Origin of the sequence: Bacillus sp. AR2-1 (assembly GCF_008368755.1) — a bacterium.
In the GTDB taxonomy this organism is placed as follows: Bacteria; Bacillota; Bacilli; order Bacillales; family Bacillaceae_G; genus Bacillus_A; species Bacillus_A wiedmannii.
In genome coordinates this window covers 57084-172426 of record NZ_QORY01000017.1, presented here as the reverse complement: position 1 = coordinate 172426, position 115343 = coordinate 57084, and the positions used below count along the sequence as shown (strand labels likewise).

At 35.5% G+C, this 115343-nt stretch carries 124 protein-coding genes, 1 pseudogene, 4 riboswitches and 2 other annotated features (2 of these 131 cut by a window edge); of the genes and pseudogenes, 24 read left to right on the top strand and 101 right to left on the bottom strand.

Annotation, left to right across the window (positions count from 1 at the left end; translation table 11 throughout):
- The 4 genes from dinG to panB all read right to left on the bottom strand — a co-directional run.
- Positions 1-2619, bottom strand: partial view of an ATP-dependent DNA helicase DinG gene (gene dinG, locus DT250_RS19600; protein ID WP_149213567.1) — the 5' portion only. 186 nt of this gene lie to the left of the window's left edge; the window shows 2619 of its 2805 coding nt (coding positions 1-2619); its start codon is at positions 2617-2619; its stop codon lies beyond the left edge, outside the window.
- Positions 2620-2747: 128 nt separating this feature from the next.
- Positions 2748-3131 (bottom strand): aspartate 1-decarboxylase, encoded by a 384-nt coding sequence (panD, locus tag DT250_RS19595; RefSeq protein ID WP_088062713.1) that lies wholly within the window; start codon positions 3129-3131, stop codon positions 2748-2750.
- A gap of 15 nt (positions 3132-3146) precedes the next feature.
- On the bottom strand, positions 3147-3992 hold the full coding sequence (gene panC / locus DT250_RS19590; RefSeq protein WP_149213566.1) for a pantoate--beta-alanine ligase: 846 nt from the start codon (positions 3990-3992) through the stop codon (positions 3147-3149).
- On the bottom strand, positions 3992-4828 hold the full coding sequence (panB, locus tag DT250_RS19585; protein ID WP_000853116.1) for a 3-methyl-2-oxobutanoate hydroxymethyltransferase: 837 nt from the start codon (positions 4826-4828) through the stop codon (positions 3992-3994). The genes panC and panB overlap by 1 nt, the downstream gene beginning before the upstream one ends.
- Positions 4829-5237: 409 nt before the next feature.
- On the opposite strand from panB, the gene DT250_RS19580 reads away from it, so the two are divergent.
- Entirely contained in the window at positions 5238-5627 is a 390-nt protein-coding gene (locus DT250_RS19580) for a cupredoxin domain-containing protein (RefSeq protein ID WP_149213660.1), read from the top strand.
- 26 nt (positions 5628-5653) lie between these two features.
- Here the strand turns inward: DT250_RS19580 and DT250_RS19575 are convergent, their stop codons facing one another.
- From DT250_RS19575 to DT250_RS19545, 7 genes are read right to left on the bottom strand one after another with little or no spacing between them, the layout of a single operon-like run.
- Positions 5654-6634, bottom strand: a complete 981-nt coding sequence (locus DT250_RS19575) for a biotin--[acetyl-CoA-carboxylase] ligase (RefSeq protein WP_046955213.1) — start codon at positions 6632-6634, stop codon at positions 5654-5656.
- Positions 6619-7812 (bottom strand): CCA tRNA nucleotidyltransferase, encoded by a 1194-nt coding sequence (locus DT250_RS19570; protein WP_149213565.1) that lies wholly within the window; start codon positions 7810-7812, stop codon positions 6619-6621. Before DT250_RS19570 ends, DT250_RS19575 begins: the two co-directional genes overlap by 16 nt.
- A complete protein-coding gene (gene bshA / locus DT250_RS19565; RefSeq protein ID WP_087985552.1) occupies positions 7799-8944 on the bottom strand; it encodes an N-acetyl-alpha-D-glucosaminyl L-malate synthase BshA in 1146 nt (381 codons plus the stop codon). The genes DT250_RS19570 and bshA overlap by 14 nt, the downstream gene beginning before the upstream one ends.
- Positions 8945-9646, bottom strand: a complete 702-nt coding sequence (bshB1, locus tag DT250_RS19560) for a bacillithiol biosynthesis deacetylase BshB1 (protein ID WP_149213564.1) — start codon at positions 9644-9646, stop codon at positions 8945-8947. It abuts the gene before it with no gap.
- A gap of 11 nt (positions 9647-9657) precedes the next feature.
- A complete protein-coding gene (gene mgsA, locus DT250_RS19555; protein WP_046955216.1) occupies positions 9658-10053 on the bottom strand; it encodes a methylglyoxal synthase in 396 nt (131 codons plus the stop codon).
- Between the two features lie 14 nt (positions 10054-10067).
- The gene (gene dapB, locus DT250_RS19550) at positions 10068-10868 is read right to left on the bottom strand and encodes a dihydrodipicolinate reductase (protein ID WP_048543525.1); all 801 of its coding nucleotides are present in this window, start codon (positions 10866-10868) and stop codon (positions 10068-10070) included.
- Positions 10868-11209, bottom strand: coding sequence for a nucleotide pyrophosphohydrolase (locus tag DT250_RS19545; RefSeq protein ID WP_048543622.1), 342 nt, complete (start codon positions 11207-11209; stop codon positions 10868-10870). The genes dapB and DT250_RS19545 overlap by 1 nt, the downstream gene beginning before the upstream one ends.
- Positions 11210-11563: 354 nt before the next feature.
- On the opposite strand from DT250_RS19545, the gene DT250_RS19540 reads away from it, so the two are divergent.
- A complete protein-coding gene (locus tag DT250_RS19540; protein ID WP_149213563.1) occupies positions 11564-12445 on the top strand; it encodes a YitT family protein in 882 nt (293 codons plus the stop codon).
- Between the two features lie 28 nt (positions 12446-12473).
- On the opposite strand, the gene DT250_RS19535 is transcribed toward DT250_RS19540, so the two are convergent.
- The 29 genes from DT250_RS19535 to DT250_RS19395 form a co-directional block, all read right to left on the bottom strand.
- Positions 12474-13115: a uracil-DNA glycosylase gene (locus DT250_RS19535; protein WP_149213562.1), complete on the bottom strand. Its 642-nt coding sequence runs from the start codon at positions 13113-13115 to the stop codon at positions 12474-12476.
- A 109-nt stretch (positions 13116-13224) separates the two neighbouring features.
- The gene (locus tag DT250_RS19530) at positions 13225-13905 is read right to left on the bottom strand and encodes a zinc metallopeptidase (RefSeq protein ID WP_002096760.1); all 681 of its coding nucleotides are present in this window, start codon (positions 13903-13905) and stop codon (positions 13225-13227) included.
- A 112-nt stretch (positions 13906-14017) separates the two neighbouring features.
- Positions 14018-14806: a sporulation protein YpjB gene (gene ypjB / locus DT250_RS19525; protein ID WP_149213561.1), complete on the bottom strand. Its 789-nt coding sequence runs from the start codon at positions 14804-14806 to the stop codon at positions 14018-14020.
- A 107-nt stretch (positions 14807-14913) separates the two neighbouring features.
- Positions 14914-15600, bottom strand: coding sequence for a lipoprotein intramolecular transacylase Lit (gene lit, locus DT250_RS19520; protein ID WP_149213560.1), 687 nt, complete (start codon positions 15598-15600; stop codon positions 14914-14916).
- A gap of 25 nt (positions 15601-15625) precedes the next feature.
- Positions 15626-16216, bottom strand: coding sequence for a lipoprotein heptaprenylglyceryl N-acetyltransferase LhaT (lhaT, locus tag DT250_RS19515; RefSeq protein WP_000262813.1), 591 nt, complete (start codon positions 16214-16216; stop codon positions 15626-15628).
- A 121-nt stretch (positions 16217-16337) separates the two neighbouring features.
- Complete coding sequence (gene qcrC / locus DT250_RS19510) at positions 16338-17105, bottom strand: menaquinol-cytochrome c reductase cytochrome b/c subunit (RefSeq protein ID WP_000554600.1); 768 nt, start codon at positions 17103-17105, stop codon at positions 16338-16340.
- 43 nt (positions 17106-17148) lie between these two features.
- On the bottom strand, positions 17149-17823 hold the full coding sequence (gene qcrB / locus DT250_RS19505; RefSeq protein ID WP_000932700.1) for a menaquinol-cytochrome c reductase cytochrome b subunit: 675 nt from the start codon (positions 17821-17823) through the stop codon (positions 17149-17151).
- On the bottom strand, positions 17824-18336 hold the full coding sequence (gene qcrA, locus DT250_RS19500; protein ID WP_001290419.1) for a menaquinol-cytochrome c reductase iron-sulfur subunit: 513 nt from the start codon (positions 18334-18336) through the stop codon (positions 17824-17826). It abuts the gene before it with no gap.
- A 143-nt stretch (positions 18337-18479) separates the two neighbouring features.
- Entirely contained in the window at positions 18480-18935 is a 456-nt protein-coding gene (locus tag DT250_RS19495; protein WP_048543535.1) for a YpiF family protein, read from the bottom strand.
- Between the two features lie 155 nt (positions 18936-19090).
- Positions 19091-19627, bottom strand: coding sequence for a ReoY family proteolytic degradation factor (locus DT250_RS19490; protein WP_001095922.1), 537 nt, complete (start codon positions 19625-19627; stop codon positions 19091-19093).
- Positions 19628-19700: 73 nt separating this feature from the next.
- Positions 19701-20963, bottom strand: a complete 1263-nt coding sequence (locus DT250_RS19485) for a tetratricopeptide repeat protein (RefSeq protein ID WP_088062701.1) — start codon at positions 20961-20963, stop codon at positions 19701-19703.
- A gap of 350 nt (positions 20964-21313) precedes the next feature.
- Complete coding sequence (hisC, locus tag DT250_RS19480) at positions 21314-22426, bottom strand: histidinol-phosphate transaminase (protein ID WP_088062699.1); 1113 nt, start codon at positions 22424-22426, stop codon at positions 21314-21316.
- A gap of 120 nt (positions 22427-22546) precedes the next feature.
- Complete coding sequence (aroB, locus tag DT250_RS19475; protein WP_149213559.1) at positions 22547-23632, bottom strand: 3-dehydroquinate synthase; 1086 nt, start codon at positions 23630-23632, stop codon at positions 22547-22549.
- Positions 23632-24804 (bottom strand): chorismate synthase, encoded by a 1173-nt coding sequence (aroC, locus tag DT250_RS19470; protein ID WP_087985544.1) that lies wholly within the window; start codon positions 24802-24804, stop codon positions 23632-23634. The genes aroB and aroC overlap by 1 nt, the downstream gene beginning before the upstream one ends.
- Positions 24805-25077: 273 nt before the next feature.
- Positions 25078-25524: a nucleoside-diphosphate kinase gene (gene ndk, locus DT250_RS19465; protein ID WP_000415885.1), complete on the bottom strand. Its 447-nt coding sequence runs from the start codon at positions 25522-25524 to the stop codon at positions 25078-25080.
- Between the two features lie 124 nt (positions 25525-25648).
- Entirely contained in the window at positions 25649-26611 is a 963-nt protein-coding gene (hepT, locus tag DT250_RS19460) for a heptaprenyl diphosphate synthase component II (protein ID WP_000776075.1), read from the bottom strand.
- A gap of 66 nt (positions 26612-26677) precedes the next feature.
- Positions 26678-27391: a 2-heptaprenyl-1,4-naphthoquinone methyltransferase gene (gene menG, locus DT250_RS19455; RefSeq protein WP_087985543.1), complete on the bottom strand. Its 714-nt coding sequence runs from the start codon at positions 27389-27391 to the stop codon at positions 26678-26680.
- Between the two features lie 29 nt (positions 27392-27420).
- A complete protein-coding gene (locus tag DT250_RS19450; protein ID WP_141542766.1) occupies positions 27421-28170 on the bottom strand; it encodes a heptaprenyl diphosphate synthase component 1 in 750 nt (249 codons plus the stop codon).
- Between the two features lie 212 nt (positions 28171-28382).
- Complete coding sequence (gene folE, locus DT250_RS19445; RefSeq protein WP_001151478.1) at positions 28383-28952, bottom strand: GTP cyclohydrolase I FolE; 570 nt, start codon at positions 28950-28952, stop codon at positions 28383-28385.
- Positions 28953-29072: 120 nt separating this feature from the next.
- On the bottom strand, positions 29073-29345 hold the full coding sequence (locus DT250_RS19440) for an HU family DNA-binding protein (protein WP_001043860.1): 273 nt from the start codon (positions 29343-29345) through the stop codon (positions 29073-29075).
- 299 nt (positions 29346-29644) lie between these two features.
- The gene (gene spoIVA, locus DT250_RS19435) at positions 29645-31123 is read right to left on the bottom strand and encodes a stage IV sporulation protein A (protein ID WP_000416519.1); all 1479 of its coding nucleotides are present in this window, start codon (positions 31121-31123) and stop codon (positions 29645-29647) included.
- A gap of 242 nt (positions 31124-31365) precedes the next feature.
- On the bottom strand, positions 31366-32079 hold the full coding sequence (locus tag DT250_RS19430) for a hypothetical protein (protein WP_149213558.1): 714 nt from the start codon (positions 32077-32079) through the stop codon (positions 31366-31368).
- Positions 32080-32143: 64 nt separating this feature from the next.
- Positions 32144-32347, bottom strand: coding sequence for a DUF2768 domain-containing protein (locus tag DT250_RS19425; RefSeq protein ID WP_001288995.1), 204 nt, complete (start codon positions 32345-32347; stop codon positions 32144-32146).
- Positions 32348-32613: 266 nt separating this feature from the next.
- Positions 32614-32865: a stage VI sporulation protein F gene (locus DT250_RS19420; RefSeq protein ID WP_000369753.1), complete on the bottom strand. Its 252-nt coding sequence runs from the start codon at positions 32863-32865 to the stop codon at positions 32614-32616.
- 115 nt (positions 32866-32980) lie between these two features.
- A complete protein-coding gene (locus tag DT250_RS19415) occupies positions 32981-34003 on the bottom strand; it encodes an NAD(P)H-dependent glycerol-3-phosphate dehydrogenase (RefSeq protein ID WP_149213557.1) in 1023 nt (340 codons plus the stop codon).
- Between the two features lie 18 nt (positions 34004-34021).
- Entirely contained in the window at positions 34022-35332 is a 1311-nt protein-coding gene (der, locus tag DT250_RS19410) for a ribosome biogenesis GTPase Der (protein WP_001125888.1), read from the bottom strand.
- 124 nt (positions 35333-35456) lie between these two features.
- Positions 35457-35642 (bottom strand): capping complex subunit for YIEGIA, encoded by a 186-nt coding sequence (locus DT250_RS19405; RefSeq protein WP_000979052.1) that lies wholly within the window; start codon positions 35640-35642, stop codon positions 35457-35459.
- On the bottom strand, positions 35639-36532 hold the full coding sequence (locus DT250_RS19400) for a YIEGIA family protein (protein WP_149213556.1): 894 nt from the start codon (positions 36530-36532) through the stop codon (positions 35639-35641). Before DT250_RS19400 ends, DT250_RS19405 begins: the two co-directional genes overlap by 4 nt.
- Positions 36525-37136, bottom strand: coding sequence for a YphA family membrane protein (locus tag DT250_RS19395; protein WP_149213555.1), 612 nt, complete (start codon positions 37134-37136; stop codon positions 36525-36527). The genes DT250_RS19400 and DT250_RS19395 overlap by 8 nt, the downstream gene beginning before the upstream one ends.
- A 116-nt stretch (positions 37137-37252) precedes the next feature.
- Here DT250_RS19395 and DT250_RS19390 point away from each other — a divergent pair, with 116 nt between their 5' ends.
- Positions 37253-37387: a YpzI family protein gene (locus DT250_RS19390; protein ID WP_000513900.1), complete on the top strand. Its 135-nt coding sequence runs from the start codon at positions 37253-37255 to the stop codon at positions 37385-37387.
- 331 nt (positions 37388-37718) lie between these two features.
- Here DT250_RS19390 and DT250_RS19385 read toward each other — a convergent pair whose 3' ends face one another.
- The 4 genes from DT250_RS19385 to DT250_RS31750 all read right to left on the bottom strand — a co-directional run bounded on the left by DT250_RS19385 (position 37719) and on the right by DT250_RS31750 (position 41243).
- The gene (locus DT250_RS19385; RefSeq protein WP_149213554.1) at positions 37719-38768 is read right to left on the bottom strand and encodes a type 2 isopentenyl-diphosphate Delta-isomerase; all 1050 of its coding nucleotides are present in this window, start codon (positions 38766-38768) and stop codon (positions 37719-37721) included.
- 12 nt (positions 38769-38780) lie between these two features.
- Positions 38781-39929: a 30S ribosomal protein S1 gene (gene rpsA, locus DT250_RS19380; RefSeq protein ID WP_000229549.1), complete on the bottom strand. Its 1149-nt coding sequence runs from the start codon at positions 39927-39929 to the stop codon at positions 38781-38783.
- A 334-nt stretch (positions 39930-40263) separates the two neighbouring features.
- Complete coding sequence (gene cmk / locus DT250_RS19375) at positions 40264-40941, bottom strand: (d)CMP kinase (protein ID WP_000361262.1); 678 nt, start codon at positions 40939-40941, stop codon at positions 40264-40266.
- Between the two features lie 128 nt (positions 40942-41069).
- Positions 41070-41243 carry a YpfB family protein gene (locus DT250_RS31750; protein ID WP_000738044.1) on the bottom strand — a complete coding sequence of 58 codons (174 nt, stop codon included), beginning with the start codon at positions 41241-41243 and terminating at the stop codon, positions 41070-41072.
- Positions 41244-41423: 180 nt separating this feature from the next.
- On the opposite strand from DT250_RS31750, the gene ansA reads away from it, so the two are divergent.
- Positions 41424-42398 carry an asparaginase gene (gene ansA / locus DT250_RS19370; RefSeq protein ID WP_149213553.1) on the top strand — a complete coding sequence of 325 codons (975 nt, stop codon included), beginning with the start codon at positions 41424-41426 and terminating at the stop codon, positions 42396-42398.
- A gap of 36 nt (positions 42399-42434) precedes the next feature.
- Here the strand turns inward: ansA and DT250_RS19365 are convergent, their stop codons facing one another.
- From DT250_RS19365 to DT250_RS19310, 12 genes are all read right to left on the bottom strand, one after another.
- A complete protein-coding gene (locus DT250_RS19365) occupies positions 42435-43415 on the bottom strand; it encodes a YpdA family putative bacillithiol disulfide reductase (RefSeq protein ID WP_088608749.1) in 981 nt (326 codons plus the stop codon).
- Between the two features lie 109 nt (positions 43416-43524).
- Complete coding sequence (locus DT250_RS19360; protein WP_001240648.1) at positions 43525-44055, bottom strand: peptidoglycan recognition protein family protein; 531 nt, start codon at positions 44053-44055, stop codon at positions 43525-43527.
- 79 nt (positions 44056-44134) lie between these two features.
- Positions 44135-44371 carry a DUF3961 domain-containing protein gene (locus tag DT250_RS19355; RefSeq protein WP_001983018.1) on the bottom strand — a complete coding sequence of 79 codons (237 nt, stop codon included), beginning with the start codon at positions 44369-44371 and terminating at the stop codon, positions 44135-44137.
- A 93-nt stretch (positions 44372-44464) separates the two neighbouring features.
- The gene (locus tag DT250_RS19350) at positions 44465-44674 is read right to left on the bottom strand and encodes a hypothetical protein (protein WP_000426773.1); all 210 of its coding nucleotides are present in this window, start codon (positions 44672-44674) and stop codon (positions 44465-44467) included.
- A 78-nt stretch (positions 44675-44752) separates the two neighbouring features.
- On the bottom strand, positions 44753-46039 hold the full coding sequence (gene gudB, locus DT250_RS19345) for an NAD-specific glutamate dehydrogenase (protein WP_000225171.1): 1287 nt from the start codon (positions 46037-46039) through the stop codon (positions 44753-44755).
- Positions 46040-46390: 351 nt separating this feature from the next.
- Positions 46391-46999 carry a genetic competence negative regulator gene (locus DT250_RS19340; RefSeq protein WP_001235391.1) on the bottom strand — a complete coding sequence of 203 codons (609 nt, stop codon included), beginning with the start codon at positions 46997-46999 and terminating at the stop codon, positions 46391-46393.
- 77 nt (positions 47000-47076) lie between these two features.
- Positions 47077-47952 carry a MerR family transcriptional regulator gene (locus DT250_RS19335; protein ID WP_142291699.1) on the bottom strand — a complete coding sequence of 292 codons (876 nt, stop codon included), beginning with the start codon at positions 47950-47952 and terminating at the stop codon, positions 47077-47079.
- Positions 47952-48728: a metallophosphoesterase gene (locus tag DT250_RS19330; RefSeq protein ID WP_000637808.1), complete on the bottom strand. Its 777-nt coding sequence runs from the start codon at positions 48726-48728 to the stop codon at positions 47952-47954. Before DT250_RS19330 ends, DT250_RS19335 begins: the two co-directional genes overlap by 1 nt.
- A gap of 58 nt (positions 48729-48786) precedes the next feature.
- Positions 48787-49266 carry a LysM peptidoglycan-binding domain-containing protein gene (locus DT250_RS19325; protein ID WP_001231546.1) on the bottom strand — a complete coding sequence of 160 codons (480 nt, stop codon included), beginning with the start codon at positions 49264-49266 and terminating at the stop codon, positions 48787-48789.
- A 22-nt stretch (positions 49267-49288) separates the two neighbouring features.
- Entirely contained in the window at positions 49289-49852 is a 564-nt protein-coding gene (locus DT250_RS19320; protein WP_001025770.1) for a CPBP family intramembrane glutamic endopeptidase, read from the bottom strand.
- Positions 49852-51381, bottom strand: coding sequence for a RecQ family ATP-dependent DNA helicase (locus DT250_RS19315; RefSeq protein WP_098146463.1), 1530 nt, complete (start codon positions 51379-51381; stop codon positions 49852-49854). The genes DT250_RS19320 and DT250_RS19315 overlap by 1 nt, the downstream gene beginning before the upstream one ends.
- Positions 51371-52432 carry a YpbB family protein gene (locus DT250_RS19310; protein ID WP_088062686.1) on the bottom strand — a complete coding sequence of 354 codons (1062 nt, stop codon included), beginning with the start codon at positions 52430-52432 and terminating at the stop codon, positions 51371-51373. The genes DT250_RS19315 and DT250_RS19310 overlap by 11 nt, the downstream gene beginning before the upstream one ends.
- A gap of 289 nt (positions 52433-52721) precedes the next feature.
- Between DT250_RS19310 and DT250_RS19305 the strand changes: the two genes are divergently transcribed.
- A complete protein-coding gene (locus DT250_RS19305) occupies positions 52722-52970 on the top strand; it encodes a ferredoxin (protein WP_001151994.1) in 249 nt (82 codons plus the stop codon).
- Positions 52971-53093: 123 nt separating this feature from the next.
- On the opposite strand, the gene DT250_RS19300 is transcribed toward DT250_RS19305, so the two are convergent.
- Positions 53094-53672, bottom strand: a complete 579-nt coding sequence (locus DT250_RS19300) for an ECF transporter S component (RefSeq protein ID WP_000810851.1) — start codon at positions 53670-53672, stop codon at positions 53094-53096.
- A 162-nt stretch (positions 53673-53834) separates the two neighbouring features.
- A riboswitch (FMN riboswitch) is annotated at positions 53835-53974 on the bottom strand.
- Positions 53975-54219: 245 nt separating this feature from the next.
- Between DT250_RS19300 and DT250_RS19295 the strand changes: the two genes are divergently transcribed.
- Positions 54220-54906 (top strand): hypothetical protein, encoded by a 687-nt coding sequence (locus DT250_RS19295; RefSeq protein WP_000711800.1) that lies wholly within the window; start codon positions 54220-54222, stop codon positions 54904-54906.
- A gap of 30 nt (positions 54907-54936) precedes the next feature.
- Here DT250_RS19295 and DT250_RS19290 read toward each other — a convergent pair whose 3' ends face one another.
- The 14 genes from DT250_RS19290 to DT250_RS19225 all read right to left on the bottom strand — a co-directional run bounded on the left by DT250_RS19290 (position 54937) and on the right by DT250_RS19225 (position 67975).
- Positions 54937-55551, bottom strand: coding sequence for a peptidoglycan DD-metalloendopeptidase family protein (locus tag DT250_RS19290; RefSeq protein WP_088062685.1), 615 nt, complete (start codon positions 55549-55551; stop codon positions 54937-54939).
- Positions 55552-55636: 85 nt separating this feature from the next.
- Positions 55637-56218 (bottom strand): cob(I)yrinic acid a,c-diamide adenosyltransferase, encoded by a 582-nt coding sequence (locus DT250_RS19285; RefSeq protein WP_149213552.1) that lies wholly within the window; start codon positions 56216-56218, stop codon positions 55637-55639.
- Positions 56219-56355: 137 nt separating this feature from the next.
- Positions 56356-58131 carry a sensor histidine kinase ResE gene (resE, locus tag DT250_RS19280; RefSeq protein ID WP_000964666.1) on the bottom strand — a complete coding sequence of 592 codons (1776 nt, stop codon included), beginning with the start codon at positions 58129-58131 and terminating at the stop codon, positions 56356-56358.
- The gene (resD, locus tag DT250_RS19275) at positions 58131-58847 is read right to left on the bottom strand and encodes a DNA-binding response regulator ResD (protein WP_000426862.1); all 717 of its coding nucleotides are present in this window, start codon (positions 58845-58847) and stop codon (positions 58131-58133) included. The genes resE and resD overlap by 1 nt, the downstream gene beginning before the upstream one ends.
- A 302-nt stretch (positions 58848-59149) precedes the next feature.
- A complete protein-coding gene (resC, locus tag DT250_RS19270; protein ID WP_087985530.1) occupies positions 59150-60307 on the bottom strand; it encodes a cytochrome c biogenesis protein ResC in 1158 nt (385 codons plus the stop codon).
- Between the two features lie 14 nt (positions 60308-60321).
- Positions 60322-61947 (bottom strand): cytochrome c biogenesis protein ResB, encoded by a 1626-nt coding sequence (gene resB, locus DT250_RS19265; RefSeq protein WP_000910540.1) that lies wholly within the window; start codon positions 61945-61947, stop codon positions 60322-60324.
- Between the two features lie 121 nt (positions 61948-62068).
- Positions 62069-62590 (bottom strand): thiol-disulfide oxidoreductase ResA, encoded by a 522-nt coding sequence (gene resA, locus DT250_RS19260; protein ID WP_000742211.1) that lies wholly within the window; start codon positions 62588-62590, stop codon positions 62069-62071.
- A 94-nt stretch (positions 62591-62684) separates the two neighbouring features.
- Entirely contained in the window at positions 62685-63413 is a 729-nt protein-coding gene (gene rluB / locus DT250_RS19255; protein WP_000440552.1) for a 23S rRNA pseudouridine(2605) synthase RluB, read from the bottom strand.
- Positions 63414-63705: 292 nt separating this feature from the next.
- Positions 63706-64236, bottom strand: a complete 531-nt coding sequence (gene spmB, locus DT250_RS19250; RefSeq protein ID WP_000029511.1) for a spore maturation protein SpmB — start codon at positions 64234-64236, stop codon at positions 63706-63708.
- Positions 64233-64829 (bottom strand): spore maturation protein SpmA, encoded by a 597-nt coding sequence (gene spmA, locus DT250_RS19245; RefSeq protein ID WP_149213551.1) that lies wholly within the window; start codon positions 64827-64829, stop codon positions 64233-64235. Before spmA ends, spmB begins: the two co-directional genes overlap by 4 nt.
- Positions 64822-65946 (bottom strand): D-alanyl-D-alanine carboxypeptidase DacB, encoded by a 1125-nt coding sequence (gene dacB / locus DT250_RS19240; protein ID WP_001252621.1) that lies wholly within the window; start codon positions 65944-65946, stop codon positions 64822-64824. Before dacB ends, spmA begins: the two co-directional genes overlap by 8 nt.
- 111 nt (positions 65947-66057) lie before the next feature.
- Positions 66058-66966, bottom strand: a complete 909-nt coding sequence (locus tag DT250_RS19235) for a superoxide dismutase (RefSeq protein ID WP_149213550.1) — start codon at positions 66964-66966, stop codon at positions 66058-66060.
- A gap of 105 nt (positions 66967-67071) precedes the next feature.
- Entirely contained in the window at positions 67072-67563 is a 492-nt protein-coding gene (locus tag DT250_RS19230) for a YpuI family protein (RefSeq protein ID WP_000067570.1), read from the bottom strand.
- Between the two features lie 22 nt (positions 67564-67585).
- Positions 67586-67975, bottom strand: a complete 390-nt coding sequence (locus DT250_RS19225) for a hypothetical protein (RefSeq protein WP_000583791.1) — start codon at positions 67973-67975, stop codon at positions 67586-67588.
- Between the two features lie 186 nt (positions 67976-68161).
- On the opposite strand from DT250_RS19225, the gene mprF reads away from it, so the two are divergent.
- The gene (gene mprF / locus DT250_RS19220) at positions 68162-70747 is read left to right on the top strand and encodes a bifunctional lysylphosphatidylglycerol flippase/synthetase MprF (protein ID WP_149213549.1); all 2586 of its coding nucleotides are present in this window, start codon (positions 68162-68164) and stop codon (positions 70745-70747) included.
- A gap of 4 nt (positions 70748-70751) precedes the next feature.
- On the opposite strand, the gene DT250_RS19215 is transcribed toward mprF, so the two are convergent.
- Positions 70752-71540 (bottom strand): hypothetical protein, encoded by a 789-nt coding sequence (locus DT250_RS19215; RefSeq protein ID WP_142293463.1) that lies wholly within the window; start codon positions 71538-71540, stop codon positions 70752-70754.
- Between the two features lie 175 nt (positions 71541-71715).
- On the opposite strand from DT250_RS19215, the gene deoD reads away from it, so the two are divergent.
- From deoD to DT250_RS19195, 4 genes are all read left to right on the top strand, one after another.
- On the top strand, positions 71716-72423 hold the full coding sequence (gene deoD, locus DT250_RS19210; protein WP_000110707.1) for a purine-nucleoside phosphorylase: 708 nt from the start codon (positions 71716-71718) through the stop codon (positions 72421-72423).
- Positions 72424-72579: 156 nt separating this feature from the next.
- The gene (locus DT250_RS19205; RefSeq protein WP_088608747.1) at positions 72580-74391 is read left to right on the top strand and encodes a sensor histidine kinase; all 1812 of its coding nucleotides are present in this window, start codon (positions 72580-72582) and stop codon (positions 74389-74391) included.
- 107 nt (positions 74392-74498) lie between these two features.
- A complete protein-coding gene (locus DT250_RS19200; RefSeq protein ID WP_000806231.1) occupies positions 74499-75029 on the top strand; it encodes a tyrosine-type recombinase/integrase in 531 nt (176 codons plus the stop codon).
- 119 nt (positions 75030-75148) lie between these two features.
- Positions 75149-75343: a DUF3924 domain-containing protein gene (locus tag DT250_RS19195; RefSeq protein WP_001094861.1), complete on the top strand. Its 195-nt coding sequence runs from the start codon at positions 75149-75151 to the stop codon at positions 75341-75343.
- Positions 75344-75641: 298 nt separating this feature from the next.
- Here DT250_RS19195 and DT250_RS19190 read toward each other — a convergent pair whose 3' ends face one another.
- Entirely contained in the window at positions 75642-76487 is an 846-nt protein-coding gene (locus tag DT250_RS19190; RefSeq protein ID WP_000897337.1) for a DUF72 domain-containing protein, read from the bottom strand.
- A gap of 160 nt (positions 76488-76647) precedes the next feature.
- On the opposite strand from DT250_RS19190, the gene DT250_RS19185 reads away from it, so the two are divergent.
- The 3 genes and pseudogenes from DT250_RS19185 (at position 76648) to DT250_RS19175 (ending at position 79741) form a co-directional block, all read left to right on the top strand.
- Positions 76648-77919, top strand: coding sequence for an ATP-binding protein (locus DT250_RS19185; protein ID WP_088062682.1), 1272 nt, complete (start codon positions 76648-76650; stop codon positions 77917-77919).
- Positions 77920-78148: 229 nt separating this feature from the next.
- A pseudogene (locus DT250_RS19180) lies at positions 78149-79117 on the top strand (Gly-Xaa-Xaa repeat protein); the annotation flags it as partial.
- A 195-nt stretch (positions 79118-79312) separates the two neighbouring features.
- Positions 79313-79741, top strand: coding sequence for a hypothetical protein (locus DT250_RS19175; RefSeq protein WP_149213548.1), 429 nt, complete (start codon positions 79313-79315; stop codon positions 79739-79741).
- A 126-nt stretch (positions 79742-79867) separates the two neighbouring features.
- On the opposite strand, the gene DT250_RS19170 is transcribed toward DT250_RS19175, so the two are convergent.
- The gene (locus tag DT250_RS19170; RefSeq protein ID WP_149213547.1) at positions 79868-81910 is read right to left on the bottom strand and encodes a transglycosylase domain-containing protein; all 2043 of its coding nucleotides are present in this window, start codon (positions 81908-81910) and stop codon (positions 79868-79870) included.
- 312 nt (positions 81911-82222) lie between these two features.
- On the opposite strand from DT250_RS19170, the gene DT250_RS19165 reads away from it, so the two are divergent.
- The 3 genes from DT250_RS19165 (at position 82223) to DT250_RS19155 (ending at position 84771) form a co-directional block, all read left to right on the top strand.
- Entirely contained in the window at positions 82223-82843 is a 621-nt protein-coding gene (locus DT250_RS19165; RefSeq protein WP_000231446.1) for a DUF47 domain-containing protein, read from the top strand.
- Between the two features lie 11 nt (positions 82844-82854).
- Positions 82855-83853 carry an inorganic phosphate transporter gene (locus DT250_RS19160; RefSeq protein WP_048544857.1) on the top strand — a complete coding sequence of 333 codons (999 nt, stop codon included), beginning with the start codon at positions 82855-82857 and terminating at the stop codon, positions 83851-83853.
- A gap of 117 nt (positions 83854-83970) precedes the next feature.
- Positions 83971-84771, top strand: coding sequence for a sulfite exporter TauE/SafE family protein (locus tag DT250_RS19155; RefSeq protein ID WP_000455764.1), 801 nt, complete (start codon positions 83971-83973; stop codon positions 84769-84771).
- Between the two features lie 293 nt (positions 84772-85064).
- On the opposite strand, the gene DT250_RS19150 is transcribed toward DT250_RS19155, so the two are convergent.
- Entirely contained in the window at positions 85065-85292 is a 228-nt protein-coding gene (locus DT250_RS19150) for a hypothetical protein (protein ID WP_000882907.1), read from the bottom strand.
- Between the two features lie 169 nt (positions 85293-85461).
- Here DT250_RS19150 and DT250_RS19145 point away from each other — a divergent pair, with 169 nt between their 5' ends.
- Complete coding sequence (locus DT250_RS19145) at positions 85462-85974, top strand: Crp/Fnr family transcriptional regulator (RefSeq protein WP_000600574.1); 513 nt, start codon at positions 85462-85464, stop codon at positions 85972-85974.
- A gap of 31 nt (positions 85975-86005) precedes the next feature.
- On the opposite strand, the gene hmpA is transcribed toward DT250_RS19145, so the two are convergent.
- From hmpA to DT250_RS19130, 3 genes are all read right to left on the bottom strand, one after another.
- The gene (gene hmpA, locus DT250_RS19140; RefSeq protein ID WP_149213546.1) at positions 86006-87214 is read right to left on the bottom strand and encodes an NO-inducible flavohemoprotein; all 1209 of its coding nucleotides are present in this window, start codon (positions 87212-87214) and stop codon (positions 86006-86008) included.
- Between the two features lie 159 nt (positions 87215-87373).
- Entirely contained in the window at positions 87374-87892 is a 519-nt protein-coding gene (locus DT250_RS19135) for a hypothetical protein (RefSeq protein WP_000734814.1), read from the bottom strand.
- Positions 87893-88006: 114 nt separating this feature from the next.
- The gene (locus DT250_RS19130) at positions 88007-89104 is read right to left on the bottom strand and encodes a site-2 protease family protein (protein WP_075308733.1); all 1098 of its coding nucleotides are present in this window, start codon (positions 89102-89104) and stop codon (positions 88007-88009) included.
- Between the two features lie 156 nt (positions 89105-89260).
- On the opposite strand from DT250_RS19130, the gene DT250_RS19125 reads away from it, so the two are divergent.
- Positions 89261-89458: a hypothetical protein gene (locus tag DT250_RS19125; RefSeq protein ID WP_001053356.1), complete on the top strand. Its 198-nt coding sequence runs from the start codon at positions 89261-89263 to the stop codon at positions 89456-89458.
- Between the two features lie 107 nt (positions 89459-89565).
- Here the strand turns inward: DT250_RS19125 and DT250_RS19120 are convergent, their stop codons facing one another.
- A complete protein-coding gene (locus DT250_RS19120) occupies positions 89566-90417 on the bottom strand; it encodes a YhfM domain-containing protein (RefSeq protein ID WP_142291698.1) in 852 nt (283 codons plus the stop codon).
- A 108-nt stretch (positions 90418-90525) separates the two neighbouring features.
- Between DT250_RS19120 and DT250_RS19115 the strand changes: the two genes are divergently transcribed.
- A complete protein-coding gene (locus DT250_RS19115; protein WP_097889748.1) occupies positions 90526-91302 on the top strand; it encodes a class I SAM-dependent methyltransferase in 777 nt (258 codons plus the stop codon).
- Between the two features lie 39 nt (positions 91303-91341).
- Here the strand turns inward: DT250_RS19115 and DT250_RS19110 are convergent, their stop codons facing one another.
- Positions 91342-91551 (bottom strand): hypothetical protein, encoded by a 210-nt coding sequence (locus tag DT250_RS19110; RefSeq protein WP_000880630.1) that lies wholly within the window; start codon positions 91549-91551, stop codon positions 91342-91344.
- Between the two features lie 271 nt (positions 91552-91822).
- Positions 91823-92081, top strand: a binding site (T-box leader).
- Between the two features lie 56 nt (positions 92082-92137).
- Between DT250_RS19110 and brnQ3 the strand changes: the two genes are divergently transcribed.
- Entirely contained in the window at positions 92138-93493 is a 1356-nt protein-coding gene (gene brnQ3 / locus DT250_RS19105; RefSeq protein WP_088062677.1) for a branched-chain amino acid transport system II carrier protein BrnQ3, read from the top strand.
- Between the two features lie 23 nt (positions 93494-93516).
- Here brnQ3 and DT250_RS19100 read toward each other — a convergent pair whose 3' ends face one another.
- From DT250_RS19100 to gltP, 9 genes are all read right to left on the bottom strand, one after another.
- Positions 93517-93813 carry a DUF3922 domain-containing protein gene (locus DT250_RS19100; protein ID WP_131932946.1) on the bottom strand — a complete coding sequence of 99 codons (297 nt, stop codon included), beginning with the start codon at positions 93811-93813 and terminating at the stop codon, positions 93517-93519.
- Positions 93814-93912: 99 nt separating this feature from the next.
- Positions 93913-94545: a response regulator gene (locus DT250_RS19095; protein WP_000598709.1), complete on the bottom strand. Its 633-nt coding sequence runs from the start codon at positions 94543-94545 to the stop codon at positions 93913-93915.
- Entirely contained in the window at positions 94542-95597 is a 1056-nt protein-coding gene (locus tag DT250_RS19090; RefSeq protein WP_064476649.1) for a sensor histidine kinase, read from the bottom strand. The genes DT250_RS19095 and DT250_RS19090 overlap by 4 nt, the downstream gene beginning before the upstream one ends.
- Positions 95597-96337 (bottom strand): cell wall-active antibiotics response protein LiaF, encoded by a 741-nt coding sequence (gene liaF, locus DT250_RS19085; protein ID WP_075308724.1) that lies wholly within the window; start codon positions 96335-96337, stop codon positions 95597-95599. The genes DT250_RS19090 and liaF overlap by 1 nt, the downstream gene beginning before the upstream one ends.
- A gap of 106 nt (positions 96338-96443) precedes the next feature.
- Complete coding sequence (locus DT250_RS19080; protein WP_075308722.1) at positions 96444-97106, bottom strand: PspA/IM30 family protein; 663 nt, start codon at positions 97104-97106, stop codon at positions 96444-96446.
- A 56-nt stretch (positions 97107-97162) separates the two neighbouring features.
- The gene (locus DT250_RS19075) at positions 97163-97519 is read right to left on the bottom strand and encodes a lmo0954 family membrane protein (RefSeq protein WP_000808634.1); all 357 of its coding nucleotides are present in this window, start codon (positions 97517-97519) and stop codon (positions 97163-97165) included.
- Between the two features lie 229 nt (positions 97520-97748).
- Positions 97749-99065 carry a Na+/H+ antiporter NhaC family protein gene (locus tag DT250_RS19070; RefSeq protein WP_088062675.1) on the bottom strand — a complete coding sequence of 439 codons (1317 nt, stop codon included), beginning with the start codon at positions 99063-99065 and terminating at the stop codon, positions 97749-97751.
- A gap of 94 nt (positions 99066-99159) precedes the next feature.
- Positions 99160-99265, bottom strand: a riboswitch (SAM riboswitch).
- Positions 99266-99385: 120 nt separating this feature from the next.
- A complete protein-coding gene (locus DT250_RS19065) occupies positions 99386-99904 on the bottom strand; it encodes a ribonuclease FAU-1 family protein (protein WP_088062674.1) in 519 nt (172 codons plus the stop codon).
- 66 nt (positions 99905-99970) lie between these two features.
- On the bottom strand, positions 99971-101245 hold the full coding sequence (gene gltP / locus DT250_RS19060) for a glutamate/aspartate:proton symporter GltP (protein WP_087985514.1): 1275 nt from the start codon (positions 101243-101245) through the stop codon (positions 99971-99973).
- 493 nt (positions 101246-101738) lie between these two features.
- On the opposite strand from gltP, the gene DT250_RS19055 reads away from it, so the two are divergent.
- Both DT250_RS19055 and DT250_RS31745 read left to right on the top strand, forming a co-directional pair.
- Complete coding sequence (locus tag DT250_RS19055; RefSeq protein ID WP_097889752.1) at positions 101739-103010, top strand: murein hydrolase activator EnvC family protein; 1272 nt, start codon at positions 101739-101741, stop codon at positions 103008-103010.
- A gap of 102 nt (positions 103011-103112) precedes the next feature.
- Positions 103113-103274: a hypothetical protein gene (locus tag DT250_RS31745; protein ID WP_001096003.1), complete on the top strand. Its 162-nt coding sequence runs from the start codon at positions 103113-103115 to the stop codon at positions 103272-103274.
- A gap of 30 nt (positions 103275-103304) precedes the next feature.
- Here DT250_RS31745 and DT250_RS19050 read toward each other — a convergent pair whose 3' ends face one another.
- The 12 genes from DT250_RS19050 to DT250_RS18995 all read right to left on the bottom strand — a co-directional run bounded on the left by DT250_RS19050 (position 103305) and on the right by DT250_RS18995 (position 114313).
- Positions 103305-104660 (bottom strand): sodium-dependent transporter, encoded by a 1356-nt coding sequence (locus DT250_RS19050; RefSeq protein WP_046958187.1) that lies wholly within the window; start codon positions 104658-104660, stop codon positions 103305-103307.
- A 111-nt stretch (positions 104661-104771) separates the two neighbouring features.
- Positions 104772-105019 (bottom strand) — a binding site (T-box leader).
- Positions 105020-105080: 61 nt separating this feature from the next.
- Complete coding sequence (locus DT250_RS19045; RefSeq protein ID WP_098147979.1) at positions 105081-105698, bottom strand: NAD(P)-binding protein; 618 nt, start codon at positions 105696-105698, stop codon at positions 105081-105083.
- Positions 105673-106428, bottom strand: coding sequence for a sirohydrochlorin chelatase (locus tag DT250_RS19040; protein ID WP_149213545.1), 756 nt, complete (start codon positions 106426-106428; stop codon positions 105673-105675). Before DT250_RS19040 ends, DT250_RS19045 begins: the two co-directional genes overlap by 26 nt.
- Before the next feature lies 1 nt (position 106429).
- Complete coding sequence (gene cobA, locus DT250_RS19035; protein WP_088062666.1) at positions 106430-107206, bottom strand: uroporphyrinogen-III C-methyltransferase; 777 nt, start codon at positions 107204-107206, stop codon at positions 106430-106432.
- An 85-nt stretch (positions 107207-107291) separates the two neighbouring features.
- Positions 107292-107492 (bottom strand): DUF3906 family protein, encoded by a 201-nt coding sequence (locus DT250_RS19030; RefSeq protein ID WP_000366913.1) that lies wholly within the window; start codon positions 107490-107492, stop codon positions 107292-107294.
- A gap of 10 nt (positions 107493-107502) precedes the next feature.
- Positions 107503-109125, bottom strand: a complete 1623-nt coding sequence (locus DT250_RS19025) for a nitrite/sulfite reductase (protein ID WP_097889753.1) — start codon at positions 109123-109125, stop codon at positions 107503-107505.
- 11 nt (positions 109126-109136) lie between these two features.
- On the bottom strand, positions 109137-109730 hold the full coding sequence (gene cysC / locus DT250_RS19020) for an adenylyl-sulfate kinase (protein ID WP_048561381.1): 594 nt from the start codon (positions 109728-109730) through the stop codon (positions 109137-109139).
- Between the two features lie 12 nt (positions 109731-109742).
- Positions 109743-110879, bottom strand: coding sequence for a sulfate adenylyltransferase (gene sat, locus DT250_RS19015; RefSeq protein ID WP_149213544.1), 1137 nt, complete (start codon positions 110877-110879; stop codon positions 109743-109745).
- Positions 110880-110917: 38 nt separating this feature from the next.
- Positions 110918-111622, bottom strand: coding sequence for a phosphoadenylyl-sulfate reductase (locus DT250_RS19010; RefSeq protein ID WP_075308704.1), 705 nt, complete (start codon positions 111620-111622; stop codon positions 110918-110920).
- Between the two features lie 86 nt (positions 111623-111708).
- Positions 111709-111852, bottom strand: a complete 144-nt coding sequence (locus DT250_RS19005) for a YezD family protein (RefSeq protein ID WP_000116163.1) — start codon at positions 111850-111852, stop codon at positions 111709-111711.
- A gap of 72 nt (positions 111853-111924) precedes the next feature.
- Positions 111925-112033: riboswitch (SAM riboswitch) on the bottom strand.
- A gap of 116 nt (positions 112034-112149) precedes the next feature.
- On the bottom strand, positions 112150-113466 hold the full coding sequence (gene lysA, locus DT250_RS19000; RefSeq protein WP_149213543.1) for a diaminopimelate decarboxylase: 1317 nt from the start codon (positions 113464-113466) through the stop codon (positions 112150-112152).
- 180 nt (positions 113467-113646) lie between these two features.
- Positions 113647-113828, bottom strand: a riboswitch (Lysine riboswitch).
- Positions 113829-113917: 89 nt separating this feature from the next.
- Positions 113918-114313, bottom strand: coding sequence for a DUF3888 domain-containing protein (locus tag DT250_RS18995; protein WP_001228833.1), 396 nt, complete (start codon positions 114311-114313; stop codon positions 113918-113920).
- A 254-nt stretch (positions 114314-114567) separates the two neighbouring features.
- Between DT250_RS18995 and DT250_RS18990 the strand changes: the two genes are divergently transcribed.
- Positions 114568-115343, top strand: partial view of an LTA synthase family protein gene (locus tag DT250_RS18990; RefSeq protein WP_149213542.1) — the start only. The gene runs 1111 nt beyond the window's last position; 776 of the gene's 1887 nt are visible here — the first part of the coding sequence; the start codon lies at positions 114568-114570; its stop codon lies beyond the right edge, outside the window.

Genomic DNA, 115343 nt, shown 5'->3' with positions numbered 1-115343 from the left:
ACGCAAGATTGCTTGCGGGAGTGCTAACTTAGCGAATACGTCCTCTCCTTGATTTTTTAACCACTCTCCTTTTGCTTCCATCATCGGTTGATGAGGAGGCGTAAAGGGAAGCCGTACAATAACAAGACAACTAAGGGCATCTCCAGGTATATCTATCCCTTCCCAAAAACTACTTGTTCCTAACAAAATCGATTTGTCGAACTCTTGAAATTTACGAATGAGACGACTTCGGCTCTTATTATTTACACTTTGCGTTAATAATAAATACCCCTCTAATTCCTCATCATTTTTCAAATTCGTATACGCTTCTTTCAACATTTCATACGAAGTGAATAAAACAAGCATTCTACCTTTTGTAGCTTTCGCGATTTTTGCAATATGTGCCGACACAGATTCAATATATTCTTCATTACTTGCTTGCTTAATAAAAGGCACATCTGTTGAAACCATTAATTTCATCTGTTCTTCAAAACGGAATGGTGATGGAACCTGTAATGTATTGGGAGCAAAATCATGTAAACCTAGCTCCTCTTTTATATAGTCAAATGAATTGTTTACTGTTAACGTTGCTGATGTGAAAATAACACTCTTTTTCTGTGTTAAAAATTCATCCGCAAGCCTTTCACCAATATGAACAGGCTGTGCATATAAAACGGTTGAATGAATTGTTCCCTTCGTTTCAGTCTCCATCCATGTCACATATGAATTTTTTTCTAAAATGAGTAATTGTAAAGATTTTTCCATCTTTCTCAACAACTCAATTAAATGCATAAATTCACCTGTAATAACATGCATCTCCCATTCTAATTTACTTTGCAATATATCAACTTGCTTCTCAAGTATAGTCAATAATTTTCTTACATCGTATACAAAACGATTTGTTAACTCGGTAATGCTATCCCATAACTTACCTTTCTCTACTTCCGTGTTATATCGATAAATGAGTGGCATATTGCTTATCCCTTGTTCCTGCTTTGTTTGTTTAAAGATGAAAGCACGTAACATTTGGAATAGCTCATCCGCATCAAATTTCAATTCCTTCAAACTATGACTCACCATACGGAAAGTCGAACGAGAGGCTTGCTCTGATTTTTTCATCATTTTATATACTTTAGAAAGTACATCATCTGTTTCTAGCGTACCAAGACGAGATAAAACTAATTGAAAATACATACAGGAGAACTGTTCACCTAATATTCTACTCGCCGCTTCCTCGATATGATGAGCTTCATCAAAAATAATATGTTCACATGAAGCAAATAGTGGTTCTTCACTTGAAAAATCTTGAAATAATAACGCATGATTTGTAATAACGATATCTGCAAATAATGCTTTATTCTTTGCTCGTTGATAAAAACAACGGCTATACCAGTTGCTTTGCATCCCGCCTGGACTATGTACATCACTACAAATACGGTTCCAAAGTAACTTTCCGCCCTCAGGAATATTTAATTCATCACGATCGCCAGTTTCTGTTTGCAATAACCACACTAAAATTTTTGCCTTTGTGAGCGCCATATCATAATTTTTCTCTTCCTCTTGCAAAGCATATTCAAATTTATGTAGACAAAGATAATGCTTTCTTCCTTTCAAAAGAGCTACTTCAAATGAAAATGGCATTATTTTCTGTAATAATGGAATTTCTTTTTCTAATATTTGTTGTTGCAGTTGTACTGTTTGGGTACTTATGATGACAGGTTCTTCTTTTTTCGTTGCAAAATAAATACTTGGAAGTAAATATGCAAGAGTCTTTCCTGTTCCTGTTCCTGCTTCAATTAGTGAAAACCTAGAATCTCTTAGTGCTGTATATATTTCCTTCATCATAATCTGTTGGCTTTCTCTTTTTTCAAACCTTGGCATATTCAATTCAAGTTTATCGATTGCCTTATGCAAGAAAGCATCAAATTTAGATGAACATGTTTCACTGAGATTTAAAGCATAATTCCGTTTTCGAAGCGCAATATTTCGATACACTTCATATCCCTCTGCCACTTTTCTACCATGCATCATTTTCTTTAAAATATTTTCAGAAAGTACATCCGCTATATCACTTTGAAAAACATCGCTCAATTCATAAAGCGATTGCAAGGTGACAAGTGGTAACTTTTCAATTTCATTTAAAAATTGTAAAAATAATTCCGCTGTTGCAAGAGCATCACTATCCGCACGATGCGGTTGATCGTGCTCTAATTCATGTTGTTTAGCTAAATCACGTAATTTATAACTATCAGCTGTCGGCAAAAGAATTTGCGCCAACTCCACTGTATCAACTTTCGGACAATGTACTTCTGTATATCCAGCCCACCTTAATTCTTCAGTTAAAAAATTCCAATCAAAGTGAACGTTATGTGCAACAAAAGCTGCACCTTGCAATAGCTCAACAACCATCGGGGCTACATCATGAAATAACGGGGCTTGCTTAACCATACTCTCATCAATCCCTGTTAATTCTGTAATAAATGGCGGAATCTCTCTCTTCGGATTAATAAAAGATGAAAAAATCTCTAGTATCTCTCCATCTTCCACTACAACAGCTGCGATTTGGGTAATTTTATCCTTCCCGTCCTTCCAGGAGTTCCCTGTCGTCTCTAAATCCACAACGACATAACGTTTACTCATATATGTAACACCTCAATTTCTTACCTATCAATCACAAAATTATATAATGTTACTATACCACGTTTTATCTCATCTTAATGAAAAGATGCACAAAAAAGCTATCTCCATAATAGAGATAGCCTTCTTACTTATAATATCGTACCCGCTTTTTCAGTGCCTAACATTTGGATAATTTGATTATCATCGTCTAATACTGCAATTTTCGGCTCTTGGTTATGAATATTTTCTTCTGCCACTAAACCGTAGCAAATAATAATAACTTTATCCCCTGGCTGTACAAGCCTTGCAGCTGCACCATTTAAACAAACAACACCGCTACCGCGTTCTCCTTTAATAACATATGTCTCTAAGCGCGCACCATTATTGTTATTTACAATTTGTACTTTTTCATTTTCTAAAATATTTACTGCATCCATTAAATCTTCATCAATTGTAATACTACCTACATAATTTAAATTTGCTTCTGTTACTGTTGCGCGATGTAACTTCGCTCTCATCATTGTGCGAAACATAGATGCTCCCCCTTATTAAACCGTTAATGTTATATTGTCAATTAATCGTACATTCTCAAATTTAACTGCAATTGCTAAAATGATTCGTCCTTCAATTTTATCTATTACTTGTAGTGAAGGATAGGCATATAAATCAGCATAATCTACAGTGCCTTTCGTATACGTCTCAATATACTCTTTCACAAGAGTTGTAATGATTTCTGCATTACGTTCGCCTGCTTCAATTCTTTCTTTCGCTATACATAGACTGCGGTATAAATGAGGAGCCTCTTCACGCTCTGCTTGTGATAAATACACGTTACGAGAACTTTTCGCTAATCCATCTACTTCCCTTACAATATCCACTGGTACGATCGTAACCGGAATATTAAAATCAGCGACAAATCCTTCAATGACAGCAACTTGCTGTGCATCTTTCATACCAAAATAAGCACGCGTTGGCCATGTAATATTAAATAGTTTCATTAGTACAGTCGCAACTCCAGCGAAATGACCAGGTCTTTGTTTGCCACATAATACATCGGTACGCTTCACAACTGCTACTGTTGTCGTTTGTTCTGCTGGATACATTTCTTCTACGCTCGGATAAAATAAATAATCTACACCGTTTTCTTTTGCTACATTTTCATCTCTATCAATATCACGAGGGTATCGATCTAAATCTTCATTCGGCCCAAACTGTAGCGGATTGACAAACACGCTTAAAACCACAATTTCATTTTCTTCTCTTGCCTTACGTAATAAAGTCGCATGGCCTTCATGTAAATAACCCATCGTTGGAACAAAACCAATACTTTTTCCACTTATACGAAGTTCGTTTGTAATTTGCTGCATCTCTTGCACTGTAGTTACGATTTTCATTATTGTTTTCCTCCGTATAACGCTAAGCATTCTTCCTCTTTCATTGTGAATGAATGTTTTTCTTCTGGAAATTGCCCTGTCTTTACTTCAGTAACGTATTGTGAAATCCCTCGCACAATCTCCTCTTGAACAGACGTATATTGCTTTACAAATTTCGGAACACGATTTACGCCGTATGAGATAAGATCATGATAAACAAGTACTTGCCCATCTACTTTTTTCCCTGCTCCAATTCCAATCGTCGGAATTGTTAGTTGCTTCGAAATTAATTCCGCTAACTGCATTGGCACACATTCTAACACAAGCGCTATCGCACCAGCTTCCTCACATCTCTTCGCATCTTCTATTAATTTTTTTGCACTTTCAGCATCTTTTCCTTGTACTTTATACCCACCTAGTACTCCTACAGATTGAGGAGTTAAGCCTAAGTGTGCCACGACAGGAATTCCCGCATTCGTCAAGTAATGAATAGTTGATACCACTTCCCCTGCACCTTCTACCTTCAGTGCATGAGCACCACTCTCTTGAACAATGCGGCGTGCATTCACCATCGTATCTTGAGGCGACACATGATACGACATAAATGGCATATCAGTTACAATAAACGTCTCTTTCGCTCCTCGGCGTACAGCTTTCGTATGATGAATCATATCCTCTACTGTTACAGGTACTGTTGAATCGTAGCCAAGCACAACCATCCCAAGGGAATCTCCAACTAGAATCATATCAACTTCAGCTTCTTCTGCTAACTTAGCAGATGGATAATCATACGCCGTTAGCATCGTAATCGGCTCACCTTGCTCTTTCATCTTCAAAAAATCTGTTTTTGTTTTCAAAAACTACTCCTCCTTTATACAGGAGAGAGGAGATGGCCGAAATCATATAAAAAACCCCTCTGGCCATAAAAGGGCAGAAGGGTTGTGTGTTAGTCGGCATTATTCATCCCTCTGTCCCAGTCCGTTATTGGATCAAGGCAGAATCCAAGTTATTATTTTTCGTATTGCTTCGAATCATGGTGCAGTTCGCTCTGATACTGCCCACATTCGAACTAATTATAGCAAACTCCAAAAAGGAATTACTACATTTTTTTGAAAAAATAATTTTTTATTCCTATTACGGTATGTGAAATTTTTTATAAATAACTCAATCATAGAAAGATAAAGCTTTGTTTAAAATGCCTCGTATAACTCTTAAACTAATGATGCAGGTTAATTGAGAAAAGTACTTACAAAAGGAGAATTGCGCATGTTTATGAACAAATGGTTATTTCCATTCACCGGTTTTCTTCTGATGATTGTAGGGATGATAACTTTTAGCTCCTTCCATGCATTTGCCTCAGTTAACGTCGTAACACAACCTATCGATTCAACGAAAGTAATTGAGGTCGAACTGAATGATGATTACTTTCATCCAAACGTCATCACCATTCCAATTGAAGAGTCAACAACATTGTTATTAAAAAACAAAGGTAAGAATGAACACACCTTTACAGTAAAAAAACTCGGCATTGATGTCGTAGTCGAGTCAGGAAAAGAAAAAAACATTACCGTGAAACCTAAAAATACTGGTACATATGAATTAATATGCCGGTACCACCTTCTTAAAGGAATGGAAGGCAAAGTAATAGTCAAATAAAAAGAAGTTCCCAAAAGGAACTTCTTTTACTTAATTTCGATATCCGCAGAATGAATGTGATGTACTTTCCCTTCATGGTCCTCCAGAAGCAATACACCATCCTCTGTAATTCCTTTTGCTACGCCTGTAATTGTCTCTCTCATCGTTCGAGCGGTAATTTCTTTCCCGATGCTCACAGCGTAACTTTCCCAAAGAATTTTAATGACAGAGAAACCATTTTGTAAATACTCTTCATATAATTTTTCTAGTTGTAAAAAGATTTGTTGCATCAGCTCTGCACGAACAATTGGCTCACCGGATTCAATCGCTAAAGAAGTAGCAATATGCTGAATTTCCTCATCAAAATGCTCTTGCTTTTGATTTGCATTAATACCAATACCCATAATGACAGCATTAATTTTATCAGGATCGGCCTGCATTTCTGTTAATATACCTACAGCCTTTTTACCTTGAATTAAAATATCATTCGGCCATTTTATTCCTACGTTTACACCCGTGCACTTTTCAATTGCTTGTGCAACGCTAACAGCCGCTAATAAAGTAAGTTGTGGTGCATGATGAACCGGGATTGATGGACGTAAAATAATACTCATCCAAATTCCTGTTCCTTTTGGTGAATGCCATTTCCTACTTAAACGACCTCTGCCGGCTGTTTGTTCTTCTGCAACAACAATCGTTCCTTCTTCTGCACCTTCATAAGCAAGTTTTGCTGCAATATGCTGCGTAGATTCAACAGACTCTTCAAAATATACCGTTCTACCAATATGTTTCGTTTGTAACCCTAACTGAATTTCATTAGCAGTCACTTTGTCTGGCTTACTCGCAATTCGATAACCTAATCGACGCACAGCTTCAAGTTCATATCCCTCATTCCGAAGGTCCTCCATATGTTTCCACACAGCGGTTCTTGAACAACCAAGTTTATCACTAATCGTTTGGCCAGATACAAACGCGCCATCCGCTTCTGAAAAAACTTGCAATAACTGCTTTCTTATAGTAGATTGCATTCTTGCAGCCACTCCCTTATACACTCTTTCTCATTAACTACGTTTCCTTGTACAATTGCTTCCTCAATTTTTCGAATCATTTCAGCAACCCACGGACCTGGCTTTTTATTTGCCCAGTTTAATAAATCATTCCCAGTCACATTCATTTCTTGTCGATTCTTGATTGGCAATGCTTCAAACAACGTTTGTACTCGTTTCACAGATGTATTATCATAGCTTTCAATCATCGCTTCATATACTCTTTCTGCCATTTCAGCGATATGAATTCCCGTTTTATAAAGAAAGACTGTATCCCAATCCTTCTCCTTTCTCGTACGGAGTGTTAATAAAACTGCGACGATATCTTTTATTTTTTTATTTGAAAACTTCCATTGACGTAAAAAGACAGATGGATGCTCTTCCCCAATACAATATAAGAAGAATGCCCATGCCTCAATGTCCGTTTCAAAAGAATCCCAGTTATACTGCGTAGCTTTTAATAATCTCTCATCTGACATTTGTAAATATGGCAGATGAGAAAATAGCTTCGTTTCTACTAATTCTTGCAAGCCCTTCACGCAATATGTACCAGTTAACAGTTTCTCAAACTCCACTGTAATTCGCTCAATTGCAATATGTTCTAGCAAATGTCCATATGTTTCTATTGCTTGTTTCGTTTTCATTTCTAAAGAAAAACCTAACGTACTTACGAAACGAATACCACGCATCATTCGCAGGGCGTCTTCTTGAAAACGATCCGCAGCATTGCCAACCGTCACAATTTCTCTCTTTTGAATCGCTTGCTGTCCAGCAAATAAATCAACCATTTTGCCTTCTTCTGTCATCGCAATTGCATTCATTGTGAAATCACGACGTTTTAAATCCTCTTCTAATGAACGAACAAATTGAACACTACTAGGTCTTCGAAAATCTTCATATTCGCTCTCTGTTCGAAAAGTGGTTACCTCATAAGGTTCACCATTTTCTACCACAATTACAGTTCCATGCTCAATACCAACAGGAACATGTCTTGGAAATATAGCCATCACTTCTTCTGGTAAAGCAGATGTCGCAATATCAATATCTCCAATCGGCCTATCGATAATAAGATCTCGTACGCTTCCACCGACAAAGTAGGCCTCATGTCCTTGTTGCTTTAAAGTCTCAATAATAGAACTAGCTTTTTTAAATCTTTCCATTTTTGTCATCCCTTAGTACATCATAGTAAATCGTTTCATATTGTGAGACGATTTTTTCAGAGCGGAACTGCTCGTAAACACTTTCTCTTGCTCGCTCTCCCAAATTACGGTGAAGTTCTTCATCCTTTAATAGCTGAATGGCTTGATTTGCCACTCCTGTTGGATCGCCAACTTCACATAAATATCCTGTTTCACCATGTTGAATGACTTCTGGAATACCTCCAACCCTTGTTCCGATACAAGGTACACCACACGCCATCGCTTCTAATAAAACAAGACCAAAACTCTCCTTCTCTGAAAGAAGCAACATTAAATCACTCATCGCAAGTAGCTCTGCAACATTATCTTGCTTCCCTAAGAATAAGACGCGATCTTCAATATGTAAATTTTTTACTATCTGTAAAATCGTGCAAAATTCTGGTCCATCTCCAACAAGAAGCAACTTCGCATCTACTTCTGTAACAATTTTAGCAAATGCCTGAACAACATCTTGCACACGTTTCACTTTACGGAAATTTGAAATGTGAATCAGTATCTTTTCACTCTCACTTATACCGTATTCTTTCTTTAATTGAGACATATCACGCTTGAAATATACACGCTCGTCTATAAAGTTATATACCGTTTGAATGTTTTTATTTGGTTTTACAAGCTCATGCGTTTCGTTAATCAATGAATGCGAGACAGCCGTCACAACATCAGATTGCTCAATACCAAAACGAATTAAATTATTTAACGAAGGGTCGGAACCTAACACAGTAATATCTGTTCCATGCAAGGTTGTAACAATTTTAATACGCTCTCCAATCATTTGTTTTGCTAAATAAGCACAAATGGCATGTGGTATTGCGTAATGCACATGTAAAATATCTAGGTTCTCTCTTTGTGCAACCTCTGCCATTTTACTCGCTAACGCTAAATCGTATGGTGGATATTGAAATACAGAGTATTGATTTACCGTCACTTCATGAAAATAAATATTTGGATACACTTTATTTAACCGGAATGGTAAACCCGATGTAATAAAATGAATTTCATGCCCGCGTTCCGCTAATTGCTTTCCTAATTCTGTTCCAACAACTCCAGAACCACCTACAGAAGGATAACATGTAATACCTATTTTTAATTTCATTTACATCCCCCCTATTAAATCAGCATGTAATAAAATCGGTTTCTTACTCATAAATCCCTCGGCATATAAGACTCCAACTTCTTTTCCAAACATTTTCTCTCGAGCGACCACAGTTTCAACGTAACCTTCTGTTAACGGCGTTTTCACACCATCACTCCCTGTTGAAAACTGACTTTCATACGCTTCTAATGCTTCCACTTTTATAGAAAGGTACTCACTTATATCTATACAAAAATTCGGTTTATGAAAACCATTAATCATATAATAATAAAAAGACTCCACGCGATGTGGCGAAACCTCTGGCATATATTTACGAATTCCCGCTGAAAAAATAGCTTCTTCCACAAGTTTTGCACAATTTGCATGATCTGGATGACGATCTTCATAATACGGCGCGAAAACTAGTTTCGGTTTATATGTACGAATCACCTTTACAATTTCACGTATATACTCTTCTTTCATATACAAACCACGGTCTGGCATCGCTAAATTCAGTCTCGTTTTTACTCCCATTATACGAGCTGCCGCCTTTGCTTCTTCTTTTCTCAATTCTATCGTTCCATTAGAAGAAAGGTCAGCTTCTGTTAAATCACAAATACCTACTTCATACCCTTGCTTCGTATATTTAGCAATGGTACCAGCCATGCCGATTTCGACATCATCGGCATGAGCACCAAACGCTAATATATGTAATCCACTCATAATTGTTCCCCTCATTTTCTAAACTTGCGGTAATCTAAATCTCCTCGCTCTAATGCGTGCATTAACATTTCAGCACTTGCCATATTCGTTGCAAGTGGAATCGCATATACATCACATAAACGAAGCAATGCATTTACATCTGGTTCATGCGGCTGAGCAGTTAGTGGATCTCGGAAAAAAATCACCATATCCATATCGTTTTTTGCAATCATGGCACCAATTTCTTGATCGCCACCAAGAGGACCCGACTGAAATCTTGTTACAACTAAACCAGTTGCCTCCATAATACGAAGTCCTGTCGTCCCTGTTGCAAATAATTCATGTTGTTCAAAAATTGGTTTATATGCGTATGCAAACGAAACCATGTCATCTTTCTTTTTGTCATGTGCGATTAAGGCAATTTTCATCCGTTGTCTCCCCTTTAGTCGATAATATTTTCTAAACCGTACACAAGATGATCTAGATTCATTACTGTATCAATTGATAGTTTTACACCCGACATAAATGATGCACGATTGAATGAATCATGACGAACCGTTAACATTTGTCCATCTCCACCAAACATTACTTCTTGGTGTGCAATAAGTCCTGGTAAACGTACACTATGAATGTGAATGCCGTCTACATTTGCACCACGAGCACCTTCTAGTTGTTCTACTTCATTCGGATGACCTTGCTGCTTTGATTCACGATTTTGACGAATTAATTCTACTGTTTTTACTGCTGTACCAGATGGTGCATCTAACTTTTGATCATGATGCAATTCAATTACTTCAACATCTTGGAAATACTTCGCTGCCATTTGTGAGAATTTCATCATAAGAACTGCACCAATTGCAAAGTTTGGAGCGATAATTGTTCCTACTGCTTTTTCTTTCGCATTCTCTCTTAATTGCTTTAGTTCTTCTTCTGTAAATCCAGTTGTACCAATAACAGAACGAAGTCCACGCTCAACTGCTAGTGTAACGTGTTGTTTCCCAACTTCTGGCGTTGTTAAATCTAACAACACATCTGCTTCTACTTCCTCTAAACAAGTATGTAAATCTGCGTAAATTGGCGCTTGTAACGCTGGCATGCCCGGTAAATCAGAAATTTTCTCTCCACCATGCTTATAATCCACTGCTGCTACCAAATTAAAATGTTCCGTTCTTTCCATAAGAAGGACTGCTTCATGTCCCATACGTCCTCTTGGTCCAGCGATAATTACTTTAATTTCTTTCATTATTCTTTCTCTCCCTCATCAATACGTGTCCAGCGATCTTTATCACGTGTATTAAATTTATTCATTACAATGTTATGTGCCGTTTCTAAATCAATATTTAAACTATTTGCCATACAAATCATAACAAATAATACATCTCCAAGCTCTTCTTCCAGACTACGTTCTTTTTCAGTTGTTTTCTTCGGTTTCTCACCATAATAATGATTTACCTCTCTTGCAAGCTCCCCCATTTCTTCCGTTAAACGAGCCATCATTGCAAGTGGACTGAAATAACCTTCTTTAAACTGACCAATATATGCATCTACTTCTTTCTGCATATCCTTCATCGTTTTTGCTTCCATACAATTCACCTCTAATCCTTCCTCTTTCATGTTAGCCAATTCATCGCGATTTGACAAATATTATTCCCCGCCAAACACCTATTTGCGACCCTTTTTTGGATAGACTATAATAAAGTGAAACTTTCTTTTGCGTTTTTTGCAAAAGATTAGCCCGAACCAATCGGGCTCTTACGGCTGGTTTGATCTCAATTCACTGCTTTATCCTCTACCAGCCGTTAGAGCGGGGTAAAGTGAAACTTCTTTTGCGTTTTTTTATAGCCTTCACTATTTTTACTAACAGCTAGAAATTACTTATCATTATGTTTTACCGTATCAGCGGAGCAATGCAATTTACATAATTAGGAGGATTTCTATATGACATCAAATTTGAAGATTCGAAATATCATTTTTATTTTAATCGGTTCCGCTATTTTTTCTTTCGGTATTGTGAATATCAATATTGAAAATCACCTTGCAGAAGGTGGATTTACCGGTATTACACTATTATTGTATTTTCTATTTAAGTTTGATCCTTCTTATTCAAACTTAATTTTAAATATCCCTATATTTTTTATTGGTTGGAAGTTACTTGGAAGAACAACATTTATCTATACACTAATCGGCACCTTCAGCGTGTCTTTATTTCTATGGATTTTTCAACGTTACGAAGTTCTTAACTTACATTTAAACTTACAAAATGATATGACACTCGCGGCTTTATTCGCCGGGGCATTTATCGGTGTCGGTCTTGGCATAATATTTAAATATGGCGGGACTACTGGCGGTGTAGATATTATCGCAAGACTCGCTCATAAATATGTTGGCTGGAGTATGGGGAAAACGATGTTTATGTTTGATGCTATCGTCATCATCGTCTCTATTCTTACCTATTTATCATACCGCGAGGGCATGTATACGTTAGTTGCTGTTTTTATCGGGGCGAAAGTCATTGATTTTATGCAAGAAGGAGCCTATGCGGCAAAAGGAGCAACGATTATCTCAGATAAAAACGATGAAATTGCTGCCACAATTTTATCTGATATGGAACGCGGAGCTACTTTTTTAAAAGCTGTTGGATCGTATACAAAAGTGGAACGGAACGTATTATATTGCGTTGTTGCTAAAAATGAAATCGTGAAATTAAAAAATATTATTACTTCTGTAGATCCTCATGCCTTTGTTGCTGTAAGTGATGTACATGATGTAGTTGGTGAAGGTTTTACGTTAGATGAAAATAAAAATCCGTTACATAAATAAACGCAACTAGAAAAGCTCTCTAGCTTTTCTAGTTTTTTATTACATATTTTTTAAGTTTATCTAAATCCTCATAAATAAGCTCCAATAAACTCCGATTATAAAAAATGGAAGCAGGATGAAAAGTCGGAAAGATATGATATTCTTGCTCTGACCATGTAAACGCTGCACTTTGCATATCCTTTAATTTTTGAATGGGCTGTTTTAATAATTGTCCGTGCACATCTGTTATTTTTTTATTTTGTCCTGTTAAACGTTGAAGACCGATATTTCCAAGGGTGACGATAAGCTTCGGATTTATTTTCTCTAATTCATAATCTAACAAAGGCGCATGGGCAAGTATTTCTCCTTGATTGGGTGTTCTATTATATTTTTTCTGTATGATTTCACCATTTCGTTCTTTTTTCTCTCGCCACTTATAAGGCCTACTTCGGACAGCGCTCGTAATATATACTTCTTCCCTTGTAACATGAATCCGTTCTAAAAAACCCATTAATTGTTTTCCCGCTCTCCCGCTAAACGGAATCCCATTATGAATTTCTGTTTCACCAGGCGCTTCTCCTAACAGCATAAATTTTGGATTTTCAGGACCTTGTCCACTTAAAAAGCCTTCTAACTGATAAGAAGCGCTTTGTTCTTTCACTTGTTTTACTAAACGACTTGGATATTTCACTTCCCCCACCGCCTTTCCGCATTACTTCTATTCCTTCTATTATTTCTATTTGCAATACATTATATAATTCAATCCACAAAACAAAAAAGACTATCAAAATTGATAGTCTTTAGTCGTCGCTACGCTGCATACCAGTATACATTAATACGAGACGTAATAATTCAAATACTGCTACAGCTGCAGCCGCTACATATGTTAATGCTGCCGCATTTAATACTTTACGAGCTTGGCCATATTCATCTGTTGATACGATACCTAACGCTTCAATTTGTTGCATTGCACGCTTTGATGCATCAAACTCAACAGGTAATGTCACAAGTTGGAACACAACACCTGCTGCCATTAAAATGATACCTAATAACAACAAGTTAGACATAGATGCAAAAGCACCAATCATAATAAATACCCAAGAAATATTCGATCCAAAGTTTGCAACTGGCACTAACGAATGACGAATACGCATAAAGTTATAATCTTTTGCGTCTTGAATTGCGTGTCCTACTTCGTGTGCTGCAACTGCTGTACCAGCAACTGAATGACCGTAATAGTTATCTGTTGATAATCGAACTGTTTTGGCAGTTGGATCATAATGGTCTGATAAATGACCTGGTGTTTCTTCTACAGCTACGTTGTATAATCCATTCTCATCTAAAATTTTTCGAGCCACTTCCGCTCCTGTCATACCTGAAGTTGAATAAACTTGTGAATACTTGCTATAGGCACTACGTACTTTTGACTGTGCATACAACGGTATGATCATTATGATCGCGAAGTAAATTAAATAAAACATCATGAACCTCTGAACCTCCATTGAAGTTTTAATTATAGTACTTCTCATTCTATTTTCTTCTGACATCATTGTCAATGAATAAACCTTACAATCCGTATCTTTATTTATTGCATTATCTATTCTTAGAGTGTACATTACTTTTTCTTTTTTCTCTCTCTCCTTTATACTTTCTCCATCCAACATAAGTTAATGTGAATAAAATAAGACCTCCAGTAATTATCATAAACCAAATGAGAGAGGGTGCAATTTCATCTTTTTTTACTGTGTGAAATATTTTTTGCAAATCCCCTTTAATGATTCCTACTTGCATTTGACCACCTTTCGTATTTAACATAACGTTACGAAATTCATCCAAATAAGATAAATGGGCATTTACACGCTGCACTTCATTTTCTGGCAGGGCGATCATTAAGCTTGGATAAATAATATTAAATTCATGTAAAAATGTGTTTAACGTTTGTTGAAACTGTCCCGTATCTTCTTTTTTCATCGCTTTTTCCATTTGAGAAAAGGCACCCATTACTTTTCTTTCTCTTTCCATCCAAAGTGGTTGATATTTCGACACTTGCGCATCAACAGCGAGCTGCAGGGCTAACACATTATCAATTTTAACTTGTTTACCTAAATCTGTTTCCGAGAGAGATTGTTTCGCCTTGTCGTAAGCTAAAGAAATAACTCTAACCTGATCTGGCGTTACTTCTTGCTTCTTTTCATTCCCCTTTATAACAAACTGCTCGGAGAAATGTTGTAATACTTGTACTGCTTTTTCATCTTCATTACGCTTCACTAATTGTAATGAGTCGTCTAACAACCCTGTTAGTTCACTCCACTCTTCAGCATATATACGTAACGGAAACATTATAATTAGAAATGCTATTAATCCAATTAATGTTCTCTTCATCACGGTCCCCCCTATAACTACTAGTACAAAATATGTTAATTTGGACAAGAATAGAACAGTACTGGACCGAAAAATATATTATCGTTTTACAAACAAAAAAATTCTCTTTAAACAGAGAATTTTTCCTTTGAAATCCTTTTCTTTTTTACGAAATATCTATACAAGCTGTAACAAAGTATGCTGCCGCATAAAATAAATAATAAAATTGCACACGCAGCATGCATAAAGAATTCTTCTGGTAACATTAATATAATTGGATCCGTTTCAATATCAAACATCCAATAATCATTACTGAATAAAAGCTTATGGAATAATACAAAACTCTTTTCAAAATTAATAGCGATCGGTAACATGAGCGCGATCGGTAAGATAATTGTTAAAATTGATCCGTGCAGTAAAAACTTTTCATTTTTCTTTTTTAATAAATAAACCCCGCCTATTATTGCAATCATAATTGTCGCATACATTACATATTGAATCTTTACTAAAATATTTTTAACATCTACAAAATGAATACGGCCATTTGTAGACATATCTAATGTTGGCAACTGCAATACTCCATCATAAAACGGCGATAAATATGTAATAAGCACATCATAATTTCTTTTAATATCATCCTTCGTCATATCCGCTAAATCTGGAATGTTTAAAAAATCAATTTCAAAATAATATAGCCATTTTCCGTACACAACCGCTGTTGTTGCGAGTGCACATATAGAAAATGCTATGCTATATGAAACAACTATAGTAATCAATCGATCCAATATTTTTGTACCACTCTTATTTTTCTTCATTTTCTCCCCCTACATGTTCTAACTATCATAAAGAAAACTGTTTTCGGTTCTCACGCAAGCAATAATAATATGTAAGACATAGTGTGACGATGCTTAGCCAAAACGTAAAGTAACCAATTTCTTCTACAAACAAATGCATAATTCCATATCTCGGCATTTGCCAAAATAAATAATCAATTGCATCATTATGTAATGTCCATATAGCTGCTACCGCAAAATGCCATTTTTTTATACGGTAAAACGGTGCATATAACAATCCTTGTACTGCCATCGCAAAGTGCGAAAGCATTAACATATACCCCATAAGACCAATAGGACCTTTTACATAGATCATAATTGCATTTACAACAACAGCCCATATACCATATTTCATCAAAGTAACAATCGCTAGCGCCTCTATTAATCCCCAATTTCTCTTTCTTAAAAAAGCAATTAAAACAAAGACAAAAAAGAGACTCGCCATCGGGCTATCGGGTACAAACGGCCAAAATATAGGTGAGGTTTCTTTTAATTGATTTCCATACCATATAAATCCGTATATTGTACCTAATATGTTAACAACTAATAAAAATAATAATATAGAGCGTTGTCTTAACATTGCATACAAATAAACCAAGCTGTATGTCCAACACCTTTCAAACAAAGTCATTCTTTCCTCAAACTCTACTCTATTATATAGTAAACTTTCTTTCATCAAAATAAAAAGCTGACTACAAATTTTTGTAGTCAGCTTTTTATTATTTTTTATTATACTTAGCAATGAATTCCGAAAGCTTCTTCAATTCCTCATCCGTACCTTTAAATACGCCTTTAGGCATTGAACCTTTTCCATCTTTCGCAATTTTAGCAATTTCTTCTGGCTTTAAAGTTAAATTTTGCAGTGCAGGCGCTGCTGCCCCGCCCTGTAAATTGTCACCGTGACACGTTAAACAAGTATTTTTTTGCATTAATTTATAGCCGTCATCATTTTTATCAACTGGTGCTGTTTTTACAATTGCTCCTTGTTTTTTTGCAGCTTCCCAGTCGTGGTGCGCTACAGATTCCCAAGTTAAAAAGATAATCGATGCAATTGCTAAAAGCATAAATCCAGTTGCTACAGGACGCTTCAATGGGCGTCTTTCTGGGCCTCGATCAAGAAATGGAGCTAACAATAATGCGCCAAACGCAATCCCTGGCATAATAAACGCTCCAATTACAGTAAATGAACCAGAAGCATAAGAATACTTTAATAACTGATACAAGAATAAGAAATACCAATCTGGAAGTGGTATATATCCGGCATCAGTTGGATCCGCCATTCTCTCAAGTGGTGACGGATGCGCCACTGTTAAACATAAATAACCGATTAAAAAAACTGCACCAACCATCCATTCTTTTAACAAGAAGTTCGGCCAAAACGCTTCTGTTTTTCCTGGGTATTCAGAATAGTCTTTTGGAATATTTGGTTTCCGAGCTACTGGTACCCGAGAATCTCCTACAAACTTCATCCCTTTGCCGCGATGCATAATCTCCCTCCTTTAGTTCTTTCCCCTTTAATTTAGCAATCTCTTATAGCGGACCGGAAATACCTTGTTTGCGAATCATGATGAAGTGGAAGGCCATTAAACCTAGAAGTGCTGCTGGTAAGAAGAAGACGTGAATAGCAAAGAAGCGAGTTAATGTTTGAGCGCCAACAATTTCGGAATGACCAGCGAGTAATGTTTTAATATAAGGACCAATGAGCGGCGTTTGCTCTGCAATTTGAATCCCTACTTTCGTAGCAAATAATGCTTTCATATCCCACGGTAATAAATATCCGGTAAAACCAAGACCTAACATAACAAAGAAAATAAGAACACCAACAATCCAGTTTAACTCACGAGGCTTTTTATACGCACCCTGGAAGAAAACTCTAAGTGTATGTAAAAACATCATTACAATGACGAGACTAGCGCCCCAGTGGTGCATACCACGAACAATTTGCCCATATGCAACTTCATTTTGTAAATAATAAACCGATTCCCAAGCATTTTTAATATCAGGCACATAATACATCGTCAAAAACATTCCTGATAAAATTTGAATTACAGTAACGAAAAAGGTAAGTCCTCCAAAGCAATAAACGAATGCAGAAAAGTGATGTGCCGGGTTTACATGTTCAGGTACTTCATGATCAGCGATATCACGCCATATTGGTGTAATATCTAACCTTTCATCTACCCAATCATAAATTTTATTTAGCATCTACTTTGCACCCCCTTTTGGCTTCGCTTTGCCTAAATACAGCGTTCCATCTTTTACTTTGGACTCGTATACATCAAGCGGAGCAAGGGGCGGCGTGCCTTTAATGTTCATCCCATCTTTTGTGTAACGGCCCCCGTGACATGGACAAAAGAATTGATTCGGATGTGCTTTGTCCGAATTCCAGTTAACTGTACATCCTAAATGTTTACATACTGGAGAGAACGCAACAATGTCTCCGCTTTCATCTTTATGAACCCAAGCTGATTTTGGCTCTTCGGACTTGTACCAACCATCAACCTGCTTCACCTTAAAGTCGAAACGTTTCGGCTCTGTTGTAATATCCTTTACTTGTGCAACAGCAACCATATCCGTTCCCGCTTCTTTTCTTAACACCGGATCAAGCGCAAATCGCGTCATCGGCATTAAAATACCCGCTGCCATAAAGCCTCCTACCCCTGTAAGGGTGTAATTTAAAAACTGTCTTCTTGATACACGATGTTCTTTCTCGCTCACGAAAATTTCCCCCCTCTATCAGAAATTGTCCCCTCGTGATAAATTATATAAAAAATAAAAACTAGGACACTATCATGATATAATACGCTTAGGTACAGGTCAATATCATACTACTCATAATAATAAGAACTTTCTGTTTATTTCTATTTTCCCCATTTTTCTTCTAACATCACCATTATATTTTTTATATGTGCATGAATAACTTCTCTTTTCGCTTGATCACTAAATTGTTCTAACGCTAATGAAGGAAACCAAAATAAATCTCCTTGTAACTCTTGCATATCTTCTTTCCATGAAAAATCACTTGTAACATAAGCAATATGCTTAAAACCTTGCTTTTGCAAATGATTTGTCCATTCTTGCAAACGACCTTTTTCATTTTTTTGACTTTCTACTAAATACGTAAATGCAGGTAGTAAAAGTACTCTTCCTTTATATTCTCTTTCCAACTCCATACTCAACAATTCGATAAATTCACCTTGTTCTACTACCATTTTCATTTCTTTTGCTGCCGAAATTGATAAAAGTGGTATAACACCAGTATCTACATAATCTCTTGCTTGCTCAAACTGCTCCACATCTTTTACACTCCATTTCAAATGTCTTCCCTCCCTTCATTTTCAAATGACAGAACTTTCACTTTATATATATTAAACCATACTAAAAGAGGTAAAAAAAGAAAAACTACCTATATTAAGGTAGTTTTTCTTAAAAAAGTCTGAAATTTGTAAAATTTTATGAATCCAAATGAATTCTATAACATCTTTAACTCAGCTGTTAACTTATGAAACGCTTCCTTATCTTGCTTATCCAGCGCTTCATCAATTTGTTTCAAAAGACGTTCTCTTCTAAAAGAAAATACACTTTCTTCTAAAAATCTTTCTGCAAGTAAACGATCTTTTTCATTTACTTCAATATGCTTTGGTAAATACGGGTTTTCTTCTAATACAGCTACATAATTGGCATTTTGAAACGATGATTTAAAATTGAGTTGAATATAAATATCTTCATCTCGATTTAAACGAATATCATGAAACGATTTTTCAGCATCTGTTGTCATAACATTTTGTTTAAAAAAGTGAAATGGTGTGTCTTTCACACAATTCGCGGACATCACTAAACCACGCGGACAATATTTTGCATGCTCTACGAAGTGGACTTTATGCATCAATTGGTCATGACTCATTAAATAATTCAAAATCCATACACATTCACGCTGTTTCAGTTGGTAATTATTCAAAAACCATTTTACAAAATCCTTCTTCTCGTTTACAGAAACAGGGGTATTCATAGCAATTAAGTCCCTCCTCTGTCTTTCTCTTTTCTTTTTAGATTCAAGAAGCGGTATTCAGTTTCCTTCCAACTTATGAAAAATCCTCTAAATTATATAACAATTCTTCAATATGAATTTGTGTCGGGTCTAGTTGTATTAACTGAGTAAATACTTCTTTCGCCTCTTTTCGCATACCTTCTTCCAATAAGAAATAACCGTACTCTTCCAAGAAGTCTGGATGATTCTTAAAAGAAGTATATGCACTTTCATAGTGTTTTAATGCATCCGAATACATTTCTAATTGTTTTTTTGCAAACGCAAGATCCCAAAGTAGTTGTGTATCTGGTTCTCCGCTGTCAATCGCACGCTCTACAACTGCAATTAACTCTTCATATTTTTCTTGTTCTTTTAAGATATACGCATATTTTAATATCGCACCTAAATGTCCTGGATCTAACTCAAGCGCTTTTTGAAGCACTTCCTCTGCTTCCGCTATTCTTCCTAATTTCGCCGCAATGTTCGCTAATTCTACATAAAATGGTACAGAAAGCTCATCTACTTTAATTCCTTCTTGAAGTGTTTCATAGCTTTCTTGAAGCATTCCTTCTTTTTCATAGCTTTTCGCCAAATACATGTACAGCGATGCATACTCCGGATCTAATTCTTTTAGTTCTTGCCAAGCACCAATTGCTCTTTGATATTCTTCACCTTGGTATAATGTGAAGGCATATCCAAATAATGAGTGGATATCTTTTTGTTCCTCTAAACCTGCTTCATAGTAAGAGATCGCTTCTTCCCAATTTCCAATCGCACTTAACGTTTCTGCGAGGCGAAGTGCAATGACAACACCACCCATGACTTTATGTTCTGCTAATAGCGACTCATAATGAGTGATTGCCTTTTGTTCTTCACCTTTACTACTATATAACTCTGCTAATCCAAACGTAATAACAGGTTCGTCAGGCATCATTTCTTTCGCCTTTAATAGTTTTTGTTCTGCTACATCATCGAAACCTTGCATTTGGAATAAATCTGCAACAAGTAATAACGATTGAACATATAAGTCATCATTTTCTGGAATATCATGAAGCACTTCAATCGCTTCATCTTCTTTGTCTAGATCAATATATAATTCTGCTAAAAATACAGTGAATTCACTTTCTTCCGGATACAATAAACGCAAGTCTTCTGTAATAGCTAACGCTTCATCCGTAAATCCAAGTGTATGATAATAGCGAGCGATATCATACTTCTCTTCATCATTCGCAATTTTTAATTGTTCTTTTAATAATTGTAATCCTTTTTCCGCTTCACCATTTTCAATATATGAAACAGCTTGTTCAAACTTTTGCATAAACGTCTCCTTTAATTCTAACAAATATTATTTTCTGTTCATTTACCCCGATTGGTGCGGGCTAATAATCAGTGAGGGGATGAGCATCCCCTCACTGATTAAAGTTTCACTTTATCATAAGCAACTAGGTGTACGAACGCAACCTTTAGAATGAGCATACTTCATCTTGTACTTTCACTGACAACGATTCAAACATGACACCGATACCGCATTACTACTTTCTATTGTACCGTTTTCTTTCATTACCGTGCAAATAACTTCCCTTATTAATTATTAACACGCACGGATCAAGCTTTACAGGCCTTCATTTAAATAAAAAAGACTCCTATATTAGGAGCCTTCACAAACTCTTAAGAGTATGTTTCTTCTTTCTTTACTTGCTCGTTTACAAGCTCTTTCAATAATTCTATAATTTCATCATTTTCTTCTTTCAAACCGACAGTAATACGAATACCATCATGTATACCAAATGCAGCACCAGAACGAACAATATATCCTTTCTTCATTAATCGTTCGAAAGCCTCATTACCAGGAATACCGAGTTTTAAGAAAATGAAATTTGTTTGAGATGGATAATAGAATACGTTATATTCCTTACAAAATGCGTAATATTGATTTAATCCTTCTTCATTTTTTTTCACACATTCTTGTAAAAATACTTGATCTTCTAATGCAGCGAGTGCTACAGCCTGCGCTACAGTCGATGTATTAAATGGTAACCTTGCTACTTCTAGCTGCCCGATTAAATTCGCATTACCAACCGCATATCCGATACGGAAAGCAGCTAAACCATATGCTTTTGAAAACGTGCGTAAAACCATAAGATTTTCATACTGTTCAAGAAGTGGTAATGTTTGCGGATAGTCTTCTGCCCCCGCATATTCATAATATGCTTCGTCCATAATAACGAGCGCTGACTTAGGAACTGATTCTAAAAATGAAAGTAAATTTTGTTTCTCTACATATGTACCTGTCGGATTATTCGGGTTACAAATCCATACAATCTTCGTTTTATCATCTACTTGCTGTAACATCGCATCTAAATCGTGAATGCCATCTTTAAGTGGTACTTCACGAACTTCTGCTTCTTCAATAACAGCATGGTGATGGTATTGCGAGAATGTTGGATTCGCCATTACAACATTTGTTCCTTCATGTAGTAATGCACGACTAATCATTTGAATGACTTCATCTAATCCACTACCAAATAACAGTTGTTCTGCTTTGACACCTAACTGCTCTGCTACTTTTGTCCGAAGTTCAAATGCATATCCATCTGGATAAAGAGCGTATTGACTCGCTAAAGAAGTTAATGCTTCTGTTACGCGTGCTGAGCAACCGAATGGATTTTCGTTCGATGCTAATTTCACAATTTTTGATAATCCATATTCCCTTTTTACTTCTTCAATATTTTTCCCAGGTACATATGCTCTCAAAGTTAACAATTGCTCTTTCACTCTCATTTTTCTTCCCCCAGTCGTTTTATTCAATTCAATTACAATAAGGTTGTAATTTCTCACTGTAATCGTTTATCTTAACCGTCACTATTACGAGGATACCTTTAAACAAGCACTTCTTAGCTCTTAAACCATATCCTTTTGAAATGCCTCTAACGCAATATGAACAGTCTCATCTGGAATAGATACGACATTCACTCCCCCATATTCCTGCATTAACACCATATGAATTGCTCCAGCGTTCGCTTTCTTATCTTGTTTCATCAATTGAACGAGACGCTCTACACTCAAATCACTTGGCATTTTTGGATATCCGTACTTTAAGAACCACTGCTTCATCTCTTCATAAGAAAGATTAACCTTGTACACTTGCTCACTTAAAAACAAGGCAAATAACATTCCAACCGCTACTCCGTCACCGTGAGTAATATTTCCATATCCTAGTTCTTTTTCAAGAGCATGGCCTAACGTATGTCCAAAGTTCAAATGAGCACGTACACCTTTTTCTGTTTCATCTTGCGATACAATGTTTGCCTTTACAGGAATTGCCTTCGTTAATATATGGATTAACTTCTCATCACGAAGATCCGCTAATGTTTGCACTTCTTCTTTTAACCAATGATACAGCTTTACATCACCAATAAGAGCATGTTTTATCACTTCTGCATAACCTGAACGCCACTCTTTTTCAGGAAGTGACTGTAAAAACGGCGTATGATATACAACTACTTCCGGTTGATGGAATGCACCGATCATATTTTTACCTAACGGATGATTGATCGCTACTTTCCCACCCACTGCGCTATCGTGAGCTAATAAAGTCGTTGGAACTTGAACGAAGCGAATTCCACGCATAAACGATGCAGCAACAAAACCAGCTAAATCTCCAATCATCCCGCCTCCAAGTGCAATAATTAAAGAATTTCTATCTAATTTATTTTCAAGAGCTGACGTATGAGCCGCATAAAAATTTTCAAAAGACTTCTCTTTTTCGCCACTCGGTACGACAAATGAAAATACTTTTTGCTTTATTTGCAACGCGTCTACAACTGTCTGTAAATGTAAAGACGCAACAGCTTCATCTGAAATGATCATGATGTTTGACACAGATGGCTGCATGTTTTGAACAATCGTTGTCAACTTTGACAACGATTGTTTTCCTACATGTACATCATATTCTTTTGATTTCGTTTGAATATGTATGTTTCCCATTAAAATCCCCTCGCATATTCATTATGTTTCTCAATATTTTCACGAATAAGGTCCATACGATCTAATCCGAATTGTTCTATTAAAGCTGTCGCTAATTCCCAAGCCACAACCGCTTCTGCAACGACACTAGCTGCTGGCACAGCACAACTATCTGAACGTTCAATACTTGCTGTAAAAGGCTCTTTCGTATCAATATCTATACTTTGAAGAGGTTTATATAGTGTAGGGATCGGTTTCATCACACCGCGCACAACAATTGGCATTCCAGTCGTCATACCGCCTTCTAATCCACCTGCATTATTTGTTCTTCGTGTATATCCATGTTCCTCATTCCACAGAATTTCATCATGAACTTCACTTCCCGGTCTATGCGCTGCTTCAAAACCAATTCCAATCTCGACACCTTTAAAAGCATTAATGCTCATAATTGCAGCTGCTAATTTTGCATCCAGTTTTCGATCATAATGCACATAGCTACCGACCCCAATTGGCATTCCTTCCACAATCACTTCAACGATTCCACCTATTGAATCACCATTTGCTTTCGCATCATCAATTGCTTTCATCATTTGGTTACCTGCTGCTTCATCTAAGCAACGTACAGGTGATGCTTCTGTAATACTTTTTAATTCTTCAATTGAACTATAGGTAAATTCCTGAGCCTGTACACCGCCAATTTCAATTACATGGCCCGCCACTGTAATACCAAGTTCTGCTAACACTTTTTTAGCAACCGCACCAGCAGCAACACGCACTGTCGTTTCGCGTGCTGAAGAACGCTCCAGTACATTTCTCATATCTCTATGACCATATTTAATCGCACCATTTAAATCAGCATGCCCAGGTCTTGGTTTTGTTACTTTCCTTTTCATTTCTTTTTCTTCTTGTTCCGTTAAAGGCTCTGCGCCCATAATTTTTGTCCAATGTGCAAAATCACGATTTTCAACAACAAGTGCAATTGGAGAACCTAATGTCTCTCCATGTCTAACACCACTTACAATTTGCACTTGATCTGTTTCAATTTGCATGCGTCTACCACGCCCATGCCCCTTTTGCCTTCTAGCTAACTCTTCATTTATATCATCCGCTACTAAAGGCAGTCCTGCCGGAACACCTTCTATAATCGTTGTAAGTTGTGGACCATGAGATTCACCAGCTGTAATATATCGCATACGTTATTCCTCTTTTCGTATATGTATTTATCCCGCTATATTAAGCAATGATATTATCTTTCCTTACTCTAAAAATATGAAAGAAATTATATATTTGATCAGCCATTCGCTTATTCTCCGATAGGCCTTTTACTTTACATATCAATATATCATAACAGCTCTAACTTCGTAACTAATTGAAACAAAAAAAGTGCAAGAAGAATACCCCTATTCTCCTTGCACTTTCTACTATTATCACAGTGATTAAAGCGTTTACAAATTATTTCAAAATAATTAGTAAATCCATTCATTCATTAATTTTGAGTAGTCAACTAATTCTTCTTCCTTAAAGAAAATAGCAATCTCGCGCTCTGCACTTTCTAACGAATCAGAACCATGGATAATGTTTTTCGCAACAGTTACACCGAAATCTCCACGAATTGTTCCAGGAGCTGCTTCATGTGGTCTTGTTTTACCCATCATGTTACGAGCTGTATCTACTACGCCTTCACCTTGCCATACCATTGCGAATACAGGTCCAGATGTAATAAAGTCTACTAATTCACCAAAGAAAGGTTTCTCTGTGTGCTCAGCATAGTGTTGTCCAGCAATTTCCGGAGTGACTTGCATTAATTTTGCACCAACTAATTGAAAGCCTTTTTTCTCAAAACGAGCTACGATTTCCCCAATGAAGGCACGTTGTACACCGTCTGGTTTTACCATTAGAAATGTTTTTTCCATAAAAAATCTCTCCACTTCTGAATTATGTATGTAATTGTATATCCCCACACACATATTAACACCCTTATCACAATTGCGCAATAGTTTTGAAATAGAGAGATTATTTTATTTTTTAGAAAAAACACTAAAATTTTCGTTTCCCAATATACTTTGCTACATTTTGTAATGCATACTTCGCTTGTCCACGCGGAAGTGGTTTTATGATTTCTAATGCTTTATGTAAATAACGTTCACTAAACGCAAATGCTTGATCAATAGCGTCACTATTTTTTACAGCCTCAATAATTCCTTTCATTTCGTCCGCTGTTGTATTTTCATGTACAGATGTGATTTTCTTACGAAGCACGGGATCTTCCATAGCGTATAGGGCAGGAAGCGTAATATTCCCTTGTAACAAATCACCACCAGCAGGTTTTCCAAGCTTCTCTTCTGTGGAAACGAAGTCTAAAATATCATCAATAATTTGATACGACATTCCTACAAAATACCCATACCAAAATAGTCGATTTACCGTATCACGATTAGCGCCAGCAGCAATTGCTCCTAGTTGACAACTCGCAGCAATTAATAAGGCTGTTTTTCTCTTTATTCTTCTTAAATACGTTCGTAAATTTTGGTCATAATTGTACTTATCTTTAATTTGTTCAATTTCACCTTTACACACTTCTAAAATGGTATGCGATAGCGCCTGATGCGCCTCTGGAATTTCGATATTTGTTATACATTCAAGAGACTTAGCGAACAAATAGTCCCCTGTATACATTGCAATACGATCTCCCCATTTCGCATTCACAGTTGCACTACCACGTCGTAAAAATGCAGCATCAATAACATCATCGTGAACAAGAGAAGCCATATGAATAAGTTCTAACGCAACAGCTACATGTTTAATTGCATCTAACTTATAATCTCCAAATTTTCCCGCAAGCAACACAAATACAGGACGAATTCGCTTCCCACCAGCTTCAATAAGTTGTAATGCCGCCTCTTCTACCAATGGCTGTTCAGAAGCAACTGTCTTTTTTAATTCTTTTTCTATCACATTAATATCCGATCGTAAAAAAGAGTACATAAGTTGTAACTTCATATTGTTCACCTTAACCTAAAACTTCTTTTTTCTTTTTTCTTTTTTCTTTTTTCTTTTTTCTTTTTTCTATTTTGATTCTGGTTTCATACCTAAGTGCATCGCTGCTACCCCAAAAGTAAACGGCTTCACTTGTACACGTTCAAGTCCAGCTTTTTCGAACATATGAGCCAATTCTTTCATACCTGGGAATGTACTAGCAGATTCTTGCAGCCATGAATATTCTTTAAAACTTTTCGCAAATAACTTTCCAAATAACGGCATGATATATTTAAAGTATAAAATATACCCTTGTCGAAAACCAATCATTGTTGGTTGAGATGTTTCTAAACAAATCACTTTTCCACCTGGTTTTACTACACGCGTCATTTCTTTTAATACGTGCATATAATCCGGTACGTTACGTAAACCAAATCCAATCGTTACATAATCAAACGTGTTATCTTCAAATGGAAGTTCCATTGCATTCCCGTGTAAAAGTTCTACTTGTTTTAATTGTAACGCCTCTACCTTTTGCTTACCGACAGATAACATATTTTCACTGAAGTCTAAACCAACAACCTCGCCCTGTTCACCTACCGCTCCAGCTAGCGCAATTGTCCAGTCCGCTGTCCCGCAGCATACATCAAGAGCTTTGCTACCTGGTTTTACATCCATAATGCGCATCGTCTCTTTACGCCACGCTTTATGTCTTTGAAAACTAATGACAGAATTCATCACATCGTATTTATCAGAGATTTTCTCAAATACATCATGTACTCTTTCTTCTTTTGATTGTTGCATGCTCGTACCTTCTTCCAATGTAAAATTGCTTATGTCTTCGATTTATCTCTTAACACAGAGTTTATTTCGCTTATATCTGTGTGGTTTTCCAAATATTGATTTTCTTTCTTTCTGAGTTCCATCATCCATCCATGAATAACTGTTTCTACCTCCGCTTTATCCTTCATAATCCCTTGAACTGCTTGAAAAACAGGTGAATGTTGTTTATCAGCGTGCAGTTCATATTCTTTTTGAAGACGGTTTTTTCCTAGTACATACGTTATAAACGGCTTCCAATGCGATAAATGAAAATGATCACATGTTTTTTGCAAGAGTGCAGACTCAATCGTTACTACACTTTCCATTATGTCATCCATCGTTTCATGCGCTTTTTGATATAACATTATTTTGTGTTCATTAATTTCTTTAATTCCTTCAGCAAGCGCACGAATTAAAACAATATCACAATTCATAGACAGTAAGTAATAATATAACCCGCTATAGTAATCACCAGCAAGCACTGTTAACTGGCGACGTTTATGCGATTCATTTGCTTCTTCTCCTGCTTTATTTGATACTCTTTCATGTGTATCAAGTGCAATTTGCACAAGCATAATCGTTACTACATAATGCTCAATTTGTTCTATATGTAAATTTTCACTTTTTAAAGCACCATATAACAATGCTATTTTTTCTTCATCAATAAATGGTTCTTCAATATAGTTTATAAAATAAGGATGGCGTAATTTCTCCATCAATTTCTCTCTTATACCCGCATACCCTCCGTAGATGTCACACACAAAAATCACCCTTGTTTTCTAATTCATAAAACTTATTATAACACATACATTCTATTTTCTATAACCAAAACTTGGCTACTCTTTCCAAACTTCCACCGAACTAAATAACATCTTCCATTCTTTTTAGTAGTCTTTCTATTCTCGCTCTGCCTTGCTAAAACTATATCATTTATTTACATAAAAAAAAAAGAAAAGCAGTTTCCTACTTTTCTTTACTTTGTTTTAATAAAAGATAAAATTTCACTACGTGCAGCTGCATCATTTTCTAACACACCACGTACTGCTGTTGTTACAGTTTTCGCGCCCGGCTTTTTCACACCACGCATCGTCATGCACATATGTTCCGCTTCTACTACTACCATTACACCATGCGGTTCTAGTACTTCCATAATAGAGTTCGCTACTGTTGATGTAATACGTTCTTGCAGTTGTGGACGACGTGCAATTGTATCTACAGTTCGAGCTAATTTACTTAACCCTGTCACTTTTCCGCCTTGCGGAATATATGCAACGTGAGCAACTCCATAAAATGGAACTAAATGATGCTCACACATCGAATAAAACGGTATATCTTTTACTAGTACAAGCTCCTCGTGATCTTCTCCGAACACTTTATGCAAATGTTCTTTCGGATCTTCATGCATACCCGCGAACACTTCTGCGTACATTTTTGCCACACGCTTTGGTGTATCAAGTACTCCCTCACGATTTGGGTCATCTCCGATTGCCTCTAAAATAAGGCGTACTGCATGTTCAATTTGTTCTAAATTAACTTTTGCCATCCGCTAGCCCTCCCGAAAACCTAAAAGTGATACGAACACATTCTAGCATATTTATGTTTTTAAAAGCAAAAAGAAGAGTTCCCAAAAAGGAAACTCTTCTTCCCTGTTAATATGTAAGGATTATTTAACCGCATCTTTTAACGCTTTACCAGGTTTGAATGCAGGTACTTTACTTGCAGCGATTTCAATCTCCTCACCTGTTTGTGGGTTACGACCTTTACGAGCCGCACGCTCACGAACTTCGAAGTTACCGAATCCGATCAGTTGTACTTTATCACCTTGTTTTAAAGCTTCTAAGATAGAATCAAAAACAGCGTCTACTGCTTTTGTTGCGTCCTTTTTAGAAAGGGAACTTGCTTCTGCAACAGCATTGATTAAATCTGTCTTGTTCATGCCATTCACCTCCTCCCAAAGATAAGACTGTATAATGATCATAAAATGAGTCTTACTTTCATTTGTAGGCAATTTTTACAAATTCTATACTACAAAGATGTAGATAAATCATTATCAACGCCTATATTATACGATTCTCCTTTATAATTCAATATTTTTAAGGAAATTGTTACTCTTAAAATGTGAAAATCTGATGAAACTTGACAATTTACAACAATATATTAGATAATGACTGTTTATTTTGCTATTCTATACGCGAAAATCAAAAAAAATCCCTCTACGATGAGAGGGATTTTTTCCTATAATATAATCGCAATTAATCCGCCAGATCCTTCATTAATAATTCTTTCTAGCGTTTCTTTTAATTTATATCTCGCATTTTCTGGCATTAAAGATAGTTTCGCTTGAATGCCTTCTCGAACAATAGAGCTAAGTGAACGTCCGAATATATCAGAATTCCAAATTGATAATGGGTCATCTTCAAAATCCTGCATTAAATAACGAACCAATTCTTCACTTTGCTTTTCAGTACCAATGATCGGCTCAAACGTTGACTCCACATCTACTTTAATCATATGAATAGACGGAGCTACAGCTTTTAATTTCACACCAAACCTTGAACCGTGACGAATAATTTCTGGCTCATCTAAGCTCATGTCAGCTAACGCAGGCGCTGCTACACCATATCCTGTTTGCTTTACCATACGCAGGGCATCCGCCACTTGATCGTATTCTATTTTCGCATGAGATAAATCGAGCATAAGCTTTAATAAATGATCTTTCCCTCGAATTTCTACTCCTACTACTTCTTTTAAAATTTGATCATATAATTCATCTGGTGCATATAAATCAATCTCTGCTACACCTTGCCCCATATCAATGCCAGCTAAGCTCGCTCGATCAATAAATTCATACTGACTAAACTGCCAAACGACACGGTCCACATCACGAAGACGTTTTATATCCTTCACAGTCTCTTGAACAGCTTCTTGATAACTTTGGCGTAACCAATGCCCTTCATTTAACACCATCACCCAGCTCGGAAGGTTAACATTCACTTCTAAAACCGGGAACTCAAATAAAGCTTCTCGAAGCACATTGTACACATCTGTTTCCCTTAAACTTTCTACACTCATCGCAATGACTGGGATATCATATTCTTCAGATAAACTTTGGCGCAATTGCTCTGTATCTGGATGATACGGCTGTACAGTGTTAATGATCATAATGAAAGGTTTTCCGACTTCTTTTAACTCATTTACTACGCGTTCTTCTGCCTCTATATAATCTCTTCTTGGAATTTCACCAATCGTTCCATCTGTTGTAATTACAACACCAATTGTGGAATGTTCTTGAATTACTTTACGTGTTCCGATTTCTGCAGCTTCATGGAATGGAATAGGTTCTTCATACCAAGGAGTATTAATCATGCGCGGGCCATTCTCATCTTCATAACCTTTTGCTCCTGGAACCGTATATCCAACGCAATCTACCAATCGAATATTCACTTCAAGACCTTCATCTACTTCGATAGAAACCGCTTGGTTTGGAACAAACTTCGGTTCCGTCGTCATGATTGTACGACCAGCAGCACTTTGAGGCAGTTCATCCTGCGCCCTTTGACGGTCAGACTCATTCTCAATATTAGGAATAACTACAAGTTCCATAAATTTTTTAATAAATGTTGATTTCCCTGTTCGAACAGCTCCTACAACTCCAAAATAAATATCACCGCCTGTGCGTTCCGCAATATCTTTAAAAATATCTACCTTTTCCAAGTGATTCCCTCCCTCAATATTTTTGGGAATAATTCCACATTTATAGTCAACTAATACCTTCTCTAACGTTGCCTATAATATCTGATATAATATAATGGTATTCTAGAAGTTCGGACAATATATCATATAATTTTGTCCAATTTCATATGACTATTAAAAAATACCTTTTGTTTGCATCGCAAGTTGTGTAACATAAAAAACCTTTCTTCTAGAACTTATTCACTAAAAGAAAGGTTCATGACTTATGATTTTAAAAAAATTGGTTCTCCATTCTTTACCGTATACGGTAAAGAATACGCAGGTACAAATGGAGAATCTTTCGAAAGTATATTCCGAATATCTTCCCCTTCCTTAAATTGCCCTTCATTTTTTTTCAACGCTTCATATAAGTCGATTCGATAATCAATATAAATTTCTCCCTTTTCATTGATTACAAAAGGAAGCCCTTTACCAGAATACGGACTTGTCACTTGCGGCACATCTTTATATCCTAGTTTTTTGAAATCTAATTCATACACACCATCTGAAATTACCTTTTTAAAAGGCGGATATTGATGTTCATCCCGATACATCCTAAGCTTTAATGATAATTCCTGGATTTGTTCAGCCATCCTAACATCAATTAACTTTACTGTCGGGTTTGTTTCAACGTCTATTAATACGTATTGGTATACTCCTCCGCTTTCATACGCATTTCCTGGCGCTTCTTGTATGTAACGCGGAGCAATCTTTTGAAAATCGATTGGATACTTTTGATAAATAGGCGTACTCATATCCCGCGTCTTAATTGGCAATACCCCCTCATTTTGCTCCTTAAATGTCACTACAGCTTTTTGAACAACCTGTATCTGATCTTCATAAGGAACGGCATTTTGTTTCATATTTTCTTTCGGATACAGACATCCTGTTAAAAGGCTCATACAACAAAATATTAAAATAATATGGACTTTTTTCACTAGCAATCACCTTTTCATACTAATATAACTTGCTCCGTATGTAGCATTTTCGAGACCATTCCCTTTACTGCTGTACAGGTCCACTAAATACAACAAGAAAAATAACAATTCCTGACACAATCATAAGGGTGTACGCTACTAACGCTGTAATCCCTTTCAAAAATTTATTCTTTATTTTGTATCTACTTAGCAAAATAAAACTTACTGCAAAAAACATAAATCCAATTGCTCCTAAAGCAAACCACATTTTTATGAGCCCTTCTGACATATACACACCCCTTTTTATCAATCTATTTTTATACTATTTTAACAAATTAAAATCTTTAAACAAATAAAAAAAGAACATTTTACTACAAATTACGAATATATAACTTTAATCAACAGGTTTTTTCGCATCTTCCACTAATCTAAATAAAAATAAAACCGAAGCGAGTGTATCTCTCGCTTCGGTTGACCAAATATGCCCAAAACAGCTCTATTCCCATACTTTCATGGCTATCATATGCAATCTACAAACTCTTTGTTTCTTATATTTTATTTTTTAAACATTTTGCTTAACGAACCAAAATCAGCGGGCATATTATTGTTAATAATCGCTTTTACAATTTGATCCTCTTGTTCTTTCGGCACTTCACGTCCTGCCATAAGAGCCACTTGATGAATCAATTGACGAAGCACAGTCTCATCACGTAAATTCGCATTCTGTACAGATGATGCTAATTTAAAAATATCTTCTTTATTCACTTTCGCTTCTTTTTCAATGTTATTAAAAATGTTATTATCCATTCTTTTCACCCTCTCCTCAAGTTACTCTTCATCCTATGCAAAATTAAAAAAATGGTGAAAAGACCCATAAAAATAAAAAGCGACAGAAGTACAAATGTACTTCTGTCGCTTTTCTTTAAAGTAAGTCAGGTATAGCTTCCACTTCATGTTTTCGAACACGTCCCATTAATGAGCCTACTGCATCTTTCACATCATTCCCATTGAATAGCACGTCATATAAAGCAGCTGTAATCGGCATTTCAACTTCCATTTTCTCTGCTAATTCGTGAGCAGCTTTCGTTGTTCTTACACCTTCTACAACCATACCCATGCTTTCTAACACCTCTTCTAAAGAGTGTCCTTTTCCAAGCATATTTCCAGCGCGCCAATTTCGGCTATGAACACTTGTACAAGTTACAATTAAGTCTCCCATACCAGTTAGACCAGCAAACGTTAATGGATTTCCGCCCATTTTTCTTCCTAAACGAGCAATCTCCGTTAAACCACGTGTCATTAATGCCGCTTTCGCATTATCACCTAATCCAAGTCCATCAGTTATCCCAGCAGCTAATGCGATAATATTTTTTAACGCACCACCAAGCTCAACTCCAACGATATCTGGATTTGTGTATACACGGAAGTAACTATTCATAAACAAATCTTGTACTTCCTCAGCCGCTTCCATACGCTTTGCTGCAGACGTAACAGTTGTCGCTTGACGTAAACCAACTTCTTCAGCATGACTCGGTCCAGATAGTACAACAACATCTTTAATCAAGTCCTCTGGAATTTCTTCCTCAATCACTTCTGAAATACGTTTTGATGTACCAGGTTCAATCCCTTTACTTGCATGAATCCAAGTAGTCGGACCTGCTACATATTTCTTCATATCTTGTAATACCTCTCTATACGCTTTCGTTGGTACTACAAAAAGTACTACATTTACATCTACTAATGCTTCTTCTAAAGAAGAGTAGGCTGCGATTGTGCTTGGCAATGTAATTCCTGGAAGGTATCGACTATTCTCATGTTTTGTATTAATCTCATCCATAAGTTCAGAACGATTTCCCCAAATACGTACATCATGTCCATTGTCAGCTAATACCATCGCTAACGCTGTTCCCCAGCTACCTGCTCCAACTACTGTGATTTTTGTCATAAAATCACATCCTCTCCATTAGTCTCTTGCTCTAGCGATAATGTGAATCGGCGTTCCTACAAAACCGAACGCTTCACGTAAACGATTCTTTAAGAAGCGCTCATATGAAAAGTGCATTAATTCTGTATCGTTTACAAATATAACAAATGTTGGTGGTTTTACCGCAACCTGTGTCGCATAGAAGATTTTCAGACGGCTACCATTATGAGTTGGTGTTGGATTCATCGCTACCGCATCCATAATTACATCATTTAATACGTTCGTTTGAATACGGATACTATGGCTTTCATTTACTTCATTAATAACTGGTAATAATGTTTGTGTACGTTTTTTCGTTTTCGCAGATAAGAATACAATCGGTGCGTACTCTAAAAATTGGAAATGAGCACGGATGTTTTCTTCAAATGCTTTCATTGTTTTTTCATCTTTTTTCACTGCATCCCATTTGTTTACGACGATAATAACAGCACGTCCTGAATCATGAGCATATCCAGCAATTTTTTTATCCTGTTCAATAATTCCTTCTTCTCCGTCTAAAACGACTAAAACAACGTCAGAACGTTCAATCGCTCTAAGTGCACGAAGTACACTATACTTTTCTGTGCTTTCGTATACTTTCCCTTTTTTACGCATACCAGCTGTATCGATGATTACATAATCTTGACCATCTTTACTATATGGTGTATCAACAGCATCACGTGTCGTTCCCGCTATATTACTTACAATTACACGTTCTTGACCAAGAAGTGCATTTACAAGTGATGATTTCCCTACATTTGGACGTCCAATTAAAGAGAAACGGATTGTTTCATCATCATACGCTTCTTCTTCAATCTTTGGAAAATGATTTGCAGCTTCATCTAACAAATCACCAAGTCCTAAACCGTGTGTACCTGAAATCGGGAATGGCTCGCCAAATCCTAACGCATAAAAATCATAAATATCACTACGCATTTCTGGATTATCAACCTTATTTACCGCAAGTACAATTGGTTTTTTAGAACGATATAAAATTTTAGCAACTTCTTCATCTGCTGCAGTTACACCATCGCGACCATTCGTCATAAAAATGATAACATCTGCTTCATCAATCGCTACTTCCGCTTGTTGACGAATTTGTGTCAAGAACGGCTCGTCTCCAATATCAATTCCACCTGTATCAATAATGTTAAATTCATGATTTAACCATTCTCCCGCACTATAAATACGGTCTCGCGTTATACCTGGTATATCTTCTACGATTGAAACTCTTTCTCCAACAATTCTATTGAAAATAGTAGATTTTCCTACGTTCGGGCGGCCTACTATTGCTATTACTGGTTTCGGCATATACTTTCATCCTTTCAACTTGCTTCTGTTTATTATGTAAAAAACCCTTCTTTGTGCAAGAAGGGATTTGCATTCCAGAATATTTCTCAGCGTATCAAAACACCTCACATTATACCACACGTTACTAATGTTTCACAATAATATATACATTCTCTTGTAAGCGATGCGCAATACCATCTAAAATTGCCTCTAAATTATTTGCAACAAATTCTAACTCATCTGTCGATTCACAAGTAAACAAAGGGGCACCACCAGCAAATTTCTCCGGCGTTGTTGTAATAACCGCGAGAATTACACTTTCTAACATCATCTTTTATCTCCCCTTCCTTTCGGGGCTTCCGATGACATATGAACAGCACTTTCTAACGTCGGCACATTCCCTATGACACCTATCGCTTTCTCTGCATCTTGATCTTGTGGCAAGACAAAAATCCCAACCCTACCATCTTCTAAATCACGCTTTGCCAACGGCACAAGCGCTGGCGTACCAGAATCTCTATAAATCCCTAAAGCAACAGAAACATCATGTAAAATAGCTTGTCGTTGTCCTAAGTTTGAGATTGTCACCATCGCATCAATTGTTTTCGGCCTTAAAATAAAGCCCATTCCGTATTTCATAATTTCCTCTTGCCTTGCTGGTAATCCAATATTCATAATGTAAATATTATCAATATACAGCCCCGCTCCTTCAAAACGAAGTGGAACATGCTCGATATCAACAAGATCATGTAACCTTCTGCCAGACATTAATTTTTTCGCGATAATAAATGCGATTATAGCCATAATTACTCCAGCAATCCATGAATGGAATCCTATATACGCAAACGTCGTTGCAAACGACGTTAACATCGCCAAATAGTTTCGACTTTCAAAAACTAATGCAATCCCTTCAATATATGTATTTCCACGCGGTACGAGCTCATATCCATCTAATTGTTGAAGGGTATTTCTTTCCATATTACGCACATCACGAAACTGTGTTGCTGCTAATGTAAGAAATGTAATAGCAGAAAAATCTTTTTTCAAAATTGACGGAATCGCAATCGCTCCTAAAGCCGCTGCAATTAACCCCATCGCAACGTGAATAATTTTTCCATGGAGCCTCGTCGGATACTGACGCGTATCTGTCCGGAGCATTAGCACTCTCGTTACTGTCCCCGCTATTACTCCGCATAAAATGGCCGTTGTATATTCAGTCATGTATTACCCTCGCCTTTCTTTTACGTGCTTTCCTCTTGAACTGTTCCATGTATACTGATGCTTTTGCAATCCAAAACAAAATTGCCATGAAAAATGTAGCAACGGCGACGATATCAAAAAACGCTAAACTTCCGTAATCATAAGGGAAATGTAGTTTTCGAAAAATAAGTGTCACTAACAATTCCCCCTGTAACATTCCTATATAAAGAGAACATAATCGTAATATGCGATCCTCATGCAATAAAACCGATGCATACACAAGAGCAACACTTAACAAAAACAACCTGTCCACCACAATCCAAATCGGATCATATACTTCTAACAAATAAAAACTTGTATATAACATTGCAATAATAAGTGCCGAAAGTAAGCTATATAATTTTTTCCAAATAGAATATAGTGCGATTCCTATAAAAGCAACAATACAAAGCAAAAGTGCATTTACTGATACCGTGAATGAAGCAATCGTTACATGTAACGGAGAGCAAATAATAAAAATCAATATACAAGCGCTTATCTTCCACCTCATAGAGTCCTTTTTCATAAAAAAAGTTACAACAATCCACCCTATCCAAGCTAAAAAATAAAAAGTACTCCCTTCCATCATTTCACCTCCTATGTTTTCCATTATGGGAACTTTTTATGAAAGTTAATCCACTTTCTTCGCGCATAGTTTTTTCATATAACAGCAACACTTTTAATAAGGAGGTGCTATTCATTATGGGTAAAGATCGTCAAGAACGAAAACTAAGAGAATCACGACGCGTTGAATCTGATCGTGACCAATCACTACAATATCCGGGTGCAACTGGACTGGATACACCAGAGCAAGCCCGAAAACAAAATCAGCACTAATGAACACAAAAAGACGGTTTCGATATTGTACGAAACCGTCTTTTACAAAATTATTTTAATGATTTTTACTTATATCAAAATAACATTTAACATCCGAATTTTTCTATGGTTTATTTTTATCTCCACCTATTTTTCCTTTGCGAAATTAAACCCTCTCCAATAATTCAGTAGCAAACTATCTACATTTTCCAGCCTCTTTTTCAGTCGCAACTTGCACAAGATAGTGTTTATATAGGAATAATTTTATTTTGATAGAATATTAATTCCATTCCTCACCTTATATTACTAAAACGAACAAAAAACAAAAAAATCAACCAAACGGTTGATTTTTTTATCTTCTACTATAATGCGTCGTATCAATACCACGCTGTGTTAACCAATGATACGTTTCGCCCTTTACAACAAGAGGTACAGCCTGTAACTCTTCTATCGTCTTTGCACCAAGAGCTGTCATAATAAATTTCAAATCTGTATGTAAAAGATCAATTTCATCCACTAACTTCTCGATACCATCTTGCATTAAAATACGTAAAAAGTATCCAGCAAACGCAGTTATATTCGCCCCTAATGCGATTGCTTTCGCTACGTCAAGCGCTGTTTGTATACCCCCAGATGCAATAAAAGAGAGGTTATTATTTGTAGAGGTTGCTTCAATAATCGAGGTTGCTGTTTGTATGCCCCAGTTATTAAAATAAGAAAGCATTCGCTGTCTTCTTTCATTTTCAACAGCAGCAAAATTTGTACCACCTTGTCCACCAATATCAATTGCCGTTACACCTATGCTCGCTAACTGTTGTATTGTTTCCTTACTCATCCCAAATCCAACTTCTTTCACAATGACAGGAACTTTACTATTTAATACAATTTTCTCAATGCGCTGAAGTACACCAGTAAAGTCACGGTCTCCTTCTGGCATCGTTAACTCTTGTATGACATTTAAATGAATTTGCAATGCATTCGCTTCAATCATATCAACGGCACGCTCTGCTTGTTCAATAGTTGCCTCACTACCTAAATTAGCAAAGAAAATACCATTTGGATTTACCTTTCTGATAATCGTATAAGAAGCAGCCTCACTTTCATCTTTTAACGCCGCCATTTGCGACCCTACAGCCATAGCAAGATTATGATGTTTCGCTACATATGCTAATTGCTCATTAATATGTAACGTTTTCTCTCCCCCACCACCAGTCATCGCATTGATAAAAATCGGCGAACTTAGTGAAAGTTCGCCGATTTTTGTTTCACATGTTATTGTGTCATAACTTGAATTTGGCAATCCTTGATGCACAAAATCAATATCATGAAATCCATGCGTACGAGACTGACCAGTAGAAAGAGCGTATTCAATATGATCTAATTTACGTTTTGCCCTTACCACTTGTACCCCTCTTTATTTCTTTAATTTTTTCAGTTGTTCACCAATAATATCACTTAATTGGAAAGTAGCAGAATCAGCATTTGGTTCATACTGACTGTAATCCTCAATTACATTATTTTCCTCAAGCGTTTCTTTTATACTTAAAGAAATACGTTTCTCTGCAACATGGACTTCAAGCACTTTCACTTTTACTTCTTGTCCCATTTCCAATACTTCATTTGGATTTTTCACGTGACGATTTGCAATTTGAGATACATGCACAAGACCTTCAACGCCAGGTAAAATTTCAACGAATGCACCGAATGTAACAAGACGTTTTACTACTCCCTCACGAATATCTCCAGCTTTTATTTCGCCAGCAACATTCTCCCAAGGTCCTGGCTGAGCCGCTTTAATTGATAAAGAAATACGTTGTGTATCAGCATCAACAGATAATACCTTTACCTTTACCTTTTGACCTTGCTCTAATACTTCAGAAGGTTGCTCTACACGTTCGTGCGAAATTTGTGAAATATGAACTAAACCGTCCACACCACCAACGTTAACGAAAGCACCAAAATCCGTTAATCGCTGCACTGTTCCTTCAACAACGTCTCCTTCTTTTAATGAAGAAATCGCTTCTTTTTTCTTAGAATCTAGTTCTAATTCTACTACTGCTTTATGCGAAAGGATTACACGATTTTTTTCACGGTCTAATTCAACAATTTTCACGGCTAATGTTTTGCCTTTATAGTCAGTAAAATCTTCTACATAATGTACTTCTACAAGTGAAGCTGGGATAAAACCACGAACACCAAGGTCCACAACTAATCCACCATTCACGATATCTTTTACAGTAACATCAAACACATGACCAGAAGTAAATTTCTCTTGTAATTCTACCCATGCTTTTTCAGCATCAACAGCACGTTTAGATAAGACAAGATCATCTTCTTCTAATTTAATAATTTTCAATTCTAGTATTTGATCTAATTCTACAACATCGCTTGCTTTTTCAATATGAACGTTAGCTAATTCACTAATTGGAATTACGCCATCTGTTTTGTATCCAACATTTACAAGCACTTGTTTCTCTTCAACTTTCGTTACAGAACCTGTAACAACGTCACCAACTTGTAATTCTTTTGAATCCATAACTTCTTCATTCATTTTCTCTACCATGGAAATACCTCCCTACAGAATTGACAAAGCATTTTTTATGTATATACGAAATGAAAACATATGTTTCCATTTGCATGTTTAAGAATTTATCATCACATACTCAGTTTTCATACATTTCACTAGAAAATATATTAAACCTATATAAATAGTATACAGCAAAATCATCTTGAAGAAAGTATGTTTTGAAATATAATAGCGAATATATTCTGAAAGTTTTATCCTTCTTTTACTAACTTCTTACAAATCCGAGCATTTGTCAAGGAAAGAGACTCACAATTCACGCATCCTTTACATTTCTATATAAACAAAAAAAGAAAGAGGTTATCCCCTTTCTTTATTTCGCAAACACTCCTGAAACAATACTCATAATTTTTTGGACAACTTCTTCAATTGATAAAGAAGTTGTATCTAATTCCAATGCATCATCAGCTTTCTTTAGAGGAGAAACCTCGCGTTCTGAATCTAATTTATCACGCTGAGCAATTTCTTTTTTTAACTGCTCTAAATTAGAATCGAAACCTTTATTTATATTTTCTAAATGTCTTCTTTCTGCTCTTTCTTCAACAGAAGCAAGCATAAAGATCTTCACTTCAGCATCTGGTAACACATGTGTACCAATATCACGGCCATCCATTACAACGCCGCCTTTTTCCGCTAACTCTTGTTGACGACGTACCATTTCTTCACGAACAAGGCGATGTTTCGCCACAATAGATACTCGATTCGTCACCTCAGGTGTACGAATTACTTCAGAAACATCTTGTCCATTTAAAAATACAAGTTGTGTATTTTCTCCTTGCTGAAACTCAATATTTACATTCTTTACAACTTCCATTAACTTCTCTTCATTTTCAATGTCCACTTTTTGTTCAAGGGCTGCATATGTAATCGTGCGGTACATTGCGCCTGTATCAATATAAACGTAAGAAAGTTTCTTTGCCACAACTTTTGCAACCGTACTTTTTCCAGCAGCTGCTGGACCATCTATAGCAATTGAAATTCGTTTATCCATTGTAACACCTCATTTTTTCACTTATAAAACAAAACGAAAAGCAGGTATTTTCCTGCTTCTTCTCATTTGCTTCACGTCATTAAATCCTCAATTATTGTAGCATAATCCTTCATAGAAGAAAATGAAAACTACCTATTCACCTGTAAGATTTCTGCTTTGTTTTTTACCATGACACCTTCATAATAAACAATTTTAGATAAATATTTCACTGATGACTTATGTATAAATAACAATTGCACAACAGAAAGACAAATGAATTGTATTATTAATATACGAATAAAAATTTTCTCCATCTTTTTCAATGTAATTGCTCCCTCCTATCCTACATTTACACATTTCGTTTCATGATTTTATACATCGTATATATAGCAGCTAATTTTATTGTCATTTTCGAGGCATACTTTTATACATTTCCATTGTCGAATTTACTCAAAACATGTTATGTTCTAAATGTATTTTTCAACTTGAAAGGGGTATAAACATTGAAAAGAATCCTAGTTTTACACACAGGTGGAACAATTGCAATGGAGGAAGATAAAGAAACTGGGGTCGTACAACCAGGTGAAAAAAATCCTCTTTTAAAATTTATTCCTGATTTAGAAGGCGATGTTGATTTAATCGTTGAAGACGTGTTCCATCTACCATCTCCTCATATGACACCGAGCGAAATGTTACAATTACAAGTCATCATTGATGAAAGAGTAAAACAAGACAACATTCATGGCGTAGTCATTACGCATGGTACGGATACATTAGAAGAAACAGCCTATTTCTTAGATTTAACAGTGCAAGCAACTATTCCAATCGTTGTAACAGGTGCAATGCGTTCTAGTAATGAATTAGGTGCTGATGGTCTATATAACTTCTTATCAGCTGTAAAAGTAGCTAGCTGTAGTGAAGCTGCTGAAAAAGGTGTTTTAGTCGTATTAAACGACGAAATCCATTGCGCTACAAATGTAACGAAAACACATACAAGTAACGTGGCAACATTCCAGAGTCCACAGTATGGACCAATTGGTATGGTAACAAAGCGCGGCGTTGTATTCCATCACGCTTTAGTACACCATGAAACATATTCAGTAAATAAGGTTTCTAAAAACGTAGTTGTTCTAAAAGCATACGCTGGTATGGACGATACATTGTTAGCAGCAATTGAAAACCTTCCAGTAGACGGGATTGTTATTGAAGCACTTGGACAAGGTAATTTACCTCCAAGAACACTTCCTAGTCTAGAACGATTAATCGACAAAGGAATCCCTGTCGTATTAGTTTCTCGCTGTTTCAATGGCATCGTGCAAGATGTATATTCATATGAAGGTGGCGGCAAACAATTAAAAGATATGGGTATTGTATTCACATACGGTTTAAATGCTCAAAAAGCACGTGTTAAATTATTAGTTGCATTAGAGAATACAAATTCTCATGAAACAATCCAAAATATGTTTATGCACAATTAAAAAGAAGCTGTCGAAGTTTATTTCGACAGCTTCTTTTTATATTTCCCTTGACGCAATGGTTTGCGCAATCGCATCCCCATGAAATCGACCGTTCTCAATAAATATTTCATTCGCATTATTTCCAGCAGCAATTACACCTGCAATGAAAATATTTTCAGCGTTCGTTTCCATTGTATCCTCTGCATAAATCGGACGTCCTGTTTCTACATCAATCCGAACACCCATCTTCGTTAAGAAACTATGATCAGGATGGTAACCAGTCATCGCAAATACAAAATCATTTTGGATTGTATATGCCTCATCATCGACTGTAAACGTTAATGTATGTTCAGTAATTTCTTTCACGTGAGCCCTGAAATGCATTTGAATTGTGCCGCTTCGTACTAACGCCTCAAACTCCGGCAAAATCCACGGCTTAATGCTTGGTGAATACTCACTTCCGCGATATAAAACCGTTACACGCGCACCGGTTTTAACAAGTTCTAACGCGGCATCTATACTCGAGTTTTTCCCACCTATAACTACTACATCTCGATCAAAATAAGGATGTCCCTCTTTAAAATAGTGAGCTACTTTCTTCAGTTCCTCGCCGGGAACATTCATATAATTTGGATTGTCATAATATCCAGTTGCTACAACAACATATTTCGCTATATATATTTCTGTACTTCCGTCACGCTTTGTTGTCTCAACATGAAAAACTTCTCCATCTTTTTGTACTTTTTCCACTCGCTCAAAAGCATTTACACGTACAGATTTACGCTTTACTACTTCACGATAATACGCAAGCGCTTGATTTCGAACTGGCTTACGATTTTCTGTAATAAAAGCTACATCACCAATTTCTAATTTTTCACTAGAAGAGAAAAATGTTTGATGAGTTGGATAATTATAAATCGCATTTACAATGTTTCCTTTTTCAATTACTAACGGATTTATCCCTACCTTTTGCAACGAAATTGCTGCTGCTAATCCGCACGGACCGCCTCCAATTATGATAGCTGTTTCTTTCTGCATACTCAGCTCACTCCTAGTCTTCTACCAATACGCTATTTATAAAAACAAGAAAAAACCTACTTACAGCAGTAGGCACCTATCTTTATTGTATTCATTTTTCATATATTTGTCATCTAAACGAAACGTACATCCGATAGACATCTGCTAAAAACTGCTGAAATTTAATACCTTGTTTCCCTAATACATTTTCAGGATCAATCTTTCTAGCTGGGTCAAGTGTTTTATGTGATACGATATCTTTCTTCGGATTCAAGCCGAAGTTTTGACATAAATACGCATGATACCACGTAAAACGGGTATATGCTTCCCAAAAGTTAACATCACCGCCATAACAAAGTTCCACTCCAATGGCAGCCTTATTAGCATCATAACCATATAAGTCATTATCTGTCGGCACACCATATCGAACGTGATAGGCAACTTCATTTATAGGAACAATTTCCAATATTGTTTTATCATCTATAAATGTATGTGCCGAAGCTTTCGGTTGTATTTCATTAAAATAATCCCGATTCCCTATCGCATTGCTACCAGGGTTCCCCGTATCATGACTTACAATAAACCTTACTTTAGAAAGAGGAATTCCCGGTCGTGAACTTCCATACCCAATATAGTTACGCTCTATAGGAAACATCGCCATTACTACCAACTCCCGCTTCAGAAGATTACCTTACTTCTTTATATATGTATTCGGTAGCAATGTCCTTATCGCATATTTCTTACGCGAAGAGAAAATCGAAAATATTTGATGTGAACACCATAAATAATAAAATACTTACAGCAACTCCATAAAAACCGTAAAACCAAACACAATCTTCTTTCGTATCTAAACCGAAAAATTTATTTACAGATTGTAATAATGTGCCGCGCTTACTTTGTTTGTTTCTTAATACTTCCACTCGTTCTACAACATCTGCTGGCATCATAAATCTTTGGTCTACTGTCATTTTCATCATTTATCTCTCCTTAAAATCATTTCCGTTTTGTTTATCTAAGGAAAGTATAGCACGTTTGTTCGTGTAGAACAAGCGTTCTTTTTTGTTTTTATTTTATTTTTCAACAATCCAAGTAAGAATTGAGATTACAAAAGCGATAATCGGCCCTACTACAACTGCACCAAATATTAAAAACAGTAGTCCTTCTCCGAACATCCGAACGTTACTTGTTTTTCGGGCTTTCATCGTTCTTGAGAGTTCTCCCTCTAACCTCTTAACCTTTTCTTCTAATTGTTCTACTCGTTCCATCATTTCATTTTCCATATACAACACCTCACACTAATACTTCAACAAAAAAACGTGATTCCCTCGAAAGGAATCACGTTTTCTCACGATATAATATTATACCCAACCTCTGAAGCGACTTGCTTCAGCCATTTTACGAACACCGACCATATACGCAGCTAAGCGCATGTTCACTTTACGAACTTGTGCTGTTTCATAAATAGAATCAAATGATCTTACCATTACTTTTTCTAAACGTTGTTCTACTTCTTCTTCAGTCCAGTAGTAACCTTGGTTATTTTGTACCCACTCAAAGTAAGATACTGTTACACCGCCAGCACTTGCTAATACGTCTGGAACAAGTAAAATTCCGCGATCTGTTAAAATTTTAGTTGCTTCTAATGTTGTTGGACCATTTGCAGCTTCAACAACGATTTTTGCTTTAATATTATTAGCATTTTCTTCTGTAATTTGGTTCTCAATTGCAGCTGGAACTAAAATGTCGCAATCAAGTTCTAACAATTCTTTGTTTGAAATTGTATTATTAAATAGTTTTGTTACTGTACCGAAGCTATCACGACGGTCTAATAAATAATCAATATCTAATCCGTTTGGATCATGCAATGCACCGTAAGCATCCGAGATTGCAATAACTTTCGCGCCTGCATCATGCATAAATTTAGCTAAGAAGCTACCAGCATTACCGAATCCTTGAACAACAACGCGTGCACCTTTAATATCAATGTCGCGTTTTTTTGCAGCTTCGCGAATACAAATTGTTACACCTTTCGCCGTTGCTGTTTCACGTCCATGTGATCCACCTAATACAAGTGGCTTACCTGTAATAAATCCTGGTGAATTAAATTCATCAATACGGCTATATTCATCCATCATCCATGCCATGATTTGAGAGTTTGTGAATACATCTGGAGCTGGAATATCTTTCGTCGGTCCTACGATTTGGCTAATTGCTCGTACATAACCGCGGCTTAATCTTTCTAACTCACGGAATGACATTTCACGTGGGTCACAGATAATTCCACCTTTACCTCCACCGTATGGTAAATCAACAATACCGCATTTTAAACTCATCCAGATTGAAAGTGCTTTCACTTCATTTTCTGTTACATTCGGATGGAAGCGAATTCCACCTTTCGTTGGACCAACAGCATCATTATGTTGTGCACGATATCCTGTAAATATTTTAACAGTCCCGTCATCCATACGAACTGGTATTTTCACTGTCATCATACGAATTGGTTCTTTTAATAATTCATATACTTCGTTTGGATAACCCAATTTTTCTAATGCTTCACTAATAACAATTTGTGTCGAATTCAATAGTTCAAAATGTTGTTCCCTTTGTTGTTGTGTTTTTGTTTGAGTTCCCTTTTCGGCTACCATAGTAAGTAAACCCCCTGTAATTTCACTTGTTTAGTAAACCTTCATTGCCTAGTATACACCGTTAAATTTGGAATGCAATAGAAAACGCTAACAAATATATACAAACTATTTCCTATTGCAAGCGTTTTCACTATCATTATAGTCCTTTTATTGCTTTTAGAAAAGTAAAATACTTAAATATTTAAATGTTTTTTATTTTACTTATATATAACAACTTAAGAAGATATTTTTAAGTATAGTAAAGAGCGCCCAAATATTTATGATTCCCGCTATACCATTAATTGTTTTGACATTTTCAGACCAACATTTTAGGTTTCTCCAAATAAAAAACAAAACCTTAGCTTTGTTATATTAGCTAAGGTTTTGTTTTTTCACAAAGTAATTGTGTATTTGTTCAATTGCTTGAGAAGCCATTAATTCTTTACCATACTCCATTAGACGATAAATAGTTGCTGTAGACGGATTACCATATTCCGCTAAAATAGCTATAAAATCTGCCTTCAGTAATTGAACCTGCTCCTCTTCTTCCATCCAAAGATAGAAACGCCCATCCCACGTATATAGTTTTCCGCCAGTTACATCAAGGTTATATAAACGATTCGACAGGTTAATTACGTCATCTAGTGTAGCAAACTCATAAAGTATATGCTCGCTTTCATCTAGAGTCACTTGCATTTCAATAAACTCGTCACGGAACTCATCATCTGTATCCACATCTTGATGTTCTTTCGTTACAATTACGACCATTCCTTGCGCTTGTAGAGAAAATACTTCAACTGCAATTGGACCATCCGCTTCAAACCCTAGTTCCTTATTTGCTTCTTGCATCATATCACGAAATAATTGCTGTACTTTCGGTGCATTTCTCCACAAATCTTCTTTCGTTAATCCTCGTTCAGATAAATCATCAAATGTTAAGAAAATTTTTATCTTATTGTAATTTAATCGTTCCAGCCTCATCTCATACCCTCCCTACGTAACCAATGAATATAATTTTTATTATATGAAATAGAAAATAGATGGTTCTTTTCGAACAACTATTCTAACATTTTTAACCAATCATCCCATTCTTCTTTCGTATCACCAATTAGGCATGTTTGAATGTTCAACTGATCTCGAGCACCTATTTCTCCTATAAACCCAACAGAAAGTTTCTCACTTTTTTCTTGCAACAAATTCATGTCCTTTATCGCGTTCTTAAGTTCTCGTTCCTCATCAAAAGAGACTACTACATATGTAGGTTGTATTTGCTCAACAGCTAACAAAATACCATCTTCCGCTAAGCTTGACCTAATATATATCACCTCATATCCTTTTAAGCGTAAATACGTTGAGAAAACAAACCCTTTCAACATATTATTTTCTAACACGACAACTTTGTGTATAGAAGAAAATGATGATGCATTATGATACACCATTCCTAGACGAGTTTGTAAAAATGATACGACATATTGGAATTGCACCATTGTAACTTCATTATTATTTTTTAACGTTAACAATTTATTTGACACTTGAAGAACAATACTTGCTATGACTTTTTCTGTTGCATAAATACTGAAAGCCTCGTTTAACAATGCAGAAGTTGTAATTTCATCAAATTTTAACAAAGCTTGCAGTAAATCGTCCACTAAAACAACTTCTCTATCGTAATGTATTTCTTTTTGAACATTACTCTGCAAACGATTCCCTTCTAATAATTGAACTGCTTGTCCAATCATCATGCCGGAAGAAACCTTGTCCATTAACCATTTCAAAATTTGAATATGCTCTTCTGTATATAATCGATGCCCCGCATGATTCCGCTTCGGGGCAATAATTTGATATCGTCTTTCCCATGCACGAAGCGTACTCGGCTGAATTCCAATTATATTCGAAACAGCTTTTATGTTATATTTCCCGTTTAGAGTTGGCATCATTTCCCTCCGCATAACGTAATAATATGTGTTTGAGCAGGTGCTCGGAAGCGAAGTGGAATCAACGTTGTTCCATACCCATTACTAACAAAAAGAGTCATATTTGAATGCTTATATACGCCACCTTTTAAATATTTTTTAGATGGGAATAATCGAATCTGTCCTCCATGTGTATGTCCACTTAACACAAGTGAAATTTGTTCTTTTCCAGACATTTTATTTATTATATCAGGGTTATGGCTAATTAATATGCGAAAACCATCTTCTTTGCAATCAGCCAAAGCTAAATCTAAACGATCACGCTTCAAACCAACATCATCTACACCGAGCAAACAAATTTTTTCTCCTAGTTCAGACTCAAATACAACTCTTGTATTATCTAAAACTTTCACATTATTTTCTAATAACAAAGCATCTAATTCATGATATTCAATCTCATAATCATTATTTCCCCACACAAAATATACAGGAGCTATCGCTCTTAACTTTTGTATATTTGCAGAAATTTTCGATAAAGGGACGCCTCTTTCCGCTAAATCACCGCCAATAATTACAAGGTCTACTTTTCCTTTTACTTGTTCAATTAATGAACTTGAAATGACCCTTCTATGAATATCAGAAATAAAAAACACCTTTACTTTTTGAAAACTTTTCGGAAATTCTTCAAAAAGTAAAGTATGTTCTAACACAGTATTACGCATCGCTTCTGTATACATTACAAGAAGAAATATAATACCAATACATATGAGAGCACTTAATAAGATAATCCATATCATATATTTTTCACTCCCTTCCGCATAAAGATAATCCTCAGTTTTTATAGTAGGTATGCTACTAGCTATCCTGTTTTGCGGACTTATCTTTTATCGGAATTTTTATTTCTTGACCTACATTCACTTCATCTTCTTGTAAATCATTATACTTTTTAATCACTTCAATCCCAGTTTCATCTGAAAAATATTGCTTCGCTATACTTTCTAAAGTTTCTCCTTCTTTTACCGTATGCGTTACTACTTTCTCAGATGTTGCCTCAGACTCAGATTTAGCTGAATCAAAGAAAATGACCTCAAACGCACTTTTCCCAGCGTTATTACCATCACTTTTCACCTGAATATATTTATCTGTATACCATAAGATACTAATTGGTAGTAATATGAATAGAAATGTTAAAACTCGGACGAAAATATGATTCATTTTAAACTTTTCTTTTTTCTCTTTATTTCTATGAATTTCACTACGCGGCGGTAAACTTTCTTTTTCTTCCACTCGCTCAACTTCTAATTCCTCTTCGAAATCAGGAATTCGTTTTCTCATGTTGTTCACCACCACCTTCCATTTATTTTCTTAATTGGAGTCCCATTATAAAATCAACAAGAAAGTGTGCAAAGATTGTTATAAATAAATTTCCTGTCCATTCAAACACATAACCAAAGACAAAACTAATGAAACAGACGAAACAAAACAAAAATGGCTTTGTTATATACCGAATATGTAACACTGCAAATACTAAACTCGCTATTACAATTCCAAAGTGCGTCTGCACTACACCTCTAAATAAAAATTCTTCTGCAAAGCCGATAATGAACGTAATAACGAGTAGGTGCATAACTGACATTCCTTGAAACATCTTATCGTTAATACCACCATCATCAAACCAAGACTCTGGAAATACTCGCATTGCAACATAATCTAATAACACAATACCAATCGCCAACAAGCCACCTATTATAAGTATAGACACCGGTTCCCACTTCCACAGACTATACACCGATTTTATATCTCGGAATAATACATATGCTAGTAAACAACCGATACCGATAATAATGAACTGTGTGATATACAGATTCAGCCTTATTTCTTTCGGACTCATATCTTCAATATTATGCCTTTGAATGTTCATCATTCCCCCATCTTTTCTAGACCGAAAAGCTTTTGTAACTCTGTTTCCCAATTATAGTCGAAATCCGATTGTTGCGCTTGTCTTTTTTTATAATCTGTTTTTGTAATACCACAATAGTCACAGCAATTTTTCAACTCGTTCTCTTTTCTATAACCGAACTGTTGTAACAAATATTCACGCCTACATTCTTTCACTTGTATCCACGATTTCATGTTTTCTAGCTCACTATATTTATTACGTAGCCTTATTTCTACTTCAACTATTAATCTGTTCATAATTTCATCTGACAAGCTCTCTAATTTTAATTTTCGCTGTTGTATGATTCCAAGCTGTTCAAGATGATAGCGGATGAAACGCCAATATTGTTCATTAAATCTTGCTGCATTATAACAAATTTCTTCTACCTCTTCTATTGGTAATTCTTTCGTTTGAAACATTCTTTCTTGTAGTAAAGAGAATAAAAATTGTATTTGCGACTGACTTGGCAATTCATCTTCAATTATTGAAATTGGTAAATCGTGATCTAACGGACTACATAGTAAGATAGCTATACTCGGTTCACCATCTCTTCCAGCTCTTCCGATTTCTTGTAAATAGGAAGCTATATTAGTCGGATAATGAAAATGAATAATATAGCTCGTATTCGACTTATTTACTCCCATACCAAAAGCACTTGTACATATTACAAGCTGCAACTGGTCATTCATAAACTGCTGTTGAATTAACATACGCTCTTCATGTTCCATACCACCATGATAAAAAGCGACACCAGTCACGCCTTTTCCTCTTAAATACTCCGTTAAACGTTCTGTCCACGCTCTGCTTGAACAATATACAATCCCTGGCCCTTGTAAATACATCACCTGGTTCAAAAGCGCTTCTTTCTTCTCTTCTATCGTCTCCACAAATTGTACTTCCATCGCAATATTTGGACGATCAATAGAGTATACATGCTGCGTCACTTTCTTCAAATCTAAACTCTCTGCTATATCTCGGAGTACATCTTTTGTCGCTGTTGCCGTTAATGCTAGCACCGTAGGAGACCCGATATTTTCAATGACTACATTTAGTTTTTTATAGTCTGGCCTAAAATCATAACCCCATTGTGAAATACAATGAGCCTCATCCACAACAAATAATGAAATATGAACTTTCTTCAATTCTCTTATTAACACTTCCGACTGCAACATCTCTGGTGAAACAAAAATAAATTTATATGAAGCTAATTTTTTCATCGCTTCTCTTTTTTCATGTAATGTCCGAAAACTATTAAGTGCTATTACTCGGTTTTTCACAACATACTTTAATTGTGTAACTTGATCTTCCATCAAAGATAATAATGGTGATACAACAAGCACGGTTCCTTCTTGCATTAGCCCTGGAAGTTGATAGCACATAGACTTCCCTCTTCCAGTCGGGAGCATTGCTATAACATCTTTTCCTTCTAATAAATCTGTAATTACCCCTTTTTGCCCTGTACGAAATTCAGAATATCCAAACCATCTATATAAATATTCCTCAAGCTTCATTTATACCCTCCATCCGCGCCAATACAAGACGAACTTCAAAATAAGAGATACCCTCTCCAACCGCTTGTTTCAACTCACGCAACTTACGTGTTTGTAATGCCTCAATTACTTTTGTTACTTTATCTATTTTGTCTTTTTCCATAAACATCTCGATTGAAAACTCTTTTTCCCGCAAAGCAATTTCAACAAAATGATCTTCTATCGTTGCAACCTTTAAATTTCTAATTGTCGCTATTTCATCTAAAGAGCGTCCTTGTCTCCAAAAATTATATGTTTTTTTCGTTGATAAACTAAATAATTCAGCTCTCTCATTTGGATAAGAGATAATCTCAGCCAATAGCGGAAATTCATTTTCTTTATCGTGAACTTCTTGTATAAAGAAGTGAATCGTACCCCAAAATAAAAAATACACCCGGAATATATCTTGTTTCGTAATTTCCGCTAATTGCTGCAATGTACAACCGATACGTTCATATCCTGTTAATCTATATGTTACAATCGTCGCTTCTACTACATCACCTTTTCCTAAAAGATTATGTATTTCTTTCCATAATCTTTTAGCCAATTCACTTCGCCTATATGGTATACCTGTTAAAAAGCGTTTTACCCACATCATTATTTCTGTATCTTGTTGAATGGGAATAAATTTCGTATTATTCTGTTGTAAATTAGATATAGTTTGAATAATTAATGATAAACGTTTCCAAAATGTTTCACCTAATTCACCATAGTGTAAACTATGTAAATGCGCGGGAAAAGCATACACTTCCTCCCATGTATGTAACTGCATTTTACCTTTAGATGTTAACAAATATGTATTTTCATGTATTTCTCGAATCAAATCTGCTTGCAACAACTTTGCAACTTCACGATCATAGTCTGTTCTATTTAACGATTTATATATTCCAAACAAAAATGAAATTCGGAACATGTTTCCATCTTGTAACGTTTGCGAAGATCGTTTTCCTTTTAATAAATAATAAATAGAAGAAACGGTCCTTTCACCATTCAATTGTTTTAAACAATACAATAAAGTATATTGTAGTTGCATTACCGCTTCCACCTTTCAATCTAGCTTAATTACTTTTTAGTATGATTGCACTTACTCATTAAACTTATCATATCGGCACTATGTACTTGTATATAGTATATTGTACCAAACGAAATAACATTTACGTATTTTGAAAATCTTATGACATAATGCAAAAATTAGTTGACACTCTAATTGATAAGGATTATCATTATAATTTTATGTTGAAAAGTTTTAAAAACCGTTTTACAATAAGGTTATAATTTTTATGGCGAGCTTTTCACATACATATTATCAGGAGGGAAAAAAGATGGCAAAATATACAATCGTTGATAAAGATACTTGTATCGCATGTGGTGCTTGCGGCGCTGCTGCACCAGACATTTATGATTATGATGATGAAGGTATTGCATTTGTAACGTTAGACGATAACCAAGGTATCGTTGAAATTCCAGATGTATTAATTGAAGATATGATGGATGCATTCGAAGGTTGTCCAACTGACTCAATTAAAGTTGCTGATGAATCATTTGATGGCGACTCTTTAAAATTCGAATAGTCTTTTATTAACTTCAAAAAATATCCCTCATTCATATGAGGGATATTTTTTGTTTTCTATTTTCATTCTACTTAATAAAAAACCACTAGTAGTTCCATACTACTAATGGTTTTATTTTATATTTTATGCATTTTTCATTTTTGCAAACACCCATACTTTCAGGCGTGAGAATAACGCTACAAATACAATTGTCACAACAATTCCTTTAATCAAATTAAATGGTAAGATTGCCGTTACAACCGTTGTTCTTATAGCCTCGCTAGACATAGCTGGTGAATTTAAAAACCAAGTGTAAGCTGGGAATATAATGATGTAATTTAATACACTCATAATGAGCGCCATTGTAATTGTCCCTAGCATTAATCCTGTCGTTAAACTCTTAACAGTACGATACTTTCTAAATAAGAAAGCTGCCGGTCCAATAAATAAACATCCTGCAATAAAGTTAGCAATTTCTCCAACTGGCACTCCCGTTAAACTCCCTTGAATTCCGTAATGTAAAATATTCTTTATCGCCTCTACAATTATCCCTGCAACTGGCCCGAAAATAATTGCTGCAATTAGAGCTGGTACATCACTAAAATCAATCTTTAAAAATGGCGGAAGCCCTGGAAACGGGAAATCCAACATCATCAGTAAATATGCAATACTACTTAGCATCGCTACACTCACCATCTGCACTACACTGTTTTTTTGTTTCATCTTTCTCTCTCCTTTTCCATCGATCTTCTCATGGAAAGTGGAAAGGTTCTGCTATGCCTACTTTTTCATAGAACGAAAAAACCCTTTGTGTTTTACACAAAGGGAGAATTTAAGGCACATCAAACAGACGTTCAAATCCATATCTTTTTTGAACGCTTGAACCTCCATCTTCTCCCATCCAGACTATACTGTCGGCTTTGGAATCACACCAAATCCTGCCTTAACGGCTCGCGGGCTTAGAACAAAATCACATATAGTTCATCACCGCCGGTCGGGATTTTCACCCTGCCCCGAAGATAGACCGATATTCTATTTTCCACTTTATTATACAACAACATAATCGTATTGTGAACAAAAAAAGTGTAACTTATTAAAAATAAGTTATTAATTTTATATAATTAAAACCAATCACTATATTTTACAATACACCCCAGATTTTTTAGTATTCGGCATTTCCCCTATGAATCCCCTAGTCATATATAATGAAAAGTGATAAGATGTTGAATTGTTAAGATAAGAACATTTTCTGGATTATGGAGGAAATGTCATGAAAAAAGAAAAGAGACACTCTATTCGAGAAGCAATGAAAAAAAACTTAAGAAAAGAATACTTTTACTTAAAAAAAGAATTACTTTTCTACTGTCCAATTGATTTAGGCACATTCTCAAGCGAGACATACTATGCTGCTTTCGATGAAGATGGCATCAGTATTTATCAGTATGATAAAAAAACAGAGAGTAAATTAAAACTGTGTGAGCGTCACCCATGGAAAAGTTGGAATAAAGTGAAGGTGGATCATTATTTGACAACTTCTCAATTTATTTTTCAAGGTGAGCGAAACTGGATATTATCCCTTTTCCAAAAAGGAAAAGAAGCTCAAAAAATAATTGAAGAGCACACATCTTTACAAACTGAAGTTGTTTCCCGCTCCTTCTTGAAAAAACTTCCAGGGTTCCGTTCTAATGCACCGTTGAATAAATACATCGGCAGCATTTGCTACACTGCACTTATTGCATTTTTATTAAAATGGATGATTCCATTTCAAGCACCACAAATCGCCCTGTACTCCATTTCAATCGGTTGTATGCTTCTTGGTTTACTTTGTTTGACAATCGGTTTAATTGAACCGACTATTGTACTATTTCGAACGAACGAAAAAACAAGAACGAAAGTATTTTACTTATATAGCTACTTAGCTATTTCTGGATTTATATGTGTCTTTATTTTTTGGTAAAAAAAAGAGCTAGTTTAACTAGCTCTTTTTTTACTTTACGTATAATTGTTGATTTGGATAAATCCTATCTTGCTGCAGTCCATTTTTATCTTTAACTTCCTTAACTGACATACTAAATTTCCGTGCAATACTAACTAAAGTGTCCCCTTTTTGGACGACATATAAGGATGAGGAAACAACTTCATTTCTCTGTTCATTTAGAACAAGCAATGGATTCATCGCATTCTTTTTCGCCATCGTCCATCTTCCTTGATGAACTTCTAAATGTAAGTGTGCACCTCTCGATTCTCCTGTATTTCCTACTTCTCCAATTATTTCTCCTTTTGAAATATAATCCCCTTGAACTACATATCTCTTATTTAAATGCGCATACACGGCCTCATATTCTCCATGTTTAATAAATACAACGTTTCCATAACTACTTGAATAGTAAGACTTTGTTACCTTACCTTCTTGAATAGCTGCCACAGGCGTGCCAATCGGTGCCGCTATATCTATACCGTAGTGTTTTCCATGCCTTGTCCCAAAATAATCACTTATCTGCCCTTCAACAGGCCATGTCCATTGATTTCCCTCTGCGTACACATGTAATTGAGAAAAAAACAATACCGTCAATAACATGACGCCACATTTTAACACTTTCATATACATCCTCCGTTTTCTAATTAACACCATACCTTCTCTTATTTTGGTATATTACAGAAAAAAGTATACAAAAAAAGAAAGTGAATCACTCCACTTCCTTCTCGTTTTTATCACGAAAAACGATTGCACTGCGATTATACTCCACATCTTTTACTTGTAATCGAGCGTTTATTACTCTAGCTACCGCAAACAAATAATCAGATAATCTATTTACATACTTTAGAACAACTTCATTTATTTTCCCTTCTTTTTGCAAGGACACTACACATCGTTCTGCTCGCCTTACAACTGTACGTGCAATATGAATAGCAGCTGCCGCTTCGCTTCCACCTGGTAAAATAAAACGCTCTAACGGCGGTGCTTCTTCTATATACGAATCAATCCTTCTTTCTAAGCTTTCAACCATTTCAACCGTTACTTTATAAGGAATTTCCCCCTCTACTATCGCCAAGTCTCCCCCGCAATCAAATAGTTCATGTTGAATATTTTCAAGTTCATTGTAAATATCTCCAAAAGATCCGCCTTGTAGCTTAGTCATTGCATATCCAATATGAGAATTCGCCTCATCTATCGTGCCATATGCTTCAACTCGGATATTATCTTTATCCACTCTGCCGCCTATTACACTTGTTGTCCCTTTATCTCCTGTTTTCGTATATAATTTCATCGCTTCACGACACCCCTCTTGCTATTCTTCATTCGACTAAGATAGAAAAAAAGTTCTACTATTATTTATTTAATTGATTTTACAAAAAAATAAAAAACAGTAGAACTTTATTCATTATCAACTTTAAAAACGTATATCTAAATTATACGATTCGGTAAATATACAGAGAATGTAGTTCCCTCTCCAACAACACTTGAAACAGCAATTTTACCATCATGGCCTTGCACAATATTTTTTGCAATCGCAAGCCCGAGCCCCGTTCCACCTTTTTTCCCACGTGTTCTTGCTTTATCAGCTTTGTAGAAACGATCAAATAAAAATGGAATATCTTCTTCTGGAATACCAGCGCCCGAATCTTGTACTTCAAAAGTAAGACCATTATTTTTCGTATTAATTACAAGCGTTACATGTCCGCCTGCATTCGTATGACGAATTGCGTTATCAATTAAATTCGTCAATACTTGTTCCATACGATCTGCATCAAACGGGTATTGTTCAATTGGATTCTGGAAATCAACCGTTAATGCGACTTCTTTATCCTTTGCAATTCCTTGGAATTTACGACCTATTTTTTCAACGAAAGGATGAATATCAACTTCACCTATATGTAACTCTACATTACCACTTTCCATACGCGCTAAATCTAATAGTTCATTTACAAGTTTACCTAAACGAACGGATTCATCATAAATAATTTGAACAAACTCATTAATTTCTTCTTTCGTTTGCACAATATCATCTAAAATCGCTTCACTATACCCTTGAAGCATTACCATCGGTGTACGAAGTTCATGTGATACGTTCGCAATAAAGTCTTGACGCATCTTCTCAAGACGGCGCTCTTCCGTCATATCACGTAATACAGCTACAGCACCACGAATTTTCGTTTGATTGTAAAGCGGCGTCATAAGAACTACATAGTTCCCTTTTTGTAAATTAATTTCAACCACTTGTTGTTGCTCACTTTCTACAACGAGATGGAATAGTTCAACAAGTTCAGAAGGTAGTTTTTTACTGAGCTCTACTTCCTTTTCCTCTTGCCAAACTTGTAAGAAATGTTCAGCCGGCGGATTAATTACAACGACTTCACCTTCTTGATTTAACGTAATAACCCCATCTGCCATACTACTTAAAATACTTGCTAACTGTTCTTTTTCTTGCTGCAGGGCATTCATATTAAACTTCAACTGTTTCCCCATTTGATTTAAGGCCGTTGCAAGCTCACCAATCTCATCCTGAGATACCATAGGTGCTTTCGCATCAAACTTCCCACGCGCGACCTCAAAAGCAACCTCACGCATTTTACGGAGTGGTGCTGTAATTCGAGTAGATAAGAAGAATGCAAAGAACGTTGTTAATATAATCGCAATCCCTGCTGATAAGAATATAAAATCAGTCGTTCTCTCCATACCTTGTATCGGTACTTGTAAAGATTCGTATACGAACACTGCACTTTGATTTTTTGAATGCACTGGTTTTCCGACAATCATAATATCATTTTCAGTGTTTTTATTCTTTCTACTATTAGAGGCTTTTCTAATGTTATTCTTAATTTCTTTTTTGTCTGTAAAAACAGCCGCTAATTCTTTGTCTTCTTTCAAATCATCCATTGTAAGAGTGACTAATCCTTCTTGTTTCGGCGAAGAAGATATTTCTTTACCATCTTCTACAATAATGATCCTTGAAAGTGGATCAGAGAATTTGTACGCGATATTCTCAATCGTTTTTACATCGGCACCTTCTTCAATTAACTCTGAAACACTTGTTGCAACTTTTTGAAGCCTAGCTTCACTCATATCAACATAATATGTTCTAAAAAACTGTGAAAGTAAAATCGCAACAAATCCGAGCACAAACGAAACGAGAAGCAATATGGTCATCCATAATTTCCCTACTACACTTCTCCAAAGCATCAGTCGTTCACAACCTCAAACTTGTAACCTACGCCCCAAACGGTAACAATCATCTTCGCAGCATCTGGTGATTTTTTGCTTAACTTCTCACGTAAACGCTTTACATGCGTATCAACTGTACGTAAATCTCCGAAGAATTCATATTGCCATACTTCTTTTAACAATTGCTCACGATCAAATACCTTATCAGGCGCTTTCGCCAAGAATAATAGTAATTCGTACTCTTTCGGTGTTAAGTTTACTTCATTACCATCTGCTGTAACACGGTGTGCATCATTATCAATTGTTAAATGAGGGAACACAGTAACATCTTTTGTCGTTGTATCTTGTGTAAAGAACGTTGTTGGTACAGAACGGCGTAAGACCGCTTTCACACGAAGCACTACTTCACGTGGGCTAAATGGTTTCACAATATAATCATCAGTTCCTACCTCAAACCCTTGTACTCGGTTTACTTCTTCACCTTTTGCCGTCAACATAATAATTGGCGTCGCTTTCTTCTCACGAACCCCTTTACACACTTCAATACCATCTTTACCTGGCATCATAAGATCTAATAGGATCAAATCGTAATCATTTTGTAACGCCATTTCTAAAGCTGTATCACCATTGTCCGCTTCTTCAATTGTATATTGTTCTCTTTCTAAATACATTTTCAACAAACGACGAATACGATCCTCATCGTCTACAATTAAAATTCTTGATTCATTTTCCATTTCTACCCGTTGCGTACTTTTACCACAACGGTTTACACCTACCCTTCTACACTAGTATGTTGCGCTATTCTCGTTTATTTAAGCAATCTTCTAAATGTTTCACTTCCCATATTATGCTTCACAAGAATAATAAAGTTTGTTCAATTTTTTTCCAAAACTATGTATTTTTTTTGAACAGGATATAATGTCCTCGACATCATTTTACAAAATCAACCGCTACTTTGTCATGTTTTTCTCAAAAAAGAAGAAAAATTGACAAAAATAAAATAGGAAAGTGACATTCACTCTCCTATTTTATTTCTCTATGCGTATGAATGTAAACCCGCGATAATTAAGTTTACTACAATAAAGTTAAACATAATGATTGCAAAACCAATTACCGCTAACCACGCTGACTTCTCTCCGTGCCACCCTTTTGATAAGCGTAAATGTAATACCGCCGCATAAAAGAGCCAAGTAATAAGCGCCCAAACCTCTTTTGGATCCCAACCCCAAAAACGTGTCCACGCTATTTGAGCCCAAATCATGGCAAAAATTAATGCACCTAATGTGAAAACCGGGAATCCAATTGCAATAGAACGATATCCGATTTCATCCAGTAAATCACTATTTGTATTCTTTACTAACGGCTGAAGTGCTGCCGATACTCGTTTGCGTAAAACAAGTCTTAATACAATATAAAGTAATGTCCCAACTAACACTGACCAAATAACAGTATTTAATTTTTTCGCATTTACAATCGCTGGAACTTCAACTGTCGGTTCTAATTTATTTTCTGTCAATAACTTTCCTTCGTGCGGTCCTACTAAAGCTGGAAGATTGTACTTCATTTCCACTTGTTGTTCATTTTTATCAACCCATTGAAACTTCGCTTCATATTTCATACTAGAAAATAACGTTGTCACTCCAATAAAACCAACTGTACAAACAAGTGTGAACACTACCGTTTCTAACCAAAATGTACGTTTGCTTCTCGTTGATTGGTCTACATTTTTCAATAAATACATAACGCCCGTAATAAAACTAATTGCTAAAATTGCTTGTCCTGCTGCTGCAGTCGTCACGTGAATATGCAACCAATTACTTTTTAAAGAAGGAATAAGCGGAGATATTTCCCTCGGAAACATACTTGCATAGGCAATTAATAAAAGTGCAACTGGTAATGCAAAAAGTCCGATTATACTTACGCGATACATAAAATACATGACAATAAATGCTCCGACAAGCATCATGCCGAAAAATGTACCGAATTCAAAAAAGTTACTAACTGGTGCATGTCCTGATGCAATCCATCTTGTAACAAAATATACTGTTTGTGCAATAAACCCTAAAATTGTAATCGTTATTCCTATATTTGCCCATTTATGACCTTTTTCTTTAATTGCTCCCCCGAAAAATAGAGTTGCAATTAAATATAAAATAAATGCGGTAAAGAGAAAGTTACTACTTATTTGCACCATATCGTTTCCCCACCTTAACTAATTTTTTTATCCACTACTTTATCGCTTGGCTGCGGAATTGCCGTACCTTCTAGTACTCTTTCAATATCTTTCTTTAAACCGAACCAATTTTTATTCGTGTGTCCTGCAATCCACCATTCATCATTAACGCGTTGTATCCAAATACGACGATGATTCCAATACATCCCTTGAATGACACCAACCATAAATATAAATCCTCCAATACCGAGAATCCAAAGCGTTAAATCTTTCCTTACAGTAAGTGCTGTTGCATTTTGCATTTCCACACCTGCAAACGACATTTTATATTTATTATTTCCATCAGGTTCTATATTTTGCTGAATACCAACAAAACTCACTTCACCATCTGGTGTTTCAGGCGTAAACATTTTAAACACAAATGCAGGGTTGTTTGGTAATTTCGTTTTCGTATTTGGTCTTCCACTCTCATCAAAATAAAAGTCAGGGAAATAGCTTAATAGTTCTAAAGAATAACCATTTCCTAAATCATATTTTTCTGTAGGGTTCGTTAAATCAACTTTGATCGGTCCCCACTTTTGATTATTTTCTTTGTTTTGCAAATGGAATGACATGCTTTTAAATTCACTTTCTTTGTAATCCACTTGATATATAGCAAATTGATCAAATTTCAGCGGTTCATTCACTCGAATTTCCGCTTCTTTTACTTTTTCTAATTTCGGTTTTTGTCCTGCTATATTTTCGCCGACCGCTTTATATAATACAGCATTCGTTTGGAAGTTTTTCGCAATCATTTTATCGCCTACACGATCAATCGCTTCATCAAAAACTTCCTTGTCCTTACTTTTATCATAAACTTCCTTAATAAATTTCTCGTTTTTTAAATAGTATTGACCATCCGTTCCTGGTATTTCTTTCGTTTCACCGTCACGTAACCAAAGGGCTTCGTCTACGTACATACTCGGTAAAAAACGGAGCATTGCACCGAATAAAAAGATAATGAGACCAATATGATTCACATATGGACCCCAGCGTGAAAACCGTCCCTTTTCCGCCAAAATATTTCCGTCTTCCACTTTCACGTTATAGTTTCTTTTCTTTAAATTCTTTTGCACTCTTTCAAGATCACCATCTTGCGGTGTACCAGTACCGTATAATCTTTGTCTCTTTAAAAAGCTAGGGTGTCTTTTCACCCCTTGCTTCTTTAAAGCTTTATAAAGTGGAATGACACGGTCTAAGCTACATATCACAAGTGAAATACCAATTGAAGCAATTAAAATCATATACCACCATGAACCGTATAAATTATTAAATCCTAATTGATAGTATAATTGCCCTAAAAATCCGTATTCTTGCTTATAATATTCAGCTGGTGCAATTCCTGGAGTTATGTACATTTCTTGTGGAAAAATAGTTCCTATCGCTGATGCAGCTAAAGTGATTACAATGAGCCATACACCCACTTTTACAGAAGAGAAAAAGCTCCAAATTTTATCGACTATCGTTTTTGTTTGCGTGAGAGATCTCCGAGCACTCCCCTCATAGCGCATATCCAATAGTTTTATATTTTCATTGCTTTCAAATGGTTTCCCACATGCTTCACAAAAAACAGTTCCTATCGGATTAACGTGTCCACATTCACACTTAATTTCTTTCAACACTCTCACCGCCCCTATATCTATATGTACTATTGTATATTCTACCCTCAAGTTACCGCAATACTCAGAATTTTTAAATCAAAGACGCTATAGGTAAGCGCCTCGTATGTAAAGGCTTTCTTTATTACGGAGTAATTTTCTTTAAATACTCTTCCAATTGTTCTATCGTTTGTTCACCTTTAATCTCTTGAATCACCTTACCATCCTTATCAATCAAGAAGCTTGTTGGTAACGGTATTACTCCATACGTTTTTATAATTTCTCCACCTTTATCAATTGCGACTGGGAACTTAAGATCGTATTGTTTCACAAAATTCTTAACAGCAATATCCGTTTCATCTGCATCTAACGCAATAATTTCAACGCCTTTTTCTTTATACTTTGGATATAATTCGTTCATATAAGGCATTTCTTTTTCACACGGTTTACACCAAGTGCCCCAAAAGTTTAAAAATACACCTTTTCCCTTTAAATCTTTTAATTCAATTTTCTTTCCTTCTAAATCTGTTACAACAAAATTAGGTGCTTCTTTTCCGATTTGCATTTTCTCTTCTTTAGTGAAATATCCTTGATAAAGTGTAAATCCTACAGCACCGCATAAAATGAGTAGAATCATAACGCGAAATAATAAGCGATTTTTTTTCATATTGTCTCCCCTCTCTTCGACGAGTGATAAATATATGTATTTTTTAATAAATCACCAGCGGAGCATTCCACTGGTGAAAGTTTCACACTATCGATTAGCGCGGCTTTGTAGAAGCCAATGCACGTAATTGTTTCACCTCATGTGGTGACAATTCTCTCGCATCACCAGGTCGCAAGCTACCCACTTCTAAAAAGGCGTAGCGTTCACGCTTTAGTTTCACTACTTTACAATCTAACGCTTCAAACATGCGGCGTACTTGACGATTACGTCCTTCATGAATCGTTAATTGTACAATCGCAGTCTCTTTACGCTTGTCCCAAGAAATAATTTTCACTTGTGCTGGTGCTGTTTTCCCATCTTCTAATGCAACACCTCGTTCTAACATGCGAATTTTCTCACCTGTTAATGGCCCTTTAATTTTTGCAACATACGTTTTTTCAACTTTATATCTCGGATGCATTAATACATTTGCAAATTCCCCATCATTTGTCATCAATAATACGCCAGACGTATCATAATCTAAGCGTCCGATTGGGAATAAACGTTGTCTAATTTCAGGGAAAAAGTCTGTTACAACACTTCTTCCTTTATCATCTGATACACTTGAAATTACGCCAGTTGGTTTATATAGTAAAAAATAAACAGGTTCTTCTTTTTCAAGAGGGATGTTATTTACTTCTACTTTATCTTGAGGAGTTACTTTCGTTCCTAACTCCTTCACTATTTTTCCATTCACTTTTACTTTTCCTTGCTGAATTAATTCCTCAGCCTTTCTTCTCGATGCAATACCTGCTTGCGCAATCACTTTTTGTAATCGTTCCATTTCTTTTTTTCACCTCGAATTTATCTTACCTTACATTAGAAAGACTTGGCAACCGCATACGCTTGACGGCCATTCGCTTCATCTTACTTAAACAACATAGCGATGATAATAAACATATAAAGGGCAAATCATGTTTTTACCTTTTATTATTGTCCATATTCTTCATATTGCTCACAATAAAAGTTCATCATTTTGTCAAAAATACCACATAAAAAAACCACTATTAAGCAACACCTTAATAGTGGTCGTATACGTATTATAAGCGAAATAGCATAAAAAATGAATAGCCGCCTTACTTAAACATTAAAGAAACAAACACAATTGAACAAATAATCCCGATTAAATCGGCAAAAAGTCCTACTTTTAATGCATCTCCCATTTTTCTAATTCCAACAGCTCCGAAGTATACTGTTAAAATATAAAAAGTCGTATCTGTACTCCCTTGCATCGTAGAAGCCAATCTTCCAATAAACGAGTCTGGCCCATATGTGGCAATTAAATCGGTCGTAATACTTAAACCAGCAGAGCCTGAAATAGGGCGTATAAGTGCTAGTGGAACAATTTCTGCTGGGACATGAATTAAATCTAACATCGGCTTCATTACTGATATCATTGCATCTAACGCTCCAGACGCCCGAAAAATCGAAATAGATACAAGCATTCCAACCATAAACGGTAAAATAGAGATCGCAATTTGAATCCCTTCTTTTCCCCCCTCAACGAACGATTCATACGTCGGCACTTTCTTTATCGTGCCATATAAAAGGATAAAACCGATTACACAAGGGATTACCCATAATGATATCGTATTGACAATACTCATTTTTTCCGCCCCTTCCTACTCCTTCTTCGGTAAAAATAGCGGTCAATCCAAATCGCTCCGATCATAGAGAGTACTTGTGCAATGAATGTTACCCCAACAATTTCAGTAGGATTCGCTGATTCATACGTCATTCGAATCGAAATGACAGTAGTAGGAATTAAAGTAATCGCTGATGTATTTAATGCGAGAAACGTCACCATAGAACGGCTCGCCGAATCCTTCCCTCCATTTAACTCTTTCAATTGTTCCATCGCTTTAATACCAAGAGGAGTTGCTGCATTACCTAACCCAAAAAAGTTCGCCATCATATTCGATAAAATAAATCCCATTGACGGATGATCTTTCGGTATTTCTGGAAACAACCTTTTTACTATCGGCATAAAAAGTGACACTAACTTTTTTAACAACCCTGCTTCCTCTGCAATTTTCATTAAACCGAGCCAAAATACTAATACACTAATAAGTCCTATACAAATTGTTACTGCATCTTTTGCTCCGTCAAATACGGCTTTATTTATTGCTCCCATCGTTCCATTTATCATGGCATATACAATCCCTATGACTGCCATCGCTACCCATACGAGATTAACCATCGCTCCCAACACCTATCATATGAGAAAAAATTTCTTTCACATTATTCCAATACATTCCCGTTGTAGCTACTAACTTTCGTTTACTATAAAATAAATTCCGTTCTCCAACTTTCTCATTGCCAACATAAATTTCCGTCTTCCCAACCTTTACTCCATCTTTAAGTTTTGCACTTTTATCAAGTTCAACTTTTAATACGACATTCTTTCTTTCCTGCTCAGTTAATGGCACTGCAAAACTATTTTTTGTATATACATGATTGGCATATTTCTTTTCAGTTATTTCAGCAAGAGCTCCTTGTCCTACAACGTTCGTTTGCTTGAAACGTTCAAAACCTTTATCAAATAAATTCATATGATCATCCCAATCACTAGAAGCGCTCAAAGTTACGACAATTAGATCTAGTCCATCTTTTGATGCTGTTGTAACAAGTGTCCGTCCTGCTTTCTTCGTAAAACCTGTTTTTCCTCCTGTCGCAAATTCATAATAAGATGTCACGAGTTTATGTTTGTTTTTCCACGGATAATCCCACGAATCTGATTTATACGTTTTTGTCCCAAAAATCTTCTTAAAGGTTTCGTTCCCCATTGCATACTTTGTTAAAAGTGCCATATCATAGGCTGATGAATAATGGGATCCATCTCCATCCAAACCATGTGGGTTTGAAAAGTGAGTATCTTTCATTCCAATTTGTTTCGCCTTTTCATTCATTAAATATACGAACCCTTCTATACTTCCTCCTACATTTTCAGCAATTACTTGTGCTGCATCATTACCAGATCTAAGCATGAGTCCGTATACTAAATCCTCTAACTTCACTTTCTGTCCAGGCTTTAAATAAATTGCTGATCCTTCTACTCTCACCGCTTCATTACTAACCGATACCATTTCTTTCATTTTTCCTGATTCAGCAGCTAACAAGGCTGTCATAATTTTTGTTATACTAGCAATTTTTTGTGGCTCATGCTCTGCTTTTCCGTATAATACACGACCGGACTGTTGCTCCATTAATACAGCATTTCGAGCACTGACATTACTGTTCATCTTTGCATATGTAGGAATTGGTATAACGCTTGCGTACATAATAAGAAGCGTGATTATTACACAAATTCGTCTCATATTTCCCCCCACGTCCTTTTGGCACTTTTTGTACAAGTGTATGCTTGGCCTTTTAAAATATGAACGAAATCTCTTTCTCCTTCTAATAAAAAAGACGCAGAGAACCTGCGTCTAATACGGTGTCCATTCAATTTGTTTCGCACTTTCAAATCTTTTTTCTACATCAGGCCAATTTACAACATTCCACCAGTTTTTAATATATTCATCTTTTCGATTTTGGTATTGTAAATAATACGCATGTTCCCACACGTCTAGCACGAGGAGCGGTATCGTATCCCATTGTGTAAATAATTGATGAAGTGTACTCTGCAAAATTTCTAATCTTCCAGATCGTGGTACCCAAACGAGAAGCGCCCAGCCTGATCCTTCCACTTTAGAAGCTGCTTCTGTGAAATGTTTTTGAAAACGTAAAAAACTCCCAAAATCTTGTTCAATCTGTTGTGAAAGAGCCCCTCTTGGACTTCCGCCACCATCTTTTTTCATGTTATTCCAAAATATCGTGTGTAAGTAATGACCTGATCCATGAAAAGCCGCTTCTCTTTCCCAATGCTTAATTAAATCAAATTGATTTGTTTTTCTCGCTTCTTCCATCATTTTCTCTGCCTTATTTAACCCTTCCACGTAACTGCGATGATGTTTATCATGGTGTAACATCATAATTTCTCTAGAAATATACGGTTCTAACGCATTATACGGATAAGGTAATGGTGGAAGTGTATGCCCTCCAATCGGAACAGCTCGTTCACTATCCCCTCTTTCATATAGTTCATATTCCTCTTCTCCTTGCACGAATACTTCCTGCAAATGATGCTGAATATGTTCTACATCATCACTTATTTCATACATAAACTCTGCATCATACTCATGCTCTTTCATACGATCTAATAACGTTTGAATTTTATAAGCAAGCATATGGACATCATACACTTCCATTGCACGGCTATCTAATACGTGAAGAACACTTTCACACCAGCTTTCTACTTCATGAAAGTAATCTGTAAATACACCTTGCTGACTCATGTTACACCTCCTTAATGCTATCCCCATAAATATATTCAAAGGAAATCCCTTATATAACTTTACAAAAGGAAAAGAAGCTAAGTCCCCTTAGCTTCTTTTTCGCAATTAATATTTGTGTAACATCTTTGTTTGGTAATCCGTCTCATAATATTCTAGTTCTTCACGCATCAATTGAAATTTTCCTTCTAAACTCTTCATCACTTGCTCTATAGATGCTGGTGGCGTTTGTTGAAAAACGATGGAGTTTTTCCCTGTATAGGCAGACCGACTATTTTCATACCAATGATCACTCTTTGGTGAGAAAAACTCTGCAATTACTTGATGATAAATTTTATATAAAATTTTCTCAGCTGCTGTTTTTCGAAATGGCTGGCTATTTAACAAAACAAAACATGCATCATGTCCTTCTTCACAAAAAACGAGAAGACGTCTTATTGATGCTAATAACCCTTTATAATATTGCTCGTTCCCTGCTGGTTTTTCTTCTAATAAAGAAGGCAACGTATGATAATTTACATAATTGGTTATCAAAGTAATAACATCTTCTAAAAACATAGAAACTTGTTCTGTTTGATTTTCAACCATTAGATTAGACATTTTTTCCCTCTCCTTTGCCATTTCACGCTATTTCTACTCTTTTATTTTTATGTAATTCAGCTAATATTTCTTGTACTTTCACCACTGTTTCCTCATCAAAATATTGTTGGAATGCTTCTATATTATTTAAATATAAACGTTTTTGCATGCGATGCTCATTCTCTTTCAGTAAACAACATATCGCTACAATATCCCGTAAATATATGTCTTGTTCTTCTACTTTACATACTGGATTTCCTTCAAAAGGAGTAATTTCTTGTAAAACTTCTTCAAAATATCGAACGTATAAAACGGAAAAAGTTCTCTCTTTATTATTTAATATATATGTCACTTCAGATCTATTAAAGAAATCTTCTGATGTATTAGGTTTCGCTTTCTCTAACTCATATCCCGCATAACCTATTATAATCATCTACTTCCCCTCTCTTCCTTCTTCCAATTCATTTTAACTTAATTTTCTGACAAACGAAATACTCTTTTAAATATAACCCATATAAAAAATAGCTTCCCTATACAGGAATTTACCTTTTTATTTTTCTTGAAGTTTGTCATAATAATATTATTGTCTCAGTTTTCTTATACAAGGAGAGTTGTATTTATGTCGTTTTCATGGAAACGTTTCTTACAAATCGGGAAAATTATCTTCCCATTTGTTGTATTAACAATTGTATTCTTTCAAGCAAAAAAAGAATTAGCAGGCATTTCTTTTTTAGAAGCAATCAATACAATTAAAAACATTCCAACCGGAGGAGTCTTTTTAGCAATTACACTTGGTGCATTTGCCGTATCAACAATGTTCTTTTATGACTATGTTATGCTTCGTTATTTAAAAGCTGATATACCAGTCCAAAAGATTTTTCGTATCTCATGGATTGCTAATACTTTAAATGGATTTATTGGGTTTGGTGGTCTCGTTGGAGCTGGTGTACGCACAATGCTTTATCGTCCATACATAAAAGAAAATGGCAAACTTATTAAAAGTATCGCCTGGATGACAACTGCTTTTATTAACGGACTCGCAATTCTTTCTTTCCTCGGTCTTATTGGAATATTAGACACAAGTTTTATTTTGCATGAAAAACCGTGGCTATGGCCTGTTCTTATTTTCTTCGCCCTTTTCGTCCCTATATACATTGGCTTTTCTAAACTAAAAAATAGAAAACCAAAGCAAACCGAAGGGCAAGAAGACGGGGAAGAAGAAAAAAATCCAACTGTTTTATACTCATTAGTTTCATTAGTTGAGTGGGTATCTGCCGGTATTGTTATGTACGTCATACTAATATTATTTGGTATCGATATCGAATTTCAAAAGTTTTTAGGTGTGTATGTAATTGCTGCTTTAGCTGGTGTTGTTAGTCTTGTTCCTGGTGGACTTGGTTCATTTGATCTTGTCTTTTTAACTGGGCTCGGACAATACGGCATTGATACAGGCGTATTACTACCTGCTATGTTATTATATCGCCTCGTCTATTACATTTTACCTTTCTGCCTTGGTCTTATTTTTGCAGCTTTTGAAATGACAGGCGTGGCCATTAAAAAGTTTGAAGATAAACCTTTTATTGCGCCTGCATTAGAAACAACTGGTGTTATATGGACTTTGCAGCGTGATTTTCTAGGAAAACTAGGTTCATGGGCCTCTGCTGCTTTAACAGTATTTGCTGGATTAATGGTTATTTTATCGACCATTCTACCGACAAGTATAAACAGGGCACACGCCTTACATATTCTAGCTCCAAAACATCTTATTCAATTTTCTTTTAGCTTATCACTAACATTTGGTATTCTCCTCCTGATCCTTTCGCGAGGGATATATTATGGAACAAAGCGTTCTTACTATATGACGATTATTTCTTTAATCGGAGCAGCCATCTTTAATACGCTAAAAGGGATTGATATTGAAGAGACGTTTATTTTATTAATCGTACTCGCTGTATTATATATGCTTCGTAAAAGATTTGTACGCGAGAAAATGGAAGTCTCACTTTCTGATATGGTAAAAGTTTTTATATTCTTACTCATAACTTTATATTTATATAAAAACTTAGGTATTTTATTTGCAGGTGCAAAAGAAGCTTTTAAACCTGATTTTGTCGTTCGTAATATTACACAAGTGAAACGAAGTGCATTAGCAGCTGCCTTTTTCGTTCCTACATTTTTACTGATTGGCTCACTCCTTGCCAATCGTTATCGAAATGAATTTCCCGGGCAACCAGCTAATGATAAAAGGTTGCAAAACTTTTTAGATGAACATGCTGGTAATGTACTTAGTCATTTAGGATTTTTAGGAGATAAACAATTTTTCTTCAGTAGTGATGGGAAAGCGCTCCTTCTCTTCTCTATAACTGGAAAACGTCTCGTTGTGCTAGGTGATCCAATTGGGGATCCTTCCTCCTACCGTACTGTGTTACAAGAGTTTTTAGCTGAGGCTGATCGATTTGGATACATTTGTGTATTCTACCAAATAGAAAGTAAATGGATGAGTTTATATCATGATTTTGGTTACAACTTCTTTAAACTTGGTGAAGAAGCTGTCGTTGATTTGAACACATTTACAATAACAGGAAAAAAACGAGCCGGTATGCGAGCGACTTTCAACCGTTTCGAACGAGAAGGCTATACATTCTCTATTCATCAGCCACCATTCTCAAACGAATTATTTGAAGAGTTAAGAAAAGTTTCAGATGCGTGGCTCGGCGGAAAAAAAGAGAAAGGTTTTTCACTCGGATACTTTGATCGTGAATATATTAGCCGAGCACCTATCGCTACATTATGTGATGCTGATGGAAAAATCATTGCATTTACAACCTTTATGCCCGTATATCAAGACGGATCATTGTCTGTTGATTTAATGCGCTATTATCCAGATGCACCTAGCGGCATTATGGATGCAATTTTCATCCACCTATTCCAGTGGGCAAAAGAAAATGAATACCACTCCTTTAATATTGGTATGGCACCACTTTCAAATGTAGGTTTATCGACACAATCTTTTTGGTCCGAACGAGTTGCTGCTGCCATCTTTAATAATGTTCGTTATACGTATAGCTTCAGCGGGCTACGTCATTTTAAAGAAAAATATAAACCAGCATGGAGCGGTAAATATTTAGCATTTAGAAAGAATCATTCTTTACCAATTACAATGCTCTCTGTAACAAAATTAATAGGAAAAAGAAAAAACAGCTAAACATTTAGCTGTTTTTTCTTTTTTGAACTTGTACAATAAATTCTTTTTCATATTTCTTACCATTTATATAGAAATCTCCCCATATTTTATACGTTCCTTCTATAGGAAATGTAATACGGTATTGTAATTGCTCATCTGTATCAACAGGTATTGCGTATAAAAAGTTTTCTCTCGTTTCGTCCACGATATAGAGCGCTTCCACTTCTCCTCTCTCTGAATGTAATTTCAATTTCTCACCCTTTTTCGCTTGGAATTGAAATGTTAACGTCGCTGGTTCATTCGGATGCAATGCACCAAATAATAGAGAAACTTCATACTCCCCTATTTTTTTTGTAAGCACACTATCAATTGGAAATTTTACTTTTTTCTTATTTTTCTCCTCTATTTCTCTCCCAAAATCATTCTTCGCAAATGATTTCACAGACTTGTTTTTGTCTTCATATAAAAATATTGTATACCTTTCATCTTTCGCTATTTTGGAAGATACCTTATATGATCCATTCCCTGCAAATGTAGGTTTCATTTGTTGTACATGTTTTAATTGTCCGTCTACAATAACTGCCCGAATTTGATCATTCACACCACGAACTTCGTTATTTTTATTATTTAGTAATTGAAACAAAATATTTACTTTCTCATTTCCTTTTCCATTTGACACATCCCATTTTACTTCCTGAACATCACCTACAGTCTCTGTAGTTTCCTGATACTTTTTTATGTAAAATCCGCCTACTACAATAAATAGTAAAGCAACAAGTCCAATGACAAGATTTTTCAAAATATCACCTACCATTTTTATTGTCTCTGTTTATACAAAACTTCTTACATATATATTCTAGATTATGATTTATGAAATCCTCCTGCTTTGCACATATTACAAATAATTAAAAGATTTTAATTGAAAGGATTGATAGTGTATAATGCAAATGATATTGATTTCTATCAATACATTATAAGGAGGACTTTTCATGAGTGTACATATTGAAGCAAAACAAGGCGAAATTGCTGAATCTATTCTATTACCTGGTGATCCATTACGTGCAAAATATATTGCTGAAACATTTCTAGAGGACGTTACTTGCTATAATAACGTGCGTGGTATGTTAGGTTTCACTGGAACTTATAAAGGAAAACGCGTATCTGTTCAAGGTACAGGTATGGGTGTACCTTCTATTTCTATTTATGTAAACGAATTAATCCAAAGCTACGGAGTTAAAAATTTAATTCGCGTTGGAACTTGCGGTGCGATTCAAAAAGACGTAAAAGTACGTGACGTTATTATTGCAATGACAGCTTGTACAGATTCTAATATGAACCGTTTAACATTCCCAGGTTTTGATTTTGCACCAGCTGCAAACTTTGACCTTTTAAAGAAAGCTTACGATGCTGGAACTGAAAAAGGCTTACACGTTCGTGTTGGTAATGTTTTAACAGCAGATGTATTTTACCGCGAAAGCATGGACATGGTTAAAAAACTTGGAGATTATGGTGTACTAGCAGTAGAAATGGAAACAACTGCTCTTTATACATTAGCAGCGAAATACGGTGTAAATGCGTTATCTGTATTAACAGTAAGCGATCACATTTTCACTGGTGAAGAAACAACATCTGAAGAGCGTCAAACTACATTTAACGAAATGATTGAAATCGCTTTAGATGCAGCAATTCAACAATAATACATTAAAGAACTCGTCATACGTCTGTCGAGTTCTTTTTATGTGACTTTTTATTAAAAACTACTTTCAGAAGAGACAGATTTTCTCCTCTACTTTTTTGTAACGTTTGTTATAATTAAGAAATCATTTACAGTATTTCTCACAAGAGGTGACGCAGTGAAAAACAGAAGTATCGTCTTTAAACTATTTTTATTAACATCAACATTATTTACAATCATATTCCTCCTTTTTTTCTTAGGACAATCTCTATTTTTAGAGAAATTTTACATTAATAAAAAAGTAAAAACAGTTCAAACTGCTTTTGAGAAGTTCGTAAATACTTACGAAGAAAGTGGTAAAACTTATGAGGAAATTCGAAAACTAAAACAAGAATTTCATGACAAAACAAATGCTGAAATGCAGTTTTTAAATACGAACGGCATTATTAAAAGTGACAATAATTTCTACATTGATGTAATTAATCCTAAAAATAATAAAGCATATTCCATTCCACTCAATAATGTTTTAACGCCAGAAGAATATAATAAATTCGAAAACTTAGGATTAAAAAAAGATGGGATGATAAACGTCGTCGGTTTTGTACAAGATTCCACCATAACACCACTAGAATTGACAACAAACTATAATCGATGGCAAAACGAAAATGTCAACTCAGATTTTCAATCCATTAATGGAAACCCTGCTAAAAATAGACTTACAAGCCGATCCAAAACTGTGACTCAAATTGAGTTTACTGGTATCGTATCTAAGTTACAGCTTCCATCCAAAGCAGATGTTCGTCTTGCAAATGATTTTGAAACATTACAAGCCGTTCAATATTTTGCAGAGATTATTAGAAATGGCACTGCTAATTCACACCAATTAAACACTTATATAATAGATGGTGGAGAGAATATAAAAAATAGTATCTTTGTAAAACCTATTGTGGAAAATGGAAAAATTACAGAATACGCTTTTGCGATAGCATCTTTACAACCTGTTAATGAAGCGATGCTCGTTTTAAAGGATTATTATGTCTATGCCTTAATCATCGTATTTCTCGTAATTATTTTATTATCCTTCTACTACTCAAAAATCATTGTGAAACCATTAATTAAAATGAATCGCGTTACAAAAAAAATGGCCAATTTTGATTTTAGTGAAAAATTACCTGTGACAGCAGACGATGAAATTGGCGGGCTTTCCGGTAGTATTAATACGTTATCTGTAAACTTAAAAGACCGAATCGATCGATTAAATGTTGCCAATACAAAATTACAACAAGATATTGAACGTGAACGTCAATTAGAGAAAACGCGAAAAGAATTCATTTCTGGTGTATCACACGAATTAAAAACACCACTTAGTGTAATTAGAAGTTTCGCAGAAGGAATTAAAGATGGCGTTAGTAAAGATACGACGTATTACACAGATGTTATTTTAGAAGAAACAGAAAACATGAACAGACTTATTGTTGAAATGTTAGAATTAGCAAAACTAGAATCTGGTACGTACAAACTAGATATGACGACATTCTCAATCGGTGAATTAATTCAACAAGTCTATACAAAGTTATTATTTAGCATGGAGGAAAAGCATTTACAAGTAAACGTAGATGTAGACTCTTCTATATTCGTTAAAGCGAATCGTAGTCGTATTGAGCAAGTCGTTGTGAACTTACTTAGCAATGCAATTCGCTATACGCCAGATGGAGAAAAAATACACGTCTCCGTTATAGAACTGGAAGATATAGTAAAAGTCGAAATCGAAAATACAGGAAACCCTATCCCTGAAGAAAGTCTTGAAAAAATTTGGGATCGTTTCTACCGTTTAGATGCATCTCGTAGCCGTCATACTGGAGGTACCGGTCTCGGGTTATCTATTGTAAAAAACATTTTAGACCTCCACCATGCCGAGTACGGTGTATATAACACGACTAATAGTGTTGTATTCTACTTTAATTTACAAAAAGTAAAAGAAGTCAAATAATTTGTCTTAATTTCACTAGGAGTTCACATGAAATTCACACTCTCCCTTTATAGTAAGAAACAAGTTAATCCTTTCCTTTACACACATAAAAGAGGAGAGTGCGTGAAATGAAACAAGCAGGACAACCTATTCAAAATGAAAAACAATTAGAAACTATCAAAAATATACTTTTACAATCTTCGAAACGTGATGGCTTATTATTCGTATTAGCTGTAAATTCTGGCTTAAAAGTAAGTGAAATCTTACAATTAAAAGTTAGTGATGTAATCGATGAACATGAAAATGTTCGCCATTCCATTTTATTTTACAATGAAAAAGTAAAGAAACATAAATGGTTTGCTGTAAATGAAGACTTGCAGCACGCGATCGAAGACTACATGAAAGAACGTAAAACTTGGAAACGTAATGAACCATTATTAAAGTCTCAAAAAGGAACGAAATCTATTACGAGACAACATGCATGGTACATTTTAAACAAAGCTGCAAAAGAAGTTGGATTAGAAGGGATTAGCTCACATACACTTCGAAAAACTTGGGGATATTGTGCATACAAATCAGGTGTTGATATCGCATTTTTACAACACTTCTTTGATCATAGTACTCCATCAAAAACTTTAAAGTATATCGGTATTGCTTAATAACTCTTATACATAAAAAAAGTTACCATTTATAAATGGTAACCTTTTTTATGTTTCACATTCTCTTTTCTTGTCTCTCCTATATTGTAGTGGTACTCTAATAGTAAGGGGGAGAAATTATGAACACATTAACAATTGAATTACCGAAAGAAACGGCTGAAAAACTTGATTTATTAAAACAAGCTTATGAAAAGAAAACAGGTGCTTCCATTTCTGAAAGTACTCTTGTTCAAACACTTATCTCAAAAGAGTTTATCCAAGCGATAACTCCTTTTGATTTACAACAATTCGTCACTGGAAAAGAACAGCATTAATTGCTGTTCTTTTTTTTTGATACTTTATTAGGAGTTTACTAGCATTCTCCCCCGAAAAACTTCTTTGCTTCAGCCAAACCTTTTATCAGGAATCTTCCTACCCGGTAATGTCTCATAAAAAGTTTTTTATTTATTTTTCGGAAAACTATTGACAATGATAATGATAACCATTATCATTTATTACGAAGCCAACAATTGATGAATCAACCAAACGCTCAGTAACATTGTTACCCCTCTTTTTCATATAGAAAGGCACTGTACATTCCCCCTGTTTGTACAGTGCCTTTCTTGTTTATTATCATTCAAACAAATTTAATTGCTCAGGCTTCGGCTCACCATATGTAATGTTCATCATTTTCATAAGCTGTTTCGCATTATCCGCTGCATCTCCGCCCGAATTATTGTTAAATAGTACATATATGTCCTTTGTCTTCTTTTTTAATTGCTCTAGTCTTTCTACCCATTCTTCTAATTCTTTATTGTTGTAGCGATATAAGCAACGAACCGCTCTCCAATTTTCCCCTTTATCAAGCCACCCATGAACATTCCTACCATGAAAACGTATTAACACCATCTCTGCATTCGTTACTTCTAATACGAGCGGTACCGAACCTATCCCGGCCTGCGGCTCATCACAAATGGTATGAATCCATTTCTCATGTTCTAGAAACTGTATCGTCTTATCTTTCATTTCGGGATAAAACCATGTTTGATTTCGAAATTCTATGGCACACGGTAAACCTTCCATTTTTTCTTTCGTATATCGAAGAAAATCCACATTTTTCTTTTTACAATCAAACCATGGTGGATATTGAAATAAAATCATTTTTAATTTATCAGCTTCTATTAAAGGCAGAATAGATTGTTTGTACACATCAAACATCTCATCAAACGTAGAAAAAGGGATTTCACCTTTCATATGTCCTGTCATTCCTTGATATGCTTTTACTATAAAAGCAAAATCTTTCGGTGTTTCCATTGCCCATTTTGTATAGTTTCGTGCAGGTTGCATCGCATAAAATGAACTATCCACTTCCACTATAGGAAAATACTCACTATATGTTCGTAATTTATTTCTATTTTCATAGGGATCTATATATAAAGAATCATGATCTCCCCACCCTGTCACTCCAATGAAAAGCAAATATATCCCTCCCTTTTTAACTTCACCTTCTATTCATTCTACTCACTTCCCGAACACTTCAGCTAATCAATTTTATTAAGTAGCCCCTTCTTTAAGAGTATCCGTATAAAAATATGATATACTAGATGGAAGAATTTTTAAATTGAGGGGTTATTTATTTATGCTTCCAAACGATGATATTGTATCTCATGAAAAACGAATAGAAGAATTAGAAAATAAAGTACGTTTTTATGAAGAACTTGTGAATCAATTACCAAATCATTTCACATACAAAAATCCACATATTGGTTTACAAATAAAGAAAACGAGAACGACTCATTCCATTCAAAACATAAAAAAAGAGAATAAAGAGGCTGATTTTCAACTTACTTGCGATTCATTATTTTTATTTGAGCAACTTGAAACATACTTCATTCATATTTTTGATGCTTTTTCACATCATGTAACCTTTGTTGATGCTAAAGGAAATATCACTTTATGTAACCAAGCTGCAGCAGATGATTTTGGTGTAGTACGAAATGATATAATCGGAAAGCCAATTCAACAATTACTACAATTGCCAGAAGAAAAAATTAAAGCTCTTGAAACATTAAGAACGGGAACAGAAATATATAATGAAGAAGTTTTAGACAAAAACTATGGCATTTTAAATAACCGAATTATTCGTGATTATAACGGAGAGATTTTTAGAGTTATTAGTGTCTTTCATTATTTAAACACAGAACGTGATGCAGAGAAATTTTCTTTAGCAGGGCGAATTGCAGCTGGGATTGCACATGAAGTACGTAATCCTCTTACAACCGTACGAGGTTATTTACAATTTTTACAAGAAACTGTTTCTCCATCTAATAAAGAATTATTTGAAAACTTACTTATTCCTGAATTAGACCGCGCAAATAGTATTATTACAAAATTTTTAGCTATTTCAAAAACACGCGAATTTACAAGAGAACCGTTTCCTATTAATACATTTTTACGTGAGTATATTCAACAGTTACTAGCTAGTGAAGTCTTTTTACATAATATTTCAATTGATTATAATTTTTCTACCGAATTAGATGATGTATTAGTCCATATTGATCGTCATGAACTTGTACAAGTTTTTTTAAACCTATTTCAGAATGCTGTCGATGCTCAAGGTGAAAAAAAACTTTCTATCCAAATTACTAGTTATCGCCTAGATAATTTTGTTCGTATTACTTTCACTGATAATGGAATTGGTATTCCAACAGCCATTCAAGAGTATATCTTTGATCCATTCTTCTCAACAAAAGATTCGGGCACAGGACTGGGCTTGTCAGTAACGAAGAAAATTATTCAAAATCATAACGGTACATTAAAAATGACCAGTAATCAAGATGGTACAACTTTCACTATTTCAATTCCAATTTTACCTAAAACAACCCTTGAAAGATTAAATGACTACAAATGAGGTACTCCTCCACAAACTGCATGCCAATTGTTAAATATCTACAACAATTAGCATGCAGTTTTTTATGCTGAATTTTTCGTCTTTACATTATATAAACCTTCTCTTTATCTTACTTATTTTTGCTAAGAGGGCCAATTTCTTATTTTTTTTAGAAATGGTAGTTTGTCCATCACGAATTTAGTATAAATTTCATTTTAATATATAGTAACGACTATTGATTCTATGAAAGAAAGGAAAAGTATTTTATGGTAATGATTGTTGCGAAGTCAGAGCTTGTAGTTATATTAACATCTCTAAGTCCGAACTTACAGAATTCGTTAGACTTCTTCAAGCTCTTGGCCAAGCTATTCAAGCTGTCTTTCAAAACCCTTCTCAAAATAATATCGATAACTTGATTGCTGCCCTAAATAACCTACAAAAATTCCTCAATTGCTTAGATTTATCTCCAGCACAAAAACAAATTGGAAATTCTATTATCGCTAATCTATTAACTATTTTAAAAACAAAACCTTTCTCATGCGGAGCATTGTACGTTGAGCTACAAAGCTTGCTTAATTATTTATTGTATATCGCTAAGTTATTCAAAGTAGATTGCTGCACTATCGACAAACTAGTTAAACTCATAACAGAGATCCAAACTATCCTAGTTCAATACGGGTCAGGTTGCCTTGGAGGAGGCGCAACAGGTGCTACTGGGGCTACTGGACCTCAAGGACCGGCTGGTGCTCAAGGACCAGCTGGCGCAACAGGTGCTACTGGTGCTCAAGGTGCTACTGGCGCAACAGGAGCAGCGGGTACTCCAATTCCTGTAACTATCGCAGCTATCGGAAACTCAAATCCACAAACTATATCCCCTGGAACAAACATCCAATTCAATCAAGTTTTTGAATTAACTAATATCTCTTTCAACGATACTTCAGATACTTTAACAATTTTAGAAACAGGCGTATATGATATTAGTTTCTCAGCGTCTACAACTTTCCCAGGATCTTCACCATTCGGATTCGGTATTTCATTCAATGGCCAACCACCTAATCGTAACTTCTCAACTAACGTTATCGGTAGTGCTGTTTCTTTCTCTACAATCGTTACTTTACAAGCTGGTACAACGATTGCTGTACAGCCTACAGCAAACACTATTTCTATTCCTAACACAGGCGATACAACTGCAACACTATCCGTATTCCGAATTTACTAATTTTCAATCAATAAGTATATTTATAATAATATGTATCGTTTAACCGTGCATTAAATCTCTCTTTATATAGAAAGGAGCACTTATTTGGGAGGATAAGTGCTCCTTCTTTACGTTTCTTTACCTCAAATTTACTCTGTCTTAATCCTCATTTTGTATGATAAATAGTGAAGTCAAAGATATGAAAGAGGGATGAAAATGAGAGTTATGTCACTAATACGCATTTGGGTTGCTCTTATGATATGCATTATTTTATGTGTAGGATTTTTTTTAACTCTAAAATATTCCACTATATCAAAAGCAGAGAGAAAAACTGTTCCATACAAACTTTTGTATGCAAAACAAAGCAACATCCCTTATTCCAATGCCTCAAATAATGAAAAAAAAGTTATAAAAGGAATGCTTATTACGAAAGCTGCTAGTTCCGAAGCGTTACTTCAAATTGCTGAAACGATTAAAGTTCAGTATACAAATAAAGAAATTGATGAAATCACGCTTTCTATCCATAATGAAAATAATGGTAATTACGAAGAAGAATTACCTTACGAACCTATTAGTAAAGGAAAAATAATCATCACATACGATTCTCAATCCTTTGGCAGTACAAATGTTACACTTAACGAGTAATACTATTTATCCCAATTAATATGGGCTAACAACTCGTAGGGATAGATACAGCTCCTCCCACCGATTAAAAGTTCACTTAATTTCTCATACGAAAAAGAGGCGAATTTCGTTATTCGCCTCTTTCTTTTACCAAAGTGAAGGAATCCATTCTTTCACTTTGTCGAGCCACTCTTGTTGCTCTTTTTTTCTTTGCTGTTCCTCTTCTTTCCTTCTCTTCTCTTCTTCTTTTCTTCGTTTTTCCTCTTCTATTGTATTCAATTGTTTTTTATAATCAGCCTCAGATATGAGCGATAACTGGAATGCTTTTTGAGCTGGATTGGCATTCGCTTTTTTCATAATATCCCGGAACATTGTCGTCGTAATTTGACTCCCCCCTGGAACATAATGATCGCTATCTGTTTTATCAAATCCTACCCAAATCGCACCTACTAAATCTGGTGTGTATCCAACAAACCATGAATCCTTTGCACCTGTGCTTGGTCCATTTACAATTTGAGTAGTTCCTGTCTTACCGGCCGTATCAACATTATTAACTTTCGCCTTTTCGCCCGTTCCCTTTTCGACAACACCTTTTAATAAATATGTCATCTTTTGAGCAATTTTCTCGCTCGTCACTCGTGTCTCTTTCTTATACCACTTTCCAATTGTTTCACCTTCAGCATTTTGTATCTCTCTAATCGCATGAGCTTCCACTTGGACACCGTCATTTGCAAATGTACTGTATGCTTGAGCCATTACAAATGGAGAGGTCCCAACATGCATCCCGCCTAAAGCAATTGGATACGTACGATCTTCTGGCACTAATGGAATACCAAATCGCTCTAAAGATTTCAATCCTTTATCCAATCCAATTTGTTCCAATAGCCAAACAGCCGAAACATTGTACGACTTTGCCACGGCTTCATACATTGTCACATCACCGTGAAAAGTGTGATCACTATTTTGCGGTTTATATTCTTTAATATTAAATGGTTCATCTTTTAATATATCGTATACTTCATACCCTTGCTCTAAAGCTGGTACATATACAGCCAGAGGCTTTAACGTTGAGCCAGGTTGTCTTTTTAATTGGGTTGCATGGTTAAACTGTAAAAACTGATACGGTCCTCTACCTCCAACTAAAGCTGGTACACCACCTGTTTTTGGATTCATAAGAACTACACCCGTTTGCATAAGCTGGTCTGAGCCATTATCTTTGAAATAACTCTCATTATTCACAACGTCTTCTACAGCCTGTTGTTTTTTCGGATCAAGCTCTGTGTAAATACGATAACCACCTGCTAAAATTTCATTTTGTGTTAATTCGTACTTGTCCATAGCTTCCCTAACAATATAATCTACATATTGAGAGTATTTCCCTTTGTATTTATCATCCACACCACGTTTTAACACAAGACCGCTCTCTTTTTCTTTATTATACTGTTCGTCAGAAATATATCCTTGCTCTTTCATTAAACTTAATACAACATTACGTCGTTCGATTGACTTATTAAAGTTTTTATATGGTGAATATGCAGACGGTGCTTTAATCAAGCCAGCAATCGTTGCAGCCTCTGAAACCGTTAAATCTTTTACATCTTTATCAAAATAAGATTTAGCTGCCCTTTTTATACCCCAAGCACCTTCGCCAAAATAAATTTGGTTCATATACATTTCAATAATTTCATCTTTCGTATACGTACGCTCTATTTTTTTTGTTAAAAAATATTCCTTTATTTTTCGAGAGTATGTGCGGTCTTGTGTCAGAAATACATTTTTCGCAAGTTGTTGTGTAATTGTACTTCCCCCTGCTACAACTTCTCCTGCTGTAATATTTTTAAAAACTGCACTTATAATTCCACTATAGTAAATACCGTGATGGTTAAAAAACTCCTTATCTTCTACTGCAACAATTGCCTGAACCATAATGCCAGGAATATCTTTCCTTTTAACACCTTCTGTTTTAGAAGAAGCTAATTTAGTCGCAACTTCATTATTTGCATCATAAATTAAGGTCGGTTGCGGAACAGCTTGTTTTAATTCAGATATGTCTTGAATGGAAATTATTATATTTATAGCAACAAATAGAGTAGCGAGTAAACTCCCTAATACAATTAATGAATTACGAAGTTTCTTCCTCTTGTTGAACCACTCCTGCATTTTTTTTAAGTGAGTGTTCTTCAATTTCATTCGTTCACTTCCTTCGTTTGTTTACACTCTTCTTTTCAAAAGGAAGAATATACCTCCTTTTAAATTTATTATAATAACGTAGTCGTTCCTATAGTGTAAAGCTTTTCTTTCACATTCATACTTTTTGCAAGAAAAGGACATTCTACAAGTAAGATATTCACTATTGATTATTAATATTATTAATACAACAATGAGAGTTATGTTAAGTTTTTGTAAACTTTTCGATAAAATGTTTTAAAAAACGACAGTTTTTTGTTAGAATTGATTAGCCAATATATTTTACATATATTACTTTTGTGGGGGTAACTAATAATGGTATTTAAATCAAAAAAAGATAAATTTTCTGAAATGTTAATGAATGTTTCAGAAAATTTAAAAGAAGGCGCGCAGTTTTTCGTGGAGTATAAAATTAAAAATGCTAGCGATTTAAAAGAGTTTTCTATGCGCATGAAAGAGTATGAGTCAAAAGGTGACTCATTTATTCACGAAATCATTATGGAGCTAAACAAAGCGTTTATTACTCCAATTGAACGTGAGGACATCCTACAACTTGCAATGAGTATGGATGATGTATTAGACGGATTAGATCATAGTGCTGGTCTATTCGAAATGTATTCTATTACAGAAGCTGATGAATACATGATTAAATTCGTTGAAGCAATTAATCAATGTGCGATTGAGATTGCAAATTCTGTTGAACTACTGTCTAAAAAGAAGTTAGTCGACATTCGTACGAACGCGATTAAGATTAAGGATTACGAATCACAATGTGATGATATTCGCCGTCATGCAATTAAGCACTTATTCTCTCGTGAGAAAGATCCGATTAAGATTATTCAATACAAAGAGATTTACGAAGAGCTTGAAGAAGTAGCGGATAGCTGCCAAAGCGTTGCAAACGTATTAGAAACAATTATTATGAAGAACGCGTAAGGAGTTTGATCATGGATACACTCTTGATACTGACCGTTTTAGTAGTCATTTGCGCTTTAGCTTTTGACTTTATCAATGGATTTCACGATACAGCAAACGCTATTGCAACGGCTGTTTCAACGAAAGCTCTAAAGCCTAGACATGCAATTATTATGGCAGCTATTATGAACTTTTTAGGTGCGATGACATTTACAGGTGTAGCAAAAACGATTACAAAAGATATCGTTGATCCATTTGCCTTGCAAAATGGTTCTCTTGTAATTTTAGCTGCTTTGCTTGCGGCAATAGCTTGGAATTTAATTACTTGGTACTACGGTATTCCAAGTAGTTCTTCGCATGCAATTATCGGCTCAATCGCAGGTGCAGCTATCGCTGCTGCCGGTATTAGCTCATTAAATCTTAAAGGGTTCATAAAAATTCTTGAAGCTTTAATCATTTCACCGATTATCGCTTTTGTTATTGGTTATATCGTATACAGTATTTTTAAAGTGGTCTTTAAAAACTTTAATTTAACGAAAACGAACAAAAACTTCCGTTTATTCCAGATTTTCACTGCAGCATTACAAGCTTATACACATGGTACGAATGATGCACAAAAAGCAATGGGAATCATTACGATGGCTCTTATGGCCAATAACTATCATACTTCTGACGACATTCCGTTCTGGGTACAATTATGTTGTGCAATCGCAATGGGTCTTGGTACTTCTGTTGGCGGATGGAAAATTATTAAAACTGTCGGTGGACAAATTATGAAAATTCGTCCTGTAAATGGTGTAGCTGCTGATTTATCATCATCACTTGTTATTTTCGGCGCAACATTCATTCACTTACCGGTTAGTACAACGCACGTTATCTCTTCTTCTATTTTAGGGGTTGGTGCTTCACATCGTGTGAAAGGTGTAAAATGGGGAACTGCAAAACGTATGTTAATTACATGGGTTATTACACTTCCTATTTCAGCTTCGTTAGCTGCATTATTTTACGCTTTATTACACTTAATCTTTTAATTAAAAGTCGTCTTCCTTATTTTTCTAGGAAGACGACTTTTTTGTGAACAAACCTTTTTCTTATTAAAAAGCGTGTATAATAATTGGTGGATAAGTTATATAGAGGAGTTGGAAATTTTGGAATACATCATGTTACTTTTCATCGGGTTAATCGCCGGGACAGTCGGGAGTCTAGTCGGGCTTGGTGGCGGAATTATTATTGTTCCGTTATTAATCGGATTACACAGTCTATCACCACAACTTGCAGTAGGAACTTCAATGGTAACAGTCGTTTTTACAGGACTATCTTCCACCCTTACTTATATGAAGCATAAACGAGTAGATTACAAAAGTGGACTTATTTTATTTATCGGGAGTGGCCCTGGTGGTATCATCGGCTCGTGGGCAAACAAATTTTTAAACCAAGATACATTTTCTTTATATTTTGGGATTTTCCTTATTTTTGTCTCCATCCTTCTTATGTTACGAGACAAATTAAACCCCCTTTCTTTATCAAATATGACGGTAATTAAGCGTTCTTTTACAGATAACGAAGGAAACACTGTACACTATCAATTTCCACCGCTTCTCGCTATCTTTATCGCCTTTATAGTTGGTTTTATATCTGGATTATTTGGAATTGGCGGCGGTGCCTTACTTGTTCCAGCAATGATGCTACTTTTTGCATTCCCAGCACATATTGCTGTAGCAACTTCGATGTTTATCGTTTTTTTATCAGCAATTGTAAGTTCTGCAACTCACATCTCCCTTGGAAATGTCAGCTGGGTTTACGCATTAATTCTTATTCCTGGTGCATGGATTGGCGGGAAAATCGGGGCTTATATTAATACAAAATTAAGTGGTAATGCCGTAATTAATTTATTACGTATCACATTAATCATTCTTGGAACTAGATTAATCATTACTTCTTTTTTATAACGCGTTCTTTTTAGAATGCGTTTTTCTTATACACATGAATATAAAAATCCTCCTAAGAGAACAAATAAAATTAAACAAACACATAATAACATATAATTGGAAATATGTAATTTCTTCAAGTTGACCACTCCTATAACTGCGACTGTTATCTTTATGATAGCGAAAAAATAATTCACTTGCAGTTACAAAGTGCTAACAATGCAAAATCATTTATTACAAATTTTATCCTTATATTTCATTTCTTTGTATATTCTATCGTTTTAATAAAAAAAGATGTCATATTGACATCTTTTTTAGTGAAGAAGTGACCATCCCATAAAATCCTCATGTACTTGGCACGCCCTCTTATCGTTTCGATCATATAATTCAGCATAACTATCTGTTTCTTCATCATAAGCCATCGTATAAATAATTTGGCCGTCTACTTCAACGGATAACACGACTCCACCTTTCATCTCTTCTACATGAATGATAGCATTCGCCGGAATTCTCATATCCGTCATTTTTATCGCATCTAACAATATACTAAACCCCCTACAGCGTATTCATTGCTAGTACTATTACACACTAAATAGTATACTACTGTAATAGCATATATTTCGTCAATGAAATTGCTATTTAAAAGCATATTGTCTTTATACATATACGCTAAAATAGAAGAAATAGAAATGTTTAAATGGGGGGCTAACATTGATTCTACACAAAGGAGATGTACTATTCCGTCAAGGCGAGGACGGTCCTTTATATTTTATAAAAACAGGTTTATTAAAAGTAGTACGGATAGAAGAAGATGGAACACCATTTCTATTCAACATTATCGTTCCAGGTGAAACGATACCTCACCATTCTTTAATTTCACCGAAGGAATATCACGGTACAGCAATCGCTTTAATGAAAACAGAAGTTGAACCTATAATTAGTAATGAATGGTACGATCAACTTCAGGCAAATCCTGCATCATATGCAAATATTGCTATGCAACTACAATCAAAATTAAGAATGATGCAACAGCGTATCGATCAATTGACAACCGTCTCTCCGAAAGAACGTCTACATCGTTTACAAGAATGGTTCACACTATATTTAGGTGACATTCCTATATATGAAATATTAACACAAACTGAAATCGGTCAACTCATAGGTATACGCCGTGAAACGGTAAATCGGCTGTTACGAGAACAAATAAAAAACGAGGTAAAATAATACCTCGTTTTTTATTTATTTCAAACTTCATCTATTGTAAGCTTGCTGCTGGACCGAAAAATTCATAATGAATATGCTCTTGTTCCACACCTAAATTAGTTAGTGCAGCATTTATATGCTTCATAAATGGTACGGGACCACAGAAATAAAATTCTGCTTCAGTTGTCGGAATAATAGTTTGTAACCATTCAGCTTCAATGAAACCTTCTTTATCAAAGTTCTTCATTTCCATATCTTTTTCAGTTGGTGCAGAATAGCAAGTGTATGCTTTAACTTGTTCGTATTCATTATCTACTGTCTCAACGTGTTCTTTCATTGCATGTGTATTACTATTTATCGCTGCATGAACAAAACATACATTACGTTTTGAGTTTTGTTCAATTAACGTATTTAGCATACTCATCATTGGTGTAATACCTACTCCACCACTAATTAGCACAACTGGTAATGTTGAATCCATATTTAATACGAAATCTCCTGCTGGTGCACTTACTGGTAACATATCCCCTTCTTCTACATGATCGTGTAAGTAGTTAGATACTTTACCGTCCGGTGCATCTACACCTTTTTCTTTCTTTACACTAATACGATAATATTCTTTTCCAGGAGCATCTGATAAACTATATTGACGATTATGTGTATACGTTTCACCTTCTATATTTATTTGAATCGTTACATATTGTCCTGGGATGAATGAAGAAACTTGTCCACCATCTTCGGGTTTTAAATAAAATGATGTAATAACGTCGCTTTCCTTCACTTTTTTAACAACCACAAAGTTACGGAAATCTTTCCATCCACCTTCTTTATGTGCCGCTTCTTCATACATCTCTGCTTCAATGCTAATGAATGCATCAGCAATGACACCATAAGCTTCTCCCCATGCATTTAAAACTTCATCAGGTGCACCTGCGACCTCTTTAATTGCACGTAGTAAACATGTACCTACAATCGGGTAATGCTCTGCTTTAATACCTAAACTTCTATGCTTATGACCAATTTGTTTTACAACTGGAATAATAGCTTCTAAATTATCAATATACGTTGCAGCTGCATAAACAGCATTCGCTAGCGCTTGTTGTTGTCTTCCCTTTTTCTGATTTGTATGGTTGAAAATATTCAATAACTCCGGATGTTCCGAAAATAAAATTTGATAAAATCTCGTTGTAATTTCAACGCCTTTTTCTTGTAATAATGGTACTGTTGACTTTACGATTTCAATTGTTTTTGCACTTAACATTGTATCCCACTCCTCTATTTCCTTAACTGTTTTTAGTTTAACTGAATTGTATAGTACATATTGTGATTTTAATCACTATTAACACGGTGTTTTTGTGAATAATATATGAACATTGCACTTACAAAAGAAAATAAGCCAACTAGAATTCTAGCTAGCTTATTATTTGGACTGTATAGCTTGTTCAATTACCCTTATATCTTTTCCATCTCCAAACTCTGTATACCCCCAGATGTTCGTTTCACCTCTATATTTATTTACAATAATATCTAAGTCATGGTATACACGATGTGCATAAACTACATACTCAATATTTTGAAGTTCCACACCTTTTTTTACAATTTCATAGCTTCTATTTACATCACGTTTTATTTTTTCATTCTTTATTTCTGTATGTATATTTTTTAAAGACGATTCTTGTTGTTGAAACCATTGTTTAAATTGGTTCCAGTCTCCTTCTGTATAATTCTCTGCTTTACCGTAATTTAAGAAATTATTATAACTTTCATGCGTCATACGAATAAAATCTAGCACTTTTGTCTCCTCTTGCACATCTTCTATTTGAGCTATTGTACTTACCTCAGCAGGCTTATTCGCATAATGTAATAGCAATTTCATAAGACTATAGCTCGCAATGATCATTACGATAATAATCCCGAATACAATTAACAATTTCTTCATATACAGAACTCCTTCTCTACTAAAGATATTACAAAGTATGACTATACTTGTAACATTCTCTCGTAGAAATATAATTCCTGTATAAATTCTTCCTATCATTTCGACAATATTTTTCTATACATTTCTCGTTGGTAAATGTTCTTGTAAAACAATGTACCCTTCATAAGCTGTGTAACCGAGTATAGCCATTAATCCGATATAACAAGCAAAGACTGTCCATTTTGTTTTCATATCAACTTTATAATAGTTTTCCTGTTGTCTCTTTTCCGTCTCCCATTCCTGTAATTTTCTTTCTGACATTTCAAATGCTTCTCTTATATGAATTGTATGCGTTTCTTTTTCATCTTCATATGGAACGTAATCAAGCGGCTCAAACTTTGGTAAAAGATGCTCTAACACTTCAATCTTTTGAAGTTCTCCTACTTTTAATTCTTTCTCTCTTTCTTTTTGCCTTAATATATTTATTTCATGTTGCATCATATATATATTTCGATGCACCGCACCTGTTTCTTTTAACTCCTCTTCAAGTCTTGCAACATATTCTTTCATTCCATCAATTCTATATCCTAATTCCTTAATTGGCTCATCTCTCTTTATTACTCTATATAATTCCATACAGCCGATAATAAAAATAAATCCTCCCAAAATACTTTTAAAGTAAATGGCATAACCGAGCAATACAATAAGACCCGCTCCCCAAATCTTTGTACTTACAACTGAGATAATTCGTCCACCATCTAATGGAGAAACCGGAATCAAGTTAAAGAAGTTAATCATACTTCCAAGTAAAATAATTAATGCCCAAAATGGCTCTTTCGTTATTATATAAAGTGGAATCGCAGGTAAAAATGACAACAATCCGAAAAGAGGTCCCATGAAGGCGATGTAAGCTTCATCTTTTGCATTTTTCGGCATCTCTTTCATCCCAATAAGAGCGCCCATAAATGGAATAAATATTGCTGGCGATGTTGGTATACCTTTTCTTTTCGCAGCCCATAAATGGCCCATTTCATGAATAAACAACAAATAAATGAGCGCTACCCCAAATTTCCAACCATATATAACCGCGTATGCACCAAGTGATAGAAACATACTAAATACCGTTGAAAACTTTGCTAGTTTAAAAATTGCAAATACCCACTTTAACTTAGAAAGTAAAAATAGCCCTATTGCAACAATAATTCCCCATAATCCTTTTTTATTATTTTTCATATTCCTCTCCTTTATCTCTCATTAATGAATCATATTTATTCATCAAAACTATTCTTTTCTCTATTATGACATATTTTTTTCTATCGTTAGAAATAATGTTTATTTAATCCATTTTTAGCCAAAAATATAAGTATAAATATAAGGAGGTGTTTGCAAATGAATTTACAATCTCTCATAATAGGCGCTCTATCGTTTTTAGCTTCAACTCTTATTTTTTATACCGTTAGTTACGTATTATTATTAGATTTGTTGCCCAATCACGTATTTATTGCCCTTGTCATCCTTTCCGCTCTTATGATTTCTTTTCTTATTACACGAAAATCAATGAATGAGCCATCTGCAAAAGCAAAATAATAGAGAGGGGGTGTTTTCCCCTCTCTATTATCATTTCCTAGGAAAGGCCATATAAACTTTACTAATTACCTTCATCCCGATCTGTCAGGGCTAATTAAAGTTTCATTTTATCTTTGTAAATCCATTTTTTCACCATACTCTTTAACAATTTGAATGATATTTTGAAAAACACCTATTTTTTCTTTTTTGCTATTTAATATTTTCAAATCATAATTTTCATAATATGTTTCTAATGACTTTAATTGTGATTCTGAAGCATCTTTTACCGGAACAGTAGCATGCAATTCATATTGTTTATACCCTTCCTTTACCTTTTCACCTGAAATTTTTTCACTCTCTTTTGCTCCAATTAATTTTTGAACTTTTTCTGGGAAAACGACTTGTAAATAATACTCTTGTTCCTTCTCTAACTTGTTGTATAGTGATTGTGAAATCGTATACCGCACCGTATAATTCACTTTTTGATCGCCTGCTTTAATATGAAACGCAGTAATCTGCAAATCTTTTTTTGTTACATCCGTTAAAGGACCTACCTGCATCTCGTCTTCTTTTTGTTCTGAAACATTTGGAAATATAGCCAAAAGCTTTTCCGTATCTTTTTTATTCAGCATATACATAGCTTTCTTATATTGTACCCATCCTCGTCTGTCTTCTCCTCTTAGCCACGCATAATATGTTTCTTTTTTTCCATCCCTATTAATTTGTATTTCATATTCCGGTTCACCAAAACTACCTGTTACTTCTTGTTTTTCCGCTTTATCTATAATGTCTATTACTAACTTAGCTTCTGATTCCTGTAACTTTTTCTCTTTATGTTTTTTTTGTATAACGGTTACCCCTTTCGTTTCTTTCACTTCATTCACCGTCTCTTCCACTTTTTTTGTTTCTTTTTTTTGCTCTACTTGACCACAAGATGCTAGTAACGTAGCAAATAACAACAATACATATTTCCTTTTCAACTTAATCCTCCTTTTACAATAAGAAATTCTTATACTCTTCATATAAAAAACAAAAACGTGAAACACTATAAAATACGCTATACTAAGTATTGAAAGGAGGTCTTTTTCATGTCCATTAATTTTCACGATGCAAATAATAAATACACATACGCACAGCGAAACGCCCATATTTCTTGGGGAGAAATGATAAAAAGTATTACAAATATACAAAACAAGCAAATAATTGATATCGGCTGTGGTGGCGGGATTTATACGAAAGAACTTGCTCTTATGGGGGCCAAAAATGTCATTGGACTTGATTTTTCAAAAGAAATATTACAAGCTGCAAAAGAAAATTGTAGCGGCTTTCCAAATATTTCATTCATTCACGGTGATGCACATAACGTCCCATATCCTAATGATACATTCGACATTGTTATTTCGCGCGCAGTGATTCATCATTTACAAGACATTCCTACATTTTTACGTGAAGCTTCTCGTATATTAAAGAAAAACGGTGTACTTATTGTACAAGACCGAACTATTGAAGATTGTACAATTCCTGGAAGCCCCGAACACATTCGTGGATATTTTTTCTCTACCTTTCCAAAACTCATTGAAATAGAATCAAAAAGGCGGCCAAAAACCACCACGATACAGCAAGAATTACAAAAATATTTTCTTCACGTATTCCCCTCTCAAACACAATGGGAAGTACGAAAAATACATGATTCTGTAGAAGCATTGCTACAAGATTTATCACCTCGAACAGGTCGATCCATTCTATATGAATTAACAGATCATGAACTTTCTCAACTTCTACAACAGGTCCAGACCGCATTACAAAGCATCTCTCCTATTATCGAAAGAGATCGGTGGACAATTTGGAGCGCCATGAAATTGTAAGGAAGGAAGCCTCACAACATAATGTGAGGCTTCCTTCTTTCATAATCTAATTTTGCAACACTCTTGATATCCTCCACTTCTGGCCTGTGCACTTCCACACTTCGGACATACTAAATATCTAGACTGATTTGTCAACAAACTACCTTTTTGAAAGAGTAAAACTTCTGCTTGTTTAAACGAACGCGAATAATATAACCACATAAAACCAATTATAGCAATAATGCCAAATAATACTCCCATCGCAAGCATTCCAGTCACCTCTTTTGGTTTGTTCTTTCCAGCAAGTGGATTGTTGTATTATTCTCTGTAAATTCAAACAATACCTTCTTTACTCCTATAAATATCAACTTTCTTTATAAGTTTTACAATTCTCTACAAATTTTTACTCCCATTTTACAATTCACCATTCCCTTTACAACAACGAATATCACATTCAATATTTCCATATATAAATATATCTTTCAAAAAAATGTTGACTTTCAAAAAAAAACATGTGACAATACTGTCAGAATACTTGAATAAAAATTCATTGACGAGAACGAGTACGTTATAGGACTGTCCCCCAGAGAGTTGGCGATTTGCTGAAAGCCAACGTTCAGTGCGTAACCGAAAATCATCTCCGAGAAGTAGAACCGAATGTTACAGTAAGTTCTTACCGGCTGTCCCCCGTTACAAGGAACACGTATCATGTTGTACGTTGTAAAGCCGTATACATATAGACTCATTTCTACATGTATAAATTAGGGTGGTATCGCGGGTAAATATAACTCGTCCCTTTCTTTAGGGACGAGTTTTTTGTGTTCTTACAAATGAATTTAAAAAAGGAGGAAAAACAATGAACACTGTATCAAAAAAACATATTTTTTTCACGGGTCTTATGCTATTTTCTTTATTTTTTGGGGCAGGTAATTTAATTTTCCCTCCCATGCTTGGACAAAATGCAGGTGAAAACTTTTGGCCGGCAATGATTGGATTTTTACTAACAGGAGTCGGTTTACCATTATTAACTGTTATTGCAATTTCTTTATCAGGAAACGGCATGCAACAACTCGCAAGTCATGTTCACCCATTATTCGGAATTTTCTTTACTGTAGTTGTATATATCGCAATCGGTCCTTCTATGGGAATTCCACGCGTTGCAAATGTCGCTTATGAAATGGGTGTTAGTTCTTTCTTACCAGAAACAATTCGTTCTAGTAACCTAGCACTATTTTTATACACAGTCGTCTTCTTCGCTATCGTATTTTGGCTTAGTTTAAATCCATCTAAACTTGTCGATCGCATCGGAAATATTTTAACACCTATTTTATTACTCTCTATTTTCTTACTATTTGTTAAAAGTGTATTTACACCACTCGGGCAATCAGGACCAGCAATGCAAGAGTATCAAACTTCTCCAATCTTCAAAGGTTTTATGGAAGGATACTTAACGATGGATACCATTTCTGCGCTTGCATTTGGAATTATCGTTGTAAATGCCATTCGCTCTAAAGGTGTAAAGGATCGTAAATCCATTGCCATCGCAACAGCGAAAGCAGGACTTATTGCCGCTACTGGTCTCGTACTTGTATATGGTGCACTTGGCTGGCTCGGTGCAACTAGCGTCTCGCTCGGATATGCACAAAATGGCGGAAAATTACTTACTGTTATCGTACAGCAATTATTCGGTCCATACGGTTTACTTCTATTATCTCTAATCGTTACACTCGCTTGTCTAACAACTTGTGTTGGACTTGTATCTGCGTGTAGTCAATATTTCTCAACATTATTGACTAAATTTTCATACAAAATGTTCGCGAGTATCATTTGTGCATTAGGATTATTAGTTGCCAACTTAGGTTTAACGAAAATTATTGCCATCTCTGTTCCAATTCTACTTGTTGTATATCCAGTTGCAATTGTACTCGTTCTACTATCGTTACTTCATAAATATTTCGGTGGATATCGCTCTGTTTATGTAGGTGCTTTAATTGGAGCAGCAATCGTAAGCGTATTTGACGGATTAAAACAAGGTGGCATTTCAGTTTCATTTATCACACCATATTTTGAATTTATCCCTTTATATAATGAAGGAATTGGCTGGCTAATACCAGCATTAGCCGGGGCTATTATCGGCCTTACAATCGCTAAGTTAAGCGGTGCGAAAAAAGTTCCCTTAATAACCGATTCCCGCGAAGTAAAAGCATCCTAAAAAACTCCCGAAAGGGAGTTTTTTTACTTTTGATAAGCAGTATGATTAAAACTGCTTATTTTATACGCTTTCGTATAATATTCGATATTTGTATCCACTGTTTCTACTTTGATAACATCGTAGCAATCTTCTTGCTTTACTAAAAATAAATAGTACTCTTCTGTCGCCTCAACAATTGCAATTTTATCTGTTTCAACATTATATTGTTCACAAAGCGCTTGTAATGCGTTCACATAATCCCCTAATTTTTTAGACTTATCCATGCCAAATATCGTTTGAACTAACATACACTCTCTTCCCTTTGTATGTACTGTTAACAACTTAATGATAACGCTTACATTTGTTAGCGTCAATAAAAAGATTTGGCGTAAACTAATAATCAGCGGAGATACCCCCCCACTGATTAAAGTTTCACTTTATCATTTCGTCAATTGATGTCTAAACGCATAAATAACTGCCTGTGTCCGATCACTTACATTTAGCTTATTTAAAATATTACTCACATGTGTCTTTACTGTTTTGAGAGCAATAAACAATTCATCTGCAATCTCTTGATTACTTTTCCCCTCTGCAATTAATAACAAAATTTCAGACTCTCTTTCTGTTAACTCCTCATGCAAAGGTTGTTCTTTCTTCTGACGCATACGAGACATCATTTTACCAGTAACTTTTGGCTCTAATACAGTTTCTCCATCATAAGTAGCTCGTACAGCGTCTGCTATATCACTTGCTCTTGATGTTTTTAATAAATAACTTGTCGCTCCCGCCTCAATAACAGGGTACAATTTCTCATCATCTAAAAAGCTCGTTACAACTACAATTTTCGCTTCTGGCCATTCCTGAATAATAGCACGTGTTGCTTCAACCCCATCCATCTCGTCCATGACAAGGTCCATCAAAATAATATCTGGTCTTAATTGCAGTGCTAACTCTGAACCTTTTCTTCCATTTTCAGCTTCTCCAACTACTTCGATATCTGGCTGCGTTGATAAATATGCTGATACACCCATTCGAACCATTTCATGATCATCGACAAGTAACACTTTTATCATGATTCTCCCCCTCTCTCAATCATAATCGGTACTTTTACTTCTATTTGTGTCCCTTTAGCGGGGAAACTAAGTACTTTTAATGTCCCACCAATTTCATGAACACGCTCTTGCATTGATCTTAAACCATATGAACCAGCCTTATTCACTCCGACTTCAAATCCAACGCCATCATCAATAATTTTTAGAATTGCATATTGATCAATTTTCCGAAGACGTACTTCCGTTTTCTTCGCTTTCGCATGTCGTAAAGTATTGGATAAAGCTTCTTGCACAATACGAAATAAATGATCTTCTACACCTTTTTTCAATTCTATTGGCTCGATTAGCCATTCAATTTTCATATGTTGCTTTCGCGATAATTCCGTCAATAATTCCTCTATACCTTGTGTCAGTTTCTTACCTTCTAATTGTACAGGCCGTAAATGAAGAAGCAACGCTCTCATTTCTGATTGTGCATTTACAACCATATTTTCAACGAGCTGCAACTGCTTTTTTGTCGTTTCTGGAATTTCAGCTACTTGTTCATTAATAGCCGACATCATCATCGACATTGCAAAAAGCTGCTGACTTACAGAATCATGCAGCTCCCTCGCCAATCGATGCCTTTCTTGAGATATCGCTTCTTGTCTCATCTCTTCATTCCAATGAGCTCGTTCATTCGTTACTTTTTGAAAGAGTCCAGCTTGCTCCTCTAATCGACGAGCAAGACCGATTACTTTTCGTTCTACTTCATGAAATTCATCATCTGCAGTAAACGAAACATCACTCGGAAAATTCCCTCGCTCCACTTCAAATAGAAAAGTATTTAATCCTTGTATACGCTGCTCTATATAGTAACCGATTGCATATCCTACAATTCCCCCGATAAGTAAACTTGTAGTCATAATAAACAAGCCAATTGGAACAGAAGCGATGGATTCCTTCCATAATAAATCATACACTTGTTGCTCGCTTTTCCATACATATACAATTGTACAAATGAGTGCAATACTAACAGAAGACAACATAGAATAACGAATATACATCCACGAAATATTTTTTTGTTTCTTCATTATACTTTCCTCACTTCCGTATCGCCTACGACAAGCGAAGAAATAATTTTAATACGACGAGGCGCTTCTTTATACTGCTCTGTTCTAAATGTAACATTGCGATTAAATCCTGTCTCTTCATGTCCTGGCAGGAGCACACGTCCGACAATAACAGAATGATTTAAAGACAATTCAATATCATATGGCACATATAAACGAATATTACCAACGACACCTCGGATAACAATTACCGTTTCTCCTTCTGGAATCATAGCAGTTGTTAAATCTATTTCCACATCACAAGCACCATATTGAACATTAATATCCTCAAGTTCATAAATATGATCCATCATTCGTATATTCCCTACAAACATATTTTTTAAATATGGTTCTGTACGATATATTTGCTTCTCTTCGTCTATAATCCCTTTTTCTTTAATTTCAACCTTCATTGCTTTTTGCTGATGTCCTTGTTGAATCAGTTGATAACCAATTAAAGCTAAACAAGCAAATACGACAAGAACAAATGCTGCTGATGAAAATAAGAAGAATAAAAATACGATACCACCAACAAATAAAAAGACATTTCCCCTTACATAACGATTCTTCTTACGATAATGCCTTCCAAACATAAGCATAATAAATGCAAAAATGAGACCACCTGGTTCAAAATGTCCAAGTATCATATCAAGAAAAAGACCGAATCCAAATATGATGAGGAGCATCCCCATTAATTGTGTTTTTGAAAATTGTTTCTTCATTTCAGCTCCCCCCTTCTTGTTACATATACATAGAAGAAAAGGCATTGCTTTCCAACACCTTTTCTCCTATCACTATATCATAAGCCTGTTTTATAATATACTACTATTATTTTGTTAACTCTTTCGTTAACGATACATCATTCTTCTCTTTCATTTCACGCTCAAGCTTTGCAATCTTCATATCAAATGTGTCACGTTCATGCTCCTCATTTATACGAGATTCTAAGTCGCGAATATGATCTTCAATTTCCTCAAAGCGTAAGAACGGATTATTTTCATCCATTTTATGCATCGCTGTATTCATACGACGATTTGCATGTGCCATATTTTCACGTGCCATTAATTCCATACGTTTTGCGTGCATTTCTTTTAATTTATTTTTCATCTCAGCAAGACGACGCTCTAACTCATCAATTTGATCTACAACACCTGCATACATTTCTTCTAATCGAGTTACTTGCCCTTCATAATACGCTACTTCTTCTAGCGCACGCTCATGTAGCTGTAATTCGCCTGCTTCTTGAGCGACGATCGCTTGCTTTGATCTTTTATTAACGAAATAACGTGCTTGCTCAAGCTCACGAGCGAAATTAGATTTTAATGTTTTGTGGCGCTCAATTAACTTCTCAATTTTTGTTATTTCACGCTCACTATCGCGTAAATATTGGTTTAACATCGCGATTGGATTTTTTCTTTCTTTCTCATCTAACACATTATGAAAATCTGCTAAAATTGCATCGCGTACACGTCCGAATAAAGATTGTTTCATTATAATCTTCCTCTCTTCTACTTTATCAATTTGATTTGGTTTTTATTAATTTTTTATTAGTTTTTCATTAACTTGTTCCACTCATCTTCAAAGTTGCTATATGGTTTAGAACTTTCTGGTGCAGAATCAACAACTACATTTTTTTCTTTTTTCCACTCACGGTATCCGTAGTATAAAACTACTAATGCTGCGATACCGATTAATGCTGGGGAATGAGAAAGGGCGATGGACAAGCCGATCAAACCAACAATACCCCAAGCTAACTTTCCAAAAAATGATTGTGCTCGCACAAATGATTTATAGCTCCAGTACACAACTCCTGCTCCAATTGCGAATCCTATAATACCAGCAAGACTGCCAAGAGCAATTAAAGCTAAAATACCAGCCGCGATAAACGCTAGAAATTGTTTCATCTTGTGCTTGCCTCCCTTCGATTTGATACTCTTATCTTAACTATTTTTTCACTTTTCCATAACGAGCTTAAGAACCGTTTTCGACTCAGACTTAAGACTGAGTTGCATTCAGCCTTTTGTAAAAATATGCGGTAGGATAGGATGATTCACTCTTTTATCGCACATAAAAAGCCGTACAGAGAACATTCTCTGTACGGCTTTCATTACTATTCATAAACTTCATTTTAAATTATGCTGTTTTGTGATACTCTTTCTTTCCCGCTACTTTAGAAAACCTCGGGAAACCAATTAATATAGAAATAATTCCACATACTCCAACTAAGATAGGATAAAACGCATATGGTAACAATTCAATCGGAGATAACGCCGCAAATCCTGCTGCCGTTAACATTTGCGCACCATACGGAATTAACCCTTGCACACAACATGAGAAAAGATCTAATACACTCGCTGATTTACGAGGATCAATTTCATATTGATCTGCAATGTTTTTCGCAAGTGGACCTGTAAAAATAATAGAAATCGTATTATTCGCTGTACACATATTCGTCATACTCACTAAGCCAGCGATACCGAACTCTGCTCCTTTTTTCGAACGAATGTTACGAGTTAAAATATTCATTAAATATTGAATACCACCATTATATTGAATCAGTTCGACCATACCACCAATTAAAATAGCAAGTAATACTAACTCCATCATACCGCCCATTCCAGTCGTTACACTTTTAAAGAAACTCTCTAACGTGTAACTCCCATCTAAAAGACCTATAACGCCGGATAGTACAGTTCCACCAGTTAACACAATAAGTACATTCCAACCAAGCAATGCTGTAATAAGTACTCCTGCATACGGTAAAATCTTTATCCAGTCAAAGCTATGCGCTTTAATCTGCGTGTCACTTCCTAAAGTAACGATTACTAATAGTACAACTGTAATAATAGCTGCTGGTAATACAATTAAAAAGTTCGTTTTAAACTTATCTTTCATTTCTGTTCCTTGTGAACGTACAGCTGCGATTGTTGTATCTGAAATAAATGATAAATTATCCCCAAACATCGCCCCACCAACAACAGTAGCCATCGTAAGTGCAATAGAGATATCAGTTTGCCCACTAATACCTACAGCAATTGGTGCTAATGCAGCAATTGTTCCCATTGAAGTTCCCATCGCTAATGAAATAAATGCCCCTATAACAAAAATTCCAGCTACGATAAATCCTTGCGGTAAAATGGATAACGCTAAATTAACTGTAGAATCAACGCCGCCCATCCCTTTTGCTGTTTCAGAAAATGCTCCTGCAAGTACAAAAATCAGAACCATAATCATAATATCCGGGTTCCCTGCACCTTTAGCAAATCGTTCTACTTTTACATTAAAACTTTCTTTACGATTCATTGCTAAAGCGACTCCTACAGCAATTGAAATTGCTACAAGTATCGGCAATTTATAGAAATCACCTGTAATAATTCCAGAACCAATAAATAGCGCCAAAAATATCCCAAGTGGTAATAAAGCCAAACCATTTCCTCTCGTTTCTTTCAAAGTACCATCTCTCCCTAGTTTCAACCTTTTTCTAATGAATAACAAAAGACCTCTTCCAATGAGAAGAGGTCTTATACATCTATAAGGAACGCTCTTCTCATCTTTCAAGCACATGCTTGCTGGATTTGGCACAGCACTCTGAAATCGAGTCCGCTGCCGAGGCATCGTAGGGCCAGTCCCTCCGCCTCTCTTTATAAGAAGGTTTCATATTTATTTTTTAATAATAATTTCTTCCCTAACTTTACTCGCTTACAAAACAAAAGTCAATTATTTTTTGTATAGATTTTTTTGGTAATTATACAAAAATTTGAATACAACAATCATTTTAACTTTTTGATTTCTTCTTCCAATATTGAAATCCAATAAAATTCACTATTTTTTATTGCATCTATTATCCATTTCGTAGTGTACCAAGCTAACTCATACTCTTCTTTTGTAACATCGCCACTTTTATAAGCATCCTCTAGCTCATCTTCATCCAATATATACATTTTACCGTTCGGTAATAACACTACATCTAAATATAAATCATCAAAATACGGTAAACCACGGTCGTCAATTTTATATTCTTTCGCCACATCGATATAATATTGCACTAATTTTTTCTGATCATCTAACATAGCTGTAATCGCAAAGTTTTTCCCGTCTATGAAATATTGAATCCACGTATATTGATTCCCTGCGATACAAAGTTCTTTACTATCATATTCTTTACAACTAGGTTCTCTTACCTTTTTTATTTCTAATATTCCTAGCATTCCTTCTTCCACTTGCTTAACCGTATAATCCTTCTCTATTAGTCGCTTCCACGAAGAACCGTCACCATATTTACGTTTCATTACGTCCGCTCCCCTTCTATATAGAAAAGCCCCCACATATTATGTGAGAGCTTGTTCAAATTATAATTAAGCTGCTTGACCTTTTTCAGAAATCTCTTTCAAATAAGCTTGTCCTTTTTCAGCGTCATATTGACCTTCCCACTTAGACATAACTACAGCTGCTAAAGAGTTTCCTACAACGTTAACTGCTGTACGAGCCATATCTAAAATACGGTCAATACCAGCGATAAAGGCTAAACCTTCAGCTGGAATACCTACTGTACCAAGTGTTGCTAATAATACAACGAATGATACGCCCGGTACACCCGCAATACCTTTTGATGTAACCATTAATACAAGTAATAATGTAATTTGTTGTGTAATGGATAATTCAATACCGTACATTTGCGCTAAGAAAATTGCTGCAATTGCTTGATATAAAGTTGATCCATCTAAGTTAAATGAATAACCTGTCGGAATAACGAAAGATGTAATTGCTTTCGGACAACCGAATTTCTCCATTTTCTCCATGATTTTTGGTAAAACTGTTTCTGAACTTGCTGTAGAATATGCTAAGATCAGCTCGTCTTTTAAAATCTTAAAGAATTGGAAAATGTTAATTCCAAATAGTTTCGCTGTAAGTCCTAGTATGACTACAACGAAGAAAATCATCGCACCATATACAACTATGACTAATTTCCCTAATGGAATTAATGAAGATAAACCAAACGTCGAAACTGTTACACCAATTAATGCGAATACACCAAACGGTGCAAATTTCATAACTTGGTTAGTCACGTAAAACATCGCATCTGCTACACCTTGGAAAAATTGAAGAACCGGTCTTCCTCTTTCACCAATCGCCGCAACTCCTAAACCAAATAGTACAGAGAAGAAGATAATCGCAAGCATATCGCCCTCAACCAATGATTTCATAATATTCGTTGGAACGATATTCACAAATGTATCTGCAAACGAATGACTTTGTACTTGAGCTGTTGTTTCTGCATATTTAGAAATATCAGTCTTTGTTAATTGATCCATATTCACGCCTTTTCCTGGTTGGAAAATATTCGCTACCAGTAGACCAACAACAATTGCAATTGTTGTAATAATTTCAAAATAAAGAATTGTTTTCCCGCCTAATCGGCCTAGTTTTTTAACATCGCCAACACCAGCAACTCCAACAACAATACTTGCTACAACAATCGGCACAACGATCATTTTAATTAATCGGATAAAAATATCACCAATTGGTTTTAGGTACCCTACAACTGTGCTATCGCCATAAAAAATTGCCCCCACCGCGATACCTAGGGCAAGTCCAATTAAAATTTGCCATGCAAGTCCTATTCTTTTCATATTTGTTGTAACCCCCTCTTCGATGTGTCACTCTACCTCTCATTCTATATCTATAAAACTTGAAATTAAGAGTATTACATATTATTCGACAATTCACTACATTTTGTCCCTGTTAAAAATCATAAATCAAAAAATTAAATCTGACAACAAAATAACTTTTCCTGAACACAAATAATTTTCTTGACAAAAATAAAACCCATGTCAGAAAACCTAACATGAGAACGATTCCTCACTAGTATTTTAGTGGGTTTTCAACTTGAATTTCACTATATAAAATCACGATTTTTTCCCTTTATTTTACAGATAAAATCTAGAATACACCTTTGTTGCACAAACTAAAAAAGTAAAATCACCATTACAAATACTGTTGAAAAATGATAAATTCCGACAAAACTTAGCAACTTTATAAAATTTTCTTTACATTATGGTTACAACGATAGACACTCTTCTTCTTATGATATATAACATTCATAGGGAAAGGAGCCAGACAACCATGAAAAAGAAATTTGCAGCGTTTAGTGTTTTAGCAGCAGGAACACTTTTTGTTTCTCCGTTACTTTCACCCGTATACGCTGAAACGAATCAAGATAAATTATCTAATATTCAATCTGAATTAGAAGGAAAACAAAATGACTTACAAAATAAATCAGTTGAGAAAGAACAAATAGAAAAAGAAATTCAAGAATTACAAAAGAAAATCGACGATTTAACTACTTCTATTAATAAAAACGAAGCTGAATTAAACGATACAAAAAAAGAAATTAGTAAAACACAACAAATAATTACTGAAAAAAAGAAACATATAGAGCAATTACAAACAAACATAGATACGCGTCAGGAAGTTATTAAACAACGTTTACAATCTATGCAAGAAAAACCTCGTACAAACATCATCACAGAGGTATTAACAAATTCTACAAACATTGCTGATCTTGTTGATAATATGTACTCTGTAAGTTTAATTTTAAACAATGATACAGATATTGTTAAAAAGCAAACAACTGACCAAAATGCTGTGACGAAAGAAAAAGAGGCTGTTGAGAAAAAAGAGCAACAACTGAAAGAATCCGAGCAAAAATTAGAACAAAAACAGCAAGAATTACAAAATAACCAACAACAGCAGCAAACCTTTATTAGCGATCTACATACGAAAGTAGCAAAAGTAGATTCAGAGATTGAAGGATTAGAAGAATCTAAAGGCATTTTAGAAAATCAGCGTCAAGCTGTTCAAAAAGCAATTGAAGAAGAAAAACGTGCCGAAGAGGCTCGTAAAGCTGAAGAAGCTCGCAAGGCAGAAGAAGCTCGTAAACAAGCCACTACATCTGCTCAAACAGCTCAAGCAGCTCCAACACCACACGATACAAATATTGGCGGGTTTATTAAGCCAGCAGCTGGATCAAAAACTTCTGGGTTTGGCGTGCGCTCTATAGATAACCATAAAGGAATCGATATCGCAGCCTCAGGAACCGTTCCAATTATTGCCGCTGCTGATGGTGTTGTTATTCGCTCAGAATTATCATCTAGTTACGGAAACGTTGTGTACTTATCTCACCGTATAAACGGAAAAACATATACGACAGTATATGCTCATATGAGTAGCCGTTCTGTATCAAATGGACAAACTGTAAAACAAGGCACTCAACTTGGATTCATGGGAAATACTGGCCAATCATACGGGCAGCATTTACACTTCGAACTTCACCTTGGAGAATGGAATGTCGGTAAGACAAACGCAGTGGATCCATCTCCTTATATCGGATTATAAAAAAAACTCGGTTCATACCGAGTTTTTTTATTTCCACTTCACACACTATAGGCATTCCACATAGACTACAACTAAATGCCCATATTTTACGAGGTGAATCATATGAATACACAATTACAACAGAAAATAGAAGAAGCTAGAGAAACTTACATTGGCCGGTTATTTACATTTGGCGGCTCAGCATTATTTTTAATCGGATCATTCATTGCAGTCGTCACAGCCTATAAAGCGTATAATCGTTTATTGAATACACCTACAACATAATAAAAAGACGGAGAAATCTCCGTCTTTTTATTATGCAAACATTTTAAATACGCCTATCGCATTTAAAAATACAATAATTACCGTTACTGGAATAACATAACGAAGCAAGAAGAACCAAATATTAAATAATGTTTTCCCTTTCGTTTCCGTAACTTCTAATTCTTTCATTAACATTTCTTTACTCATTTTATTTGGTACGAATAGCGAAATGGCTAGTACTCCGAGCGGCAGTAATACATTACTTACCGAAAAATCGACGAAATCAAAGAATGTCTTACCAAATATTTTCACATCACTCATAATTCCAAACGATAATGCTGACGGGATTCCAACTGCAAAAATAAGAATACCAATTAATAATGATGCTGACGGACGCTTTTTCTCATTATCTTTCGCAACAGATGCTACTACAATTTCAAGCATGGAAATCGCAGATGTTAAAGTTGCAAAGAAAAATAAAACTAAAAACATAATGAAGAAAAATTGTCCAAATGGTATTTTCGCAAATACTGCTGGAAGGACGATAAACAGTAGTCCTGGTCCTTCAGTCGGCTTAACGCCTAATGCGAAAATCGCCGGGAAAATTGCTAATCCTGCAAGTACTGTAATAAAAACAGTTAAACTTACAATAGACGTTGCTGATTTAGCTAAATGTTCTTCTTTCTTCAAGTACGAACTATACGTGACCATTACTGAGGCACCTACTGTTAGCGAGAAGAACGATTGTCCCATCGCGTATAAAATCGTATCTGCTGTCAGCTTTGAAAAATCTGGTTTCAAAAAGAACTCTACCCCAGCAAAAGCACCATCGAGTGTTAACGCACGAATAATGATTGCAATAAACAAAATAAATAATAGTGGCATCATATACTTACTTGCCTTTTCTATTCCCTTCTCTACACCTTTACTTACTACAAAAATAGTACAAAGCATAAAGATAAATTGCGCTCCAATCGCACTTACTGGATTTGAAATCGTTTCACCAAATAATTTTCCATAATCAACAACACCATTCCAAAAGCTTCCTGTAACACTATAGTATAAGTACAGTAAAATCCATCCACCTACGACACTATAGAAAGAGAGTACACTAAAACAAGTTACAACTCCCATACGACCAATCCAAGGATATAATTTACTATTTGGTACTAGTACTTTATAAGCTGTAACTGCCTCTTTTTGGGTGCTACGCCCAATGACAAATTCCGCTATTAGAAGAGGCATACCTATAAATAAAGTTAATAGTAAAAATACAAGGAAGAATGCGCCTCCCCCACCATTACCTGCAACATATGGAAATTTCCATATGGCACCAAGACCTACTGCGGCTCCGGCTGCTGCGAGTACAAAGCCTATTTTCGACGTCCATTGCTGTGTTTCTTTCATCATAAATTCTCCTTTTCTGAATATTTAAACTTTTGTTAATTATACACTTTCATTTCATACTCGCACACCTCCTTTAGAAAATAAAAAAGTCCCCTACACGCAAATATGCATGTAGAGGACGATATATGTAATGTAAATACCGTGGTACCACCTCAATTGGATTGATAAATCCCACTTGTTCAAGTACAGGAAAATTCCGATACTCTATCCTTTTAACGGCGGAACCCGGGTTGCCTACTACAATGTTCAACATACCTCTCGCAAGCCCATTCTGTAAATTTTATCGTACCGGGCTCACACCTTCCCCCAGCTCTCTGAACGTATCAAATATACATACTCTTCTTGCTCATCGATTTCATCTATTGAAGTTACTTGTGATTATAAATTATATTTTTATAGTTGTAAAGTACAATTTATTCATTATCCTATATGAACTCTTCTCTCTAATTCTTGTAAAAACAATTCTCTTTTTTGTTCATTTTGAACATATACCGACTTTAATACTTCTTGCAACAATATATTTCTCTCTCTTTTCTCTATTTGTAGTTCTTTCACTTTTATTCTAACTTCGGATAAAAAATCAAGATACGGTTCATACGCCTCATCATATTTATTTGCGATATCATCACGAATTTTTTTTGCAAGTTTCGGACTCGCTCCTCCGGTAGAAACAGCCACATTCAATAATCCACGATGAATTGCCGCTGGAAAATGAACATTACCACTTTCCGGGTTCGTAATAACATTTACTAACTGATTTTCTGCGCTATCTTCAGCAACTTGTTCATTTAATACGGCATCACTACTCGCTGCAACGACTAAAAAAGCACCTTTAATGTCACTTTTTTCATACTCCCTTTGATACCAACGAATTTTCTTTTCTTCCACAAGTTTCACTAAATTCGCATCCAATTCAGGACTTACCACAACTATATCCGCACCTTGTTTTAGTAAAGGAATAATTTTGAATCCCGCGACTTTTCCTCCACCAATGACAACAACACGTTTCTTCTCAACTCGCACTGTAAGTGGATACATATTGATCTCCCTTCAATAATTTCTTCGTTTTCTGAATTAACATATATTGAAATGCTTCATTCTTTCCTAAATACGGACTTATTTTTATCTCATCCAACTCATATTGGCGCACTTCTTTTTCAATATGTTTCATAAGTAAACCTGTAAATAATAAGTAAGGCAGTACAACCATATTCTTTTCTTTTCGTTCAACAACTTCCTTTAACTTCTCCTCAAATTTCGGCTCGGCAGCCGCTAAATAACAAACCTCTACTTTTTTAATTTTCTCTTCATGTTGAAATAAAGAAGCAATCCAGTTTATATCTCTTAATACTTCAGGATCACTACTCCCTCTTGCTACGAGAAGTAGCGTCACTTCATTCTTATCTTCCTGTTCAATGCCACTTCCACTATACACCGATTTCACAAGTGTTTCTGATACACCAAACGGGTTACCGTAGGTCACTTTAACATTCGAAAATTGATTATTTAACTTTTCCAATTCAAACGGTATATCTTTTTTCACATGACCTGCCGCTAATAAAAAAACTGGAATAACAATAATCTCTGTAGCACCACGCTTCACACATGTACGGAACCCTTCATTAATCGTTGGGCTCGCTAACTCTAAAAAACAAACTTCTTGAATACTTGCCTCTACACGGTTCATGCATGACGTAATAAATGCAACCGCTTCTTCTTTAGCTGCTTTCAAACGACTTCCATGGCATATATATAAGATGGCTTTCATTTTATAACACTCCACTTACTTGATAGGTACTTTCTGTCTGTTTCTCAAACCAATGGATTTTTTCTCGAAAACGGACCACTTCTCCAATTACAATCATGCTCGGATTTTGAATTTGTTCTTTTTTTGCAACATCCACAATTGTTCCTAACGTCCCAACAACTGTGCGCTGCATTGATGTCGTTCCGCGTTCAATAATAGCAGCAGGTGTACTTTTGTCTTTTCCATGCTTCATCAGTTGTTCACATATGTAGGGTAAATTGCTAACCCCCATATATACAGCTAAAGTCTCTACACCTTTCGCTAAATTTTCCCACTTCACTTCTTCTTCAGCACCTTCTTTCCTATGCCCTGTCACAATAGCAAAACTTGCACTTGCATCACGATGTGTCACTGGAATGCCAGCATAAGCAGGAGCAGCTATTCCAGCTGAAATACCAGGAACGATTTCAAATGGTACCCCTTGCTTTGCTAACGCTTCAGCTTCTTCTCCTCCTCTACCAAATACAAATGGATCGCCGCCCTTTAGCCTCGTTACAACTTTTCCCTTTTTCGCATATTTAATAAGAAACGTGTTAATCGTCTCTTGCTTCATCGTGTGATAATTTGGTAGTTTTCCGCAATAAATTAAATCCGCTTCAGGCTTTGCATGGGAAAGCAACTCTTTATTCACGAGACGGTCGTATAAAATAACATCTGCCTTCTTAATACATTTCAACCCTTTCACAGTAATTAAATCTGGATCACCAGGACCTGCACCAACGATATAAACCTTCCCCATCATCTCTCCTCATTTCTACTATTAAAGTGAAACTTCCATCCTTATATACGAATGGAAGTTTTCATTATTTCGTATTACCTTTTTCCTACTCATGAATAACAAATGCTGCACCTTTTCGAATCTTCTTTTTTTCAAATAGAGAAATCTCCTTTACTTCTGGTAACGGTAAAAAATGCTTTTCAAGCTCTATCTCCGCGAGCTTAAATGCCTGTTCTTCACTTTGAGCAACAACAACAATCGGAACAATACTATTTACTAACACAGCTTCAAATCGATATAAATCCATATTGTCCCTCCTAAGACGCTATTACTTCTTCTAACACAGTATTTAACGCTATTTGTAATGTCTCTATACCAACACGGCTGACAAAATCATAAAATGTTTCAGCTGGTAATTTATTCTCTTTGAAATAGCTTATAAATGATGCAAGTACATCAGGTAGATCCTCGCCATCTATTTTCCCTTTTAACTTTTGGTTATAAGCACCGCCATCTAACAGCGTTCCACCTACGTATATTTCAAATGCTTCAACAATTCCTTTTTCCTTCGTTTTCATTTTCACCCCTTGCAATCCAATATCAGCAATTTGACGTTGCCCACATGAATTCGGGCATCCTACCATATGAATACGAACTGGAACATCGAGTGCAATTTGTGTATCTAAGTACTCTGCGATTTTGCGTAATCTTTCTTTCGTTTCTACTAAAGCAAGATTGCAATACTCAATACCGGTACAGGAAACCGCATGACCAATAAATGATTTAGGACTTGCTGATATGGCTTTAAACAACGGCTCATTTAGTAAACCTGTTACATTTTTTGGCGGAACATTCGGAATAATAAAGTTTTGCGAATTACATGTACGAATCTGTCCATTTCCATACTGCTTAGCAATTCTTGCAATCTCAAACATTTCTTCTGCATGTAGACGTCCTACCGGCACATTAAAACCTACATATTTTAGTCCATCTTGTTTTTGATCTTGAACACCATAAAAGTATCCCGCATTCCATCCTTTGAGAGCACTTTCTCCTTTACTTTGCAATGGTCCTATATACTCTATTAGTTTCTCTTTAAATTTCTCTGCTCCCCAGTCTGCAACTAGAAATTTCAAACGAGCTAAATGACGTTTTTCACGGTATCCAAAATCACGGAATATCGTAGCAATCGCAATTGCTACCGCCTTCACTTCTTCTGGTAAAACGAATACATCTAATTCATCAGCTAAATATGGACGGGCTGATAATCCACCGCCTACTTTTATATGAAAACCAACTTTTTTCTCACCATCTATCTCTTTCGTTGCAGGTGTAAATGCAACACAGTTAATCTCTGCGTTTGCTGAATTATAAATGTTAGAACTAATAGACATTTTAAATTTACGCGGTAAGTTAGAAAACTCTTCATTATGTTGGAAATAATCATATACCTCTTTCACAATACCCGTTGTATCAAACAGTTCATTTGCATCAATACCAGCAAGTGGATTCCCTGTAATATTACGCGTTATATCACCACACGCCCCCGCTGAAGATAACCCAACTCTTGCTAATCTTTTAAAAATATCTGGAATTTGATGAATTTCTAACCAATGAAACTGAATCGCCTGTCTTGTCGTAATATCTATTACGTCACGCCCATAATCCTCAGCGATAGAAGCAAGCACTTCTGCCTGTGCATTCGTAATAATCCCTGAAGGAATATTTACACGCATCATAAAATATCCAGCTTCTTTCGGTCTTTGTAAATATAACCCTGCCCATTTGAATGCGTCCCACTCTTCTTTCGGAATAGATTCGAAGCCATTTTCTGCATAGTAAGGAATATCATTAAAGATTTCCAATCCATCTTTTTTCAATTTATTTTTCTCAGTCTGATTTAATTTTTCATTGTTAGCCCATACTTTTTCATAACTCATTTTTTATCCCCCTATATAAAACTACGCTCTTGTAAGTACTTCACGATTTGTTCTGCACATTCTTCAATAGAATACTTGTGCGTTTCTACAATTAACTCTGCTTTCTCTGGCTCCTCATACGGTGAATCAACACCAGTAAACTCTTTAATATCACCCTGTCTTGCCTTTTTGTATAACCCTTTTGGATCACGTTTTTCACACTCTTCAATTGGACATTTTACAAACACTTCTATAAACTCATCTGCTGCTAATAGATCTCTAACTTGTTTTCGGTCTACTCGAAACGGTGAAATAAACGCTGTAAGAACAACAGTACCTTGATCTACAAATAGCTTCGCCACTTCACCAATCCGTCTTATGTTTTCCATACGATCACTTTCAGAAAAACCTAAGTCTTTATTTAAACCGTGGCGTACATTATCTCCATCTAGTACATAATTTCCAATATTCTTTTCAAATAGTTTACGAGCAACCGCGTTCGCCACCGTAGATTTACCTGAAGCTGATAGACCAGTAAACCAAACTACAAAACTATGATGCCCATTTCTTACTCTTCTCTCATCTTTTGAAACAGATGCTGTATGCCAAGTAATATTCGTATCCATGTCATTCTCTCCCTATTCTGTTACTACTTCTTTTTTCAAACCTTTAATTAGCACTTCCACTACTTCTTTACGACTAAATGTACTCGGCGGAACCTCACCGTTTCTTAATAGTTCTCTTACTTTCGTACCTGATAAAATGACATGATCCTCTTTTCCGTGTGGGCATGTTTTCGTCGAAGCCATCGCTTCACATTTCGTGCAGTAAAAGCTATGTTCAAAAAATAACGGTGTAATCCCTAACTCTTCCACTGTAAAGTTTGTAAAAATTTCTTGTGCTTCATAAGTCCCGTAATAATCTCCTACTCCTGCATGATCGCGCCCTACGATAAAGTGGGTGCATCCAAAATTCTTTCTGACTATTGCATGGAATATCGCTTCCCTCGGTCCTGCGTAACGCATTGCTGCAGGAAATACACCTAAAAAGACACGATTTTTCGGATAATAGTTTTGAAGTAATACTTCATAGCTTTCCATCCTTACATCAGCAGGAATATCGTCCGATTTCGTTTCCCCAACGAGTGGATTTAAAAAGAGACCATCTACAATTTCAAGGGCAGATTTTTGAATGTATTCATGGGCACGATGTACCGGATTTCTCGTTTGAAATCCAACCACTGTTTTCCAACCACGTTTTTTAAATTCTTCTCTCGTTTCAATTGGATCTAAATGATAAGAAGGAAACGGATTATTTTCAAAGCGTTTTGTAAGAATAATAGCTCCCCCGACATAAACGTTCGGTCGTTCATATAATTTTTTCACTCCTGGATGAGCCTCATCCGTCGTTTTATACACAAGTAACGCTTCTTTTTCCTTGTCAGGCACAAAAATATCTTCTATTTGAATGACACCATATACATTTTCAGCATTAACAAGTTTTACTTCCTCTCCAGCTTTTAGACTCTCTGCTACTTCTTCTGTTACTGGTAATATAATCGGTATACTCCATATGCTCCCGTTTGCTAAGCGAAGCGTTTCTACGACCGAATCATAATCTTTCTTTCCTAAAAAACCAGTAAGTGGGCTATATCCCCCTGTCGCTAATAGCTCTAAATCACTTAACGCAATGTTGTCTAGTTCAATTTCTTTTTCGATTTGTGATACGTCGTAAGTCTCGTCTATACGATTTATTAATTCGTTTCTTGTACTCATTTTCTATTTCCTCTCTTAGCTTTATTTTCAAATTCATCTTATTGGTAATGAAGACCACATTCTGTTTTCACTTTCCCAGACCACCTACCATCTCTCGAATCGCCACCCTCACCTACAGGTAACGTACACTTCTCACACCCAATACTTGGATATCCAACATCATGCAGCGGGTTATACGGTAAGCTATGTTTGTATACATATCGCCACACTTCTTTCCACGTCCAATGAATGAGTGGACAAACTTTAATAGATTGAAAGCGATGATCTTGATTTATAAACTTTGTATGCTTACGTGTTTCTGATTGTTCCCTCCTTAAGCCCGATATCCAAGCTTTTTCCGCTGCTAATGATTTTTCTAACGGTAAAATTTTTCTAATTTTACAACAAAGATTCGGATTACTTTCCCATAATTTCTCACCATGCAACTTCGCTTGTTCATCAAGCGTAAGTTCCGGCTGTTTTTCTATAATATTTAATGAAGGAAATCGTTTCCGCACTTTTTGAATTAATTCATACGTTTCTTGAAAATGAACATTCGTATCTAAAAATACAACTTTAGCAGATGGATTTACTTGGTTTATAAGATGCAGCAATACCATCCCTTCCACTCCGAAGCTACATGCGTATACAATTTCACTTTTATATTCTTTATAAGCCCAACTTAATACTGATAGCGCGCCTTTCGTTTCATCTTCTTCTGAAAATGAAACATTATTTTCTTCCCACGTTTCATACGTCAACATGTTCTTTCCCCCTGTAAAAGCAAAAAGACGGTTTTAACCTAATATAATAGGTTAAAACCGCCTCTAGTTTTTCTAGTCAGCGCTTTTTACTTTAAACGTACCTTTTCACTTTTCTCTAATTGAATGACTTTCCCATCTTGCACAACAATTGTAATTGAACCATATTTCATATCAGCAAGCATCGCTTGAATTTTCTCAGATACTTCCTCAAAATGTTCCCGTACACTCACGCGAACAGCCCCCCTTTTTATTCATAAAAAAAATCTTTCCCATTTCGAAAAGACTGTTCGGTAATATATTTTACCTTATCTTTCAAAATGGATTCCATTTTGCTGGATTTAGCACCTTGCTTTCTATAAGCAGGTTGCCGAGCTTCTTCGGGCCAGTTCCCTCCGCTTCTCTTGATAAGCTTTGTATTTGTATTTTATCACAATTCTGATTTTTTTCAATCCTAGTTTTCCGATATATTTTAATTATTTTATTTTATAAAAAAGGAATTGCCCATCCGAACAACTCCTTTTTCCCATTCACACAAGTTCTTTAATACGTATGCGATCGTTCCCAATAATATTTTCATATGTTTCACGCTCTACAACAATTTGTGATGTGCCGCCTTTCGCGAAGACGACAGCTGGTCTACGAATCCGATTATAATTATTCGCCATCGAGTATCCATATGCCCCTGTACAAGAAATTGCTAATAAATCGGCTGAAGCAACTTTCGGTAGAGTGATATCCCAAATTAACATATCTCCACTCTCACAGCACTTCCCAGCAATCGAGACAAGTTCCTCATTCTCATCATTCCCTCGATTCGCTAACATCGCTTCATAACGAGCGTTATATAAAGCAGGTCTTAAATTATCAGTCATCCCACCATCCACTGATACATATTTCCGAATACCAGGAATGTCTTTCACAGATCCGACTGTATAAATTGTCGTTCCAGCATCCCCTACAATACTACGGCCTGGTTCAACCCATATTTCTGGCAGGGGATAATTACATACTGTAAATTGTTCCCTCATAGCACTTGTTACAGCTCGCACATATGTCTCAAGAGTTAATGGTGTATCTGACTCTGTGTAGCGTATTCCGAATCCTCCGCCTACATTTAGCACTTTTACTACATAGTTTGTTCGCTCTCTCACTTCTTCTAAAAATTGACGAAGAACTTCAATCGCTCGCACAAAGCCGGCCGTTTCAAATATTTGTGATCCGATATGTGAATGAATTCCTAACACATTATAATTTGATTTTTGTAAAGCAATCTCAATCACTTGCATCGCTTGACCATTTGACACGCCAAATCCAAATTTCGAATCATCTTGGCCTGTTGTAATATATTCATGTGTGTGCGCCTCTACTCCGGGCGTTACACGAATTAATATGTTCACAAATTTCCCATGTTGCACTGCTAAATCATGCAAAATTTCTAATTCCAAGAAATTATCTACGACAAAACAACCAATATTCGCCTGAAGAGCCATCACAATTTCTTCTTCTGTTTTATTATTGCCGTGAAAATGAATGCGTGATGCCGGAAATCCTGCTTGCAGCGCAGTATATAATTCTCCTCCAGAAACAACATCTAATGACATATTCTCTTCACGAGCCACTCGGCACATCTCCATGCACAAGAACGCCTTGCTTGCATATGCTACTTGATAAGAGAAACCACTTTCTTTAAACGCACGATGAAACGCGCGGCACTTTCCTCGAATTGACTCTTCATCGTATACATAAAGTGGTGTTCCGTATTGTTTTGCTAGCTGCGTCGTATCGCATCCTCCAATTTCTAAGTGTCCTTGCCCATTGATTCGGCTCGTGCCGTGTAAATACATTTGAATTCCTCCCTTATTTCCTCTAAAACTCATAACCCCAATCTTCTATTCATTGCAGCACGCTTTTAGATAGACAAAAAACGCGCGGAACAATGTTCACACGCGTTTCTTATTAGGAAAAATATATATTGAAAAAATAAACGAGTTGTTATCTCCTCAAAATAAGAAACCGCATCAACATCTCCAAATAGCTCTCCATAAAATAAATATTATGACAGTACTACATTTATTCAATGCAGTCCCAATATATGAATAAGATGGTTATTCTTATATTTCGGCAATAGTCCCTTTCAACCTATGATCACAGATTCCATTAAATCTCCCATAGCTTACTCTTTCCTATCGCGGCCTCTACCTTTGAGAGTAGATGAGGTAAGTCTATTTAATTTTCAAACATCTAATTGTTGCTATTAACAATACCAAAGGACCATTTTATTTGTCAAACAATTTTTTATATTGTTTTTTTACAGTTTAATTTCGTATCATTTGGTAAGCGCTTTACTGAAATCTTTGACACTTCCCATTCGCCTTCTTCATTATTAAATGTAATCGTTACCTTCTCAAATGGTGGAGCAATTTTCCCAGCAACTCGTTCATACTTCGTTACTTCAATACTTGCTTGAAATAAATATGTACCGCTATACACTTTTTTTAAACTAATAATTTTAGGACATTGATAAGGCTTCAAGCTCCCATATTGTTTTTCAATTGCTTTATTTATTTTCGGAAATAAAACAGAATAAAGGGCATCTTCCATAAGAGGTGCATCATATTGGGCTACCGACACACTCGGTGAAGCAAAAAGTATAACACTACTGCATACTATAAAATATAATAATTTTCGCATTATAACCTCCGTATTATTACACGATTCTTTCTGCGCACGATAATTATCATACATAGAAACTCCGTTTTATTGTCTCCCACTGCCCTTTTTCTACTCAATTATTATAAAAAAGTCCACAACTCTCTTTTATTTTCGTATAATGATACTCATAGTATAATAAACATAATAACAAAGGACTGTTCGTATATATAAAATGAGGCGCTAATCAAACCGGCTCACAAGAACTGTCATGCTTTTTAGGAGAGGAGTATATTATGCTACAACGTCTGTTTCCAAAACTGCGATTTGCACTCGTTGCAGTCGTTTTATTATGGATAAAAACATATATTGTGTACAAGCTAGCATTTGATATTAAAATTGATAACTTCTTTGAAGAATTTATGCTTTTTATTAATCCACTAGCTGCGTTACTTTTATTTTTCGGTTTTGCTTTACTTGCATCTAAACACCGAAACCGCATTATAGTTGGAATCAGTTTTATACTGTCCTTTATTTTATTTGGAAATGCAATGTTTTATGGGTTTTATAACGATTTCGTTACGTTCCCAGTTTTATTTCAAACAAATAATATGGCTGATTTAGGGACAAGTATAAAAGAACTCTTTACGTACAAAACATTACTTTTATTTGCAGATGCAATTATTTTAATGTTTCTTTCACGTAAATTCCCAGCATTTTGCGACAAGACGCCACTTTCTCGCTCTGAGAAGCGAATTTTCTTTAGCGGTGTAACAGCTCTATTAGCATTACAAATTGTCGTTTCAGTTATTTATAAGCCACAAATGTTCTCACGCTCATTTGATCGTCAAACTGTCGTGAAAAATTTAGGTTTATACACATATCATCTATTTGATATTACACTTCAATCTAAATCTTCGGCTGAACGTGTATTTGCAAGTGGTGACGGGTTCTCTGAAATTAAAAACTATACAGACTCAAAAGATAAGCAAGTTGATAAAAACTTATTTGGAGCTGCAAAAGGTAAAAATGTAATTTTGATTTCAATGGAATCTACACAAAGTTTTGTTAT

Bases quoted from the DNA above. Each gene is read 5' to 3' on its own strand.
- panD (WP_088062713.1), bottom strand. From the start codon at position 3,131: ATGTTTCGCACAATGATGAGAGCGAAGTTACATCGCGCAACAGTAACA.
- panC (WP_149213566.1), bottom strand. From the start codon at position 3,992: ATGAAAATCGTAACTACAGTGCAAGAGATGCAGCAAATTACAAACGAA.
- DT250_RS19580 (WP_149213660.1), top strand. From the start codon at position 5,238: ATGTTTATGAACAAATGGTTATTTCCATTCACCGGTTTTCTTCTGATG.
- DT250_RS19575 (WP_046955213.1), bottom strand. From the start codon at position 6,634: ATGCAATCTACTATAAGAAAGCAGTTATTGCAAGTTTTTTCAGAAGCG.
- DT250_RS19570 (WP_149213565.1), bottom strand. From the start codon at position 7,812: ATGGAAAGATTTAAAAAAGCTAGTTCTATTATTGAGACTTTAAAGCAA.
- bshA (WP_087985552.1), bottom strand. From the start codon at position 8,944: ATGAAATTAAAAATAGGTATTACATGTTATCCTTCTGTAGGTGGTTCT.
- bshB1 (WP_149213564.1), bottom strand. From the start codon at position 9,646: ATGAGTGGATTACATATATTAGCGTTTGGTGCTCATGCCGATGATGTC.
- mgsA (WP_046955216.1), bottom strand. From the start codon at position 10,053: ATGAAAATTGCCTTAATCGCACATGACAAAAAGAAAGATGACATGGTT.
- dapB (WP_048543525.1), bottom strand. From the start codon at position 10,868: ATGAAAGAAATTAAAGTAATTATCGCTGGACCAAGAGGACGTATGGGA.
- DT250_RS19545 (WP_048543622.1), bottom strand. From the start codon at position 11,209: ATGGAAGCAAAAACGATGAAGGATATGCAGAAAGAAGTAGATGCATAT.
- DT250_RS19540 (WP_149213563.1), top strand. From the start codon at position 11,564: ATGACATCAAATTTGAAGATTCGAAATATCATTTTTATTTTAATCGGT.
- DT250_RS19530 (WP_002096760.1), bottom strand. From the start codon at position 13,905: ATGTTTTATTTAATTTACTTCGCGATCATAATGATCATACCGTTGTAT.
- ypjB (WP_149213561.1), bottom strand. From the start codon at position 14,806: ATGAAGAGAACATTAATTGGATTAATAGCATTTCTAATTATAATGTTT.
- lit (WP_149213560.1), bottom strand. From the start codon at position 15,600: ATGAAGAAAAATAAGAGTGGTACAAAAATATTGGATCGATTGATTACT.
- qcrC (WP_000554600.1), bottom strand. From the start codon at position 17,105: ATGCATCGCGGCAAAGGGATGAAGTTTGTAGGAGATTCTCGGGTACCA.
- qcrB (WP_000932700.1), bottom strand. From the start codon at position 17,823: ATGCTAAATAAAATTTATGATTGGGTAGATGAAAGGTTAGATATTACA.
- DT250_RS19490 (WP_001095922.1), bottom strand. From the start codon at position 19,627: ATGAATACCCCTGTTTCTGTAAACGAGAAGAAGGATTTTGTAAAATGG.
- DT250_RS19485 (WP_088062701.1), bottom strand. From the start codon at position 20,963: ATGCAAAAGTTTGAACAAGCTGTTTCATATATTGAAAATGGTGAAGCG.
- hisC (WP_088062699.1), bottom strand. From the start codon at position 22,426: ATGAGAGTGAAAGAGCAATTGTTAACTTTGAGAGCATATGTACCTGGG.
- aroB (WP_149213559.1), bottom strand. From the start codon at position 23,632: ATGGGAAACATACATATTCAAACGAAATCAAAAGAATATGATGTACAT.
- aroC (WP_087985544.1), bottom strand. From the start codon at position 24,804: ATGCGATATATTACAGCTGGTGAATCTCATGGTCCACAACTTACAACG.
- ndk (WP_000415885.1), bottom strand. From the start codon at position 25,524: ATGGAAAAAACATTTCTAATGGTAAAACCAGACGGTGTACAACGTGCC.
- hepT (WP_000776075.1), bottom strand. From the start codon at position 26,611: ATGAAGTTACAACTTATGTACTCTTTTTTACGATCGGATATTAATGTG.
- menG (WP_087985543.1), bottom strand. From the start codon at position 27,391: ATGCAACAATCAAAAGAAGAAAGAGTACATGATGTATTTGAGAAAATC.
- folE (WP_001151478.1), bottom strand. From the start codon at position 28,952: ATGGCAAAAGTTAATTTAGAACAAATTGAACATGCAGTACGCCTTATT.
- DT250_RS19440 (WP_001043860.1), bottom strand. From the start codon at position 29,345: ATGAACAAGACAGATTTAATCAATGCTGTTGCAGAAGCAAGTTCCCTT.
- DT250_RS19425 (WP_001288995.1), bottom strand. From the start codon at position 32,347: ATGTCAGAAGGGCTCATAAAAATGTGGTTTGCTTTAGGAGCAATTGGA.
- DT250_RS19420 (WP_000369753.1), bottom strand. From the start codon at position 32,865: ATGGATAATAACATTTTTAATAACATTGAAAAAGAAGCGAAAGTGAAT.
- DT250_RS19415 (WP_149213557.1), bottom strand. From the start codon at position 34,003: ATGACAAAAATCACAGTAGTTGGAGCAGGTAGCTGGGGAACAGCGTTA.
- der (WP_001125888.1), bottom strand. From the start codon at position 35,332: ATGCCGAAACCAGTAATAGCAATAGTAGGCCGCCCGAACGTAGGAAAA.
- DT250_RS19405 (WP_000979052.1), bottom strand. From the start codon at position 35,642: ATGATGTTAGAAAGTGTAATTCTCGCGGTTATTACAACAACGCCGGAG.
- DT250_RS19400 (WP_149213556.1), bottom strand. From the start codon at position 36,532: ATGACTGAATATACAACGGCCATTTTATGCGGAGTAATAGCGGGGACA.
- DT250_RS19395 (WP_149213555.1), bottom strand. From the start codon at position 37,136: ATGGAAGGGAGTACTTTTTATTTTTTAGCTTGGATAGGGTGGATTGTT.
- DT250_RS19390 (WP_000513900.1), top strand. From the start codon at position 37,253: ATGGGTAAAGATCGTCAAGAACGAAAACTAAGAGAATCACGACGCGTT.
- rpsA (WP_000229549.1), bottom strand. From the start codon at position 39,929: ATGGTAGAGAAAATGAATGAAGAAGTTATGGATTCAAAAGAATTACAA.
- cmk (WP_000361262.1), bottom strand. From the start codon at position 40,941: ATGGATAAACGAATTTCAATTGCTATAGATGGTCCAGCAGCTGCTGGA.
- DT250_RS19365 (WP_088608749.1), bottom strand. From the start codon at position 43,415: ATGCAGAAAGAAACAGCTATCATAATTGGAGGCGGTCCGTGCGGATTA.
- DT250_RS19360 (WP_001240648.1), bottom strand. From the start codon at position 44,055: ATGGCGATGTTTCCTATAGAGCGTAACTATATTGGGTATGGAAGTTCA.
- DT250_RS19355 (WP_001983018.1), bottom strand. From the start codon at position 44,371: ATGATGAAAATGACAGTAGACCAAAGATTTATGATGCCAGCAGATGTT.
- DT250_RS19350 (WP_000426773.1), bottom strand. From the start codon at position 44,674: ATGGAAAATGAAATGATGGAACGAGTAGAACAATTAGAAGAAAAGGTT.
- gudB (WP_000225171.1), bottom strand. From the start codon at position 46,039: ATGGTAGCCGAAAAGGGAACTCAAACAAAAACACAACAACAAAGGGAA.
- DT250_RS19340 (WP_001235391.1), bottom strand. From the start codon at position 46,999: ATGAGGCTGGAACGATTAAATTACAATAAGATAAAAATTTTCTTAACA.
- DT250_RS19335 (WP_142291699.1), bottom strand. From the start codon at position 47,952: ATGCCAACTCTAAACGGGAAATATAACATAAAAGCTGTTTCGAATATA.
- DT250_RS19330 (WP_000637808.1), bottom strand. From the start codon at position 48,728: ATGATATGGATTATCTTATTAAGTGCTCTCATATGTATTGGTATTATA.
- DT250_RS19325 (WP_001231546.1), bottom strand. From the start codon at position 49,266: ATGAGAAAACGAATTCCTGATTTCGAAGAGGAATTAGAAGTTGAGCGA.
- DT250_RS19320 (WP_001025770.1), bottom strand. From the start codon at position 49,852: ATGAACATTCAAAGGCATAATATTGAAGATATGAGTCCGAAAGAAATA.
- DT250_RS19315 (WP_098146463.1), bottom strand. From the start codon at position 51,381: ATGAAGCTTGAGGAATATTTATATAGATGGTTTGGATATTCTGAATTT.
- DT250_RS19310 (WP_088062686.1), bottom strand. From the start codon at position 52,432: ATGCAACTACAATATACTTTATTGTATTGTTTAAAACAATTGAATGGT.
- DT250_RS19305 (WP_001151994.1), top strand. From the start codon at position 52,722: ATGGCAAAATATACAATCGTTGATAAAGATACTTGTATCGCATGTGGT.
- DT250_RS19300 (WP_000810851.1), bottom strand. From the start codon at position 53,672: ATGAAACAAAAAAACAGTGTAGTGCAGATGGTGAGTGTAGCGATGCTA.
- DT250_RS19295 (WP_000711800.1), top strand. From the start codon at position 54,220: ATGAAAAAAGAAAAGAGACACTCTATTCGAGAAGCAATGAAAAAAAAC.
- DT250_RS19290 (WP_088062685.1), bottom strand. From the start codon at position 55,551: ATGAAAGTGTTAAAATGTGGCGTCATGTTATTGACGGTATTGTTTTTT.
- DT250_RS19285 (WP_149213552.1), bottom strand. From the start codon at position 56,218: ATGAAATTATATACGAAAACAGGAGATAAAGGGACAACAAGTGTAATA.
- resE (WP_000964666.1), bottom strand. From the start codon at position 58,131: ATGCTTTGGAGAAGTGTAGTAGGGAAATTATGGATGACCATATTGCTT.
- resD (WP_000426862.1), bottom strand. From the start codon at position 58,847: ATGGAAAATGAATCAAGAATTTTAATTGTAGACGATGAGGATCGTATT.
- resC (WP_087985530.1), bottom strand. From the start codon at position 60,307: ATGGTGCAAATAAGTAGTAACTTTCTCTTTACCGCATTTATTTTATAT.
- resA (WP_000742211.1), bottom strand. From the start codon at position 62,590: ATGAAAAAAAATCGCTTATTATTTCGCGTTATGATTCTACTCATTTTA.
- rluB (WP_000440552.1), bottom strand. From the start codon at position 63,413: ATGGAACGATTACAAAAAGTGATTGCGCAAGCAGGTATTGCATCGAGA.
- spmB (WP_000029511.1), bottom strand. From the start codon at position 64,236: ATGAGTATTGTCAATACGATATCATTATGGGTAATCCCTTGTGTAATC.
- spmA (WP_149213551.1), bottom strand. From the start codon at position 64,829: ATGGTTAATCTCGTATGGGTAGCGATGGCAGTCATAGGGATTGTATAT.
- dacB (WP_001252621.1), bottom strand. From the start codon at position 65,946: ATGAGACGAATTTGTGTAATAATCACGCTTCTTATTATGTACGCAAGC.
- DT250_RS19235 (WP_149213550.1), bottom strand. From the start codon at position 66,966: ATGAGTCAGCAAGGTGTATTTACAGATTACTTTCATGAAGTAGAAAGC.
- DT250_RS19230 (WP_000067570.1), bottom strand. From the start codon at position 67,563: ATGTCTAATCTAATGGTTGAAAATCAAACAGAACAAGTTTCTATGTTT.
- DT250_RS19225 (WP_000583791.1), bottom strand. From the start codon at position 67,975: ATGATTATAATAGGTTATGCGGGATATGAGTTAGAGAAAGCGAAACCT.
- mprF (WP_149213549.1), top strand. From the start codon at position 68,162: ATGTCGTTTTCATGGAAACGTTTCTTACAAATCGGGAAAATTATCTTC.
- DT250_RS19215 (WP_142293463.1), bottom strand. From the start codon at position 71,540: ATGGTAGGTGATATTTTGAAAAATCTTGTCATTGGACTTGTTGCTTTA.
- deoD (WP_000110707.1), top strand. From the start codon at position 71,716: ATGAGTGTACATATTGAAGCAAAACAAGGCGAAATTGCTGAATCTATT.
- DT250_RS19200 (WP_000806231.1), top strand. From the start codon at position 74,499: ATGAAACAAGCAGGACAACCTATTCAAAATGAAAAACAATTAGAAACT.
- DT250_RS19195 (WP_001094861.1), top strand. From the start codon at position 75,149: ATGAACACATTAACAATTGAATTACCGAAAGAAACGGCTGAAAAACTT.
- DT250_RS19185 (WP_088062682.1), top strand. From the start codon at position 76,648: ATGCTTCCAAACGATGATATTGTATCTCATGAAAAACGAATAGAAGAA.
- DT250_RS19175 (WP_149213548.1), top strand. From the start codon at position 79,313: ATGAGAGTTATGTCACTAATACGCATTTGGGTTGCTCTTATGATATGC.
- DT250_RS19170 (WP_149213547.1), bottom strand. From the start codon at position 81,910: ATGAAATTGAAGAACACTCACTTAAAAAAAATGCAGGAGTGGTTCAAC.
- DT250_RS19165 (WP_000231446.1), top strand. From the start codon at position 82,223: ATGGTATTTAAATCAAAAAAAGATAAATTTTCTGAAATGTTAATGAAT.
- DT250_RS19160 (WP_048544857.1), top strand. From the start codon at position 82,855: ATGGATACACTCTTGATACTGACCGTTTTAGTAGTCATTTGCGCTTTA.
- hmpA (WP_149213546.1), bottom strand. From the start codon at position 87,214: ATGTTAAGTGCAAAAACAATTGAAATCGTAAAGTCAACAGTACCATTA.
- DT250_RS19135 (WP_000734814.1), bottom strand. From the start codon at position 87,892: ATGAAGAAATTGTTAATTGTATTCGGGATTATTATCGTAATGATCATT.
- DT250_RS19130 (WP_075308733.1), bottom strand. From the start codon at position 89,104: ATGAAAAATAATAAAAAAGGATTATGGGGAATTATTGTTGCAATAGGG.
- DT250_RS19125 (WP_001053356.1), top strand. From the start codon at position 89,261: ATGAATTTACAATCTCTCATAATAGGCGCTCTATCGTTTTTAGCTTCA.
- DT250_RS19115 (WP_097889748.1), top strand. From the start codon at position 90,526: ATGTCCATTAATTTTCACGATGCAAATAATAAATACACATACGCACAG.
- DT250_RS19110 (WP_000880630.1), bottom strand. From the start codon at position 91,551: ATGCTTGCGATGGGAGTATTATTTGGCATTATTGCTATAATTGGTTTT.
- brnQ3 (WP_088062677.1), top strand. From the start codon at position 92,138: ATGAACACTGTATCAAAAAAACATATTTTTTTCACGGGTCTTATGCTA.
- DT250_RS19095 (WP_000598709.1), bottom strand. From the start codon at position 94,545: ATGATAAAAGTGTTACTTGTCGATGATCATGAAATGGTTCGAATGGGT.
- DT250_RS19090 (WP_064476649.1), bottom strand. From the start codon at position 95,597: ATGAAGAAACAAAAAAATATTTCGTGGATGTATATTCGTTATTCTATG.
- liaF (WP_075308724.1), bottom strand. From the start codon at position 96,337: ATGAAGAAACAATTTTCAAAAACACAATTAATGGGGATGCTCCTCATC.
- DT250_RS19080 (WP_075308722.1), bottom strand. From the start codon at position 97,106: ATGAAACAATCTTTATTCGGACGTGTACGCGATGCAATTTTAGCAGAT.
- DT250_RS19075 (WP_000808634.1), bottom strand. From the start codon at position 97,519: ATGAAACAATTTCTAGCGTTTATCGCGGCTGGTATTTTAGCTTTAATT.
- DT250_RS19065 (WP_088062674.1), bottom strand. From the start codon at position 99,904: ATGAAACGTAAATATGGTGACGGTTCTTCGTGGAAGCGACTAATAGAG.
- gltP (WP_087985514.1), bottom strand. From the start codon at position 101,245: ATGAAAAGAATAGGACTTGCATGGCAAATTTTAATTGGACTTGCCCTA.
- DT250_RS19055 (WP_097889752.1), top strand. From the start codon at position 101,739: ATGAAAAAGAAATTTGCAGCGTTTAGTGTTTTAGCAGCAGGAACACTT.
- DT250_RS31745 (WP_001096003.1), top strand. From the start codon at position 103,113: ATGAATACACAATTACAACAGAAAATAGAAGAAGCTAGAGAAACTTAC.
- DT250_RS19050 (WP_046958187.1), bottom strand. From the start codon at position 104,660: ATGAAAGAAACACAGCAATGGACGTCGAAAATAGGCTTTGTACTCGCA.
- DT250_RS19045 (WP_098147979.1), bottom strand. From the start codon at position 105,698: ATGTATCCACTTACAGTGCGAGTTGAGAAGAAACGTGTTGTTGTCATT.
- DT250_RS19040 (WP_149213545.1), bottom strand. From the start codon at position 106,428: ATGAAAGCCATCTTATATATATGCCATGGAAGTCGTTTGAAAGCAGCT.
- cobA (WP_088062666.1), bottom strand. From the start codon at position 107,206: ATGGGGAAGGTTTATATCGTTGGTGCAGGTCCTGGTGATCCAGATTTA.
- DT250_RS19030 (WP_000366913.1), bottom strand. From the start codon at position 107,492: ATGGATTTATATCGATTTGAAGCTGTGTTAGTAAATAGTATTGTTCCG.
- DT250_RS19025 (WP_097889753.1), bottom strand. From the start codon at position 109,125: ATGAGTTATGAAAAAGTATGGGCTAACAATGAAAAATTAAATCAGACT.
- cysC (WP_048561381.1), bottom strand. From the start codon at position 109,730: ATGGATACGAATATTACTTGGCATACAGCATCTGTTTCAAAAGATGAG.
- sat (WP_149213544.1), bottom strand. From the start codon at position 110,879: ATGAGTACAAGAAACGAATTAATAAATCGTATAGACGAGACTTACGAC.
- DT250_RS19010 (WP_075308704.1), bottom strand. From the start codon at position 111,622: ATGTTGACGTATGAAACGTGGGAAGAAAATAATGTTTCATTTTCAGAA.
- lysA (WP_149213543.1), bottom strand. From the start codon at position 113,466: ATGTATTTACACGGCACGAGCCGAATCAATGGGCAAGGACACTTAGAA.
- DT250_RS18995 (WP_001228833.1), bottom strand. From the start codon at position 114,313: ATGCGAAAATTATTATATTTTATAGTATGCAGTAGTGTTATACTTTTT.